The organism is Sphingomonas rhamnosi (genome assembly GCF_036663615.1).
Taxonomy (GTDB): domain Bacteria; phylum Pseudomonadota; class Alphaproteobacteria; order Sphingomonadales; family Sphingomonadaceae; genus Sphingomonas.
Genome location: NZ_JAXOJJ010000001.1, coordinates 167,811 through 281,626, shown reverse-complemented (window position 1 = coordinate 281,626; position 113,816 = coordinate 167,811). Strand labels below are relative to the sequence as shown.

Sequence of the window (113,816 nt, the reverse complement as noted above, 5' to 3'; positions counted from 1 at the left end):
GATGGGCTCCACGCGCACGCGCCTCCCGGCAGCCGTGAGGATCAGGTACAGGCCCCCCAAGATCATCGGCACGCACAGCCATTGCCCCATGTGCAGCCCGGTCTTCGCGGCGAATTCGCGCAGCTGCGAATCGGGTTCGCGGAAGAATTCCACGGTGAAGCGCGCGACGCCGTAGCCGAGCACGAACAGCCCGACGAGCTTGCCCGGATCGTAGCGCGCCTTGGTCTTCCAGAAGGCGAACCAGAGCAGCGCGAACAGCGCGAGGCCTTCGAGCCCGGCTTCGTAGAGCTGGCTCGGATGGCGCGCGGGCTCGATCAGGCCGAAGGCGACGGTGCGTTCGAACACGATGCCCCAGGCGACGTCGGTCGGCTTGCCCCAGAGCTCGCCGTTCACGAAATTGGCGAGGCGGCCGAAGAACAGCCCGAACGGCACGCAGCACGCGATATAATCGTGCACGCGCAACCAGTTGAGCTGATGCTTCCGCGCGAACAGGATCAGCCCCAGCGACACGCCGATGACCCCGCCGTGGAACGACATGCCGCCGTCCCACAGCCGCAGGATCCGTAAAGGATGCAGGAACATCTCGGGCGCGTAGAACACGACATAGCCGATCCGGCCGCCCAGGATGATGCCGAGCGTCGCGTAGAAGACGAGGTCGTCGGCGTGGCGCCGGGCCATCGGCGCGCCGGGCTGGGCGAGCAGCTTCAGCAGGTACCACCAACCGACCAGGATGCCCGCGATATAGGCGATCGAATACCAGCGCAGCGTGAAGAAGCCGAGCGTGAACACCTCGGGCCGTAGCGGCAGGTCGGCGAAATGGACGTGGGCGTCCGCAGTGGTGGCGGCTGCCGTTGCGGCGGCGGCGAGCATCATCGGTATCAAAGGCTTTTCCCCAGGCGTTCGCGTCTGCATAATGGCGGGTAACGATAAGACCAAGCGGAGAGAGATATGCGGACCGAACTGGACCAGGCGATGGATTCGACCATGGCCGGGATGACCGCCGCCGACGGCCCGCTGGCGCTGGGGTCGATCGAGCGGTTCGGCGTCACGCTGCCGACGATCGCGACCGCGCCGCCCGCGCTGCCCTATTATTTCGCGCATTATGCGGACCAGCACCGCGACCTGACCTTCCTGGTCGCGGGCGACGAGCGGCTGACGTTCGGTGAGGTCCATGCTGCCGCCGAGCGCGTCGCGCGCGCGCTGGTCGGGGAGCACGGGGTGCGCAAGGGCGAGCGGATCGGCATCGCGATGCGCAATTCGCCGTCGTGGATCGTCCTCTACATGGGTATCGTCATGGCCGGCGGGATCGCGACGCTGCTCAACGGCTGGTGGCAGACCGAGGAGCTGGAGGCCGCGATCGCCGAGGTCGATTGCCGGATGGTGTTCGCCGACCCGCCGCGGGTGAAGCGGCTGGCGGCCATCGCCGGGCTGACCGCCGAGGTGGTCGCGATCGACGACATGCAGCCGATCGCGGTCGCGCTCGCTGCGCTGTTCGCAGGCGACGACGATACCGCGGAATTGCCGACGATCGGGCCGGACGATGCGGCGACGATCCTGTTCACCAGCGGATCGACCGGGTTGTCGAAGGGCGCGCTGTCGGATCACCGCGGGGTGGTGCAAGGGGTGTACAGCTTTCTCGCGCAGACGCTGATGATGCTCGGCATCGCGACCGCGCAAGGGACCGCGCCGACCGGTCAGCCGACGACATTGCTGACGATCCCGCTGTTCCATGTGACCGCCGAGATCACCGTGCTGCTGCAGAGCATCGCGATGGGCCGGAAGGTCGTGATGATGTCCAAATGGGACGCGCGCGAGGCGATGCGGCTGATCGAGGCGGAAGGGGTCACCTATTTCGTCGGCGTGCCGCTGATGAGCTTCGAGATCCTGACGCATCCGGACCGCGCGCAGTACGACCTGTCGAGCGTGACCGATTTCGCCTGTGGTGGCGCGCCGCGACCGGTCGATCATGTCCGCCGGATCGACGCCGAGATGGGCGGCAGTGCTCCGCTGATCGGGTATGGGCTGACCGAGACCAACGCGACCGGCAGCGGCAACTGGCGGACCAACTATATCGCGAAGCCCAATTCGGCGGGGCGGCCCTCGGCGCCGCTGATCGGTATGGCGATCATCGACGACGACGGGCGGGTGCTGCCGCAGGGCGCGCGCGGAGAAGTGGGGATCCGCACGGTCGCGAATTTCCGCGAATATTGGAACCGGCCCGAAGCGACCGCGGCGGCGTTTACCGCCGATGGATACTTTCTGACCGGCGACATCGGCTATCTCGACGAGGACGGCTACCTGTTCATCGTCGACCGCAAGAAGGACATCATCATCCGCGGTGGCGAGAATATCAGTTGCCAGGAAGTCGAGGCGGCGCTGCACGAGCATCCCGCGGTGGCCGAGGTGGCGGTGTTCGGGCTGGCGGACGCGAAGTTCGGCGAGGTGCCGGGTGCGGTGGTCTATCTGCGCGATGGCGCGCACGTCGATCAGGACGCGCTCTGTGCGTTCCTTGCCGAGCATATCGCGGCGTTCAAGGTGCCGCAGCGGATCTGGGTGGCCGACGCGCCGCTGCCGCGGCTGGGGACGGAGAAGATCGACAAGGTGTCGTTGCGCGCAACGTATCGCGCGCTGGCGGTGATGGCGTAATCAGACCCGAGTTGGTTCCCCGGCGAAGGCCGGGGCCCAGTTGGGACGGCTGATGTGACGGAGGACTGCGCGTCGTCACCGATGTCCCCCAACTGGGCCCCGGCCTTCGCCGGGGAACGATGACGGCGTCTTTGCTTTCCCCGCCCGGTAGTCACCGGTAGAGCCACCCCATGGCGAACGGGATCAACAGGCGCAGGCTGCTCGTCGGCGGGGGCGCGGGCGTGGGGCTGGTCGTCGCGTGGACGCTGTGGCCGCGCAGTTATGCGCCGAACCTGGTCGCCAATCCCGGTGAGGCGCTGTTCGGGGCGTGGCTGAAGATCGGCACCGACGGGCATGTCACGGTGGCGGTGCCGCAGGCCGAGCATGGCCAGGGCGTCTACACGTCGCTGCCGCAGATCGTCGCGGATGAGCTCGGCGCGGACTGGCGGACGGTGGGCGTCGAGCCGGCGCCGCTCAACGCGCTCTATGCCAATCCGCTGGGGACGAGCGACCTGTTCGAGGGGCTGTTCGCGGCACTGCCGGTCGAGGCGCCGATGCTGACCGGCGCGTCGAGCTCGATCCGGATGTTCGAGGCCGCGTGCCGCGAGGCGGGGGCGGGTGCGCGCGCGCTGCTGTGCATGTCGGCGGCGGAGCGCTGGGACGTCGACTGGCAGACGACCAAGGTCGATGCGGGCTTCGTCGTGCACGGCGACAAGCGGATCCGGTTCGCCGAACTGGCCGAGGCGGCGGCGGGGGGCACGCTGCCCGATCCGCTGCCGATGGGCATGCAGGGCGCGGGGAAGCTGGCCGGGGCGTCGGTGCCGCGGATCGACGTGCCGTCGAAGGTCGACGGGTCGGCAAATTTCGCGGGCGACGTGCGACTGGCCGACATGGTCCACGCCGCGATCCGGCAGGGACCGGCGGGAAGCCGGCTGGTCCGCGTCAACCGCGCCGCGGCGGACCGGATCCGCGGCGTGCTGTCGGTGGTCGAGAACCCGCATTGGGTTGCGGCGGTGGCGACGACGGGCTGGGCGGCGCAACAGGCACTCGATGCGCTGGCGCCGCGGTTCGAAGGCGGGCGGCCGGTCGACAGCGCGTCGATCGATGCGGCGTTGACGGTGGCGCTCGACGCGCCGGGCACGCGGATGGCGACGGTCGGCGACGTCGACGGCGTGTTTAAGGGCGCGCGGCTGATCACCGCCGCGTATCGCGCGAGCCTAGGGCTGACCGCGGCGATCGAGACGCCGAGCGCGGCCGCGGCGTTTCGCGAGGGGCGGCTGGAGCTGTGGTTGTCGACGCAGGCGCCCGGGCTGGCGCGCGCGGCGGCGGCGCGCGCGCTGGGGATCGCCGAGAGCGCGGTCGTCGTCCATCCGATGCTGGTCGGCGGGTCGTTCGGCGCAGCGCTGGAGCATGCGGTCGCCGAGCAGGCGGCAGTGCTGGCGCAGACGCTCAAGCGGCCGGTGAGCCTGGTCTGGTCGCGCGGCGAGGCGAGCCTGCACGATTGCTATCGCCCTGCGGCGGCGGCGCGGATGACGGCGCGGCTGGCGCCCAACGGCAAAATCCTGGGATGGCGCGCGCAGATCGCGGCACCGGCGACGGGGGCGGAGCTCGCCCGGCGGTTGATGCCGGGCATGGCGACCGAGGTGGCGATCCGCGCCGCCACAGGAGATCGCTACGCGGTCGGCGGCGCGATGCCCCCGTACGGGATGCCCGCGCTGGCGATCGACCATCACTCTGCCGAGATCGGCGTGCCGACGGGCCACGTCCGCAGCGGCGCGCACGGCTATACCGCGTTCTTCACCGAATGCTTTCTCGACGAACTGGCGAAGCTCGCGCATTCGGAGCCGATGTCGTTCCGGATCGGCATGCTCGGCGGCAACCCGCGGCTGGCGCGGTGCCTGTCGACCGCGGCGGCGCTGGGCGGCTGGGACGGCGGCGTGCCGGGTAGCGGTCAGGGGATTGCTGCTCACGCGTTTCGCGGCAGCTACATCGCGGTGCTGGCCGAGGCGCATATGGGCGATGATCGGCGGCCGGTGGTCGACCGGCTGGTCGCGGCGGTCGACTGCGGCGCGCAGATCAACCCCGATCTGGTCCGCCAGCAGATCGAGGGCGGTCTGGTGTTTGGCATGGCGAGCGCGCTTGGCGCGGCGACCGGGTTCACGCGCGGGCTCGCCGATGCGCGCGGGTTCGACACGCTGGGTATCCCGCGGCTGGCCGACACGCCGGACATCACGGTCGAGGTGATCCGCAGCGACGAGGCGCCGGGCGGGGTCGGCGAGCTGGGCGTCCCGGCGGTCGCGCCGGCGATCGCCAACGCGCTGCAATCCGCAACGGGCTTTCGCATCCGCAATTTGCCCCTAAATACGAAGGCATGATCCTACCCCCCGACCATCCGCCGATCGTAAAGCCCAAGATCGGCGTGTTGCTGATGAATCTCGGCACCCCCGATGGCCCCGATGTGAAGTCGGTGAAACGCTATCTGGGCGAATTCCTGTCGGACCGCCGGGTCGTCGAGCTGCCCGCGATCGCATGGCAGCCGATCCTGCGCGGGATCATCCTGAATACGCGGCCGAAGAAATCGGCGCATGCTTACGGCCTGGTGTGGCGCGAGGACGGATCGCCGCTCGCCGCGATCACAGCGCTGCAGGCGGCGGCGCTGAAGGATGCGTTCGGGCCGGGCGTGCTGGTCGACTGGGCGATGCGCTATGGGAAGCCGGCGATCGCGGACCGGCTGAAGGCGATGAAGGATGCGGGTTGCGAGCGCATCCTGCTGGCGCCGCTCTATCCACAATATTGCTCGGCGACGACGGCGACCGCCAACGACAAGGCGTTCGCGCATCTGGCGGGGTTGCGCTGGCAGCCGGCGATCCGCACGCTGCCTCCCTATTATGATGATCCCGCTTACATCGATGCGCTGAAACAGTCGTTGGAGACGGGGCTTGCCGCGCTCGATTTCGTCCCCGACGCGATCGTCGCGAGCTTCCACGGCATGCCCAAGCGGACGCTCGAAATGGGCGATCCCTATCATTGCCATTGCCAGAAGACTGCGCGGTTGCTCGGCGAAGCACTCGGGCGCGAGCTGACGGTGGCGTTCCAGTCGCGGTTCGGGCCGGCGAAATGGCTGGAGCCGCCGACCGACGATACGCTCGAGGCGCTGGCGCGGGCGGGCAAGAAAAAGGTCGTGATCTTCGCGCCCGGTTTCTCGGCCGACTGCCTTGAGACGTTGGAGGAACTGTCGATTCGCGGGCGCGAAAGCTTCGAGGAAGCGGGCGGCACCGACTTCGCCTATCTGCCATGTCTCAACGACAGCGCGGTCGGCATCACGATGCTTCAGGCGGTGATCGCCCGCGAGCTTGAAGGATGGGTCGCGCGGGGGTAGTTTCTTTGCCAACGACCGGGGGGAGAGCAGGATGGCACGCGTTGCAATCGTGACCGGAGGCACGCGCGGGATCGGCGAGGCGATCAGCTTCGCCCTGCGCGACGCGGGGATCACCGTCGCTGCCACCTATTTCGGCAACGACGCCCGCGCGCAGGACTTTGCCGCGCGAACCGGGATCGCGGTCTACAAATGGGACGTCGCCGATTTCGACGCGTGCCAGGCGGGCTGCGCGCAGGTCGCGGGCGACCTGGGCGATATCGACATCGTCGTGAACAACGCCGGCATCACCCGCGACGGCACGTTGCTCAAGATGAGCTACGACGATTGGAAGGCGGTGATCGACACCAATCTGGGCGGCTGTTTCAACATGGCCAAGGCGGTGTTCCCGGGAATGCGCGCGCGCCAATGGGGTCGGATCGTCAATATCGGATCGATCAACGGTCAGGCCGGGCAATATGGCCAGGTCAATTACGCCGCGGCGAAATCCGGCATCCACGGCTTCACCAAGGCGCTGGCGCAGGAAGGCGCGCGGGTCGGGGTGACGGTCAACGCGATCGCGCCGGGCTATATCGACACCGACATGGTCGCCGCGGTGCCGCCCGAGGTGCTCGACAAGATCGTCGCGAAGATCCCGGTCGGGCGGTTGGGACACGCCAGCGAGATCGCGCGCGGGGTGGCGTTCCTGGTATCCGAAGAGGGCGGGTTCGTGACCGGCTCGACGCTGAGCATCAACGGCGGGCAGCATATGTACTGACGGGCGGGTCGGCCCGGGCCGACCCGCACGCGCTCAGAACTTCACGGTCGCGCCCATCGTGAAGGTTCGCCCCAGCCGTGTTTCGAACAGCGGGTCCTGGCGGATGCTGTCGATGTAGAGCGTGTTGCGTTCGTCGGTCAGGTTCTGCGCCTCGACGATCAGTTTGATGGCGTCGGTCAGATTGTACGAGGCCGACGCGTCGACGAACAGCGTGGAGGCGTTGGCACGGACGTCGCTGTCGTTGGCGCCCGACGGAATGCCGCGGTTGAAGCTGGCGCGGTAGCTGGCGGTGCTGCGGATGCTGAACCGCGTGTCCTCGTAATAGAGCGTGCCGCTGGCGGCGTTCTTCGACAGGTCGATGAGGTCGTCGGTGGTGGTCTGGGTCGGCACGCCGTTGGTGCTGGCGAGGATGTAATTGATCTTCGACTTTACGTAGGTGTAGCTGCCGAGCACGCCGAGGTTGGACAGGAAGCCGGGCAGGAAGCTCAGCTGGATCTGCGCGTTCACCTCGACGCCGTCGAGCGGCCCGCCGGGCGTGTTGGCCGAGCGGTTGACGGTGAAGATGTCGGCGGGTGTCGAGGGCGTGCCGTCGAGCAGCGCGTCGGGCAGGCCGAGCGAGCTATAGGGCACCTGGCTCGAGATCGACTGGATGTACGATCCGATATTCTTGTGGAAATAGGCGACCGACAGCAGCGATCCGGGGGCGAAATACCATTCGAGCGCGGCGTCGAAGGTGTTGGCGCGGATCGGGTCGAGGAACGGGTTGTTGACGCTGCCGGTGCGGGTGGCGACGGTGACGCCCGCAGTCGGCGTCAGCTGGCCGAGCTCGGGACGCGACATCACCGCGGCGGCCGAGATCCGCGCCTGAAGCTTTGAGGTCAGTTCCGCGACCAGGTTGATCGACGGCAGCCAATCGTCATAGGAGCGATCGACGTCGCCGCGCTTGCCGACGGTCGGATATTGCGCCCCCGCGGGGGCGGCGACCGGGATATAGCCGAACGACGCCTGGCTGGTATGGACGTAGCGGACGCCGGCGTCCCCGCGGATCGTGAACGGCAGGATGCCTTCGGTATTGAAGGTCGTCGTCAGATAGCCGCTGGTGATCCGCTCGCGCACACCCGAGCGCGCGGCGCCGCATTCGATGCCGCAATATTGGAAATCGTCGTAGCCGAACGCCTCGCGCCACTTCTTCGAATCGATCGCCGAGAATTCCGATGGGGCGCCGTCGCCGAGCAGCTTGCCGAACCCGGTGATCTGGCGGGTGATGCTGGCGAGCGTGGTGCCCGCGGGCAGCGCACGGACGGCGACGAGGCTTGGGATCAAATTGCGGCCGCGAATCTGGAAATCGCTTTCGCGGAACTGGCCGCCCGCCCGAAAGGCGAAGCCGTCGGTGACGTTCCATTCGAGATTGCCCTCGACCGTCTTGTTGCGCGTGTCCTGCGTCAGCGGCCGGCCGGCGGTGCTGAACCCGCCGAGCACGGTGAAATTGCCGTCGGGGCTGGGCGCGTAACTGAAGTTCGCGGGGTTCGCGACATCGACCCCGTAGCCGATCGTCGGCACGTTGCCGCCGTTTCGGAAATCGATCGAGAAGCCGTCGGCGTCGATGATGTCCATGAAGGTCTGCAACCGCATCGGGCTGTAGAAGCGCGAGTGCGAATAGCCGGCGAGCGCGGTGAGCTTGAACCGGTCCGAGAACCGGTGCTCGACATTCAGCGTGCCCTGTTTGAAGGTTGAGACGAAGCGGTCGACAAGCCCCTCGGAGCGGATGTCGACGCCGTCGAACAGGCCGTATTGCAGCGATCCGGTGGGGTCGAACTGGACGTCGCGGACCGAGGTCATCGGCTTGCCGCCGTTGGTCGCGGTGCGGCCGAACGAGATCGCGCCGATATAATTGTCGCGGCGTTCGACATCGAAGCGCGAATAGAGGCCGTCGAGCGCGATGTCGGTGTTCGTGTCCGGCTTCCATTGCAAGGTCAGTGTACCGCCGATCCGCTCGGCGTCCTGTTCGGAGTTCACGTAGCGCGGGATGCGCGGAAAGAACGCGCCGCCGCCGGGCTGGTTGGTGATCCCTCGCAGGCTCTGGATGGCGGAGTAGGCAGCCGTCGTGCTGGTGCGCGGGTTGTTGGTGCTGCAATTGGCGGCAGTGGTGCCGCGCACGGCGTTGTTCGCGGGGTTCTGCGGTGCGAAGCCGACGGGGGAGCAAAAGCCGCCATCGATATAGGCGGGCAGGATGTTGACCGCCGAATAGCCGACCTCGCGCAGGTTGCGCTTGCCATAGGCGAACGAGCCGAGGATCCCGACCGTGCCGTCGGCGAACTTTTTGGACACCAGCATCGAGGCGCGCGGATCGACGGTCTTGGCGACCTGGTTGTAGATCCCGCGGCCGGTGGCGGTGAAGACGAAGTCCTTGGCGAAATCGAGCGGATGCGGCGCGCGCAGGTCGACGGTCGCACCGAGCGAGCCTTCCTCGACGTCGGCCGACGGAGTCTTGCGCACCGCGAGCGACGAGAAGATCTCGGTCGGGAAGGCGTTGAAATCGAAACTGCGCCCCGAATTGCCCGCGCCGTAGATGTCCGACGCGCCGGTCTGCGACGTGCCCTCCATGCCGTTGATGCGGACCCGGGTGAAGGCGGCGCCGAGGCCGCGGACCGAGATGTTCTTTCCCTCGCCGCCATCGCCGCGCGACAGCGCGACGCCGGGAATGCGCTGCATCGATTCGGCCAGATTGCTGTCGGGGAACTTGCCGACATCTTCGGCGACGATGCTGTCGATCGCCGCGGTTTCGTTGCGTTTCAGGGCGATCGCGCTGCTGAGCGACGCACGAAAGCCGGTGACGACGATGTCGGCCTCTTCGCCGGGTTCGAGGGGGGCGGTGGGGGTGCCGGGCGAATCGGTGGGGCGCGTGGCCGACGCGTCCCCCGCTTGGGGCGCCGATCCGGGGGCGGGGGCGGGGTTTGCGCCACCGCGGGACTGGCCATCGCGAGTGCCAGCGCAAAGCCCGAAACCGCGCCGGACAAATATACAGTGAATCTGTCGTAGTTCTTGGTCATCCCCACTCCCCCTATTCGCAGAGACTAAGGGTCGGCGATATAGGCCGTACCATTATCTCTCCTGCTATCTTATCTTATGGCATTATTATCGCCAATCCCGGTCATCTTGTAAAGGACATGCAGATCCGGTTTTTGCAGAGGCTTTGCTGATCGATACGCGCCGGACAGGGGGCGGCGGGTCGCAAACCATTGCCATGCCACGATGGGGCGATGCCGCGGACAACGACGCCGGCGTCGCCGCAAATCGGGCCGTTGCGCGTGATCTTCATCGCGCCGCAAGGTGGATGGTGGTAGGAAGGGGCGTGTCTACCGCCATTCCTCATCAATACGCCATCGGCATCGAGCCCGACGACATCGACTTCATGGGTCACGTCAACAACGCGAACTATCTGAAGTGGGTGCAGGCCGCGGTCGTCGACCATTGGCAGCGGCTCGCGCCGCCGGAAGCGGTCGCGGGGCATCTGTGGGTCGCGCTGAAGCACGAGATCACGTACCGCAAGCCCGCATTCCTCGACGACGACGTCATCGCGACGGTGCTGCTCGAAAAGGTGCAGGGCGCGCGTGCGTTCTACGAAACGATCATCAAGCGCGGCGAGGACGTGCTGGCCGAGGTCAAGTCGAGCTGGTGCTGCCTCGATGCCGAGACACTGCGGCCGTCGCGGCTGGCGAACAACGTGATCGAGCACTTCTTCCCGAAGGACGCGGAATAGCATAGGCACCCCCTCGCCATGTGCGCGCTGCTCCGCAAAGGAGGGCGCGGAATACGAAGGAGAGTCCATGTCCTCGACGATCGAAGAGCTCGCCCGCCGGCGCGAGGCCGCCCGTGTCGGCGGCGGTGAGACGCGGATCGCCGCGCAGCATGCCAAGGGCAAGCTGACCGCGCGCGAGCGGCTCGACGTGCTGCTCGACGAGAACTCGTTCGAAGAGCTCGACATGTTCGTCGAGCATAATTGCGTCGATTTCGGCATGGCGGATCAGGTGTATCCGGGCGACGGCGTCGTCACCGGATCGGGTACGATCAACGGCCGGCTGGTGTTCGTGTACAGCCAGGACTTCACCGTGTTCGGTGGGTCGCTCAGCGAGCGCCATGCGCAGAAGATCTGCAAGGTCATGGAGATGGCGATGAAGGTCGGCGCGCCGATCATCGGCCTGAACGATTCGGGCGGCGCGCGAATCCAGGAGGGCGTGGCGTCGCTTGGTGGCTATGCCGACGTGTTCCAGCGCAACGTGCTGGCGTCGGGTGTCGTGCCGCAGCTGTCGCTGATCATGGGGCCCTGCGCGGGCGGCGCGGTCTATTCGCCGGCGATGACCGACTTCATCTTCATGGTGAAGGATTCGAGCTACATGTTCGTCACCGGCCCCGACGTGGTCAAGACGGTGACCAACGAGGTGGTGACGCAGGAGGCGCTGGGCGGTGCCGTCACGCACACCACCAAGACGAGCGTCGCCGACAACGCGTTCGAGAACGATATCGAGGCGCTGCTTGCCGCGCGCGATTTCATCGACTTCCTGCCGGCGTCGAACCGCGAGGGCGTTCCCGAGCGGCCGACCGCGGACGAATGGGACCGGCACGAGGACAGCCTCGACACGCTGATCCCGGCGTCGGCGAACCAGCCCTATGACATGCACGAGCTGATCCGTAAGGTCGTCGACGAGGGCGATTTCTTCGAGACGCAGCCGGGCCATGCCGCGAACATCATCACCGGCTTCGGTCGGATCGAGGGGCGGACCGTCGGTTTCGTCGCGAACCAGCCGATGGTGCTGGCGGGCGTGCTCGACATCAACAGTTCGAAGAAGGCGGCGCGGTTCGTGCGGTTCTGCGACGCGTTCGACATCCCGATCGTGACCTTCGTCGACGTGCCCGGCTTCCTGCCCGGCACCGCGCAGGAGCATAACGGCATCATCAAGCACGGCGCGAAACTGCTGTTCGCGTACGGCGAGGCGACCGTGCCGAAAATCACGGTGATCACGCGGAAAGCCTATGGCGGCGCGTATGACGTGATGGCGTCGAAGCATCTGCGCGGCGACCTCAACTATGCCTGGCCGACCGCCGAGATCGCGGTGATGGGCGCGAAGGGCGCGGTCGAGATCATCTTCCGCGGCAAGACGCCCGAGGAAATCGCCGAGCGCACCGCCGAATACGAAGCGCGCTTCGCCAACCCGTTCGTCGCGGCGTCGAAGGGCTTCATCGACGAGGTGATCCAGCCGCATTCGACGCGCCGCCGGATCGCGCTGGGACTGCGCAAATTGCGGGGCAAGCAACTCGAGAATCCGTGGAAGAAGCATGACAACATCCCGCTCTGAGCGGACGTTGCACGTGGGCTTCCTGCACATTATCATGTCATGCGAAGGAGTCGTGCCATGCAGACCGAACGCGTGACGTTTCTGACCACACCCGATCACAAGGCCGCTCTGGACGCGTTCGCGGTGGGCAGCGGCCGCTCGGTCGGGCATGTCGTCCGCGAGGCGACCAGCAAGTATATCGCCGACGGTGAGGCCGACGAGCAGGAGGCGCTGGCACTGTTGGCGCGAGAAGTCGCTGTCGCAGTGCCACGCATGCAGGCTGACATCCGCGAAGCCATTGCGTCGATCGAGCGCGCCAACAAAGTGGTCGACGATGTTCTTTCGCGCGAGGCCAAGCGGCCGTGAGCACGATAGGAGAGGCGCTGAAGGCTTTGCGAACCGTCTTGCTGATGCAGGACGATGTTCGGTTTCTGAAGGATGCTGCTACCGCGCAGAGCGAGCGCCTGTCGCGGCTGGCCGAGGCGCATGGTGATCTGCGCGATCGCGTGTCCCGTCTTGAAGGCATGATAGAGGGCGCGGCCATGGCGTCCGGGCGACAGCAGCGGAGGCTTGAGGAATGATCATACCCCTACTTCTCCAAGCAGCGGCGGTCGCCGCCCCGGCCCCCGCCCCCGCGGCGCAGGCATGGAAGTTCACCGACCGGACCAACACGGCCGGCGTGCGCAGCGTCTCCGCGTCCGTCACCGGGCGCGACGGGCTGTCGCGCTTCGTGGTCAAGTGCGACGTCGGTACCGAACCGATCGTCTCGATCCAGTTCATCCAGCCCAACGCTATCGGAGCTTCGGCCGACAAGGCGGTCGCGGTGCGCTTCGATGGCGGGCCGGCCTTCACCTATCTGTGGCAATTTCCGGGGACTGCGACCTACATCACCGATCCCGAGGCGATCACCAAGCTGACGACCTTCCTGGTCAAGTCGCAGATTGTGGGGGTCGAGACCACCAACGGATCGAACTTCGCGGTGCAGGCCAGTTTCGCCGCGCCGGGTGACGACGCGATGGTGCGCAAGGTGCTGGGGGTGTGCGGCTATACGCTCGGCGTCGTTCCCACACCGCCACCGCCAAAGGATGCACAGTGATCGGACGTCTCAACCATGTCGGTGTCGCGACGCCCTCGATCGCGAAGTCGGTCGAGACGTATCGGACGCTGCTCGGCGCGACGCAGGTCGGCGAGCCGTTCGATCTGCCCGCGCAGGGCGTACGCGTGTGCTTCATCGATACGCCCAACACGCAGATCGAGCTGATCGAACCCTATGACGAAAGCTCGCCGATCGCGGGGTTCCTGCGCAAGAACCCCGCGGGCGGGCAGCATCACGTCTGTTTCGAAGTCCCCGACATCGCCGCCGCGGTCGCCGACCTGACCGCCAAGGGCGCGACGGTGCTTGGCAGCCCGCGGATCGGCGCGCATGGCACCCCGATCATATTCGTCCACCCGAAGGATTTCGGCGGGATGCTGGTCGAGCTGATGGAAACCCCGAAGGACGCGCATTGATGGCCGACCATATCCTGAGCGAACGGCGCGGCGACGTGCTGGTGCTGACGCTCAACCGGCCCGACCGGCTCAATGCGGCGCCGCCGGCGATGTTCGAGGAGCTGGCGGCGGCGCTTGGGGCGCTCGACGGTGCGCGTGCGGTGCTGATCGCGGGGGCGGGGCGGGCGTTCTGTTCGGGCGCGGATGTGGCCGGCGGGGCGCTCGGCAGCGCCGATCCGGGCGAGGCGACGTTTGCGGCGCTGACGCAGAGCTACAACCCGCTGATGGCAGCGATCGCCGACCTCGGCGTGCCGGTGGTCAGCGCGGTGCGCGGGCCGGCGGCGGGGATCGGGTGCAGCCTCGCGCTCGCCGCGGATTTCTGCGTGGCGAGCGAGACCGCCTATTTCCTGCAGGCGTTCGTCAATATCGGGCTCGTGCCCGATGGCGGCGCGTCGTGGATGCTGCCGCGGCTGATCGGGCGCGCACGCGCGACCGAGATGATGATGCTCGGCGAGCGCGTGCCCGCGGCGAAGGCGCTCGACTGGGGGATGATCCACACGGTCGTGGCCGACGACGCGCTCGACGCGGAAGCCTTCGCGCTGGCGGAACGGCTGGCGGCGGGGCCGACGGTGGCGCTCGGGCTGATGCGGCGCGCGATCGCGCTGGGGCTGGAAAGCGACTATGCGAGCGCGATGCACGCCGAGGCGGAGAACCAGCGCGCGGCGCGGGGGAGCGCGGATTCAATGGAGGGCGGCGTTGCGTTCCTCACCAAGCGCAAACCCGTGTTCACGGGCAAGTGACCTATCAGTTTCGCACCACCCCGGCGGAGGCCGGGGCCCAATTGGGTAACGCTGCATTGGCTGGCGCTGCGCTTCGTTACGCAGACCTTTCCATTTGGGCCCCGGCCTCCGCCGGGGTGGTGCTTTCTGTATGACCGACAAACCGAACCCCACTCTCGCCGACTGGCAGGCGCTCGCCACCAAGGAAGTCAAAGGCGCCGACCTTACCTGGCCGACGCCCGAGGGCATCGACGTCAAGCCGCTCTACACCGCGGACGACGTGACCACCGACCCCGGCCTCCCCGGTTTCGCGCCGTTCACCCGCGGTGTGCGCGCGTCGATGTATGCCGGGCGTCCGTGGACGATCCGACAGTATGCCGGCTTCTCCACCGCCGAAGCCTCCAACGCCTTCTACCGCCGCAACCTTGCCGCTGGCCAGAAAGGGCTATCGGTCGCGTTCGATCTCGCCACCCACCGCGGCTATGATTCCGACCACCCCCGCGTCACCGGCGACGTCGGCAAGGCCGGCGTCGCGATCGATTCGGTCGAGGACATGAAGATCCTCTTCGACGGCATTCCGCTCGACAAAATGTCGGTCAGCATGACGATGAACGGCGCGGTGATCCCGATCCTCGCCTTCTTCATCGTCGCGGGCGAGGAACAGGGCGTCGATCGCAAATTGCTCGACGGAACCATCCAGAACGACATCCTTAAGGAGTTCATGGTCCGCAATACGTACATCTACCCGCCCGAGCCGAGCATGCGGATCATCTCGGACATCTTCGGCTACACCAGCCGCGAGATGCCCAAGTTCAACAGCATCTCGATCAGCGGCTATCACATGCAGGAGGCGGGGGCGACGCAGCTCCACGAGCTCGCCTTCACCATCGCCGACGGCCGCGAGTACGTGAAATACGGTGTCGCCAGCGGCCTCGACATCGACAAGTTCGCCGGCCGCCTGTCGTTCTTCTTCGCAATCGGCATGAACTTCTTCATGGAGATCGCCAAGCTGCGCGCCGCGCGCGTGCTGTGGCACCGGGTGATGACCGATCTCGGCGCCAAGGACGAGCGCTCGAAGATGCTGCGCACGCATTGCCAGACCTCGGGCGTGTCGCTGACCGAGCAGGACCCGTACAACAACGTCATGCGCACCACGATCGAGGCGATGGCGGCGATGCTCGGCGGCACGCAGTCGCTCCACACCAACGCGCTCGACGAGGCGATCGCGCTCCCCACCGACTTCTCCGCCCGGATCGCGCGCAACACGCAGATCGTGCTGCAGGAAGAAACGGGGATGACCAAGGTCGTCGATCCCTTGGGCGGCAGCTATTATATCGAGAGCCTGACGCAGAGCCTGGTCGATGGCGCCTGGGAGATCATCGAACGCGTCGAACGCGAGGGCGGCATGGCGAAGGCCGTCGCCGCCGGCTGGCCCAAGGCGATGATCGAGGAAGCCGCCGCCGGCCGCCAGGCGCGCGTCGATCGCGGCGAGGACGTCATCGTCGGCGTCAACAAGTACAAGCTCGCCGAACAGGACCCGATCGAGATCCTCGACGTCGACAATGTCGCGGTGCGTGAGTCGCAGATCGCGCGGATACAGCGGGTGAAGGCGAACAGGGACGAGGTCGCGTGCCGGGCTGCCCTGGACGCCCTGCGCGAGGGTGCGAAAAATCCTCCCCGGAACGGGGAGGGGGACCAGCCGCAGGCTGGTGGAGGGGGCTCTCCCCAAACGCCACCGCCTGAGGAAAGCCCCCTCCGTCAGCCTGCGGCTGCCACCTCCCCGGATCGGGGAGGATTTGAGACCAACCTCCTCGCGCTCGCGGTCGACTGCGCCCGTGCGCGCGCCACGCTGGGCGAAATCTCGTCGGCGATGGAGGATGTGTTCGGCCGCTACGGCACGCAGCCGACCCCGGTCTCCGGCATCTATGGCGGCGCGTACGAGGACGACGCGCGCTGGACCCGCCTCACCGATGGCGTCGCCGCCACCGAACGCCGCATCGGCCGCAAACCGCGCATGCTCGTCGCCAAGATGGGCCAGGACGGGCATGACCGCGGCGCCAACCTCGTCTCGTCGATGTTCGGCGATCTGGGGTTCGAGATCGTCCCCGGTCCGCTGTTCCAGACCCCGTCCGAAGCCGCCGCGCTCGCGGTCGAGAAGGACGTCGACGTCGTCGGCGCTTCCAGCCTCGCCGCCGGGCACAAGACGCTGATCCCCGAGCTGATCGGTCACCTACGCGAGGCGGCCCGTGCCGACATCAAGGTGATCGCAGGTGGCGTGATCCCCGCGCAGGACTATCAGACGTTGCGCGACGCCGGGGTGCAGGCGATCTTCGGCCCCGGAACCAATCTCGTCGAGGCGGCGGAGGAAGTCCTCCGCCTGCTCGGCCACAACATGCCGCCCCAAGAGGAAGCCGCCGAATGAGTGATACCCTTCTCCGCACAAGCCCCTCCCCTTCAGGGGAGGGGTTGGGGTGGGGCCTGTCCCCGAACGCCACGCCGGATATGCGGACAGCCCCCACCCCCAGCCCCTCCCCTGAAGGTGAGGGGGGCGACGTGCGCATCGACTGGACCCGCGCGGAAATCGCGACCCTGTTCGACCTCCCCTTCGACGACCTCATGTTCCGCGCGCAGACCGTCCACCGCGCGCACCACGCTGCCGGCGAGGTCCAGCTCTGCACCCTCCTGTCGATCAAGACCGGCGGCTGCCCCGAGGATTGCGGCTATTGCTCGCAATCGGCATCGGCCGACACGCAGCTCAAGGCCGAAAAGCTGATGGAGGTGCAGGCCGTCCTCGCCGCCGCCGCCGAGGCCAAGGCCGCGGGATCGCAGCGTTTCTGCATGGGCGCCGCCTGGCGCAACCCCAAGGACCGCGACATGGACAAGGTCGTCGCTATGGTCGCGGGCGTGAAGGCGATGGGGCTTGAGACCTGCATGACGCTCGGCATGCTCGACCCGCATCAGGCGCGTCAGCTGGCGGACGCGGGCCTCGATTACTACAACCACAATATCGATACGTCCCCTGAGAATTACGGCAACGTCATCACCACGCGGACGTTCGAGGACCGGCTTGATACGCTGGCGAACGTGCGCGACGCGGGCGTCTCGGTCTGCTGCGGCGGCATCGTCGGCATGGGCGAGACCCGCGCCGACCGCGTCGGCTTCGTCCACGCGCTGGCGACGCTGCCGCGCCACCCCGAAAGCGTCCCCGTCAACGCGCTGGTGCCGGTCCGCGGTACCCCGCTCGGCGACATGCTCGCTGACACCCCGATGGCGCAGATCGACGACATCGAATTCGTCCGCACCGTCGCGGTCGCACGGATCACGATGCCGCTCAGCATGGTCCGTCTGTCGGCCGGCCGCGAGAGCATGTCGGAAGCGACTCAGGCGCTTTGCTTCATAGCCGGCGCGAACTCGATCTTCACCGGCGACAAGCTGCTGACCACCGGCAACGCCGGCGACAGTGCGGACGCGGCGCTGCTGGCGAAGCTGGGGCTGAAACCGATGGTCGGCGAAGAGCCGATGCGGCATTCCACACCGTCATGCTGAACTTGTTTCAGCATCCATCGCGCAACGGGCGATGACGGTAATCGCGGAGAGATGGACCCTGAAACAAGTTCAGGGTGACGGCAGTTTGCGGGGCGAATGATGTTCAAGAAAATCCTGGTCGCCAATCGCGGCGAGATCGCGTGTCGCGTCATGCGGACCGCTAAGGCGATGGGCATCAAGACCGTCGCGGTCTATTCCGACGCCGACGCGCGCAGCCCGCATGTGCTGATGGCCGACGAGTCCGTGCGGCTCGGGCCCGCACCCGCGGCGGAGAGCTATCTCAAGGCCGATTTGATCCTGCTCGCGGCCAGGGAGACCGGCGCCGACTGCATCCACCCCGGCTACGGCTTCCTCAGCGAGCGCGAGAGTTTCGCCCGTGCTTGCGCGGACGCGGGAATCGCGTTCGTCGGCCCGCCCCCCGCCGCGATCGCCGCGATGGGCGACAAGATCGAATCGAAGAAGCTCGCGCAGGCCGCGGGCGTCAACGTCGTCCCCGGCTTCCTCGGCGAGATCGACAGCACCGATCACGCGGTCGAGATCGCGGGCGGGATCGGCTATCCGGTGATGATGAAGGCGTCGGCCGGCGGCGGCGGCAAGGGCATGCGGCTCGCCTACAGCGAACAGGACGTCCGCGAAGGTTTCGAGGCGACCAAGCGCGAAGGGCTGGCGAGCTTCGGCGACGACCGCGTGTTCATCGAGAAGTTCATCGAGAGCCCGCGCCATATCGAGATCCAGCTGATCGGCGACCAGCACGGCAACATCGTCTACCTCAACGAGCGCGAATGCTCGATCCAGCGCCGCCACCAGAAGGTGGTCGAGGAAGCGCCGTCGCCGTTCGTGACGCCGAAGATGCGCAAGGCGATGGGCGAACAGGCGGTCGCGCTGGCGCAGGCGGTCGGCTATTTCTCTGCGGGCACGGTCGAGCTGATCGTCTCGGGCGCGGACACGACGGGCGAGGGGTTCTACTTCCTCGAGATGAACACCCGGCTGCAGGTCGAGCATCCGGTGACCGAGGCGATCACCGGGCTCGATCTGGTCGAACTGATGATCCGCGTCGCGGCAGGCGAGCCGCTGCCGTTCGGGCAGGCCGACGTGCAGCTCAACGGCTGGTCGATCGAGAACCGGGTCTATGCCGAGGATCCGTATCGCGGGTTCCTGCCGAGCATCGGCCGGCTGGTTCGGTATAATCCGCCTGAGTCGAACACTCCCCTCCCGCTTGCGGGAGGGGGAGCAGAAGGCGGCTATATCCGCGTCGACGACGGGGTCCGCGAGGGCGGCGAGGTGTCGATGTTCTACGACCCGATGATCGCGAAGCTCATCACCTGGGCGCCGACGCGTGACGAGGCGGTCGATCTGCAGATCGCCGCGCTCGACGCGTTCGAGATCGAGGGGCCGGGCAACAACATCGATTTCCTCTCCGCGATCATGCAGCATCCGCGCTTCCGATCGGGCGCGCTGACCACCGGGTTCATCGCCGAGGAATATCCCGACGGCTTCCACGGCGCACCGGCGGCGCCCGACCTGCTGACCACGCTCGCCGCAGTCGCCGCCTTCGCCGCGACCGCCGAGGCCGACCGCGCGCGCCGTACCGACGGGCAGCTCGGCCGCCGCCTTCGCCCGCCCGCCGACTGGGTGGTGGCGATCGGCGACGTCGATCACGCGGTGACGATCTCGACCGACGGCATCCTGGTCGATGGCGAAGCGCTCGACGTCGCGCTCGAATATACCCCGGGCGACCGGATGGTGACGGTCGAGGGCGTCGAGGACCTCACTGTCCGCATCGCGCGGACGCGCAGCGGCTTCAAGCTGACCGCGCGCGGTGCGAGCCACGTCGCGCGCGTGCTGCCGGCCCGTGTGGCGCCGTACGCGCAGCACATGATCGCGAAGGTCGCGCCCGATCTGTCGAAATTCCTGATCTGCCCGATGCCGGGGCTGCTCGTCCGGCTCGATGTCGGCGCGGGTGACCGGGTCGAGGCGGGGCAGCCGCTAGCGGTGGTCGAGGCGATGAAGATGGAGAATATCCTCCGGGCCGAGAAGACGGGCACGGTGAAGTCGGTCGAGGCCAAGGCCGGGGACAGCCTGGCGGTGGATCAGGTAATCCTGGAGCTGGAATAAACGGTTCTCCCGCGAAAGCGGGAGTCCAGGAATCGCAGGCGGTGTCGTTTGTAACCCTGGGCTCCTGCTTTCGCAGGAGCACTTACGCCGTGACGATCGCGCCGTCTGCCACCGTTACCGGCCACGGGGTCAGCCGCGCCCCGGTGCACGGCCCGCCGACACAGAGCCCGTCGGCGATCTCGAACAGCGCACCGTGCCACGCACAGGCGATCCGCTTGCCGTCGGGGGTGAGGTACGCGTCCAGTTCCTGTGCGAGCGGCACGCCCATGTGCGGGCAGCGATCGACATAGCCGACCACCGTCTCACCGCGCCGCACCACGAAGCCGTGGAACCGCCCGGCGCGCATCTGCAGCACGAAGTTGCGCGCGGTGCCGTCGGGGATTTGCGCGAGCGGGCCGAGCGTGACTCCGGCCGGAGTCGCGAAAACGCGCGCGTCGCTCATCCCGCGTCGGGCTGGCGGTCGGGGTGCGCGGCCTGGAAGGCGGGCAGCGCGCGTGCGGCGTTCGCCGCCGCCATCAGTCGCGGATAGGGCGTCAGGTCGACCGCGAACCGCTCGGCCGCATAGACCTGCGGGACGAGGCAGCAATCGGCGATCGTCGGCGTTGCGCCGAACGCGAAACCATCGCCATGGCGCGCGATCTGGACTTCCAGCGCGGCGAACCCGTCGGCGATCCAGCGGGCGATCCACGCGGTCACCGCCGCCTCGTCCGCGCCGAAATCGCGGCGCAGCGTCTGCAGCACACGCAGATTGTTGATCGGGTGGATGTCGCACGCGATCGTCGCTGCCATCGCGCGGACCACAGCACGGTCGTGCAGACCCGCCGGCAACAGCGCGGGCGCGGGATAGCGTTCCTCCAGCCATTCGAGGATCGCGGGCGATTGCGTCAGCACGTCGCCATCGGCTTCGATCGCGGGCACCAGGCCCTGCGGCGCGATCAGGCGATATTCGGGCTCCGCCTGCGCACCGATCCGCAGGTCGTGGGTGGCGTGGTCGTACGCCACCCCCTTCAACGCCAGCGCGATCCGCACGCGGTACGCCGCGGACGACCGCCAATAGCCGTGCAGGATCATCCCGGCAGCTTCGCCTTGGGGAAATCCGCCCAGACCGCGTCGTAATCGAGCTGGGCGTGATCCAGCGCGTAGCTGGTCGGGCGGTATGGCCAGCAGCTCTCGACCATGAACGCCATCGCGCCGTCGATCTTGTGCGGCTTGAGGTCGGCGTTGCTCGCGCCCGTCCAGCTCGCCAGGTCGGGGCCATGCCCCGCCATCAGATTGTGCAGCGAGATGCCGCCGGGCGCGAAGCCTTCCGCCTTGGCGTCGTACGCGCCGGTGATCAGCCCCATCGCCTCGGACATGATGTTGCGGTGGAACCAGGGCGGGCGGAACGTGTCTTCGGCGACCATCCAGCGCGGCGGAAAGATCACGAAATCGGCGTTGGCGCGGCCGGGTACGTCGCTGGGCGAGGTCAGCAGCGTGAAGATCGAGGGATCGGGATGGTCGAAGCTCACGGTGCCGATCGTGTTGAACCGCGCCAGATCATAGCGCCACGGCGCGAGGTTGCCGTGCCACGCGACGACGTCGAGCGGGGAGTGATCGAGCGTCGTCGTCCACAGGCTGCCCATGAATTTCTGGACGACCTGCGTCGGTTCGTCGCGGTCCTCGAACCAGGCGACCGGTGTCTCGAAATCGCGCGGGTTGGCGAGGCCGTTGGCGCCGATCGGGCCGAGATCGGGCAGGCGGAACAGGCTGCCGTGATTCTCGACGACATAGCCGCGCGCCGCGCCGTCGGGCAGTTTCACGCGGAACCGCACGCCGCGCGGTACCATCGCGATCTGGCCGGGCGCGATCAGCACGCGGCCGAGTTCGGTGACGATGTCGAGCCGGCCAGCCTGCGGCACGAACAGTAATTCGCCGTCCGCATCCATGAAGACGCGGGTCATGTCGGTGTCGGCGGCGTAGACGTGGAGCGCGACGCCCTCCAGGTCCGCGGGATCGCGGTTAGTGAGCATCGTCGTCAGCCCGTCGATCCAGTCGGTGCCTACTGGCGAGTCGGCGATCGGGTCCCAGCGCAACCGGTTGGGGGCGAGAGGGGCGTCGCCGGTGCCGGGGGCGAACCGCGTCGCGCCGTCGTAGCGGGTGTAGGGCGGGTGCTCCGCGGTGGGGCGCAGGCGGTAGAGCCAGCTGCGGCGGTTCTCGTGCCGCGGCGCGGTGAAGGCCGTGCCCGACAGCTGCTCGGCGTAGAGGCCGAAGGCGGGGCGCTGCGGCGAATTGCGGCCGATGGGCAGCGCGCCGGGGACGGCTTCGGTCGAGACGTGGTTGCCGAAGCCGGGAATGTAGGTCCCGGCGGTCGTGCCTGCGGCGATCGGCTGGTGCATTGTCATGGGCTTCCTCTCCAACACCTGTTCCGATTTTCGCGGTCGCGGCTGCCGGTTACCGTGCCCGTTCTCCCGCGAAAGCGGGAGTCCAGGAGCCAAGCAGCGCTGCGTCCGGTAACCCTGGACTCCCGCCTTCGCGGGAGAACGGTGGGTTTACGCGTCGACCGTGATCACACCGCGGCGGATCTGGTCCAGCTCGATCGACTCGTACAACGCCTGGAAATTGCCGTTGCCGAAGCCTTCGTTGCCCTTGCGCTGGATGATCTCGAAGAAGATCGGCCCGAACATCGTCTCGGTGAAGATTTGCAGCAGCAACCCTTCCTCGCCGACATTGCCGTCGAGCAGGATGCGGTTGGCCTTCAGCCGGGCGAAATCCTCCCCGTGGTTCGGCACGCGCTTGTCGACCAGTTCGTAATAGGTCTCGATCGTATCCTGCAGCTTGACGCCGCGCGCGCGCAGCTTCTCGACGGTGGTGTAGATGTCGTCGGTGGTCAGCGCGAGATGCTGGATGCCTTCGCCGTTATACTCGCGGATGAACTCCTCGATCTGGCTATGGTCGTCCTGGCTCTCGTTCAGCGGGATGCGGATCGCGCGGTCGGGGGCAATCATCGCCTGGCTGAACAGGCCGGTCGCCTTGCCCTTGATGTCGAAGTACTTCTGCTCCTCGAACCCGAAGATCTGGCCGTAGAACGCCGACCAGGTCCGCATCTGCCCGCGCTTCACATTGTGCGTGAGGTGATCGAGCAGGTCGAGCCCGACATTGTTCTCGGCCTCCGCCTCGGCCGCGCCCGGCACCGGGGTCCAGTCGTCATACAGCGATCCCGCCGCGCCGTGGCGATCGACCAGATACAGCATCGAGCCGCCGATGCCTTCGAGCACATAGCCTTCGCCTAGCGCACCCATGCTCGCATCCGCCGCTTTGGCGCCGCGTGCGACCGCCGCGTCGAACGCCGCCTTCGCATCGGATACGCGGAACGCCATACCGCTCGCCGATGGGCCGTGCGCCGCCGCGAAGGCGGTCGCATGCGAATCGGGCTCGCGGTTGAGCAACAGGTTGATGCGGCCCTGCTTGTAGCGGGTGACCGCCTTGGTCGGATGCGTCGATGCCGGCACGAAGCCCAGCTGCTCGAACTGCTGCGCCATCGCTTGCGGGTCCGGCGACGTGAATTCGCAGAACTCGAAACCGTCGAGACCCATCGGGTTGACGTCCATATGGTCCATGTCGCGCATCCTCAGTCTTAGTATCTATTGTTACCAATTTGAGAGTTTGCGGCGATGGTGTCAACCGTTACGATCCCCGCATGACCGATCGCCCGCTCGTGCTCGACGATTTCATCCCGTTTCGGCTGTCGTTCACCTCGAACCTCGTCAGCGACCGCGTTGCGCGCGCGTACGACGTGCTGTTCGGGCTTTCGATCCCGCAATGGCGGCTGGTCGCGGTGATCGCCGAGACCGGCGGGATCAGCCAGGGCGAGATCGGCCAGCGCACGCGGATGGACAAGGTAACGGTCAGCCGCGCGGCGATCGGGCTGGTCGAGCGCGGGCTGCTGGCGCGGTGCGACAATCCGGGGGACAAGCGCTCGCACCTGCTGGTGCTGACCGACGATGGCCGGACACTCTACGCCGACGTCGCACCCAAGGCGCGCGACCTGGAGGCGCGGATCTTCGCGGGGTTCGAACCCGACGAGATCGCGGGGTTCGTCGCGATGCTCCGCCGCATCGATGCGGCGACGGTGGCGCTGGACTGAGTCGGGACTCGTCGACGCAAGCACCGTTCTCCCGCGAAAGCGGGAGCCCAGGGTCAAGCAGCGCGACGTCCGGAACCCTGGACCCCCGCTTTCGCGGGGGAACGGCGTGCCTGCGCTAGTCGTCCAGCGACCGCTTGAACGTCTCGGGCAACAGGAACAGCCCGATCACCACCGTCGCCGCCGCGGCGACGATCGGATACCATAGTCCATAATAGATGTTCCCGGTCGCCGCGACCATCGCGAACGCGGTGGTCGGCAGGAACCCGCCGAACCAGCCATTGCCGATATGATAGGGCAGCGACATCGACGTGTAGCGGATCCGCGTTGGGAAGAGTTCCACCAGCAAGGCGGCGATCGGCCCGTAGACCATCGTCACGAAGAGGACGAGGATGGTCAGATAGAAGACCACCAGCGGCTTGTTCATCGCGGCGATGTCGGCCTTTTCCGGATAGCCGACTGCGGACAGCGCTGCCTTGGCGCGCACGCCGAACGCCTTGATGGCGTCAACACGAGCGGCACCCTTCACTGCGCCGGGGTCGACCGTCTCGATCGCGGTGTCGCCGATTCGGATCGTCGCGATCGTTCCCGCCGGCGCGGCGACGTTCTCATAGGACACCCCGGCCTTGGCCAGATAGGTCTTGGCGATGTCGCATGACGTGGAGTCGAACCGGTTCTTGCCGACCGGATCGAACTGCACCGAGCATTCGGCGGGATCCGCGATCACCGAGACCGGCGCGTTCGCCTGTGCCGCATAGAGCGCCGGATTGGCCGCCTGTGAAAGGCCGTGGAAGATCGGGAAATAGGTGAGGGCGGCGAGCGCGCACCCGGTCAAAATGATCGGTTTGCGCCCGATCTTGTCGCTCAGCCAGCCGAAGAACACGAACGCCGGTGTCGCGATCAGCAACGCGATCGCGATCAGGATGTTGGTCGTCGCGCCGTCGACGCGCAGCGTCTTTTCGAGAAAGAACAGCGCGTAGAACTGCCCGGTGTACCAGACCACGCCCTGGCCCATCACCGCGCCGAACAGCGCGATCAGCACGATCTTGAGGTTCCCCCAGCGCGCGAACGCCTCGGTCAGCGGCGCCTTCGACACCGTGCCCTCGTCCTTCATCTTCTGGAATGCCGGGCTCTCGGCCAATTGCATGCGGATCCACAGCGATACGCCGAGCAGCAGGATCGAGGCGAGGAACGGCACGCGCCAGCCCCAGGCCGCGAACGCCGGCTCGCCCACCAATGTGCGCACGCCGATCACCATCAGCAGCGCCGCGAACAGCCCGAGCGTCGCGGTGGTCTGGATGAAGCTGGTGTGCAGCCCGCGGCGGTGCGGCGGCGCATGTTCGGCGACATAGGTGGCCGCGCCGCCATATTCGCCGCCGAGCGCCAGGCCCTGCAGCAACCGCAGCAGCACCAGCAACAGCGGCGCGGCGACGCCCATCGTCGCATAATTGGGGAGCAGCCCGACGACGAAGGTCGAGACGCCCATGATCCCCATCGTGACCAGGAAGGTGTTTTTGCGCCCGACCATGTCGCCGATCCGCCCGAACACCAGGGCGCCGAACGGCCGCACCGCGAACCCGGCCGCGAACGCCGCGAGCGCGAAGATGAACCCGGTGGTCTCGTTGACGCCGGAGAAAAACTGCGCGGTGATGATCGTCGCGAGCAGGCCGTAGAGGTAGAAATCATACCATTCGAACACGGTGCCGAGCGACGAGGCGATGATGATCAGCCGCTCGCTCTGCCGTGCGGGCGTTCCTTCGTTCGATCCTGCGTTCGATACCGCCGCCATCCCGCTCTCCCGTTCGGTTATGCGCATGACTCTCTAGCCTCGTGCGGACGATGACAAGAGGGGCGATGGCGTAATGCGTTGGCGTCAGGCGTTTGAAAGAAAGGGGAGAAACCGTTTCGCGTCCGGCATAGTCTTGCGACAATTCCCGACTAGGCGATGCGCATGGGTATCGAGGGAATGTACATGCGTCGTTTGGGTCTGTTTCTGGCGGTCAGCACGCCCGCGCTGGCGACCGCGCAACAGGCGCCTGCACCTGCGGCGGTTCCGGCCACGCCAGTGCCCCAGGCGGACGACAGCATGTCCGACGAGCCCGACATCATCGTCACCGGCCAGCGCAACCTGCCCGGCGCGGTGATCGGCGACATCCCGCCCGACCAGCAGCTCGGACCCGCCGACATTCGCTCCTACGGCGTCAGCACGGTCTCCGACCTGCTTGCCGAACTCGCGCCCCAGACGACCAGTGGTCGCGGCAGCGGCGGCGCGCCGGTCGTGCTGCTCAACGGCCGCCGCATCTCGAGCTTCGCCGAGATCCGCGACTTGCCCACCGAGGCGATCCAGCGCGTCGACATCCTGCCCGAGGAAGTCGCGCTGAAATACGGCTATCGCGCCGACCAGAAGGTCGTGAACTTCGTGCTGCGCCGCCGCTTCCGCGCGGTGACCGCCGAGGCGACCGATCGAATCGCGACCGAAGGCGGCCGCAACACGCCGCAGGGCAATCTCGACCTGCTCGGCATTGCCCGCGACAAGCGGATGAACCTGCATCTCGATTACACCGAGAGCTCGGCGCTGACCGAGGCCGAGCGCGACATCGTTCCGACGCCGACCACCGCGGTCGGCGCGAACGGCGCGGTGATCGACCCGACGCCGTACCGCACGCTGCAGGGGGCGAGCCGCACGTTCAGCGCGAATACCGTCTATGCGCGCGACATCGGCAAGGTCGCCGCGTCGCTCAACGCGCGGATCGAAACGACCGACAGCATCAGCCTGAACGGCCTGCCGGTCGCGAATCTGACGCTGGCGGACGGCACGATCGTCTCGCGCGCACTGGACGATCCCGGCTTCCAGCCGCTGGAGCAGCGCGCTTCGTCGATCGCGGCGCATCTCGGCAGCACGCTCAACGGCCAGCTGGGCAGCTGGCGCTGGTCGGTCACGGGCAACTATGACCGCAGCGACACCCAGACCTTCACCGAGACCGGCGTCGACGCGAGCGTGTTCCAGGCGCGGCTGACCGCGGCCGATCCCACCGCCAGCCTGTCGCGACTGACCGCGGCGGACATCGGCGCTGCGCCCGGCAACCGCGCCTATGCGCGGCAGACCACCGGCGGGGTCGACGCGCTGGTCAACGGCACGCTGTTCGCGCTGCCCGCAGGCGAAGTGTCGACCAGCATCAAGATCGGCGCCGACACCGCGGATTTCGCGAGCCGTTCGTACCGCTCGGACTTGGTGCAGACCGGTGCTGTATCGCGCGATTCGGTCAGCGGGCAGGTCAATGTCGACCTGCCGATCGCCAGCCGGTCGAAGGACGTGTTGGGCTTCCTCGGCAACCTGTCGGCCAACTTCAACCTCGCCGCGGACCAGCTGTCGGACTTCGGGACGCTGACCACGCTCGGCTACGGCGCCAATTGGAACCCGGTCGAGGGCGTCCGGCTGATCGCGTCGGCGACCGATACCGACACCGCGCCGACCGCGCAGCAGCTCGGCAATCCGTCGATCAGCCGCCCGAACGTGCGGATCTTCGACTATATCCAGGGCACCACCGCGACCGTGACGACGATCAGCGGCGGCAATCCGAACCTCGACGCGCAGTCGAGCCATGTGGAGAAGCTCGGGCTGACGTTGAAGCCGTGGACCAAGCGCGACATCAATTTGACCGCCAATTACGTCAGCGCGCGCACCGACAATCCGATCGCGTCCTTCCCCAGCGCGACCGCGGCGATCGAGGCGGCGTTTCCCGATCGCTTCACGCGCGATGCCGACGGCACGCTGCTGCGGATCGACCAGCGGCCGATCAATTTCGCGCGCAGCGAGCGCTCCGAGCTGCGGTGGGGCATCAATTTCTCCGCGCCGATCAAGTCGAAGGTGCAGAAGGAGCTCGAAGCCTATCGCGCCGGCACCGGACCCAACCCGTTCGAGGGGCTGGCCCCACCGGGCGGATTCCGCGGTAGGCCTGGAGGCGCGGACGGCGCGCCCGGCGCCGGCGGCGGTGGTCGCGGTGCGGGCGGACCCGGTGGCGGTGGTGGCGGCGGGTTCCGCGGCGGCGGCGGCGGCTTTGGCGGCGGCGGGCGCGGGCAGGGCGGTGGCCGGGTGCAGTTCGCGCTCTACCACACCTGGCACTTCACCGACCGCGTGCTCGTGCAACAGGGCGGCCCCAGCCTCGACCTGCTCAACGGCGACGCGACCGGCGGCAATGGCGGCCAGCCGCGGCACGAGTTCGAGGCGCAGGCGGGGTACAGCAACAATGGCATCGGCGCGCGGCTGTCGGCGGAGTATGCGACCGGTACGCGCGTCAACGGTGGCACCGCAGCGGTGCCCGAAGCGCTCGCTTTTTCGGGTCTCGCCACCGCGAACCTGCGGCTGTTCGCCGATCTCGGCCAGCGGCTCGAACTGCTCAAGGCGCATCCGTGGCTGCGCGGCACGCGGGTGACCTTCTCGGTCGACAATGTGTTCAACAGCCGCCAGCGGGTGACCGATTCGACCGGGGCCACGCCGATCGGGTTCCAGCCGGATTATCTCGATCCGCTCGGCCGCACGGTACGGTTGAGCATCCGGAAGCTGTTCTTCTGATGCCCCCGCCGTCATGCCGGGCTCGTCCCGGCATCCAGAGCCACGAATGCCGCCGCGCGTAACCCTGGATCCCGGGACAAGCCCGGGATGACGGTGGATTAGAAGCCGACCTTCTCCGCCAGCCACGTCGCCGCGGCCTCGGGCGTCCGCTTGTCGCTGTCCCGGTCGACCTGATAGTTCGCCGCGCGCATCGCCTCGACCGGGATGCGGCCGCCCAGCGGCTGCAAAGCGGCGATGAACTTCGCATCGCCTCCGCGCTTGGGCGCGACCAGCAGCACCGCGTCGTAGCTCGGGATCGCGTGGCGCGGGTCGCTGAGCACGGTCAGCCCGTCCGCCGCGATCCGGCCGTCGGACGAGAAGGCGGAGATCACGTCGACGCGCTTGCTGGCCAGCGCGCGGTACATGAACGTCGGGCTGAACGGCGTGGTCTTCGCGAACCGCAGCGGATAGGCGCGCGACACCGCCGCCCATTCGGGCCGCTCAAGGAATTCGAGATCGCTGCCCAGCGTCAGCCCGGGCGACGCCTTCGCCAGATCGTCGAGGCTGGCGATCCCCCGCCGCCGCGCGTCGTCGCCCCGCATCGCGAACGCATAGGCATTCTCGAACCCCAGCGCGCCGACCAGCCGGACGCCGCTCGTATCGCGCGTCCACTTGGCGATCGCGGCCACCATCGCGGCGCGGGGCGGCACGTCGGTGCGCTTCATCGCGTTGGTCCAGATCGTGCCCGCGTAATCGACATAGACGTCGATATCCCCGCCCGCGACCGCGCCGAACACGACCGCGGAGCCGAGCCCGTCGCGATACTCGACGGCATAGCCGGCACGCTCCAGCCGGTCGCCGATCAGCCGCGCGAGGATATATTGCTCGGAGAAATTCTTGGCGCCGACCACGACGGTGCGGCCCTTGTCGGCGTGCGCCCAGAGCGGTGCGGTCGCGGCCAGCGTGCCGAGCACCAGCAGGGCGGTACCGGCCATCCACATCCACCGGCGGCGCGTCCGGATACCCGTTTCGATCGCACCGATCAGCGCATCGACCGCCAGTGCCAGCGCCGCGGCCGAGACGCACCCCGCCAGCACCAGCGCCCAGTTCTGCGTCTGCAGCCCGGCGAAGATCATGTCGCCCAGACTGGGCTGGCCGACCGTGGTCGACAGCGTCGCCGCGCCGATCGTCCAGACCGCGGCGGTGCGGATTCCCGCGACCAGGACCGGCGCGACCAAGGGCGCCTCGACCAGCCGCAGTTTCTGCGCAGGCGTCATCCCGACCGCGTCGGCGGCTTGCAGCACCGCGGGATCGATCCCGTTCAACCCCGCCACCGCGTTGCGCAGGATCGGCAGCAGCGCGTACAGCGTCAGCGCGATAAGCGACGGCAGGAAGCCGAGCGCTGGAATTCCCCCGCCGACCAGCGCGGACAGGCTGAGAAGCAGCGGATAGAAGAGCGCGAGCAATGCGAGGCTCGGCACCGTCTGCACCAGGCTTGCAAAGCCGAGCGATACGCGTGCGACCGTCGCATAGCGCGCCGACCAGATGCCCAGCGGCACGCTGATCGCGATCCCGAGCAGCAGCGCACACGCCGACAGCAGGACATGCGCGGCGAGCAACGGCGGCACGCGGGCGAGGGTGTCGAGGAAGTCGCTCACGGTTGCAGCGCCGCCAGTCGCGCGGCCTGATCGCGAGGCACCTGCACCAGCGCCTGCGCGTCCGCGCCGCCCTGGCCGGCGAGCAGCGCGCCCGGGGTCGCATCCGCGACGATCCGCCCGGCCTTCATCACCAGCACCCGGTCGGCCAGCAGCATCGCCTCGGCCATGTCGTGCGTGACGAGGATCGTCGTCAGCCCCAGCCGCTCGTGCAAGCCGCGGATCGCGGTGCCGAGCGCGTCGCGAGTCACCGGATCGAGCGCGCCGAACGCTTCGTCGAGCAGCAACAGCTTCGCACCGGGTGCGAGCGCGCGCGCGATCGCCACGCGCTGCCGCTGGCCCCCCGACAGTGCGTCGGGCAGGCGCCCCGCAACGTCGCGCGGCAAATCGACCAGATCGAGCAGCTCGCCGACGCGATCGGCCTCGTCGCGTCCGGCGATCCGCAGCGGGATCGCAATATTCTCCGCGACCGTCATGTGCGGGAACAGCCCGATGCTCTGGAACACATAGCCGATCCGTCGCCGCAGCGCGGGCGCGGGGCCGTCGGCGACGTCGACGCCGTCGATCGTCACGCGCCCCGCGCTCGGCTCGACCAGCCGGTTGACGGTCTTGAGCAGAGTGGACTTGCCCGACCCCGACGCGCCGACCAGCGCGACGAAGCTGCCGCCGGCGATCTCCACCGACACGGCGTCGACCGCGATCGTCTCGCCATAGCGCCGGGTGACGCCGTCGAACGCGAGGACGGGGGAAAGCGCTGGCATCGCTCGAAGGGATGCGGGATGCTGCCGACAAAATCAAACGGAGAGGCGCGTGACCCAGAGTATCTTCATCACTGGCGGCGGTTCGGGCATCGGTCGCGCAACCGCGATCCTGTTCGCCGCGCGCGGCTGGCGTGTCGGGCTCGCCGATGTCGACGCCGCGGGGCTGGCCGCGACCAAGGCACTGCTGCCCGCCGACCGGGCCGAGACCTATGTCATGGACGTCCGCGACCGCAACGCGTGGGTCGCGTCGCTCGATGCGTTTACGGGCGGGGGCGGGCTCGACGTGCTGTTCAACAATGCCGGGATCGGCACCGGCGGGCCGCTCGCGCTGACCGATTTCGAGGAAATCGACCGCGTCATCGCGATCAACCTGGTCGGCGCGATCAACGGCGCGAAGATCGGCCATGCCTATCTCAAGCGGACGCCGGGATCATGCCTGCTCAATACCGCGTCGGCGTCGGCGATCTATGGCTCGGCAGGGCTGGCGCCCTATTCAGCGACCAAAAATCGGGGTGCGCGCGCTGACCGAAGCGCTCGACGGCGAATGGGCGGCGGAGCGGATCCGGGTGCGATCGATCATTCCCAGCTTCATCGACACGCCGCTGCTCGATGCGACGACGGCCGCGTCCAACCGATCGATCCGCCAGACCGTGACCGCTGCGGGCATGGAACTGACCGATGTCGACACGGTCGCCGACGCGGCGTGGGCCGCGGTGCATGGCGACCGGCTGCACACCTATGTCGGCAAGACCGCACGCAGCATGGCGTTCGCCGCGCGCTGGATGCCGGGCAAGCTGCGCAAGCGGATGCGCGGGCGGCGCACCAGATCGTCATCCTGACAGCGCCCTACCTAGCCGTCATCCTGACGAAAGTCAGGATCCAGAGTTACTGAGCGCGCCGCCCGTTACCCTGGATCCTGACTTTCGTCAGGATGACGGAGGGGTGTAAGGTCTCCCGGGCCTACTCCTCGTCGACGATCGCATCGATCGCCTGCGCCATCTCGATGTCGCGCGACGACATCCCGCCGGCATCGTGCGTGGTCAGCAGGATGTCGACGCGGTTCCACACATTCTTCCATTCGGGATGATGGCCCATCCGCTCGGCGATCAGCGCGACCTGCGTCATGAAGCCGAACGCCTCGACGAAGTCGGCGAACACGATCGTCCGCGTGATCGCGTCGCGGGCTTCGTCATAATCCCATTCGTCGAGGGCATCGAGCGCCTCGGCGCGGTCTACCTGGCTGAGCGCTTCGATCATGGCCATCCCTTGCCGCTGTTGAGCGTCTACGCCTATGGCTGAGCGCATGAGCGGGCAAGAGCGTTTCGCCGCGGCACCCGATGCCGCAGCCATCGAGGGGATCGCACGCGCGACGATCGCGCGGCTGCCCGCCGAATTCGCCGTGCATCTCGGCGACGTCGTGCTGCAGGTCGAGGAGTTCGCCGACGACGAGACGCTGGCGTCGGTCGGGCTCGACCACCCGCTCGACCTGTCGGGCCTGTACCATGGCCGCCCGATCGGCGAGAAATCGTCGATGGATAGCGGCGCGCTGCCCGACCGTATCTTCCTCTATCGCCGCGCAATCCTCGAGGAATGGATCGAGACCGGCGTCCGCCTCGACGATCTCGTCGCGCATGTGACGATCCACGAGATCGGCCATCATTTCGGGCTGTCCGACGACGACATGCACGCGCTCGAGAATTCGGTGGCGCCGTGACGCTGGCGTTCGCCGACGTGGCCTGCATGCGTGGCGGGCGGCTGCTGTTCGACCGGCGCTCGTTCCGGATCGAACGCGGCGGGGCGGGGGTGGTCACCGGTCCCAACGGCGTCGGCAAATCGAGCCTGATCCGCATCGCCGCAGGGTTGCTTGCGCCCACCGAGGGGTTGGTCGAAGCGGAGGGTACGCGCGCGCTGCTTACCGAGGCAGCGGCGCTCGATGGCGATCGGCCGTTGGCCGATGCGCTGGCTTTCTGGGCGGCGCTGGATGCGCCCGCGCCCGGGACGCGGGTCGAATCGGCGCTTGCCGCGCTCGACCTTGCCGATCTGGCGGCCGTGCCGGTCCGGTTGCTGTCGACCGGCCAGCGCCGCCGCGCCGCGATCGCGCGCGTCGTCGCGAGCGGTGCGGATCTGTGGCTGCTCGATGAACCCGGCAACGGGCTCGACGCGCGCTCGGTCGGCCGGCTCGAAACGCTGATCGCCGAGCACCGCGGGCGCGGGGGGATCGCGCTGGTCGCGACGCATCAGCCGCTCGATCTGCCCGGCGCGCAGGACATCCGCCTGTGATCGGTATCGTCCTGCGCGATCTGCGGCGCAATGTCGCGGGCGGCGGTGCGACCCTGGTCGTCGCCTTCTTCTTGCTCGTCGCCACGCTGTTCCCGTTCGCGATCGGACCCGATGCGGCGTTGCTGGCGCGCGTCGGCGGCGGGATCATCTGGACCGCGGCGCTGCTCGCCGGCCTGCTCCCGGTCGAGCGGCTCGTCGCGCCCGATCTGGACAGCGGCGTGTTCGACCAGTTCGCGGTGCGCGGCGTGTCGATCGCGGCGGTCGCGGCGGCGAAGACGTTGGCGCACTGGCTCAGTTTCGGCCCGCCGCTGATGCTCGCCGCGGTCATTGCCGCAGGGCTGCTCGACCTGTCGGGCGAGACCTTGCTGCGCGTCGAGATCGGGTTGGCGATCGGCACGCCCGGGCTCGCCGCGCTGGCGGTGGCGACGAGCGCGCTGGTCGCGGGCGTGCGCGGCGGCGGCGCGGTCGCGGGGCTGGTCATGCTGCCGCTCGCGGTGCCGCTGCTGATTTTCGGCGCCGGCTCGCTCGATGGCGGCGCCGGCGCGGTCAAGCTGCTGGCGGCGGTCAGCTTGCTGTTGGTCGCAGGAGCACCGTTCGTCGCCGGCGCCGCGATCCGCGCGGCGATGGATTAAGCGCCCTTCGGCAACGTCAGCGCGGCACACAGCCCGCCCAGAGTCGCGGACCGCGACAATACCAAGCCGCCGCCGTTCAGCTCCGCCAGTTCCTGTGTAATCGGCAAGCCGAAGCCGTGCCCCGGCCCCGCCTCGTCAAGCCGCCGGCCCGGGACCAGCGCTTCGGCGCGTTCGGTGTCGTCGAGCCCGGTGCCGTCGTCCTCGATCGCGATTCTCACCTTGCCCGCGTCGATCGCCGCGTCGATGCGGATCGCGTGCGCGGCATGGCGCCAGGCGTTGTCGAGTAGATTGCCGATCATCTCGTCGAAGTCCTGCGCGTCGATGCCGGCCGTCACGTCGCCAGGAACTACGATCTCCACCGCGATCGCGCGGTCGGCATGGACGCGCCGCAGCACGTCGACCAGATCGCCAACCGCGGGCGCGAGCGGCGTAGCGGCGCGACCGGGTGCGCCGGGCATAGCCGCGCGCGCGCGGCGCAGATGATGGCTGACGCGGCGGTCGATGTCGGCGAGCATCACGCCCAGCCGCCCATCGGGGTCGCGGTCCGCCAGTTCCAGCCCCAGCGCGGCGAGCGGCGTCTTCAGCCCGTGCGCGAGGTTGGCGACGTGGCGCCGCGCATGCGCCAGCCCTGCCGCATTCTGGTCGATCAACGTGTTGAGTTCGGCGGCGAGCGGTGCGAGCTCGATCGGAAGATCGGTCGGCACATGACGTTGCCGCCCCGCGATCACCGCGCCGAGCGACGTCTGCAGCGTCCGCAACGGCCGCAGCCCGATCCGCAACTGGATCAGAGTCGCGGCGGCGAGCGCGGCGCCGAGTAGCGCGAGCGAGCCGAGCAGCGGTACCATCGCCTCGCGCAGCGGCGCTTCGACGACGCGGCGCGGGCCGCTCGCGGTGATCGTGACCGGGCCGTTCGCGCGCACAACCGTCAAGGTGCGGAAATGCAGCGGTTCGCCCGACCGGCCGCGGCCTTCCCCCGGATGCGGCCGCCTGCCGTCGCCGGGGCCGGGCTCGCGCAGGATCGGCGTCGGCGGCGGCTCTGCACCGTTGCGCCAGGCGCGTCCGTCGGCCGTGCGCACCTGCCACACCCAGCCCGATCCCGGCGTGTCGAACCCGGGCAGGTCGATCGCGCGGGCTGGGTCGAGCTGCCCCTGTCCGTCAACGGCGCGCGCAAGCACCGTGGTCTGCGCGTCGAGCCGGTCGTCGAACCCGCGCATCACGAACCGTTCGAGGACATGGCCGATCGCGACGCTCGCCAGCAGCAACGCCGCCAGCGTCGCGAGCGTGGCGATCGCCAGCAGCCGGCCGAACAGCGATCGTGGCACCAGCCTCATGCGCCCGCCGTCAGCCGATAGCCGCGCCCGCGGACCGTCTCGATCAGCGTCATCCCGATTTTCCGCCGCAGCCGGCCGATTATGACCTCGATCGAATTCGAATCGACGTCGGCGTCGCCTTCGTAGACGCGCTCGATCAGCTCGGCGCGCTCGACCACGACCTCGCGGCGCAGCATCAGCGTCGACAGCACGCGCCATTCGAACGCGGTCAGCTTGAGCGGCAGCCCGTCGAGCTCGAACGTCCCGAGCTGCGCGTCGAACACCAACGGGCCGCAGGTCACGCGCGCGCCGGCATGCCCCGCAGCACGGCGGACCAGCGCGCGCAGCCGCATGATCACCTCTTCGACGCGGAACGGCTTGACCAGATAATCGTCGGCACCCGCCTTGAACCCGGCGACTTTTTCGGACCAGCCGTCGCGCGCGGTGAGGATCAGCACCGGCAGGTCGCGGCCGGCGGCGCGCCAGTCGCGCAGCACCGACAGGCCGTCGCGCAAGGGGAGCCCGAGGTCGAGCACCGCCGCGTCGTAGAGTTCGGTCGCGCCCAGATGCCCCCCATCCTCGCCATTGGACGCGATATCGACCGCGAAATTCTCCGCGCGGAGCGCCCGCGCGATGCCCGCGGCCAATGTCTCATCGTCTTCGACCAGCAATATCCGCATCGCGTCCTCCTATCCGCTTTTGCCAAACCGAATCTGAACGGCGCGGTTCAGCGGGGCGGTGGGGCGCCCACGCTAGAGACAGTGCATCGCAACACCAACCGGAGACGCTGTCATGTCCGATACCCTTCCCCGCTTCCGCGGCCGCCCCGTCCTCCTCGCCGCCGCGCTTGGCCTGCTCGTCGTCGGTGGCGGTGCCGGCGCGCTCGCAGTCGAGGCGAGCCGCCCGAGCGTGACGATGGCGCCCGCGACACCGGTCGCGATCCGCACGCTGACCAACGACGACGATTCGATCATCACGGTCCGCGGCCGCGTCGCCGAAGTCTATGGCAACAAGTTCGTGATGGCCGACGCCAGCGGTCGCGCGCTGGTCGATACCGGGCGTGAGGGCGAGGACGGCACGCTGGTGCGCGCCGGACAGCCGGTCACGGTGCAGGGGCGGTTCGACAGGGGCCTGATCCACGCGGCGTTCCTGGTGGGCGCGGACGGCAAGGCGAAGGCGCTCGGGCCGCTCGGTGGACCGCCGCATGACCGCCGCGGGCTGCATGGGGCTGGGCCGGATCGTGGTCCGGGGATGGGTCCTGAGGGCGCCGCGCCGCCGCCCGCGCCCGCGGTTGTACCGGCGCCCGCACCGACTGCGACGGCGCCAGCCGCGTAAGTCGAACGACTGCTACCCCGGCGAAGGCCGGGGCCCAGTTGGAGGACTTGGGGAACGGCGGGCTGCCCTCCGTTACATCGACCTTCCCACCTTGGCCCCGGCCTTCGCCGGGGAAGGGCGTTTGTCAGCAGGTCGCTGCCCCTTCGTCCGTTCCCCCGCGAAGGCGGGGGTCCAGGAGTCTCAGGCGCAGCGCTGCTTGGCGCCGGACTCCCGCCTTCGCGGGAGAACGGTAAGGCCCCGATCCGCGCTTGCACCCTCCGCCCGCACGCCTACGTAGGACAGCAATGACGTCCTACCGGTATCGACCCCACCAGGCGCGTATGATCGTGCCGCCTGACCCCGCCTCGTATGGGCGGGGCGGCACGTGAGGTTCGGACGACGCGGGGTCGCCTCGATCTATGCCGAGATCCGTGATGGCATCCTGCCCGCCGCGAACCGGATTTCCTCCGTCCCCAGATCAACCGCGACGCCGGCGACACCGCGCAGCTACCGCGTCACCGCGCTGATCATCGCCTGCGCGCTGTTCATGGAGCAGATGGACGCGACCGTACTCGCGACCGCGCTACCGACGATGGCGCGCGACTTCGGCGTGCCCGCGACCAGCATGAGTTCGGCGCTGACCTCGTACCTACTGGCGCTCGCGATCTTCATCCCGGCGAGCGGCGTGCTGGCCGACAAGTTCGGCTCGCGCACGATCTTCCGCGCCGCGATCCTGATCTTCGTCGGCGGGTCGCTGTTGTGCGGGCAGGCGACCAGCCTGCCGTTCATGATGGCCGCGCGCTTCGTGCAGGGGCTGGGCGGGGCGATGATGATCCCGATCGGACGGCTGGTGCTGCTGCGCAGCGTCGCCAAGGAGGACATGGTCTCGGCGATGTCGTGGCTGATCATGCCCGCGCTGATCGGGCCGATCATGGGTCCGCCGGTCGGGGGGCTGATCGTCACCTATCTCGATTGGCGGTGGATCTTCTGGCTCAACCTGCCGGTCGGGTTGCTCGGTGTTGTGCTAGTCACGCGCTATATCGGCGAGGTGCGCGGCGAACGGCCGGTCAAGTTCGACTTCGTCGGCTTCGTGCTGTCCGGCGTATCGCTGGGCTGCCTGTTGTTCGGGTTCGAGATGAGCAGCCGGTCGGGCGAATTCTCGCGCGCGCTGGGACTGATCGCGATCGGGCTGGTCGCGGGCGCGGCCTATCTCGCGCATGCGAAGCGCCGCAGCGACCCGATCCTCGACATGTCGCTGTTGCGCTACACATCGTTCCGACTTTCGCTGATCGGCGGGTCGCTGACGCGGATCACGCAAGGCGCGCAGCCGTTCCTGCTGCCGATGATGCTGCAGCTGGGGTTCGGCATGACCGCGGCGGCCAGCGGCGCGATCACGGTGGCGGGCGCGATCGGGTCGCTGGCGATGAAGGGTCTGGCACCGCGCATCCTGCGCCGGTTCGGGTTCCGCCGCAGCCTGATCGTCGGCGGGCTGGGGGGGAGCGCGGGCTATGCGCTGTGTGCCGCGTTCCGCCCCGACTGGCCGGTGCCGCTGATCTTCGCGGTGCTGATGAGCGCCGGGTTTTTCATGTCGTTCCAGTTCTCGGCGTACAATACGATCGTCTATGACGAGGTGCCCAAGGCACGGATGAGCGCGGCGACCAGTTTCTATGCGACTTTCCAGCAGCTGATGCTGTCGCTCGGCATCTGCGTCGGCGCGGCGGCGCTGCACGTGGGGATGCTCGGCTCGGGCCGAACGCAGCCGGAGTTAAGGGATTTCAGTATCGCGTTCCTCGTGGTCACGCTGGTGTCGGCATCGGCGACGATCTGGAACATGAAGTTCGCCGCCGACGCCGGCGCCGAGATGAGCGGCCACCGCGCTAGGGGCCGCTAGTCGCCGGGCTCGTGGGTGACGATGAGGGTATGCCAGGCGCAGCCGTCGCGCGCGAGCAGTGCGTCGGCCGAGGCCGGACCCAGGCTGCCTGCGACATAGGGGTCCGGCGTGCCGGCCGCCGCCCACGCGTCGAGGAACGGCTGCACCGCGGCCCACCCCGCCTCGATCGCGTCGGCGCGCTGGAACAAGGTCTGGTCGCCCACGAACATGTCGTAGAGCAGCGATTCATACCCGGTCAGGTGACCGATATCGAAACGGTCGGCGTAGCGGAAATCGAGCGCGATCGGCACGGTGTCGACGCCCAGCCCGGGGCGCTTGATCAGCAGCTCCATCGCCAGCCCCTCGTCCGGCTGGACCTGGATGACCAGCCGGTTGGGCGGCAGGCGTTCGGGATTGACCCCCTCGAACGACGCGAACGGCACCGGTTTCAGCGTGATGACGACCTCGGTATCGCGCACCGTCATCGCCTTGCCGGTGCGCAGGTAGAAGGGCACGCCCGCCCAACGCCAGGTGTCGACCATCAGCTTCAGCGCGACATAGGTCTCGGTCCGGCTGTCGGGCGCGATGTCGGGGGAGGCGGTGTAATCGGGCACCGCACGGTCGCCGATCCGCCCCGCGGCATAGGCGCCGCGCACGCCGTTGGCCTCGGCCTTTTCCGGCGACCAGGCGCGTACCGCCTTCAGCACCTTGCCCTTTTCGTTGCGGATCGCCTCGGCATCGAAGCTCGCGGGCGGCTCCATCGCGACCATCGCCAGCAGCTGGAACAGATGGTTGGGGACCATGTCGCGCAGTGCGCCGGTCGAATCGTAGAATTTGCCGCGGGTGCCGACGTCGACGGTCTCGGCGGCGGTGATCTGGACGTTGGCGATACAGTCGGCATTCCAGATCCGCTCGATCATCATGTTCGCGAAGCGCGCGGTCATGATGTTCTGCACCGTTTCCTTGCCGAGGAAATGGTCGAGCCGGTAGACTTGCTGCTCACCGACGTTGGCCAGGATCCGCGCGTTAAGCGCTCGGGCCGACTCGAGATCGTGGCCGAACGGCTTTTCGATCGCGATCCGGCGGAACGCGGTCGGCGTTTCGGTGGTCAGCCCGTGCTGCGCGAGCTTGTCGACGATGTCGCCGAAGAAGCGGGGCGGCACCGCGAGATAGAAGGCGGCGTTGCCGGTCAGCCGCGCCTTGAGTGCTTCATACACCGCGTCCTGCGTGAAATCGCCGGAGAGATACGCGACCCGCGGCTTCAGCCGCGTCCAGGCGGCGTCGCGTTCGTTGGCGCCTTCGCCACCGGGTTCGGGCGTGAAACTGTCGAGCGCGTCGCGCAGCGTCGAATCGTCACCGGGTTCGATGCCGATGCCGAGCAGATGGAGATCGTCGCCGGCTAGCCCCAGTCGGGTCATGTTGATCAGCGCGGGGACGAGCAGGCGCCGCGTCAGATCGCCCATTGCGCCGAAGATGACGAGCGTCGCGGGCGGTGCCTGCGGCACGGGAGGCTGGCTCATGCGGGCAGGGTGGCGGGGTTTGGTGGTGAGAACATGGGGGAAAAACCTGACGGCGCGCGCAAGGTTCCGGATGGCGGCGTCATGCTGGGCTTCTGGTCCCCTCCCTGGAAGGGAGGGGCTGGAGTTGGGTTGTTATCGAGGAAGCGCCATGCCCCAAGCCTACCCACCCCCGACCCCTCCCTTCCAGGGAGGGGAGGGATATCCGGCGCGTTGGTAGACCTTACCGCTTCCGGCCCTTGGTCATCGGATCGGGCTTTTTCGGCTTCACCCAGCCTTCGGGCGGGACGACGCGCTGCTGGCTGGTGCCGAGCCCCATCGCGCCGGGCTGTTGCCGCGTCAGTCCGTCGGTGTCCGCGACCTCGCCGCCGCCGCGCAGCACGCTGATCTGGTCGCGCAGCCGTTTGGCAGTCTCGAAGTCGAGCGCGGCGGCCGCCTCCTCCATCTGCCGGCGCAGATCCTCGATATCGATCGTCATGCCGCGAGCATCGCGGCTTCGGTCTCGGCGATCCAGCCGCCGCCGAGCACGCGCGATCCCGCATACAGCACGGCGGCCTGCCCCGGCGCCACGCCATATTCGGGCGTGTCGAACACGATCCGATCGCCGACCAGTCGCGCCGCGACCGGCTTCGCCATCGACCGCACCTTCGCGGTCAGCGGTCCGGTGAAATCGTCGCCGAGCCAGTTGAGGTCAGTCAGCCGCGCCGCATTTACCGCCAGCGCCCGTCTGGGGCCGACGACGACGCGCTTGGTGTCCGGCTCGAGTCGCACGACATACAGCGGCTCGGCGGTGCCGCCGATCTCGAGCCCGCGGCGCTGGCCGACGGTGAAGTGGATCAGCCCGCGATGCGCGCCGAGTCGCGTGCCGCCCAGGTCGACGATGTCGCCCGCGGTGTCGGCGTCGGGACGCAATTTCTTGACCAGCCCGGCATAATCGCCGTCGGGGACGAAGCAGATGTCCTGGCTGTCGGGCTTGGCGGCGACGCCCAGACCCAGTTCCGCCGCGATCTCGCGCACGCGCGTCTTTGGCAGCGCACCCAGCGGGAAGCGCAGATAGTCGAGCTGCGTCTGCGTCGTTGCGAACAGGAAATAGCTCTGGTCGCGCGCAGGGTCGACGCCGCGGTGCAGTTCGGCGCCCGCTGCGCCGTCGAGCCGCTGCACATAATGTCCCGTCGCCAGACAGTCTGCCCCCAAGTCGCGCGCGAGCTTCAGCAGGTCGGTGAATTTCGGCCCCATATTACACTGGACGCACGGGATCGGGGTGCGCCCGGCCAGATATTCGTCGGCGAAGCGATCGACGACCTGTTCGCGAAAGCTCGTCTCGTGATCGAACACGTAATGCGCGATGCCCAGCCGGTCGCACACCGCGCGCGCATCGCGAATGTCGCGGCCGGCACAGCACGATCCGGCGCGGCCGACCGCTTCGCCGTGGTCATAGAGCTGCAGCGTCACGCCGATCGTCTCCGCGCCGGTTGCGTGCGCGAGTGCGGCGACGACCGAGCTGTCGACTCCGCCCGACATCGCCACGACGATGCGCTTGGACTCGGGCGCAGGCCCGAGCTGAAAATCCACCTGATCCATGATGCCCGTCCTTTAGGCGCTGCGCCCGTCCGATGCAAAAATGCGACGAATTTGTGAAAAATGCGCATCCGTCAACGAACTCTTGCACCGAGCTTTACCCGGCTTTCATTCCCTTGCGGCTAGAGCGGGGTCCGTAGCTGATTGATCAAGAAAGAGTATCGCGTTTGGACCTGAGCTTTCCCCGTTTCGATCGCGACGTCGAACTCACGGTCCTGCCCGGCGATCTGGCGGTGCTGATCGTCGGGATCGCCGCGCGACAGGCCGCCAGCCACACCGCGGTCGTGCAGGCCGGCTTTGCCCGTCACGATCCCGATCCCAGGCTGTTCGCACCGCTGCACGGGGCGTTCAACGGCCCGATGGCCGCGGCGCTGACGCGCTGGAGAGAGGAATGAAGCCGGCGTTTACCACGGCGTTTCAGCCGATCTTCAAGTCCCGCCGTTATACGGTGGTCGTATGTATCGAGAGGGGGCCCCCCGCCCCGATCAGAGGTTTCAAATGATCGAGAACCAGAAGATTCGCCCTGCCAAAGTCATCGGACCGTTGGGCGAGCAGCTGACGCTCGAGTCGCTGCCGCCCCCGAGCACGACGCGCTGGGTGGTGCGCCGCAAGGCCGAGGTCGTCGCCGCGGTCAACGGCGGGCTGCTGAGCGTCGACGATGTCTGCGCGCGTTATGGCCTGACCGTCGAGGAGTTTGCCAGCTGGCAGCGGGCGATCGATCGTTCGGGCATGCCGGGGCTGCGCGTGACGCGGATCCAGCACTATAAGTCGTTGTACGAGCGCCAGCAAAAATATTGAGCGCAGGAAGTGCAAGGAATTAAAACGGTAGCGGAACAAACGCGCTTGCTCGCTCGTCTTTCCGCCGTCGCCCACATGATGGGCTAACGGAGGGAAGTAAAATGGGTCTCATTCTTTGGCTGGTTATCGGTGGCGTCATCGGTTGGATCGCTAGCATGATCATGCGTACCGACGGTCAGCAGGGCATCTTCCTGAACATCGTCGTCGGCATCGTCGGCGCGTTCATCGGCGGCCTGATCCTGTCGGGTGGCTCGATCAACAGCGCACCGCTGACGCTGACCTCGTTCATCGTGTCGCTGCTGGGTGCCATCATCCTGCTCGCGATCGTGAACCTGGTGCGTCGCGGCAGCGTCCGCTAAGCTATCAATAGCTGACGCGAGAAATTGGGCCGCCCGAGCGATCGGGCGGCCCTTTTCGTATGTCCGGCGTCGTGCCGAACACCGTCGCCTCAATCGAGCAGGAACCGCACCGACAGCGTGACGGTGACGTCCTTCTCGCCCGCGACGATCTCGGTGCTGTCCTTCGCCATGGATGCGCGCGCGAACACCATCGGCGGCGGCGAGCCGCCATTGTTCTCGCCCGCTTCGGCGATCGACACGATCCGGGTCACGCGCATCCCTGCGGCCCTCGCGTACAGTTCGGCGCGTGCCTTGGCGCGCTTGACCGCGTCCGCGCGCGCTTCGTCGAGCGCCGCGTCGGGCTGGTCGATCGACAGGTTCGGTCCGTCGATCTGGTTCGCGCCTTCGCCGACCAGCGCGTCGAGGATCGTTCCCGATTTGGCGACGTCGCGGAACCGCACGCTGACGCTGTTGGTCGCCTGGTATCCGGTGATCACCGGCGGCTGGTTGTCGGCATAGCGATATTGCGGGGACAGCCCGACCGTCGCGGTCGCGATGTCGCGCGGCGCGACGCCCGCGCGCTTCAACGCCGCCAGCACCCTGTTCATGCGCTGCGCGTTGTCGGCAAGCGCCGCGGCGGCGGTCGGCGACTGGCTGACGACGCCGGCGCGGATCGTCGCGATGTCGGGCACGCGGGTCGTGCGGCCCTCGGCACTGACGTCGAGCACGGTGCCGCTGGCGGGCACCATCGGCGCGACGCTCGGTGTGGACTGCGCGCCGGCCGCGGCGGCTAGCGGCAGTGCGGCAAGTGCGCCGATAATGGATATGGTCTTCATGGTCGTCTCCCCAAAACACGGTAAGCACGTGCATCGACCAGCGTAGGTCAACGCAAGCTGAACATTGTGGATGGACCGAAATCGTTGCAGGATGGCGTCGGCGCCGGCCCAGGGGCTTGAGCGTAGTGATCTATTCAGATAACACAGCTGAGGATCGAGGCGGCGACGAGTGTCGTAACGCGGCGATTCGTTTGGGGATGGCGACGCGCATGAATTACGAGACCAAGTCGATCGGCACGAGCGACGAACAGCTGTTGCTGCCGGAATCGGCGCCGCCGTCGCATCGCCGCCGCAACATTATCATCGCGGTGATCGTCGTCCTGCTGGCGATCGGGGCGGCCGCCTATGCGTTCGGCACCAAGAAGGCGGCGCCCGCCGCCGCGCCGACCGAGAGCGTGCCGAGCGTCACCGTCGTCGTGCCCGGCCGTCAGACGATCGACCGCACGATCTCGACCACCGGAACGCTCGCCGCGCGCCGCGAAATGCCCGTCGGCGTCGCCGGCGAGGGTGGCATGGTCACGCGCGTGCTGGTCGAGCCGGGCCAGTGGGTCGGCGCGGGGCAGGTGCTCGCGACCGTCGATCGCTCGGTGCAGACGCAGACCGCCGCCAGCCTCGCCGCGTCGGTCAACGTCGCGCGCTCGGACGAATCGATCGCGCAGGCCGAACTCGATCGCGCGCAGCAGCTGGTCGATCGCGGGTTCATCTCGAAGGCCGATCTGCAGCGCAAGGCCGCCACCCGTGACGCCGCCGCCGCGCGCGTGAAGGTCGCGCAGGCGCAACTCGGCGAGGCGCGCGCGCGCAACGGCCGCCTCGACATCCGCGCGCCCGCCGCCGGACTCGTGCTGACCCGCGGCGTCGAGCCGGGGCAGATCGTCAGCTCGGGCTCGGGCGTGCTGTTCCGCATGGCGATGGGCGGGCAGATGGAGCTGCGTGCGCAGATGAGCGAATCGGACCTGTCGGGCCTCAGCGCCGGCGCACGCGCCACCGTCACCCCGGTCGGATCAGCGAAAAGCTATGCCGGCGAAGTCTGGCAGGTCTCGCCGATCATCGATCCGCAGACGCGCCAGGGCATCGCGCGGGTCGCGCTGTCGTTCGACCCGGCGCTGCGCCCCGGCGGCTTTGCCTCGGCGACGATCCACGGCGGGTCGAGCGCTGCGCCGCTGCTCCCCGAATCGGCGGTTCAGAGCGACAGCCGCGGCAATTACGTGTATATCCTCGACGCCGCGAACAAGGCGGTGCGTCGCGACATCGTCGTCGGTCAGACGACCGATGCCGGCGTCTCGGTGAAGAGCGGGCTTTCGGGTACCGAACGCGTGGTGATGGCGGCGGCTGCCTTCCTGACACCGGGTCAAAAGGTGAAGCCGATCGTCCGCAAGATGGAAGGCTGACGCTGTGAACTTCCGCAACATCTCCGCCTGGTCGATCCGCAACCCCGTACCGCCGATCGTGCTGTTCCTCGCGCTGACGCTGGCGGGGATCGTCAGCTTCATGCGGATGGACGTCAACAACGATCCCGACATCGATTTCCCGGTCGCCTATGTCCAGATCAGCCAGCCCGGCGCCGCGCCGAGCGAGCTCGAGACCCAGGTCACCAAGCGCGTCGAGGCCGCGGCGCGGACGCTGCAGGGCATCGACGAGATCCGCTCGACGGTGTCCGAAGGCAGCTCGCAGACCGTCGTCCAGCTCAAGATCGGCGCGCCGATCGACCGCGCGGTCAACGACCTGCGCGACGCGATCACGCAGATCCGCAGCGACCTGCCCGACGGCATCCTCGAACCGCAGATCGGCCGAGTCGACACCACCGACAACGACATCGCCAGCTTCTCGGCGATCACCAGCGACATGACCGTCGAACAGCTCAGCTGGTACATCGATGACACCGTCAGCAAGGAATTGCTGTCGATCCCCGGCATGGGTGGGGTCGAGCGCAACGGCGGCGTCAGCCGCGAGATTCGCGTGATCCTGGATCCCGTAAAGCTTCAGGCGCAGGGCCTGACCGCCAACGCGATCAACGGCGTGCTGCGCGCAGTCAACGTCAACGCGACCGGCGGCCGCGCCGAGATCGCCGGATCGCAGCAGGCGGTCCGCGTGCTCGGCAACGCGCGCGATGCCTATTCGCTCGGCCAGACTCAGATCAACGTCGGCAACGGCCGCACCATCCGCCTGTCGGACATCGCCGACGTCCGCGATCTCTATGCCGAGCGCACGTCGCTGTCGTCGTTCAACGGCCATCAGGTCGTCAGCTTCAGCTTCAAGCGGTCGAAGGGGGCGTCCGACGTCACCGTGTACCGCGAGGCCGAGAAGAAGCTGAAGGAGCTCGAGACGCGCAACCCGAACGTCCAGTTCAAGCTGCTGTCGACCAGCGTCAAATATACCGAACAGGAATATGAGACCGCGATCCACGCGATGATCGAGGGCGCGGTGCTCGCGGTGATCGTCGTGTGGCTGTTCCTGCGCGACTGGCGCACGACGATGATCTCGGCGCTGGCGATCCCGTTGTCGGCGATCCCGACCTTCTGGTTCATGGACCTGATGGGGTTCAGCCTGAACGGCATGACCCTGCTGGCGCTGAGCCTGGTCGCGGGTGTGCTGGTCGATGACGCGATCGTCGAGATCGAGAACATCGTCCGACACATGAAGATGGGCAAGACCGCCTATCAGGCGTCGATCGATGCCGCCGACGAGATCGGTCTCGCCGTGCTGGCGACGACGATGTCGATCGTCGCGGTGTTCCTGCCGGTGTCGGTGATGCCGGGGATTTCGGGCCAGTTCTTCAAGAATTTCGGCCTCACCGTGGTCGCTTCGGTGCTGATGAGCCTCGCCGTCGCGCGCCTGATCACGCCGATGATCGCGGCCTATTTCCTGAAACCCTTCGGGCATGGCGACGCGCCGGACGGCGTGGTGATGCGCACCTATATGCGCGTGCTGCGCTGGACGCTCGACGAATCGGGTACGGCGCGCGCGCGGGCGAAGGGCGGCATCCGGCGCGTATTCGCGCGGCTGTTCGATCACCGCTTCTACATCGTGCTGGTCAGCATCGGCGCGCTGGTCGCGACGGTCGCGATCTTCATGCAGCTGCCGCAGGAATTCCAGCCGCAGCAGGACAACGACCGCAGCACGGTGACGATCGACATGCCCCCGGGCTCGACGCTCGAACAGAGCGACGCGGTGACGACGCGGGTCGCCAACCTGCTCGCGCAGCAGAAGCCCATCGTCACCTCGGTCTATCAGCGCGCGTTCGTCGGGCGCGGCCGCGTGACCGTGACCCTCGCCGATGATCGCAAGCAGACCAGCGTCGAGTTCGAGCGCGGCCTGGCGCCGCAGCTCTCGGCGATCCCCGACGCGCGCGTGTCGTTCCAGAACCAGAATGGCTGGGGCGGCAGCACCCGCGACATCAGCCTGACGCTGGGCGGCGACGATCCCGTGCTGCTGGCGAAGACCGCCGACGGCATCGTCGAGGAAATGTCGAAGCTGCGCTCGTTGCAGGCGCCGCGCACCGAAGGCGGGCTGCAACGCCCCGAAATCGTCATCCGGCCGCGTATGGACCTGGCGGCCGATCTGGGCGTGACGACCAGCGCGCTGTCGACCGCGATCCGGATCGCGACGCTCGGCGATATCGACCAGAACAGCGCACGCTTCTCGCTCAGCGACCGCCAGATCCCGATCCGTGTCGCGCTCGCCGAGAATGCGCGTGAGCGGTTGTCGACGATCGAGAACCTGCCGGTGACGACGTCGAGCGGCGGATCGGTGCCGCTGAAGGTGGTCGCCGAAATCGGCTTCGGCGCGGGGCCGACGCAGATCGACCGCAACGCGCAGCAGCGCAAGCTGACGATCGGCGCCGATCTGTCGCCGGGCGTGAAGCAGGGCGATGCGCAGAAGCAGATCGATGCGCTTCAGTCGGTCAAGAACCTGCCGATCGGCGTCAGTCGCCTCAGCGTCGGCCAGTCCAAGATGCAGGCCGAGCTGATCACCAACATCGTGCTCGCGGTGACGTCGGGCTTCTTCCTGCTCTTCGCGGTGCTGGTTCTGCTCTATCGGCGCTTCCTGCCGCCGTTCGTGAACCTCGGCTCGCTGTTCCTGGCGCCGCTGGGCGCGTGCCTGGCGCTGTGGATCGCGGGGATGTCGGTGTCGCTGGCGGTCTATATCGGGTTGCTGATGCTGCTCGGCATCGTCGCCAAGAACTCGATCCTGCTGGTCGATTTCGCGCTCGAGCAGATGGGCCACGGCGTGCCCAAGCTCGAGGCGATCCTCGATGCCGGCCACAAGCGCGCATTGCCGATCGTCATGACCACGGTGGCGATGGTCGCGGGAATGATCCCGACCGCGTTGTCGATCACCGGCGACGGGTCGTTCCGCGCGCCGATGAGCGTGACCGTGATCGGCGGACTGACGCTGTCGACTCTGCTGACTCTGCTGATCGTGCCGTCGGGGTTCAGCCTGGCAGTCGGCGTCGAGCGCGCGATCGGACGGCGGATCGGGCATCGCCTGATCACCTACAAGCCGGGCGACGCGGGTCCGGTGATCGAGGGCGGGCCGCCGCGGCCGGTGCTCGGGCCGGCGATGCCCAAACTCGACGACGGAACGCAGCCCGCGGAATGATCGCGAGGGAAATGAGGCGTGCTTGAACTATCCCCGCGCTTGGGGATTGTTCCGGACATGACACCATTTCCCCGCGCGCGCCCGGCCGCCGAAGCCGCTCCGCCCGCACTGGTCAGGATGCGGATCGTCGCCACCGCGCTGCTGGTGCTGATGGCGGCGGTGTTCTTCGTCAGCCGGTCGCTGGTCCCGTTGCACCCTGGCTGGGGGTTCGTCCGCGCCTTTGCCGAGGCGGCGATGGTCGGCGGGCTCGCAGATTGGTTCGCGGTCACCGCCTTGTTCCGCCATCCGCTCGGCCTGCCGATTCCGCACACCGCGATCGTGCCGCGTAACAAGGACCGGATCGGCGACACGCTCGCGCAGTTTCTCCGCGACAATTTCCTCATCCCCGCGGTCATCGCCAAGCGGATGCGGCGGCTCGACGTCGCCGGCGCGATCGCGCGCTGGCTGACCGATCCGCCCGAGGGGGCAGGGGGGCGTTTCCGCCAGGGCGCGTCGAAGATGGTGGCGCAGGTGCTCGAAGGGCTCGATCCCGCACGGCTCGGCGGGATGGTCAAGGCGGGGATCGGGGCGCGGCTGCGCGAGACCGAAGTCGCGCCGATCCTCGGCCAGTTGCTCAAGGCCGCGATCGCCGAAGGGCGGCACACACCCTTGCTCGAAGGCGCGATCCGCTGGGCGGCCAAGGCGCTCGCGTCGAACGACCATCTGATCCGCGCGATGGTCCACGACCGCGCCGGATCGATCCTGCGCTGGACCGGGCTCGACACCACGGTGTCGGACAAGTTGATCGACGGGCTCGACAAATTGCTGACCGAGATGGTCGACAATCCCGAACACCCGCTGCGGCTGAAGGCGGAGGAGGGCCTCGACCGGCTCGCCTGGGACCTGCAATTCGACCGCCGCGTGCGCGCGCGGGTCGAAGGCCTGAAGGGCGAACTGCTCGACAACCCGGCGATGCAGCGCTGGCTCGACGGGCTGTGGGAACAAGCACGCGGCGCGCTGCTCAACATCGCGCGCGACCCCGAGCGCGCGATGAACGGCAAGCTCGGCGATCTGCTGCGGCAATTGGGCGAGACGCTGCAGCACGACGTCCGCCTGTCGCACACCATCAACCGTTTCGTCCGGCGCTCGATCGTCGGGGTCGCGGCGGACTATGGCGACGGGATCGTCCGGCTGGTCTCGGAAACCGTGCGCGGCTGGGACGCGGACACGATCACGCGGCGGCTGGAGAACGCGGTCGGCCGCGACCTGCAATATATCCGCGTGAACGGGACATTGGTCGGGGGACTGGTCGGGCTGGTGATCCACACGGTGGATGTGGCGCTGTGATCTTCCGTTCGCTCGTCATCCCAGCGAAGGCTGGGATCTCATGCGGCAAGGGCGCGCGCTATAACCGGGAGATCCCAGCCTTCGCTGGGATGACGGAATAGGGGGACGGCGGAGTAGGGGACGGCGGAGTAGAGGCGACGGAGTTGGGGACCGCGGAGTGGGGGACGACGGAGTGGGGCCCTACCGCTCCCAATCTGGCATCGGCCACCCCTTCGCCGCGGCCAGCAGCTTCAGCGGTCCATGCGCATTCACCGCGAACGGTTCGTCCGCCCAGGCGAAGGTCGGCGCGTCCGACACATGGTCCGAGTAGAACCGCACATGCGCGTCCTCGCGCGCGATCCCCTCGCGCGCCATCCACGCCTCGATCATCCGCAATTTCGCCGGTCCGTAGCAATTCTCGCCGTCGATCCCCGCCAGCAGCCGTCCATCGGCCGCGCGCAGGCTCTCGGTCCCGATCACCGCGTCGAACCCCAGGCGTTCAGCGATCGCCTCTACATAGAATCGGTACGACGCGGTCGCCATCACCAGCCGGTATCCGGCCGCGCGGTCCGCCGCGATCCGCGCCAGCGCGCCGGCGAACACGCCGTCCGCCATCACGCGGTCGGCGAACGCCTCGGCGGCGCGGCGTTCCTCCGCCTCGGTCATGTGCTTGCCGAGCATCATCCGCTGCATCACATATTTCAGCCGCCCGCGGCTGATCAGCCTGGCGACGTAACCCGCCGCGGCGACTCCCGCGAACGGGATCAGCGCGAGCCGCCAGGGTGCGCGGCCCCGCGCGGTGTGGATCAGGAACGGCGTCCAGGTGGGCGCGTGCGTGATCGTCCTGTCCATGTCGTAGATGGCGAGAAGCCGCGTGCTGGGTTGGGTCATCGGTTCGGCTTACGCCGCATTCGCCTTGCCGATCCAGCGACTTTGCCGCAAAGGTGCGCGCGATGAGCGCCATGGCCGATTTCCAGCAGGACACCGCCGACGGCGGCACGTTGCGGTTTACCGGCAATTTGTCGTTGGCGCGCCTCGGCACCTTGCCCGACCGGCTCGAAGCCATCGATGGCGCCGCGGTCAAACGCGTCGATCTCAGCGGCATCGACCGCATCGACACCGTCGGCGCCTGGGTCGTCCACCGCTTCGCCGCGCGCAACGACGCGGTCGTCGAAGGGCTCGACGAGAACGACCAGCATCTGTTCGATCAGGTCGTCGCCTCCGATCAGCCGCTCGCCGCCAAGCCCGCCAAGGTCGGCGCGTTCTCGCGCGTGCTGGGCGAGATCGGCGACGCGGTGATGCTCAGCTTCCGCACGATGTACGGGCTGATCGGCTTCATGGGCGCGACCACGCTCGCCTTCCTCGCGGTGATCCGCCACCCGCGCCGCTTCCGATTCGACGCGGTGGTGCAGCAATTCGAATCGGTCGGTGTCCAGGCGCTCGCGATCATCGGCCTGATGAGTTTCCTGATCGGCGTCGTCATCGCGCAGCAGGGCGCGGTGCAGCTGCGCCAGTTCGGGGCCGAGGTGTTCACGATCAACCTGGTCGGCCGCCTGACGCTGCGCGAGATGGGCGTGCTGATGACCGCGATCATGGTCGCGGGGCGGTCGGGCTCGGCGTTCGCCGCGCAGATCGGCACGATGAAGCTGACCGAAGAGATCGACGCGATGCGCACGATCGGCGTGTCGCCGATGGAGGCGCTGGTACTGCCGCGCACCCTGGCCGCTGTCGTGCTGATGCCGTTGCTCGGCTTCTACGCGTCGATGGTCGCGCTGGTCGGCGGTGGGCTGCTGGTGTGGATCACGATCGGCGTGCCGCCGATCACCTTCGTTCAGCGCATCCGCGAAGTCGTGCCGATCACCGATCTGTATGTCGGCCTGATCAAGGCACCCGTCTTCGGCGCGATCATCGCGGTCGCGGGCTGTTTCCAGGGCATGCTCGTCGAAAGCGATTCCGAACAGGTCGGCAAGCGCACCACCTCGGCGGTGGTGCAGGCGATCTTCCTGGTGATCGTGCTCGACGCGTTCTTCGCGGTGTTCTTCACCTGGCTGGGGTGGAACTGATGGCCCGCATAAATACGAACGACAACCGAGACGTCGTCATTTCCGTGAAGGGGCTGCGCAACAGCTTTGGCGACTCGGTAATCCATGAGGGGCTCAACCTCGAGGTGCGGCGCGGCGAGATCCTCGGCGTGGTTGGCGGCTCTGGTACCGGCAAGTCGGTGCTGATGCGCTCGATCATCGGGCTGCAGCGTCCCGACCAGGGCGATGTGGTGGTGTTCGGCGAATCGAACATCGACCGCGACGAGACCGAGGCGGTCGAGATCCGCAGGCGCTGGGGCGTGTTGTTCCAGGGCGGCGCGCTGTTTTCGACGCTGACCGTTGCCGAGAATGTCGCAGTCCCTCTGCGCGAATTCTACCCCGATCTCAGCCAATCGCTGCTCGACGAGATCGCGTCGTACAAGGTGGTGATGACCGGGTTGCCCGCCGATGCCGCGCCCAAATTCCCCGCCGAACTGTCGGGCGGCATGAAGAAGCGCGCCGGCCTGGCCCGCGCGCTCGCGCTCGACCCCGAATTGCTGTTCCTCGACGAGCCGACCGCGGGTCTCGACCCGATCGGCGCGGCGGCGTTCGATACGCTGACCCAGTCGCTGCAGAAGACGCTGGGGCTGACGGTGTTTCTGATCACGCACGATCTCGATACATTGTACGCGATCTGCGACCGCGTCGCGGTGCTGGCGGACAAGAAGGTCATTGCAGTCGGCACGATCGACGAACTGCTTGCGCTCGACCACCCGTGGATCGAGGAATATTTCAAGGGACCGCGCGGTCGCGCCGCGATCGCGACCCAGGAACATCACGCCGCCGAACAGGCGTCGATCAAGGCTGAGGCACGCTGATGGAAACCCGTTCGAACCATGTTCTCGTCGGCGCCATCGTGCTGATCCTGCTGGCGGTGCTCGCGTTGTTCACGGTGTGGATCGCGCGGCTTGGCGGCACCGCGGAGAAGGAATATGACATCTTCTTCCGCCAGTCGGTCGACGGACTCGCGCGCGGCTCCGCCGTCGTGTTCTCGGGCGTGCCCTCGGGGCAGGTGAAGACGATCACGCTGTGGAAGAACGATCCGCAGTTCGTCCGCGTGCGCATCAGCGTCAACGACGAGACCCCGGTGCTGCAGGGGACGACCGCGTCGATCTCGGGCGTCGGCTTCACCGGCGTCAGCCAGATTTCGCTCGACGGCGCACGCAAGGGTGCCGCCCCGATCGGTTGCCCCGAGACCCGCACCCCGACCGAATGCCCCTACGGCGTTCCGGTGATCCCGACCAAGATCGGTGGCCTCGGCGCGATCCTCAATTCGGCACCGCAACTGCTCGAGCGTCTGTCGACGCTGACCGAGCGGCTGACCGGGCTGCTGACAGACCGCAACCAGGCCTCGATCGCCGGCATCCTCGAAAACACCAACCGTCTGACCGACGCGCTGGCGGATCGTGGGCCTGAGATCGCCGCGACGCTGGCGCAGACGCGGATCGCGATCCAGCAGGCGGGCGACGCCGCGCAGCAGTTCGGCGTGCTCGCCAACACCACCAACGGCGTGCTGTCCGAGGACGTGAAGCCGGCGATGGCCAATCTGAACAAGGCGATCGTGTCGGCGCAGCAGAGCGCCGAAACGCTGAATTCGGCGATCGGCGACGCGCGGCCGGGGCTGCAGGCGTTCTCCAAGACGACGATTCCCGAGGCCAACCGTCTGGTCCATGATCTGCGGACCACTGCGGCGGCACTGTCGTCGGTCGCGGAGAAGGTCGATCAGCAGGGTGCAAGTTCGTTGATCGGGCAGCAGAAACTCCCGGATTACAAGGGTAAGTGAGGCACGCCATGAAGACTCCGCTCCTCCTGATCGCGCTGCTTCCGCTGGCCGGATGCATCAGCTTCGGTGCCAAGCCGCCGCCCTCGCTGTTGACGATTACCAGCCAATCGATGGTGCCGGTCGGCCAGAACCAGGATTCGGCGGTCGCCAAGTCGATCACCATCCAGGTGCCGAGCGTGCCGCAGGCGCTGGCCACCGCGCGCGTGCCGGTGCAGGCGACGCCGACGACGATCGCCTATGTCCCCGACGCGCAATGGGCCGAACTGCCCGCGCGGCTGTTCGCGCGGCTGTCGTCCGACACGATCGCGGCGCGCACCGGCATGGTGGTGCTGTCGACGGTCCAGTCGGTCGGCGACCCCAGCGCACAGCTGGCGGGCGAGCTGCGGACGTTCGGACTCGACGCGACAACGCGTGAGGCCGTCGTGACGTTCGACGCGTCGCTGACGCGCGCGGGCAAGACCACGATCGAGAAGCATCGCTTCGAGGCGCGCGTGCCGGTGACCGCAATCGACGCGGCGTCGGCGGCGAGCGGGATCAACCAGGCGGCGAACCAGGTCGCGGTCGAACTGGCGGACTGGATCGGCCGCTAACCCTCGCGCGTTGTCGGTGTCCGATCAGGAGAGCGACGATGCCACAGGGCGACAAGAGCGCGTACACCGACAAGCAGAAGCGCAAGGCTGCGCATATCGAGCAAGGCTATGAAGACCGCGGCGTCGCGAAGGACGAGGCGGAGGCACGTGCTTGGGCGACGGTGAACAAGGATTCCGGCGGCGGGAAGCAGTCGGGGTCGGGTCGCGCGGGGAGCGCGGCGGATCGGTCGGCAGCCGCGAAGAAGGGGTGGGAGACCCGGCGAAAGGCCAAGGGTTAGTCGCCAACGGTCCGCGAATCCGTGTGTCCCCGCGAAGGCGGGGACCCAGTCTGGGCCCCCGCCTTCGCGGGGGAACATCGTTTGGGACGACGAGCTTCCCTGGTGACACCGCCCCGGCGAAGGCCGGGGCCCAACTGGGAGACGTTGGTAACGAAGGGCCGCGCCTCGTAACGCCTGCCTTCCCAATTGGGCCCCGCCTTCGCCGGGGAAGTGCCGGCGGGGCGCTACAAGATCGACCCCGCCAAAATCAGCAGCATCTTCGCATCCACCGCCACCCCGGCCGCGCGCTTCGCCGCGACGAACGCCGGCACATCGGCCACCGGCACCCGGTGCACCGTGATGTTCTCATCACCATCACCCCCGCCGTCGCCGACCTTGGTCAGCCCCGACGCGCGCACCAGCGTGAACGATTCCGACGTCATCCCCGGAGACGAATAGAACACCCCCAGATCCTCGATCCGCTCGGCGCGATACCCGGTTTCTTCCTCCAGCTCGCGTCCCGCCGCGACCGCGACGCTCTCGCCCGCGGTCTCATCACCAACCAGCCCGGCGGGCAGCTCCAGGCAATTGCGGCCGATTGGCACGCGATGCTGCTCCACCAGAAGTACGTGGCCGTCGTCGATCGCGACGATCACCGCCGCGGCGATCTCGCCCGCGCGCGCGACATATTCCCACGTCCCTTGTTTCCGGACGGTCAGGAACCGCCCTTCCCAGACCGTGTCGGTCACAATTCGATCAGCCGGTCGGGGAGTTCGTTCACGGGTTTGCCGCTCCTCGGGAAATGTTCGGTCAGGACGCTACCGATCCGCGCCACCGCATCCGCCATGCCGTCGCCGGGGCGATCGGCGCGTACGCCCGCGATCACCGCCGCCATCGCTTCGCCCCAGGTCTCGGGCGCCACGCGGCTGTGGATCGCGTCGTCGGCAACGATCTCCGCACGCCGCTCGGCGATCGACAGGTACAGCAGCACACCGGTCGCTCCCTTGGTGCGCTTCTCGGCGCCGGCGCGGAACAGCATCAGCGCGCGTCGGCGCACCCGCCGCGTCTTGGTCGGGCCGGGCGTCACCGCGATGCGCAGCGGCGCATAGGCGAGCACCAGCCGCACCAGCAGAAACACCAGCACCATCAGCACCAACGCGATCCCGAACAGGGCACCGACCGGCGGCGCCTGCCACGGGTCGATCCGCGCATAGATCGCGTCCGCCGCGCTCGGCCGGAACGCGAGCAGCGCCGGCACCAGCAGCATCGCCAGCACCGCATAATGCATCGACACGTCGTGATAGCGGTCCGAGTTGCTCGCGACGATCGTCACGATCTCGCCATCGGTGGTTGTCTCGGCGGCGTGCACCGCCGCGGTCACGCGGTCATGGTCCAGGTTGCTCAACCTCATGTCACCAGCTCCCCGACGCGCCGCCGCCGCCCGCGGAACCGCCCCCGCCGCCGCCGAAGCCGCCGCCCATCCAGCCGCCGCCGCTGTCGCCACCCCCGCCGCCGCTCCAACCGCCGCCGCCGCCCGAGCGCCCGATCTCGTTGGCGATGCTCCACAGCACGATCGGCAGGTCGCTGCCGCCCCCGCCGCGGTAGCGCCGGCCGCCGCCGCGCGCACGCCGGCCGATCATCGGCACGACGATCACCGCCAGCACGATCAGCCAGAAGATCATTCCGAACGGCACGCCGCCGCCCGCGCTGCCGCTGCGCGTCTGCGTGCGGTGCGTCTTGTCATATTCCGCCGCCGCCGCGGTTATCTTGGCGCGCGCCTCCGCATCGGGCAGAGCCAATTGGTCCGCGACCGCGTTCGCCCCCGCGACGATCCCGCCGGGCATGTCGCCCGCCTTGAAGCGCGGCAGGATCTGCTGGTTGATGATGACGCTCGAGAAGGCGTCGGTCAGTACCGGTTCCAGGCCATAGCCGACCTCGATCCGCACCTTGCGCTCGTTCGGCGCGACGATCAGGATCGCGCCATTGTTGACGTCCTTCAGCCCGACACCCCAGCTGCGTAGCAGGCGGTAGCCGTAATCCTCGATCGGATAGCCTTCGAGGCTCGGGATCGTCGCGACGACCAGCTGGTTGCCGGTCGCTTTTTGCAGATTGTCGAGCCGCGTAGTCAGCGCGGCTTCCTGATCGGCGGGAATCACGTTCGCCGTATCGACCACGAAGCCGGTGAATTTCGGGAAGGTCTGCGCGCTGGCCGGGCTCGCCGCGGAAAACGCCGCGACCAGCAGCAGCGCGAACCGCCACATCGGCGTCAGCTCGCATTCCCGAAGCTGACGCTCGGCGCGGTCTCGGCGCCCGGCGTGGTGGCCTGGAACGGCACCATCGGCTTGGCACCGTAGAAGATCTTGGCGCCGACCGCGGCAGGGAAGGTGCGGATCGTCGTGTTGTAGCTCTGCACCGCGCCGTTGTAATCGCGCCGCGCGATCGTGATGCGGTTCTCGGTGCCCTCGAGCTGGCTCTGCAGTGCAAGGAAGTTCGCGTTCGATTTCAGGTCCGGATACTGCTCCTGCAGCGGCCGCAACTGGCTCAGCGCGACGGTCAGCCCGTTCTGCGCGTTCGCGTAATTCTGCACCTTGGCGGGTTCGGTCAGGTCGTCGCCGCTGAGCCGGATCGACCCGGCGCGCGCGCGTGCTTCGCTGACGCCGATCAGCACCTTGCTCTCCTGCGCGGCATAGCCCTTCACCGTCGCGACGAGATTGGGGATCAGGTCGCTGCGCCGTTGATACTCGTTCTGCACGTCCGCCCAGCGCGCCTTGGCGGTTTCCTCGGAGGTCGGGATGCTGTTGATGCCGCACCCGGCCAGCATCGTCGATGCGGCGAACACGGCGCTCATGCGGAATACGGACGTGTGCATTTCGGGCTCTCCAGACTGCCTGTACTAACATCATAGGACAGTCGCGCGGCTTGGCGAAACCGAAATCGGTGGGTAGCGTCCGCCTGTCATAACGGGGGTGGCCATGCTCAAGGAATTCAAGGCGTTCATCATGCGCGGCAACGTGCTCGATCTCGCCATCGCGGTGATCATCGGCGCTGCGTTCGGCAAGATCGTCAGTTCGCTGACCGACGACATCCTGATGCCGATCATCGGCAAGATCTTTGGCGGGCTCGACTTCTCTAGCTATTACGTTGCGATGGGGCCGATCCCGGCAGCTTTGCGCGGCTCGACCGATTATGTCGCGCTGAAGAAGGCAGGGGTGCCGCTGATCGGATACGGCGCGTTCCTGACGCAGCTCGTCAATTTCCTGATCGTCGCGTTCATCATCTTCATGATCCTGCGCGTCGTGAACCGCGCGGCGGCGCTGATCGAGCGTGAAACTGCGCGGCTGAAGCGCGAAGAGGATACGGTCCTCGTCGTCCCCGCGCCGGAGCCGGTCGAGATCGCGCTGCTGCGCGAGATTCGCGACGAACTGAAGGCGCGGCCCTGACGGCGATACCCTAAAGAAGCTCGTCACCCCAGCGAAGGCTGGGGTCTCTTCGTTACAGGGAGACCCCAGCCTTCGCTGGGGTGACGAATACGCGACTACGCCGCGGCCAGCTCGTCGGCGTTGGCGTCCGCCAGGCTCGTCCCGTCGAGGATCCGCGCGGTCTCGTCGCGCACGCGCATCATCGCGTGGCGGATCGCGCAATCGGCTTCGCTCTTGCAGTCTGCGCACGCGCGATAGGCGGTGCGGCTGACGCACGGCACCAGCGCCAGCGGCCCCTCGATCACGCGGATGATCTCGCCGAGCGAAATCAGGTGGCTAGGCCGCGACAGGCGGTATCCGCCCATCTTGCCGCGATGGCTGTGCAGCAATCCGGCCTCGCGAAGGTCGGCGAGGATCAGCTCGAGGAACTTGCGCGGGACATTGGCTTCGGCGGCGATCCGCGTCATCGGGATCGGGGGCGTAGTCGCCGGCGCACCGCCAAGGAAGATCATCGCGCGAAGCGCGTACCGGGATCGCTGGGTCAACATGATGACCGCGCTATGCACCGCGTTTATGGCAAGTGAAAGGCGGGCTTTTCATATGCCTGCGCCTTCCCTATATCGGGCATGCCGATGGGGGACTTATCCTCCGCCGGCTATGGCGATAAACCGTGGCGTGTCATAGACACAGCGGACCCGGGGGCAGTACCCGGCGACTCCACCACCGCCCCTTGTCACAGAGGGACGATGACGGGGTCGAACTAGGATCGACGTGTGTTCAACGACGCTATGTTTCGCTCGGAATGGGACCACCGCAACGGCCCATACACAAGTGCCAACGATAACGAAGCACTCGCAATTGCCGCATAACTGACGGTCTAACGACCTAAGTTATACGGACGAAAGCGCGGTTCGGGCCACACCGGGCAACAGAAGTGGAAACCGGCGGTACGGGGAGCACCGAGCAACAGAAGCTCCCCACTTGCGGCATTTGCGCGAACCTTTGGGCTCACGCCGCGTTCAGCTGCACCACGAATTGATCCGTCGCTGCCTGCAGCCGCTGCGCCGCACCCGACAAGCCGGTCGCCGCGCGCGAGACCTCGTCGGACAGGGTCGCGGTATTGCCAGCGACCGCGGCGACGCCGCGCATCTCCTCGGCGATCAGGTCGATTCCCGCTGCGGTATCCTGCGCGGTCGCTTCGATCGTGGTGGCGGTGTCGCGGTGGTGCCGCACCTCGGTCTGGATCGTGTTCGCCGCGCTGGCGAGCTGGCCGATCATCCCGGCGATCTCCGACAGCGCGCGATTGGCGAGCGCGGCGCCGTTCTCCACCGATCCGGCAAGCGTGCGGATCTCGGTCGATGCGCCCGTCGCCTGCCCCGCGAGCTGCTTGACCTCGCCCGCCACCACCTTGAACCCCAGCCCGGCCTCGCCCGCCCGCGCCGCCTCGATCGTCGCGTTGAGCGCGAGCAGATTGGTGCGCGCGGCGATCTGCTGGATCGAATTGGCGAAGGTCGCGATCGTTGCCGAGCGTTCGGCCAGCGACACCACCGCGGCATGGCTCGAGATCGACGCGTCGCGTGCGTCGACGCCAAGCCGCGCCTGCTGCTCGGCATTGTCGGCGATCGACGACACCGAGTGGCTGAGCGCGCGGATCTGGCACGTCAGGTTGCCGGCGTTGCGCGACGATCGCGATGCGGTCGCGGTAGTGACATCGACCTTCCGCGTTGCGTCCTGCGCCAGCGCGTTGAGCGCGCGCGCCGATCCGTCGAGCTCGGTCGAGGCTGCACCGACCGACTGGACGATGTCTGCCACCGACGCCTGGAACGCCTCGGCCAGCGCGAGCATCTCGGCACGTTGCCGCGCCTCGGCGGCGCGCTCGCCAGCCTGGCGCTGCGCGCGTTCGTCGGCGGCGCGCCGTTCGGCTTCCGCGGTCTGCGCGATCGCTGCGGCCAGTTCGTCGCGCGCGTTGAGTGCGTGCGCGGCGAGCCGGTCGCTCTCGACCCTTGCGGCGTGCTGGCGCCCCATCAGGATCCGCAACTGTGCGGTGACACGCGCGAGCACCGCGAACTGCAGCACGACCGCGACGCCGTGGATCGCGACGCGCGCCAGATTGCCCGTTCCGGTGAACACCCAGGCGGGTGCCAGCGTCTCGATCAGCAGATGGTGTACGACGATCAGCGCCGATCCCAGCGCGATCGGGCGCCAGTCGCACAGCGCGACCAGCGCGGCGAGCGCGACGAAGAAATACATGTGCGCGTCCATCTGCCAGGGATCACCTTTCAGCAGATAGAGGCCGAGCGCCGGATAGACCGCGGCGAGTGTGCCGCTCAGCAGCCGCGCGGTCGCGTCGTGACGGTGACGCAGGACCATCACGGTCGGCATGACATTGGCGGCGACGGCCATCGCCATGACGATTCCCAGATCGTCCGATCCCAACATCAATCCGATCACGGCGAGACACGCGGTCGCGGCCCAGCCGGCGCCGACCAGCATGCGCATCCCGCGCGCGCGGAACACCGCGATCTCGCTCGGCATCACGTGGTGACATCTCCGCAGCCCGCCGCGGGTGCGGCCACCCGGACGATCGCATGCCCGGCGGTCGCGGCGGCCAGTCGCGCGCCATCGCCGACCACGACGTACGAATGGGGCAGGGGCCCAGCGCCCAGCAACAGGCCGCCCGATCGTAGCGCCAGCGGGATAAGATCGGCCGCGCCTTGTGGCGTCAACGGCACCAGCAGCATCCGACCGGAGGCGGGCGGCGCCAGCGCCAGCCCCGCCAGGCCGATCACGACCCCCGCGGTCTGCAACAGGACGGCAAGGGCGGGGGTACGAACCATCGCTCCGGCATGGCGGGCCAAGGTTAGCGCCCAGTAAAGAAACCGTATCGGGTGAAACCCGACAAAAAAGGGGCCCGGTTTCCCGAGCCCCTCATTTTTGCGTCACCATCCGTTCCACCGCCCAGGCGGCAGAACGGAAAGGGCGATCAGTCGCGATCGCTGGTCAGGAATGCCGGCAGCTCGGAGCCCGAGCTTTCGCCACCCTCCGACCGCTCGGCGCGGGGAGCACGCTCGCCGCCGCCATCCCGACGCGGGCCACGACCGCCGCCTTCGCGACCGCCGCCATTGCCGCCGGCATCACGGCCGCCGTCACCGTCGCGACGCGGACCACGCGAGCCGCGGTCACCACCGCCGCCTTCGCCGCGCGGACCACGGCCACCGCCGCCGCCCTCACGACCGCCGCCGCCGCCGTCACGGCCACCATCGCCATCGCGACGGGGCCCACGCGGCCCACGGTCACCGCCTTCGCGCGGCTCGCGGGCAGGACGGGTGTCCTCCAGCTCTTCGCCGGTCGTCTGATCGACGACGCGCATCGACAGGCGAACTTTCCCGCGCGGGTCGATCTCGAGAACCTTGACCTTGACCTCCTGGCCTTCGCTCAGCGCATCCGAGACCTTCTCGACGCGCTCGTTCTTGATCTCAGACACATGGACGAGACCATCCTTGCCGCCCATGAAGTTCACGAACGCCCCGAAATCGACCAGGTTGACGACCTTGCCGTCATAGACCTTGCCGACTTCGGCTTCCTCGACGAGGCCCTTGATCCACTTGATCGCGGCTTCGATCTGCGCGGGGTCGGACGAGCTGACCTTGATCACGCCCTCGTCGTCGATATCGACCTTGGCGCCGGTCTGCGCGACGATCTCGCGGATCACCTTGCCGCCGGTGCCGATGACTTCGCGGATCTTCGACTTGTCGATCGTGAAGCTCTCGATGCGCGGAGCATGCGAGGAAAGCTCCTCACGCGTGTGGTCGAGCGCCTTGGCCATCTCGGCCAGGATATGCGTGCGGCCTTCCTTGGCCTGTGCCAGCGCCTTGCCCATGATCTCTTCGGTGATGCCGGCGATCTTGATGTCCATCTGCATCGTGGTGATGCCCTCGGACGTGCCCGCAACCTTGAAGTCCATGTCGCCGAGGTGATCCTCGTCGCCGAGGATGTCCGACAGGACCGCGAAGTTCTTGCCCTCGAGGATCAGGCCCATCGCGATGCCCGACACCGGACGCTTCAGCGGAACGCCCGCATCCATCATCGACAGCGAACCGCCGCACACCGTCGCCATCGACGACGAGCCGTTGCTCTCGGTGATGTCCGACAGGACGCGGATCGTGTACGGGAAATCCTCCTTCGACGGCAGCACCGGGTGCAGCGCGCGCCAGGCCAGCTTGCCGTGGCCGACTTCGCGACGACCCGGCGCACCGAAGCGGCCGACTTCACCGACCGAATAGGGCGGGAAGTTGTAGTGCAGCATGAAGTTTTCGTACGACAGCCCGTTGAGGCCGTCGATCATCTGCTCCGCATCGCGCGTGCCGAGCGTGGTGGTGCAGATCGACTGCGTCTCGCCGCGCGTGAACAAGGCCGAGCCGTGCGTACGCGGCAGGAAGTGGACCATCGCCTCGATCGGACGGATCTGCGTGGTGGTGCGGCCGTCGATGCGCGTGCCGTCCTTGAGGATGGCGCCGCGGACGATCTCCGCCTCCAGCTTCTTGACGAGCTTCGATGCGGCCATCTGGTCCTGCGGCGACGCGTCGGCAAAGGCGGTCTTGCCCTTGGTCCGCGCGGCGTTCAGCAGGTCCGACCGCTTGGACTTGTCGGTAACCTTATAGGCCGCCGCAATGTCCTTGCCGATCAGCTTCTTCAGCTTGTCCTTGGCGGCCGAGAGATCGGCCTGCTCGGCCATCTCCCAAGGCTCCTTGGCAGCCTGCTCGGCCAGATCGATGATCAGGTTTGCGGCTTCGCGGCATGCCTTGTGCGCGAACTGCACCGCGCCCAGCATGACCTCTTCCGACAGCTCCTTGGCTTCGGACTCGACCATCATCACCGCGTTGCCGGTGGCGGCGACGACCAGGTCGAGATCGCCGGTCTTGGCTTCGTCGAGCGTCGGGTTGAGGATGTACTCGCCATCGACGTAACCGACGCGCGCGGCGCCGATCGGGCCCATGAACGGCACGCCCGAGATCGTCAGCGCCGCCGACGCCGCGATCATCGCGAGCACGTCCGGCTCGTTCTCGCCGTCATAGCTGAGAACCTGGCAGATCACGTTGATCTCGTTGTAGAAACCCTCGGGGAAGAGGGGACGGATCGGGCGATCGATGAGACGGCTGGTCAGCGTCTCCTTCTCGGTCGCGCCGCGCTCACGCTTGAAGAAGCCGCCGGGGATGCGGCCGCTCGCGGAGAACTTCTCCTGGTAATGGACGGTGAGCGGGAAGAAATCTTGGCCCTCTTTGACGGTGCGTGCGGCCGTGACGGCGCACAGGACCACGGTCTCGCCGAGCGTCGCGAGCACGGCGCCGTTCGCCTGGCGGGCCACGCGGCCGGTCTCGAGCGTCAGCGTCTTGCCGCCCCACTGGGCGCTTACGGTCTTGGTATCGAACATATTATTTCCTTCACTCCGGTCGCCAGATGCGAACGGGGCCTATCTGCGAGCTAAGCCGGCTCGCGCGGTTGCGGGACTATTATGTCCCTTGGATCATTCGGCCGAATTGCCGGTGATCCCGGTCCTCCGTCATGCTGAACTTGGTTCAGCATCCACCGTGAGGCTTGTCTCCGGTGGACAGTTGGATCCTGAACCGAGTTCAGGATGACGAAAAAGGAAAAAGGGCGACCTTTCGGCCGCCCTTTCGAATTACTTGCGAAGACCCAGCTTCGCGATCAGATCCAGGTACCGCTGGCCGTCCTTGTGACGGAGATAGTCCAGCAGCGACCGGCGCTTGTTGACCATCATGAGAAGACCACGACGCGAGTGGTTGTCCTTCTTGTGGCCCTTGAAATGCTCGGTCAGGTTCTTGATCCGCTCGGTCAGGATCGCGACCTGGACCTCGGGCGAACCCGTGTCGCCCTCGGCGCGTGCGTGGATCTTGACCAGCTCGGTCTTGCGTTCTGCGGTAATCGTCATGAATTCTTCGTCCTCGACATCACAGATTGAAACCGCGGACGATGCGGACGTTTCCGTCCTCGACCTCGACCAGCGCGACCGGAACATGTTCCAGTTCGGCGAAGTATTGGCCATCGTCTGCGGCGATCCCGACCAAGACGCGCCCCTGTCGGAGCGCTCCTGCCTGATCGGGGGTGAGGGAGAGAGCCGGGATGTCGTCCAGCGCCACCCTCAAGGGCAGAAGTATGTCATCTAGGGCGCGCGACTGCCCGAGATCGGCCAGTTTGTCCAGCGATATCGCGTTTTCGAGCCCGAACGGGCCGGCCTTCGTACGCCGCAACATGGTGACATGGCCGACGGTGCCGAGCGCCAAGGCGATGTCGCGCGCGAGGGAGCGGATATAGGTGCCCTTCGACACGTGCGCGGTGAGGGTGACCTCGTCCACCCCTCGGTCACCCACTTCCCCTGCCACACTTTCGTCACCCCAGCGAAGGCTGGGGTCTCCCCGTGGCGGCCGCGCGCTCTCCCCAGCGAGATCCCAGCCTTCGCTGGGATGACGGGTAGGGACGGGGGGCCGTACGATGGTGAGGGAATGCACCGTCACGTTCCGGCTCGCCAGCACCACCTCTTCGCCCGCCCGCGCCAGATCATAGGCCCGCTCGCCATTCACCTTCAGCGCGGAATACGCCGGCGGCACCTGCGAAATAGGCCCGGTAAACCGCCCCAAAACCCCCTCGACCGCCGCCATCGTAGGCCGCACCTCCGAGGTCGCCACCGCCACCCCCTCGGCATCCAGCGTATCCGTCTGCACCCCGAACCCGATCGTAAACGCATAAACCTTGTCGCTGTCGAGCATCCGCCCCGCCAGCTTCGTCGCCTCGCCCACCGCAATCGGCAACACGCCCGTGGCGAGCGGATCCAGCGTCCCGCCATGCCCCACCTTGAACTTGCCGTATTCGCCGGCGCGCAGCGCCCGCTTCACCGCCGACACGCCCTGCGTCGACCCCAAGCCCAGCGGCTTGTCGAGAATGATCCATCCATGCATCCGCGTTCCCCTAACGGGGCAGTGTCTCTCCGCCCAGCGCCGCGACGAAATGCCGGCGACACAGCGCGACATACAGGTCGTTCCCGCCGATCGCGGTCTGCGCGCCTTGGCCGACCGCGCGGCCCTCGGCATCGACGCGCAGATTCATCGTCGCCTTGCGCCCGCACCCGCACACCGACTTGATCTCGACCAGCGAGTCGGCGATCGCCAGTAACCGCGCCGACCCGGGAAACAACGCCCCCTGGAAATCGGTCCGCAGCCCGTACGCCAGCACCGGAATCCCCAGCACATCGCAGATATGCGCGAGCTGATCGACCTGGCCCGCCGACAGGAACTGCGCCTCGTCGACCAGCACGCAGGCGATCGCTTCGTGCGCCAACCGGTCCGCGACGCACGCCGCGATGTCGGTCCCCGCATCGAACGCGATCGCCGTCTCCGACAGCCCGATCCGCGACGTGATCGTGCCGTGCGCGAACCGGTCGTCGACGCCCGCGGTGAACAGCATCGTCGCCATCCCGCGCTCGCGATAGTTGAAGTCCGCCTGCAACAGGTTCGTCGACTTCCCCGCATTCATCGACGCATAGTAGAAATAGAGCTTGGCCATCAGGCGAGTGTCTCGATCGGCATGGGGGTGCCGGGGCCCGCCGCGCGCGCGACCCCTGCATCGAACGTGACGAAACCGGATGATCGCCGCGCAGAAACCAGATGGATCAGGTCCGCAATGTCGCCCGCCACCGCGTATTGGGCGAGGGCCCAGCGAACGCCGTCCTCCTCGTCGACCGTGACATTCGGCAATTCGCAGAGCGTCGAGAGCATGTCGACGATCGCCGCCCGTGGGAAACCATAGCGCGATCGCAGCAGCCAGCCCGTTTCCAACAGGACGGTAAGCGGAATGAAGGCACCGGCGGCCAGGATTCGATCGGCAATGGGAGACTGGACCGGATCGTCCTGCGTCAAGGCGCGTGCGACAATGTTAGTATCGACCGCCTTCACCAGTCGCCGCGCGCGCCGCTCTTCGCCCACTCCTCCGCGATCGTCTCGTTCATTTCCTGGATCGTCACCGTCGGCCCGGTGTAGCGCACGCGCTTGTGAAGATCGGCCATGATCTCGTCATGGCTCCGACCCGACTTCTGGCTTCTGGGCCGCAACACGATGTCGCGGCCGGATTGCAGCACGTCGAATTGCTGCCCCGCGCTGAACCCCAGCGCGTCCCGCACGTCCTTCGGGATGACGACCTGGCCCTTGCCCGACATTTTGGTCTGCGCGTTCATCGCGGTAAGATGCGTCTTACCGCCAGTCGAGTCAATCCTCGGTCAGGTCGCGCGCCACTTGCGGCTGCTTCAGCAGCTGGTCGATGTGCGACCCCTCGTCGAAGCTCTGATCGGTGAGGAACTTCAGTTTCGCCGCAAACCGCGCCTGGACGCGCCCGGCGACCTCGCGCTGCAGGAACGCGGTGTTCGTGCGCAGCGCCTTCAGCACCTTGTCCTCGTCCTTGCCGAGCAGCGGCTTCACGAACGCGGTCGCGTGGCGCAGGTCGGGCGACATGCGCACTTCGGTGATCGTCACCATGTGCTTTTCGAGCACCGCATCGTGCACGTCGCCGCGCGCGAGGATGTCCGACAGCGCGTGACGCACCTGCTCGCCGACGCGCAACGTGCGGACGGACTTGGTTTCGGATGTATCGGTTTTCATATCTTAACTCCCCTCCCGCTCGCGGGAGGGGCCGGGGGTGGGCTCCCGGCCTCGGCGTCGTGCGCCGTGGATGGCGGGAGCCCACCCCCCGACCCCCTCCCGCAGGCGGGAGGGGGAGTTACTTACAGCGTCCGGTCGCGCATCTCGACTTCGAACGTCTCGAGATAATCGCCGGCCTTGATGTCGACGAAGTTCGACGTGAACGTCACGCCGCACTCCAGACCGGCACGGACCTCGGCGACATCATCCTTGAAGCGACGCAGCGATGCGATTTCGCCCTGGTAGATGATGACGTCGTTGCGCGTGATGCGCGCCTTGAGCGCCTTGCGGATGTTGCCCTCGGTGACGAGCAGACCCGCCGCCTTGCCATGCTTGCCCGCCGAGAAGACCTCGCGGATTTCGGCACGGCCGACCACCGTCTCGAACGCTTCCGGCCCGAGCTCGCCCGCCATGCCGGCGCGGATTTCGTCGATCAGGTCGTAGATCACGTCGTAATATTTGAACGCGACCTTCTGGCGCTCGGCGATCTCGCGCGCCTTGGCGTTCGGACGGACGTTGAAGCCGATGATCGGCGCACCGCTCGCACCCGCCAGCGTCACGTCGGACTCGGTGATGCCACCGACGCCCGAGTGCAGCACGCGCGCCTTGATCAGGTCGGTGGAGATCTTGTTGATCGCCCCGACAATCGCCTCGACCGTGCCCTGCGTATCCGCCTTGACGACCAGCGGATACTCGATCGCCTGCTTTTCCTTGAGCGCCGAGAACATGCTCTCGAGGCTGGCGGGGGTAGACGTCGTCCGCTTGTCGGTCTTCACGCCCTTGCGATATTCTGCGACTTCGCGGGCCCGTGCCTCGTTCTCGACGACCTGGAACGGATCGCCCGCCTGTGGGACACCCGAGAGACCCAGGACCTCGACCGGCATCGCCGGCCCGGCTTCCTTGATCTGCTTGCCCTTGTCGTCGACCAGCGCGCGGACCTTGCCGCTCTCGGCGCCGACGACGAAGATGTCGCCGACCTTCAAGGTGCCGCGGTTGACGAGGATCGTCGCGACCGGGCCGCGGCCCTTGTCGAGCTTCGCCTCGATCACCGTACCCTCGGCCGCGCGATCCGGGTTGGCACGCAGTTCGAGCAGTTCGGCCTGCAGCTGGATCTTCTCGATCAGCGTGTCGAGCCCGGTCTTCTTGAGCGCCGACACTTCGACGTCCTGGACGTCGCCGCCCATGTCCTCGACGACGATTTCCTCGCTCAGCAGGCGCTCGCGCACCTTCTGCGCATTGGCGCCGGGCTTGTCGATCTTGTTGATCGCGACGATCATCGGCACGCCCGCCGCCTTGGTGTGCGCGATCGCCTCGATCGTCTGCGGCATCAGGCCGTCGTCGGCGGCCACCACCAGGATGACGATATCGGTGACGTCGGCGCCGCGCGCACGCATCTGCGTGAACGCCTCATGGCCCGGCGTGTCGAGGAAGGTGATCTTCGACTTGTCCTTCAGCGTGACCTGATAGGCGCCGATATGCTGGGTGATGCCGCCGGCCTCGCCGCGCACCACGTCGGTGCCGCGCAGCGCATCGAGCAGGCTGGTTTTGCCGTGATCGACATGGCCCATGATCGTGACGACCGGGGCACGCGGCTGCAGCGCCTCCTCGACATCGTCGATCGTGTCGTTGGCCAGATCGGTGTCGACGTCGCTGACGCGGGTCAGGTTGTGGCCGAACTCGGTCACCAGCAGTTCCGCGGTGTCCTGGTCGATCGTCTGCGTCATCGTGACGGGCATGCCCATCTTGAACAGTGTCTTGACCAGGTCGGCGCCCTTCTCAGCCATGCGGTTGGCGAGTTCCTGCACCGTGATCGTCTCGGGGACGACGACGTCGCGGACCTGCTTGATCTGCGGCTCGCGCGGACCACCCGAACCACGGCGTTCCTTCTCGCGGGCACGCTTCAGCGCGGCGAGCGAACGCGCACGTGCGCCGTCGCCGTCGCCGAGCGCGCGGTTGACGGTCAGCTTGCCCGCGGTGCGACGATCGTCGCCCTTGCGGTCGCGCTGCTGCGGACGGCTCGGTACAGCGTCGCGGCGGATACCGCCGGCAACCGCGTTCGGACCGGTCGCACCGGGACGCGCAGCGGCGCTCGACGCGGTGGTCGCGGCAGGTGCCGGCGCCTCGACGGGCTTGGGCGGTGGCGGCGGAGGCCGCTCGGGTCGCGCGACCGGCGAGAAGCGACGCGGCGCCGGCATAGCCGGGTCGCGCGTCAGCTCGACGATGGGGGGCGGTGCTGCCGGAGTCGGAGCTGGCTTCGGCGCGGCGCGCGCTGCGACCGGAGCGGGTGCAGGCGCCGGGGTGGGGGCAGGCGCAGGTGTGGCAACGACCGGAACCGGGGTCGGCTCCGGCGCTGGCGTCGCTACTGGTGCAGCGACAACCGGTGTCTCGACAGGAGCGGCAACCGGCTCAGCGGCAGGGGCCGGCGCGGGAGTCGGCGCAGGTGCCGCCTTTTCGGCTGCCGCCTTTGCGCGGTTTTCGGCGCGCTGGCGCTCTTCGTCAGCGGCGCGCTGGCGATCGGACTCCGCACGGCGGCGCGTTTCCTCGAGCGTGTTCATGCGCTGCTCTTCGGCCTGGCGCAGCAACAACGCTTGGCGCTCCTGCGGCGACAGGTTGCTCGGCACAGGACGCGGTGCGGGCGCCGGCTCGGGTGCACGCGCCTGAGGTGCCGGCGCAGCGGCAGCAGCCGGCGCCGGTGCGGGCGCAGCCTCCTGAACGGGCTCGGGATCACCCGGCCGGCGCAGGACACGCGCACGCTTCGTTTCGACGATCACCGTGTTGGACCGGCCATGGCTGAAGCTTTGCTTCACCTGACCGGTCTCGACCGTGCGCTTCACCCCCAGGGGTGCGCGCATGCCAAGTTTCGGCTTCTCGTTGTCGGTGTCGCTCACTCAAATTCCTCGTGTACGTCTGCGGCCGTTCGGGTGCCGGGAAGTTTGCCAGAAAGTTCGGACGCCGATGCGCCCTGCGAGGCCGTTTCGCAAGGCACGGGGGTAGGTTCGGGTCCGATAAAATGCAGCCAGCGGTCGAGCGCTTCGCTCACCCGCTTTGCCGCAGCACGATCAGTCAGGCCGATGTGTACCACATTTTCGCGGCCTAGCGCCAACCCCAATATGGTACGCGTCACCGGGAGTGCCAAGCCCCTGAGGCCCGAGCCCTCAACATCGTTGCCGATCCGCCAGGCCTGGTCGAGCTTGCGGTTGCCGTCTTCGCTGGCGTCGGACGCGTGATACAGGCTTGCGAGCTTCCCCGACCGCGCGTTCTGCGCGATCCGGTCGGAGCCGATCAGCACGGTGCCGCTGCGCGATTCGAGACCCAGGCGGTCCATCGCGTTGCGTTCGAGTGCGGCCTCAATCTGCGCGGGCAGATCGGGGGAGAGCGTGAACTCGCTGGTCTTGAACGCGCGGGTGAGTACGCCCTTCAGCTTGCCCTTCTTCAACGCGATCTCGAGTTCGGCGCGGGTTACGCCGATCCAAGCGCCGCGGCCCGGGGCCTTGGCGCGGACATCGGGGTGCACCTGTCCATCGGGGGCGAGCGCCAGCCGCACGAGGTGCGGGCGCACGTCGCGTTCGCCCGAGAGGATGCACTTGCGGATGGGGTCGGTCATGCGAACGCCTCCCGCGCCTGCGGAGGGATGGATGCCGGAACAAGTCCAGCATGACGAAGCCCTCCGTCACTCCACACCCCTCCGTCACCCCGGACTTGTTCCGGGGTCCATCGCACGGCACTCTCCGTGCCATGCGGGACAGGCAGCCTTGCGTCTATATGCTGGCCAGCGGCTTCTACGGCACGCTGTACGTCGGCGTGACCTCGAACCTGATCGGCAGGATCCTGCAGCACCGCGAAGGCCGGTACGACGGCTTCACCAAGCGCTACGGCATCCACCGACTCGTCTGGTACGACATGGCCGACACAATGATCGACGCCATCGCCAGTGAAAAGCGCATCAAGAAATGGCCGCGCGACTGGAAGATCAACCTGATCGAGCAACGCAACCCGACCTGGGACGATCTCGCCGTCAGCCTCGGCCTGCCGCCGCTCTAATCCGCCATGCCGGACTTGGTCCGGCATCCATCGCGCCGCAAACCAACCGGCCTGAGAATATGCGGAACCATGGACCCCGGACCAAGTCCGGGGTGACGAAGGAAGGGTACGCCCTAGCGTCTCATTGCGAGGATTCCGCATGCGCGTCCTCCTGCGCTGGAGGCTTGGGCTTGTCCCGATCCGCGATCAGCATCCCGCCGGCCCCGTAATTCTCGGTCGAAACCTCCTCGATCACGATCTGCACCGCAGCCGGGTTCTTCCCCAGCCGCTCGACGAGCGACTGGGTGACGTCGGCGACGATGCCGGCTTTCTGGTCGTGGGTCGCAGACCCCGAAATGCGGATGCTGACGAACGGCATTACGCTTCGCTCTCCTCCGACGCGGTCTCGGCCGCCGGCTCTTCGTCCGCGAACCAGTGCGCGCGGGCGGCCATGATGATCTCGTTGCCCTGCTCGTCGGTCAGGCCATACTCGCTCAGAATCCCGCCCTTCGGCTCGGGACGCTTCGGCGCATCCTCGTTGCGGCGGCGCGGTTCGACGCGCTTCTTCTCGACCAGCTCGTCGGTCGCCAGATCGGCGAGGTCGTCGAGCGTGAAGATCTTCGCCTTGCCCAGCGTGACCAGCATCGCCTCGGTCAGATACGGCATGTCGATCAGCGCGTCCTCGACGCCGAGCGCGGTGCGCTCTTCCTTGTTGGCGGCGTCGCGGCGCTCCAGCGCCTCGGTCGCGCGGTTCTGCAACTCGCCGGCCAGGTCCTCGTCGAAGCCCTCGATGCCGGCGATCTCCTCGACCTCGACATAGGCGACTTCCTCGAGGCTGGTGAAGCCCTCGGCCACCAGCAGCTGTGCCAGCGTCTCGTCGACGTCGAGCTCCTTCTCGAACAGGCCCGAGCGCTCGACGAATTCCTTCTGGCGCTTCTCGGACGCGTCGGCCTCGGTCAGGATGTCGATCGCGCTGCCGGTCAGCTGCGACGCCAGCCGGACGTTCTGGCCGCGACGACCGATCGCGAGCGAAAGCTGATCGTCGGGGACGACCACCTCGATGCGATCCTCTTCCTCGTCGATCACGACGCGCGACACGGATGCCGGCTGCAGCGCGTTGACGACGAAGGTCGCGGTGTCGGGCGACCAGGGGATGATGTCGATCTTCTCGCCCTGCATCTCCTGCACGACGGCCTGCACGCGGCTGCCCTTCATGCCGACGCAGGCGCCGACCGGATCGATCGAGGAGTCATGCGAGATGACGCCGATTTTCGCGCGCGAACCCGGATCGCGGGCTGCGGCCTTGATCTCGATGATGCCGTCGTAGATTTCCGGCACTTCCTGCGCGAACAGCTTCTTCATGAAGTCGGGGTGCGCGCGCGACAGGAAAATCTGCGGCCCACGGTTCTCGCGGCGCACGTTCAGGATCAGCGAGCGGATGCGGTCGTTGACGCGCACAACTTCGCGCGGGATCTGCGCGTCGCGGCGGATGACCCCTTCGGCGCGGCCCAGATCGACCACGACATGGCCGAACTCGACGCGCTTGACGACGCCGGTGATGATCTCGCCCGCGCGGTCCTTGAACTCTTCATACTGGCGCTCGCGCTCGGCGTCGCGGACCTTCTGGAAGATGACCTGCTTGGCGGCCTGCGCGGCGATGCGGCCGAACTCGATCGGGGGCAGCGGATCGACGATATAGTCACCGATCACCGCGCCGGGCTGCAGCTTCTCCGCGCCCTTGACGTCGACCTGCTTGAAATAATCGTCGACCGCCTCGACCACCTCGACGACGCGCCACAGGCGAAGGTCGCCGGTGTTCGGGTCGAGCTTGGCACGGATGTCGTTCTCGGCGCCGTAGCGCGAGCGCGCCGCGCGCTGGATCGCATCCTCCATCGCCTCGATGACGATCGCCTTGTCGATCATCTTTTCCGATGCGACTGAATTCGCGATCGCGATCAGTTCGGCGCGGTTGGCGGTGACGCCAGAGGTCCCGCCAGAGGTCCCGGGGGTGACTGCCGTAGCCATCAATGCTGTCCTTCTTCGTTGGTCTCGGCGCCGTGAGTCTCGGACTCGTCCGGAGCATCCTGATAGAACACCTCGTCCGCGCCTTCGATCGAAAGCGGGGCCGTGGCGGCAATAAGTCGATCGGTCATCACGAGCTTCGCGTCGGCGACCTGCGTGTAATCGATTGTCATCAGCTTGTGCTTGGTGACGTCGACCGTGATCTTGGTGCCTTCGAGCCCGATCAGATTGCCGGAGATCTGCTTGCGATCCTCGAACGGCTCGGTGAGGCGGATGCGGACTTCCTGCCCTGCCCAGTCGGCAAAGTCCTGCAACCGGGTGAGCGGCCGGTCGATTCCGGGGCTCGACACTTCCAGGCGATAGGCGACCGGAATCGGATCCTTGCCCGCTTCCTCCAGCGCATCGAACTTGTCCGAGATGCGGCGCGACAGCTCGGCGCAATCCTCGATCACCAGCTGGCGGGTGTCCGGCCGCTCGGCCATCACCTGCAGCGTCGGGTCGGACTTGCCGCCCTGCATCCGCACGCGCACGAGGCTGAGCCCAAGCGCCTGCGCCTCGGGCTCGATCAATGCGGTCAATTGGGCGATATCCGCCATCAAGGCTCCAAACACGGGTCTTTTGCGCCGCGGGGAAGTCCCCGCAGCCTCTTCATCTGACGATTTAGAGTATGCGCATGATATACGCGGATTGCAGGCGCCGTACAAGCCTTGCGCACCGGCGGTGTTCAAGCGATCGTCGGGTCATTGATTTCCCGGGAGAGAAACGATGCGCCACCGCCTGCTAGCCGCCCTGCCGATCGCGCTGATCGCCTGTTCGTCCGACGCCGTCACCCAGGCGCAGACGGCCGCGGCCGACCCGTTCGCGCGCACGATCGTTGCCGACTTCGACTCGCCCTGGGCGATGGCGTTCCTGCCCGATGGCCGGATGCTGGTCACGGAGAAGCAGGGCAAGCTGCTGCTGGTCGCCGCCGACGGCAAGACGCAGGTGACGGTATCGGGCGTGCCCGCGGTCGACAGCGCGGGGCAGGGCGCGCTGATGGACGTCGTGCTGGCGCCCGGCTTCGCGCAGAACCAGCTCGTCTATCTCTCGGGCTCGGTCAGCGGCGCCGGCGGCAAGGGCGTCGCGCTGTGGCGCGGCAAGCTCGTCCAGGACGCGCAAAAGGGCCCCCGCCTGGAAGGCGTGCAACAGCTCTTCACCGCGCGCCCCTTCGTCGACGGCAACGGCCATTATTCGGGACGGATCGCATTCTCACCCGACGGCAAGTACCTCTTCTTCACCAACGGCGAACGCCAGAAATTTACGCCCGCGCAGGACCCCAAGGCGACGCTCGGCAAGGTCCTGCGCCTGACGCTGGACGGCAAGCCCGCCCCCGGCAACCCACTCGCCGCCAAGGGTTTCGCCCCGGAAGTGTGGAGCTATGGCCACCGCAACCTGCTCGGCATCGCCTTCGACAAGACGGGCAATCTCTGGGAGCAGGAAATGGGGCCCAAGGGCGGCGACGAGGTCAACCTGATCAAGCCCGGCCTCAACTATGGCTGGCCCAACGCCTCGAACGGCAGCCATTATGACGGCCGCAATATCCCCGATCACAAGCCGGGCGACGGCTATGAGGCGCCGAAAGTCTGGTGGAACCCGGTGATCTCGCCGGGCGGGCTGATGATCTATTCGGGGTCGCTGTTCCCGCAATGGAAGGGCGACGCGTTCATCGGCGGGTTGTCGTCGAAATCGCTGGTCCGCGTCGACCTGAACGGCACGGGCGCTGAGAAGGGCGACCAATGGGACATGGGCGCGCGCATCCGCGAGGTGGAGCAGGGCCCCGATGGCGCGATCTGGGTGCTGGAGGACGGCGAATCGCAGGGCCGGCTGATCAAGCTGACGCCGAAGGGGTAGGGCGGGCGCGTCCTATGCTCCGTCACCCCGGACTTGGTCCGGGGTCCACCGTGCCGCAAACCAACCGCTATCGAGTTTGCGGCACGGTGGATGCCGGAACAAGTCCGGCATGACGGCGGCGGGCTAGACCCCCGCCACCATCGCCTCCGCCTCAGCCAGATGCAGCCGCTCCACCATCTGCCCCTCCAACCGAATCGCCCCCTTGTCCGCATTCTCCGCCGCCGCGAACGCCGCGATCACGGCGTGCGCCCAGGCCAGCTCCGCCGCACTCGGCCCGAACGCATCCCGCGCCGCGTCGATCTGCGCCGGATGAATCAGCGTCTTGCCGTCAAACCCAAGCGCCGCCCCTTGCGCGCATTCCGCCGCCAGCCGCTCGGGCGCGTTGATCGCGTTGCACACCCCGTCGAGCGCCACGAGCCCCGCCGCCCGCGCCGCCATCACGATCGCCGCCAGCGCCGGCACCAGCGGCATCCGGTCCGCCCCCGGCCTGCACCGCATCTCCTTGGCCAGATCGTTGGTCCCCGCGACCAGCGCGCCAAGCCGCACCTCCGCGGCCACCGCGACCAGCGCCGGCAGCGCCAGCACCCCCGCGCAGGTCTCGATCATCGCCCAGATCGGCGGGCCATCCGCACCCAGCGCCGCGCGCGCCGCCATCAGGTCGGCGACGCTCGAGACCTTGGGCACCAGCACCGCGTCGACGCCGATCGCGCGGACTGCGGCGGCCTCTTCCAGGCCCCAAGGCGTATCGAGCCCGTTGGTCCGCACCACCATTTCGCGCGTCCCGAACCCGCCCGCCCGAACTTCGGAGACGACCCGGTCCCTTGCATTGTGCTTCTCATCGGGCGCAACCGCGTCTTCGAGATCGAGGATCACGACGTCGCACGCCAGAGTCCGCGCCTTGGCCACCGCGCGCGGGTTGGAGGCGGGCATGTAGAGCGCGGTGCGTCGGCGGCGGAACGTCATGGCGCCATCAACGCGCGCGTGACGCCGTTCGTCCAGCCGAAACCGTCCTGGTTCGGATATTCACCGCCGCCCCCGGGACGGCGTTCGACGACGTCGTATTTCTCCAGCAACTTGCCGCTCGCGGTATATTCGCGGGTTACGCTGTCGAGCCAGGCGGTGGCGATCCGGTCCGCGAGCGCGGTTTGGCGGTATCGCCGCAAGCCCAAGACGGCGATCCATTGCAGCGGCGCCCAGCCATTGGGGTCGTCCCATTGCTGGCCGCTGGCGACCAGTGTCGTGCGCAATCCGCCCTGTCCGACGAACGGTGCGAGCGTGGTAGCGGTCGCCTGGGCCTGCGCATCGGTGGCGATGCCGGCGAACAGCGGGAACGCGATCGCGGCGCTGGCAAAGGCGGTCGGCTTGGCGGCATCGATGTCGTAATCGGCGAAGAATCGGCCGTTCCACAGATGCGCCCGCATGGCCGCGATCCGCGCGGTCGCCTTCGCATCGTAATCGGTCGCGCAGGCGGCATCGCGCAACGCCCGGCAATTCGCCGCGATCGCCTGTTCCATGCCCGTCATCAAACTGTTGAGATCGACCGGCGCGAACCGCGTCGTGCGGATCGTCGCCAGGCTGCGCCCGTCGCCAAGCCAGCGCGACGAGAAGTCCCAGCCGCTTTCCGCCGCGGCGCGCAGGTCGCGGAACAGCTGCTTGCGGTCGCGCCCCGGGGTACGGTCGGCGAGCTCGACATCCTCGCGATAACTCTCGTCTCGCGGATCGTCGCGGTCGTCCCAATAGCGGTTGAGCAGCGCGCCGTCGGCGAGCCGCACCACCCGCGCGCTCTGCTGCCCCGGCTTCAACGCCGCGGCACCCGCCATCCAATAGGCGTGCTCGGCGCGCAGCTGGCGGTTGCGCGCCGCCAGCGTCGTCGCATCGCGCGACAGCCCGGCGATAAGGTAGAAGACCGGCGGCTGCGATCGGCTGAGATAATAGTTCCGCGTGCCGTTGGGGATGTGGCCGTAGCGATCGATCAGACTGCCGAAATCGACCACCATGTCCTCGACCAGATCCTGCCGCCCGCCCCGCGCCAGCCCCAGCATCGTGAAATAGCTGTCCCAATAATAGAGCTCGCGAAACCGCCCGCCCGGCACGACATAGCGCCGCGGCAGCGTCAGCGCCGACGACCCCGCCGGCACGGTGGTGGTCGTCCGCGTCAGCTGCGGCCACAGCGCGTCGATATGCGCCTTGAGCGGCAGCCGCTCGGGCGAGGGCGGCGCGGCCGGCGTCTCAGGGATATTGAAATTGACCCGGACGAACTGCCTCAGCGCCGCATCCGCGTCGCACCTGCATTTCGCATAATCGGCCAGGATCGCCGCCACGGGCCGCTTCGGCACCGCATCCGCAAAGGTCTTCGAGTCCGGAAAGACCCCGCGCATCTGCACCGCATGATAGAGCGGCCCGAACAGCTGCGCCGGCGACTTCGGCGCCGCCGCGATCAGCAGCGCCGGCAACACATAGCGCAGCCTCACGTCACGACGTCCGGTGCGGTCCTCCCGGTATGCGCCACGATCCCCGCGATCGCATCCGCCGCCGCGACGATATCGGCGAGCATCTCGCCCGTCTCGCGGTCCAGATCGCCGCCTGCGGCCTCGTACCGCTCCAGATACACGCGCAACGTCGCCCCGCTCGTGCCCGTGCCCGACAGGCGGAACACCACGCGGCTGCCGCCCTCGAACAGCACACGGACGCCCTGGTTGCGGCTGACCGATTCGTCGGTTGGATCGGTATAGGCAAAGTCGTCCGCCGCCGCGACGACGAGGTCGCCGAACCGCGATCCCGGCAATTTCGCCAGTGACCCGCGCAGCGCCGCCATCAGCGCATCGGCCTTGTCGCTCTCGACACCCTCATAATCATGCCGCGCGTAATAATTGCGCCCGAACTTTGCCCAGTGATCGCGCGCGATCGCATCGACGCTCTCACCGCGCACCGCCAGGATGTTGAGCCACAACAGCACCGCCCACAGCCCGTCCTTCTCGCGGACATGGTCCGATCCCGTCCCTGCGCTCTCCTCGCCGCAGATCGTCGCCATCCCCGCATCGAGGAGATTGCCGAAGAACTTCCACCCCGTCGGCGTCTCGAACGCCGGAATCCCAAGCGCCTCGGCCACGCGGTCGGCGGCCGCACTGGTCGGCATCGACCGCGCAATCCCCTTCAGCCCGCCGGTATAGCCCTTCGCCAGATGCGCGTTCGCCGCGAGCATCGCCAGGCTGTCCGACGGCGTCACGAATCGGTGCCGGCCGATGATCAGATTGCGATCGCCGTCGCCATCCGATGCCGCGCCGAAATCGGGCGCGTCCGCCGCCATCATCGTCGCGTACAGTTCGTGCGCATGGACGAGGTTCGGATCGGGATGATGCCCGCCGAAATCGGGCAGGGGGGTGCCGTTGCGCACCGTCCCCTTCGCAAAGCCCAGCCGGCCTTCCAGAATCTCGGTAGCATACGGCCCGGTCACCGCGCTCATCGCGTCGAACGCCATCGTCAGCTTCGCCGCCCGGATCGCGTCGAAGTCGAACAACGTCTCCATCAGCGTGGCATAATCCTCGACCGGATCGACCACCTCGACCGGCATCCCGCCGACCTCGACTACGCCGTCCGAATCCAGGTCGATATCGGCCGCATCCACCGTCAGCCAGCGATCGATGTCCAGCGTCCGCGCCAGGATGCCGTCGGTCACCTTCTCGGGCGCCGGACCACCATTGGCGATGTTGTACTTGATCCCGAAATCCTCGTCGGGCCCGCCGGGATTATGGCTCGCCGACAGGATCAGCCCGCCGATTGCGCCGCGCTTGCGGATCATGTGGCTCGCGGCCGGCGTCGACAGGATGCCCCCGCGCCCGACCACGACGCGCCCGAAGCCGTTCGCCGCCGCCATCCGGATCGCGACCTGGATCACTTCCCGGTTCAGAAACCGCCCGTCGCCGCCGATCACCAAAGTCGCGCCCGCCTTGTCCTCGACGACGTCGAACACGCTCTGCACGAAATTCTCGGCATAGTTGGGCTGCTGGAAGACCGTAACCTTCTTGCGCAGCCCCGAGGTGCCGGGTTTCTGGTCGGTATAGGGCGTCGTCGGTACGGTACGGATCATGAAGGCTCCATAAGCTTGGCGTAGAGCTGGGCGTAGCGGCGGCCGCTCTCGCCCCAGGAAAAATCGGCGCGCATGCCGTTGCGCTGCAACGTCGCCCAGCGATCGGGTGTCGCGTACAGCGCGATCGCGCGTGCTATCGCATGAAGCACGGTCTCGGGCGCGACGCCGTCATGCTGGATGCCGGTCGCGACGCCGGCCGCGATCGCCGCCTCGTTGGCGTCGATCACCGTATCCGACAGCCCGCCGGTCCGCGCCACCACCGGCACGCAGCCATAGGCCAGGCCGTAAAGCTGCGTCAGCCCGCACGGCTCGAACCGCGACGGGATCAGGATCGCGTCGGCACCGCCCTGCAACAGATGCGACACCGGTTCGTCATAGCCGATCCGGACGCCGATCCGCCCGGGATGCCGCGCGGCCGCGTCGAGGAACGCGCGTTCCAGCGCAGCGTCGCCCGATCCCAGCAGCGCCAGCCGACCACCCATCGCGACCATGTCGTCGAGCACCGCGACGAGCACGTCCATGCCCTTCTGCCCGGTCAGCCGGCTGATGACGGTGAACAGCGGACCGTCGCCCGGCTCCAGGCCGAACATCTTTTCCACCGCGCGCTTGTTGGTACGCCGCCGCCCGATCGCCCGCGCCGTGTAGCGCGAGGGCAGGGCGGTATCGCCCGCCGGGCTCCACACCGCCGGATCGATCCCGTTGACGATTCCCGTCACGTCGGCCGCGCGCGTCGCGATCAGCCCCTGCAGGCCCATGCCGAACTCGGGCCGACGGATTTCCGCCGCATAGGTCGGGCTGACCGTGGTGATCGCGTCGGCGGCTTCCAGCCCCGCCTTCAGATAGCCGACTCCGCCATAATATTCGACGCCGTCGAGCGCGAACGCGGCATCGGGCAGCCCCAGTTCGGGGAAGATCTCCGCGCCATAGCGCCCCTGGAACGCGATATTGTGGATCGTGACGATCGATCGCGCGACTTTGCCGGGACCCGGCGCCCAACGCAGATAGGCCGGCGCCATCGCTGCCTGCCAGTCATGCGCGTGGAGAATGTCATAGGCATGCCCCGCGACCACGCCTGAGGCGAGGTCCGCACCGACCCGGCCAAACGCCGCAAAGCGCCGCCAGTTATCGTCCCAGTCCGCGCCGGTCGCATCGCCATAAGGCCCGCCACCCCGCGCGAACAACGCCGGCGCGTCGAGCACCAGCAACGGATGTTCGCCGATCTTTGTCGCGAGGATCCGCGCCGGCGCGGCGAACAAGTCGGCGTAGCGGTGAACCACCTTCGCCTTCTTGGTGACCGCGGCAAGCGCCGGATACCCCGGCAGCAACGTCGTCATCGTAACGCCGTGCGGCGCGAGCGCGGCGGGAAGGGCGCCCACGACATCGGCCAGCCCACCGGTCTTGATGAGCGGGAAGGCCTCGGATGCCACGGATAGGACGCGGGTCATCAAATCAATTCCAACGGCTTGGCGGTCTGCCTCCCCTCCCTGGAAGGGAGGGGCTGGGGGTGGGTAGGCTTGGGGCGGGTGTATCGTTCCCACGCGGGCCAACCCACCCCCGACCCCTCCCTTGCAGGGAGGGGAGCAGTATCGTCCCCCCTCACAGGTTCAACGCATCGATCATCGACTTGGTGATCAGCACCACGCCATTGTCCGTCCGCCGGAACCGCTGCGCATCCAGCACCGGATCCTCGCCGACCACCAGCCCGTCGGGGATCACCACCCCGCGATCGACCACAACCTTCGACAGCCGCGCGCCGCGCCCGATCTCGCACCGCGGCAGGATCACCGCCTGGTCGAGCGCAGAATAGCTATGCGCCCGCGTACCGGTGAAGATCAGGCTGCGATGGATCGACGACCCCGAGATGATGCAGTCGCCCGACACCAGCGAAGACACCGCCTCGCCGCGCCGCCCGTCGCTCGCGTGGACGAACTTGGCCGGCGGGGTCACCTCCGAATAGGTCCAGAGCGGCCAGCTATGATCGTAGAGATCGAGCTTCGGCACCGCATCGGTCAGGTCGATATTCGCCTCCCAATAGGCATCGACCGTACCGACATCGCGCCAATAGGCCTCTTCCTCCAGCCCCGACCGCACGCAGCTGTCCTTGAAGCGGTGCGCCACCGCCTTGCCGTTCTTGACCAGATACGGAATGATGTCCTTGCCGAAATCACGCGCCGATCCCGGCGTCTCGGCATCGCGGCGCAGCTCGTCGAACAGCAACTTCGTGTGGAAGACGTAGATCCCCATCGAGGCCAGCGCGATGTCCGGACTGCCCGGCACCGCCGGCGGATCGGCGGGCTTCTCGACGAAGTCGGTGACGTTGTCATGCTCGTCGACCGCCATCACGCCGAACGCGACCGCCTCCATCCGCGGCACTTCGAGACACGCGATCGTCACGTCCGCGCCGCTCTGGCAATGCTGCTGCAGGATCAGCTCGTAATCCATCTTGTAGATGTGATCGCCCGCCAGGATGACCATGTATTCGGGCGCGTGGCTCTCGATGATGTCGATATTCTGGTACACCGCGTCGGCGGTGCCCTCATACCATTGGAACTCGCTGATCCGCTGCGACGCGGGCAGGATGTCGAAGCTCTCGTTGCGCTCCGAGCGCAGGAAATTCCAGCCGCTCTGCAGATGGCGGATCAGCGAATGCGCCTTGTACTGCGTCGCGACACCGATCCGGCGGATGCCCGAGTTGATCGCGTTCGAAAGCGCGAAGTCGATGATCCGCGCCTTGCCGCCGAAATACACCGCGGGTTTGGCGCGGCTGTCGGTCAGCTCCATCAACCGGCTGCCGCGGCCGCCGGCCAGCACATAGGCCATCGCATCACGTGCGAGCGGCTGTCCGCGTCGTTCAACCATGTTCGTCTCTCCCCGATTCTTCGGTTTCTATACCTTCGTCACCCCGGACTTGTTCCGGGGTCCAGGGTTCCGCATCCGCACCCCGATGGTGTGCGGGCCCCTGGATGCCGGGACGAGCCCGGCACGACGGAACAGCTAATCCTCGAATTCCAGCATGATCGTCGCCAGCGGCGGCAGGCATACCCACGCCGCGCCGTCCTTGGCGACGACGCCGCCCAGATTGCCCAGGCCGCTGCCCCAATATTCGCGCGCGTCAGAATTGATGATCTCGCACCAGCGACCGTCATGCGGCAGGGGAATGCGATACGGCGCACGTGCGATCGGCGTCATGTTGGCAATGATCGCCACCGGCTTCGCGCCCGGACTTTTCCGGAGCCAGGCGAACACCGAATTCGCAGCATCATCCGCGATCAGCCATTCGAACCCTTCGCCCTCGCAGTCGCGCCCGTGCAGCGCCGGCTTCTCGCGGTACACCCGGTTCAGGTCGCGGACGAGGTTGCGGACGCCCTCATGGCTGCGATTGTCGCACAGCGCCCAGTCGAGCGCGCGCTCCTCGCTCCACTCGCGCCGCTGCGCGAACTCCTGCCCCATGAACAGCAGCTTCTTGCCCGGATAGCCCCACATGAACGCGTAATAGGCGCGCAGATTGGCGAATTGCTGCCAGTCGTCGCCGGGCATCTTGGTCAGCAGCGACCCCTTGCCGTGCACGACCTCGTCATGGCTGAGCGGCAGGACGAAATTCTCGTCGAACGCATAGACCAGCCCGAAATTGATCTCGCCGTGATGGTGCTTCCGGTGCAACGGATCGCGCTGCATGTACTGCAGCGTGTCGTGCATGAAGCCCATGTTCCACTTGAACCCGAAGCCCAGGCCCTTTTCGTGTACCGGTTTCGACACGCCGGGCCACGACGTCGATTCCTCGGCGATGGTGAACACGCCGGGATGCTGGCCGTAGATTTCGGTGTTCATCGCCTGGAGGAACTTCACCGCCTCCCAATTCTCGCGCCCGCCCTCGGCGTTCGGGATCCATTCGCCGGCTTTCCGGGAATAATCGCGATACAGCATCGACGCCACCGCATCCACGCGCAGTCCGTCGATATGATAGCGCTCGGCCCAGAACAGCGCGTTGTTGACCAGGAACGACGCCACCTCGCGCCGCCCGAAATTGTAGATCGCGGTGTTCCAGTCGGGATGATAACCGAGCCGCGGATCGGCATGCTCGTACAGTGCGGTGCCGTCGAACATCGCTAGCCCGAACGCATCGGTCGGGAAATGCGCGGGCACCCAGTCGAGCAGCACGCCGATCCCGGCGCGGTGCGCGCCGTCGACGAACCGCGCGAACCCGTCGACATCGCCGAACCGTGCCGACGGCGCGTACAGCCCGGTGGTCTGATAACCCCATGACGGATCATAGGGATGCTCGCTGATCGGCATGAACTCGATATGCGTGAAGCCCATCTCGACCACGTACGGGATCAACCGGTCGGCCAGCGCGTCCCAGCTCAGGAACCAACCATTGGCGTCGCGGTCCCACGATCCAGCGTGCACCTCGTAGATGCTGATCGGCACGCGCCGCGGATCGACCGACGCCCAGTGCGCGCGGTGGTCGGCATCGCCCCACTCATGCACCATGTTGCGCGTGATCGACGCATTGGCCGGGCGCAGCTCGGCGGCGAACGCGAACGGATCCGCTTTCAGCGGCTGGATCTCGCCGTCCGCGCCGACGATCTCGAACTTGTAGCTGCGATATTCGGCGAGGTCGGGGATGAAGATCTCCCACACCCCGACATCGCCGCGCTTGCGCATCGCGTGGCGGCGACCGTCCCAGTCGTTGAAGTCGCCGACCACCGAGACGCGCTGCGCGTTTGGCGCCCACAGGGCGAAATGCACGCCCGTCGCGCCTTCGTGCTCGATCAGATGCGCGCCCAGCTTGTCGTGGAGCCGCAGATGCGAGCCCTCGGCCATTAGCACATCGTCGATCGGGCCCAGCACCGGACCGAAACTGTACGGATCGGTCACCCACCAGTCGGCGCCGCCGCCCTTCGCATGATAGCGCACCGGCTGCACGTCGCCCTCGACGATCCCCTCGAACAGACCCCGATCCTCGACCCGCTTCAACGTGCCGATCAGGGCGCCCGACAGGTCATGTGCCTCGGCGGTCTCGGCCCCCGGAATCCACGCGCGCGCGAACACACCTTCCGGACCGGCATGTAGCCCGAGCAGTGAGAACGGGTCGTCGTGCCGCCCCTCGAGCAGGGCGACGATGGCACCTTCGGGTGGCTTCACATTACGGTCCATATATCGCGCGCATAGTCGCGGATGGTGCGGTCGGACGAGAACCAGCCGACGCGCGCGACGTTGCGAATCGCCGACGCGGTCCACGCGTCGCGGTCGGTCCAGCGCGCATCGACCGCGCGCTGCTTGTCGGCATAATCGTCGAAGTCGGCGGCGACCATGAACCAGTCGCCGTCGTACAGCCCGCCCATCAGCCCGGCATAGCGGCCGGGATCGTCGGGCGAGAACACGCCGGAGGCGATCCCCGACACCGCCTGGCGTAGTTCGGGCGACGCGTCGATCACACCGCGCGGGTCGTATCCGTTCGCGCGCTTCGCCTCGACCTCGTCCGCGGTCATGCCGAAGATGAAGATGTTGTCGTCGCCGACACGGTCCTTGATCTCGATGTTCGCGCCGTCGAGCGTGCCGATCGTCAGCGCGCCGTTCATCGCGAACTTCATGTTGCCGGTGCCCGACGCTTCCATCCCCGCGGTCGAGATCTGCTCGCTGAGATCAGCGGCGGGCACGATCTTCTCGGCCAGCGACACGTTGTAATTGGGGGTGAACACGACACGCAGCAGATCGCGCGTCATCGGATCGGCGTTGACCCGCCGCGCGACGTCGTTCGCCAGTTTGATGACGAGCTTGGCGTTGTGATAGCTCGACGCCGCCTTCCCCGCGAACAGCTTCACCCGCGGCACCCAGTCGCGCTCGGGATGGCTGCGGATCTGATCGTACAGCGCCACCGTCTCGACGATATTGAGCAACTGCCGCTTATACTCGTGAATCCGTTTGATCTGGACGTCGAACATCGCGTCCGGATCGATACGCAGACCCATGGTTTCGAAGATATGGTTTGCCAGCATGGTCTTGTTCGAACGCTTGACCGAAGCAAAGCGCTCCCGGAATCCGGCATCTTCGGCGAACGGATCGAGATCGATCAACCGTTCGGCGTCGTCCAGAAAGGCCTCGCCGATCGCGTCGCGGATCAGCGCGGTCAGCCCCGGATTGCACTGCTGCAACCAGCGCCTGGGGGTTATCCCATTGGTCTTGTTGTTGATTCGCGTCGGGTACAGCCGGTGCAGGTCGGCGAACACCGTCTTCTTCATCAAATCGGTATGCAGCGCGGCGACGCCGTTGATGCTGTGCGATCCGGCAAAGGCCAGATTTGCCATCCGCACCCGCCGCTCGCCGCCCTCATCGATCAGGCTGATCGCGGCGATCGCACGGTCGTCGGACCCCGCCGCCCGCGCCTCGCGCAGCAGCTTGGCGTTGACCTGGTAGACGATCTGCATGTGCCGCGGCAGCAGCCGCTCGAACAGGGGCAGGGGCCAGCTCTCCAGCGCCTCGGGCAGCAGCGTGTGATTGGTGTAGCCGAAGGTCCGCTTGGTGATCTCCCACGCCGCGTCGAACGCGAAATCATGATGGTCGATCAGCAACCGCATCAGCTCGGCGACCGACACCGCGGGATGCGTATCGTTCAGCTGGATCGCTGCCTTGTCGGGCAGCGTCTGGATATCGCCGAAATACTGGACGTGCCGCCGGACGATGTCCTGGATCGACGCCGACGAGAAGAAATATTCCTGCCGCAGCCGCAGTTCCTGCCCCGCCGGGGTGGAATCGTTCGGGTACAGCACGCGCGTCAGCGTCTCGGCGCGCACCTGGTCGCCCAGCGCGCCTTCGAAATCGCCGGCGTTGAACTTGTCGAGCTTGATCGGGTCGAACGCCCGCGCGGTCCACAACCGAAGCGTGTTGACGCGCTTGCCGCGCCAGCCGACCACCGGCGTGTCGACCGCGATCGCCTCGACCGCCTCGGACGGGCTCCAGTGCACCCGGTTGCCCGCAACGTTCGCCTCGCCGCCGAAGCCGATGAAATAGGCGCTCTCGCGGCGTTCGAATTCCCACGGATTGCCGTGCGCCAGCCAGTTCTCGGGCATTTCGACCTGCCAGCCATCGTCGATGCGCTGGCGGAACATGCCGTTCACATAGCGGATGCCATAGCCATAGGCGGGCACGTCGAGGCTCGCGAGGCTCTCCATGAAGCACGCCGCCAGCCGCCCGAGCCCGCCATTGCCGAGCGCCGCATCGGGTTCGATCTCCTCGATCTCGGCGAGATCCACGCCGTGGATCGCGAGCGCCCGCGTCACTTCGCCGCCCCGCTGCAAATTGGTCACCGCATCGCGCAGCAGCCGCCCGATCAGGAATTCCAGGCTCAGATAATAGACCCGCTTCGCGCCCGCGGCGTGCGTCGCCTTGGTCGACGCCATCCAGCGTTCGACGATGTCGTTGCGCACGGTGAAGATCGTCGCCGCCAGCCAGTCATGCGGCCGCGCCGCCTGCGCATCCTTGCCGATGCGGTGGACAAGCGTGTCGAGGATCGAGTCGGCGAGGAGCTGGTCGGCCGAAGGGGCAACGGTGGTTGGGGTCACACGGGATCCGGATCTGGTTGACGATGCGGCGATCCTAACCGCTGTCCCGCCAATGTCACCCGTGACTTCTCCCCTCCTCGGAAGGGAGGGGCCGGGGGTGGGTTGGTTTGGGGCAGGCGCTACCGTTCCACGACGGCCGACCCAACCCCGACCTCTCCCTTCCAGGGAGGGGAGCAAAAGCTACAGCATCCCCCACAACAGCGTCGCGTTCAGCCCGATGATCACCACCGCGATCCCCCAGGCGAGCGTCCGCAGCCATACCGGGCTGACCAGCGTGCCCATGATCCGCGCGTTGCCGGTGAAGGCGACCAGCGGCACCACCGCGAACGGCAGCTGCATGCTGAGCACCACCTGGCTCAGCACCAGCAGCTTCGTCGCCCCCGCATCGCCCATCGCGCCGACCACCAGCACCGCGGGCACGATCGCCAGCAACCGCGTCACCAGCCGCCGTGCCCACACCGGCATCCGCAGATCGAGGAACCCCTCCATCACGATCTGCCCGGCGAGCGTCCCCGTCACCGTCGAATTCTGCCCCGACGCGAGCAGCGCGACCGCGAACACCACGCTCGCCGCGCCCATGCCCAGCATCGGCGCCAGCAACGCATGCGCCTGGTCGATATCGGCGATGTCGGTGCGCCCGGCGACATGGAAGGTCGCCGCCGCCAGGATCAGGATCGACGCATTGATGAAGAAGGCGAGGCCCAGCGCGACCGTCCCGTCGATCGTCGCCATCGTGATCGCGTCGCGCTTGCCCGCCTCGTCCTTCGCGAACGCGCGGGTCTGTACGATTGAAGAGTGGAGGTAGAGATTGTGCGGCATCACGGTCGCGCCGAGGATGCCGATCGCGATGTACAGCATCGCCGGATTGGTCACGATCTGCGTCGTCGGCACCAGCCCGCCGAGCACGCCCGCCATGTCGGGTCGCGCCAGGAACAGCTCGAAGATGAAGCAGCCGGCGATGATCACCAGCAACGCGACGATGAATGCTTCGAGCTTGCGGAACCCGAACCGCTGCAGCGCGAGGATCAGGAACACGTCGAGCGCGGTCAGGCACACGCCGTAGACCAGCGGCAGCCCGAACAGCAGCTTCAGCGCGATCGCGGTGCCCAGCACTTCGGCCAGGTCGCACGCGATGATCGCGATCTCGCACAGGATCCACAGGACGAAGGAAACCGGTCTGGAATACTGCGCGCGGCACGCCTGCGCGAGGTCGAGCCCCGCGACGATCCCCAGTCGCGCCGACAGCGCCTGCAACACCATCGCCATCAGGTTCGACAGCAGCACCACCGACAGCAGCGTGTACCCGAACGCCGACCCGCCCGCGATGTCGGTCGCCCAGTTGCCGGGGTCCATATATCCGACCGCGACGAGGTAGCCCGGCCCCGCAAACGCAAACAACCGCCGCCAGAACGACGCGCCGGCCGGCACGACGACGCTGCGATGACTCTCGCCGAGCGATGCGGGGGTGTGGGGGGGCGCTACATCCATTCCAATGCTCTGCCGTAATGTGGTATGGGCGACAAGCACCCACCTCCGTCACCCCGGACTTGGTCCGGGGTCCATCGTGCGGCGTACCAACCGGCCGGAGAATGTGCGGCGCCATGGATGCCGGAACAAGTCCGGCATGACGGAGCGCTTAGGGCGTCATCGTCTCCGGCACCGACTCCGATGCAACCGGCGCCACCTCCGCCCCGACCACAGGCCCCTCTACCGCCCCCTCCACCGACACCGTCCGCACCGCCGGCGGCGGCACCACGGGATCGCGCCCGTGCAGATGGTCGATCTCCGCCTGGCGCCTGCGCAGATAAAATTCGCGCGACGCGGTGTACGGATCGACCGATCCGTCGTGCAGCACCTTTAGCGTCTCGTCGAAATCCGCACGGTGATCGAGCGCGCCGAGCACGCCGAGCGGTGCGGTATAGGTCGGGCTGGTGAACGGATGCCCGACCGTCGTCGGGAGCAGCAGCCGGTCGACGAACCCGCCGAGCAGGTCGCGTACCGTGGTCGGCCCGACGATCGGCAGGAACAGGAACGGCCCGTTCTTCACGCCGTGATAGCCCAGCGTATCGGCAAAGCCATTGGCGCGCCGCGGCAGCCGGAACGGCTTCTTCTTGGCGACGTCGAGCACGCCGGCGATCCCGATCGTCGAATTGATCGCGAACCGTCCCGCCGTTTCCGCCGCCTTGACCGGCTTGAACTGCAACAGGAAGTTCAGGAAAATGACCGGTTCTTTGAGATTATACAGCAAATTGTGGATGCCGCGCCGGATCGGCGAGGGCACCTCGCGTTTGTAGGTGCGCGCGACCGGGCCGACCACCGCGTCGTCGACCGCCTGGGTCGCGCCGAACGCCTTGACGTTGGCGCCCTGCAACGGATCGCCCTTCTTGTCGCGCCCCAGCACCAGGATGTCGCCGTCGCGGATGTCGACCGCGCCCAGCCGCGCTGCGGCCTGTCGTTCCGCCGCGCGATCCGTCTCGACCGCGACCGTCGCCTCGGCGTCGCGCTGCGGCTTCGACGACGGTATGCCCTTGCTATACTCGGGTTCGGGCGCGGTCTGTGGAGCCGCCACCAGCAAAGCCATCGTCAGTATAAACACGCCCATCGCTCCCGGTCTGTCCGTTCCTCTGACGCCAGCCCGCCCCGATTGGCAAGCGCCGGTTGAGAACCTTCCCCGTCCCCCGCTTCGTCATGCCAGCGGAGGCTGGCATCTCCCGCTCTGGCCACGGCGCCTGCCCGGAAAGACCCCAGCCTCCGCGGGGGTGACGATCGATGGTTCGTCCTCGCACCGTTCCGCGCTGCCGCCCTCAGATGACCTTCATGTCCGCCTGATAATGATGCCACGCAAAGATCGCCGCGGCGCCGCGATGCGGCCGCCAGGCTTCCGCGACTTCGCGCGTCAGCTTCTCGCTCGGCCGCGTCTCGTGACCCAGGATCCGCCCGATCGCGATCTGCACCGCCAGGTCGCCCGCGGGCCAGATATCGGTGCGTCCTTCGGCGAACAGCAGATAGATTTCCGCCGACCAGCGCCCGATCCCCTTCACCCGCACCAGCGCCGCGATCGCCTCTTCGTCGTCGACCGGGAGGTTCTCGAGATCGAGTCGCCCGCTCGTCACCTCCTCGGCCAGGCTACGCGCATAGCCCAGTTTCTGCCGCGACAGACCGGCGCTGCGCAGCGTCTCGTCGCTCGCCGCGGCGATGTTGGCGGGATCGGCGGCGCCGCCCACGACATCGTCGAGCTTGCGCCACACTGCCGCGGCCGATGCGACGCTGACCTGCTGGCCGACGATGGTCCGCAGCAGCGTGACGAACCCGCGTTCGCTCAGCCGCGGCGCGGGGTGCCCCGCCTGCGCGACCGCGGCGGCGAAGGCCGGCTCGGCCGCGCACAGCGCCGCCATCGACACGGCGAGTTGTTCGGCGGTCAGCCCCATGATGCTTGATCGCAGGCACGCTGGACGGCATGGGCGGTTTTTTCGGAGATCATCATGCCAAAGCTTATCGTCGTGACGCGCGAAGGGGAAGAACGTGAGATCGCCGGCGAGGCCGGGCTCTCGGTCATGGAAGTGATCCGCGACGCCGGCATCGACGAGATCCTGGCGCTGTGCGGCGGCTGCTGCAGCTGCGCCACCTGCCATGTCCATGTCGACCCGGACTTTGTCGGCAAGCTCAAGCCGATGAGCCCGGACGAGGACGACCTGCTCGATTCGACCAGCCACCGCGACGCCTTCTCACGGCTGTCGTGCCAGATCGACATGACCGACGCGCTCGACGGCTTGAAGGTACGGATCGCCGCGGAGGACTGAGTCGTCCTTCCTCCCCTCCCTGAAAGGGAGGGGTTGGGGGTGGGTCGGCTCGGGGCAGGCGCTACGGTCCCACGACAGCAACCCACCCCCAACCCCTCCCTTCCAGGGAGGGGAGCAGGACCTACCGAGTCGTCACCGCATACAGCGCGATCGCCGCGGCGTTGGACACGTTCAGGCTTTCCACCTTGCCCGAGATCGGCAGCTTCGCCAGCTCGTCGCAATGCTGCTCGGTATTCTGCCGCATGCCCTCGCCCTCGGCGCCGAGCACGATCGCGATGCGCTGCGTGCCCATCGCCTCGTCCAGCGTCTGCGTCGCATGGCCGGTCAGCCCGATCCGCCAGAACCCCGCCGCGGCGATTTCCTCCAGCGCGCGCGCCAGATTGACGACGCGGATCCACGGCACCGTCTCCAGCGCGCCCGACGCCGCGCGCGCGATCGTCCCCGATTCGGGCGGCGCGTTGCGGTCGGGCGTCACGATCCCCAGCGCATCGAACGCTGCCGCCGAGCGCAGGATCGCGCCGACATTGTGCGGGTCGGTGACGCCGTCCAGGATCACCAGCGGCCGGTTGTCGTCCTTGCCATGCTCGAGCAGATCGGCGAGCCACATGTCCTCTAGCGGCTCGACCTCGATCACCACGCCCTGGTGCGGCGCGTCGCCCGGCACCAGCCGCGCCAGATCGGTCGCCTCGGCAAAGGTCACGGGAATATTGGCAGGCAGGTCGAACCCCGCCAGCGCCTCGCGCGTGCCCATGATTTTCCGCACCACCCGCTCGGGGTTGGCGAACGCCGCGGCCACCGGGTGTTTGCCCCAGAACCGCGGGCGGCCGGCAGGGGCCTTGCTCGGCCGATGGCCCTTGCGCGCGGCCATCAGCGCGCGCCCCGTACGGACATATTGGTCATCATGGTCTTCCATCTCGCGCGTCGGTGTGCGCATTTTTGTGCTGCAAACCGCTATGCGGCGGCGCCCGACGACGCAAGTCGCGTTGACACGCCCGGCAAGCTTCGCCATGGAGCCGCCTCGCTCGAAGAGAGCGGCACCTGGACAGGTGGCCGAGTGGTTAAAGGCAGCAGACTGTAAATCTGCCGGAGTTTCTCCTACGTAGGTTCGAACCCTACCCTGTCCACCAACCCTTCATTTCAGGTTGTCTCAAACCGTCTCGAAAGAGGCGAGAACGCCCAGCGCGATCGAATCAGGGGCACATCTGGGGCGGTTGACGATACGGCGTTCCAGCCCCCGAATGATTCCGACGCGCGCCTCGACGATTTCGGCCATGTGCAAGGCGCCGATCACGTGAGATTCCGCCAGCAGGTGTATGAGAGCGCCCTCCTCAAGCTGATCCATTCGCGCGATGTCGTCAATCAAGCCCCGTAGGCGGCCTCCTTCCCAAGCCGTCAGGACCGCGCCCGCCAGACTCCCGAACTGAGCCTCGTCGATCGCTTCGACCTGGGCAATGCGGACGAGCGCCTTGCGGATGGTTTCACGCTCGGTGGGCGGCAGTCTGTTAAGGCGCTCGAGAACGGCTCCACCCGGGCATCTAGACGGTTGACCTTGTCGCGCGCGCGCCTCTCCTTCCATATCACAAGCAGCTGCTTAAGCCGCTGCTGACCCCAGGTGAGCAAGGCTGCTGCATCCTGCTCCTCCCAGTTTATCCGTTGACGCTCGGTGGTGATCACGTCGTCCGACAGGCGATCGAGATAATCCGCCTCGACCTTGCCAGTCAGATACTGCTGGCCGTGCTGTCCGCCCAGACCGCCGCTTAGGTTGAAAAAAACGGATTCTGCGCGATCTTCACGCCGCAGAAGACCGAGACCCCGCGGAACTCCTCGGCGTCGATCAGCGTGTTCGAGAACCGGATCCGCCAACGGACCGAGTTGCCATCGTCCAAGATCTCGTTGCCCCATCCCCCACTGACGACCAAGCCGTCAGGTCGCTCGTCCGCCTCGTAGTCACCGTGAAAGTCGAACTGGACCGGGAAAGGCTCGACATCCTCGGGGAGCGGCACATCGTTCACCGTTACGGAGAAGTTGGTCGACTGGCTCGCCAAGTTGAAGCGCCGGGCCATGTGCTTGGCGAAGGTTTCTGGCCAGCCATAGGCTGCAGCCACGCCGCGAGTGATCTCGAGGCCCAATTCGTTGCCCTGTGCGCCATTCGTCATGACAGCTACTCCGTCGCCCGAGCCTATGTAGGCGACCAGGAAGTTCTCGTACCCTTCGTTGCTGCCGCCATGTGAGAAGTCGCGATCGGCAAGGGCGCCGCGGACCTCCAAGCCGAGGCCATAGTCGCCCTTTCCGGGCGTCAGCATCTCCGTGGCGATCGCCTGATCCAGCAGAGCGCCTGTCTTGCCGCGAGCACTGTCGCGCACGGCGACGGCGTAGCGCAGCAGGTCCCCTGGCGTGCTCCACAGCCCCGCAGCAGCCAGTTCCGGGTAAGTGTGCGGCCCACCCGTCACGGGCTTTCCCGTCCCGTCGTGCGGCCAAGCGGCGTTCGCCAGCAAGGCGACGGCGAGCGGCTGGGCGAAGCTGCTGCGCTTCATGCCCGCGGGGAGAAGCACCTCGTCGCTAAGCACCTGCGTGAACGGGCGGCCTGTCACGTCGCCGATCAGCTTCTGGACGACGGTGTAGCCCCCGCCGGAGTACCGCCAAGCCGTGCCGGGTGCCGTATCGACCACGACCGGCTTGGTGCTGGCCGGTGAGCGTCCGGTGAGCACTTCATCGACGCTCGGTACGGGGACGCCGGCAGCATATCCGGGAAAGCCCTGCACCGTTGTTCCCGCGGTGTGCGACAGCAGCTCGCGCAATGTGACATGCTCGCCGGCCGGCGTCGGAAGTTTCCAGCCCTTGAGCTGCGCGTTGACGTCGTCGTCAAGCGTCAGGCGGTGCTGCTGCACAAGACGTAGCGCCGCGAACGCCGTTACCGGCTTGCTAATCGAACCCGCCTGGAAAAGCGTGTCGGGCGTCACCGGTGTACCGCCTGCGCGCGTGACCCCATAACCTTTGGCCCATTCGATCACACCGCCATGCAGAACGGCAACGCTGACCCCAGGCACGTGCAGTCGGACCATCTCCGCCGCGATCGTGCGGCGAGGCGCAGGCGTGCCGGCCAGCACGACAGCCGAGGTCAGTCCGTTCTCAACCTCTTGTAACTGCGCAGACGCAGATAGGGCTGGCCGCTGCTGTTGGGCGCCGACAGGGGCGGACACGAGGGCCAGAACGCTTGCTGCTCGAAATGACTACCCATGATCCCCAATCCGTCAGTGTATTATATTAATAATACACTATCTGCCGCAGCTACGCGTAGCAAGCGGTCATCACGGTAACCTTTTTACCCCGACAGGTTTGAAGCCAATTGGATCACATGAACCAACGTCCGGTTCCGGAGAGCGCGAACAGGCTTTAGGATGTCCAGATGTGGGTCGTTGGTGCCGCCCGGGCGAGTCTTGATTTATAAGACCGTAAAATGGCCTGTGGTAATTGAGATTGCCCGCGCCAGCACGACATCCCGCTTAGCTTGCAGATCGGCTGCTCGGGCCGGCACGATGATATCCGGCGCGATCCCGGCGTCCGGCTGCGGCGTGTCGGGCCAATAGGCGATCAGCGGCAGATCGACCTCGATGCCTGATCCCGGCAATTGCACGAAGAAGAAGGCACCCCCGTTGATGCCGCGCCGGTTGCCGCCGGTCTGCTCGCCGATCAGCGTAGCCAGCCGATGCCGCTGGATGAGGTTCGCGAAGCCGAAGGTAGCCGAAGCGTTCTTCGGCCCGACCAGAACGGTGACCTTGCCCGCGAACCGTCGCCCCTTAGGTTGGATGGTGTCGGTATCGGAAGCGTCGCCTGCACGGGTAAGCGTGTAGAAGCCGGCCGCGTCGGGACCGATCGCCGACGCTCCCCAATCCTTGAAGCTGCGGTCCCAAGTTTTGAGGTATGGCGCCAGTCGATCGGGTATCTTGCGGTAGCGCACATGGCGGGAATAGCTGTCGGCAGCCAGCGGCGCTTCGATCAGGCGCGCGATGATTGCCGCCCCGCAGTCAAGCCCTCCGCCGTTGTCGCGTATATCGATGACGATGCCCAAGAGGTTGCGATCGATCGCGGTGTCCACGCTGGCGTCAATGAAGCCCCGCCAATCCCATTTTTCGTGGAAGACCGCCCAGGTCGGCATGCTAAGGATGCCGACGTTGCCGCGCTTCTCGAACGTCCAGCCATAGGGAGAGCCCTTGGACGGGGGGCTCAATGCCGCGTCCCGCGCCGTTGCAGTTATCAACGGGCAAGTGATCGCGGTGGTTCTGCCATCGGCTCGAACCAGGACACGCGCAAAGGGATCGGACGTAGGGAACAGCAGCGTCCGCAGCACATCGAACGTCGGCTGATTGGCATCGCCCGGTATGCCGAGGTCGGCTACCTTGCGCGCATCGCTGCTTCCATCCGTACGGGCATAGGGGAGCATCCTGGCCAGGATGTCGCGTGTGCCGATGCCGTCGATCGCGACGACCTCGCTCCCGGCCGGCAGATGGTGTCCGCTGCCGAGATCGGCGGTGACGATCATGCGCCGGTCTAACCATCCGAAGGCAAAGGGTAGTCGATCGGGCTTGCCGAACAGCGCCGCCGCGACGGGCGGCGGCTGGTTTGAGGGATTGGGATAGCTGTGGCCGCACCGGATGCTGGCGGTGAAAGTCGTGATTGCTAGATAGAAGTCTCCCAAGGAGCGAGGCGTTTCGGCCAACCGGTCTAGACGCTGACGTTCCCGCTCGAATTCCACCGGGGTCAGGTAGCGGTAGAGGCCGGGATGCAAACTGGCATAGGCGTCGAACAGGATGGCGATGTCCGCCTGCATCGCCGCAGGTTTCAGCAGCTCGCCGGTGGCCTCGGCGGATGCCGGCAGGAGAGCCCTGGCCAAAAGCCCCGACGCTCCCATCAGCACGTGCCTGCGATCAAGGTATATCATGTGGTTGCTCCGGGGGGGTGTGCCCCACACCGATGCCGATCGTGTTCAGGCCATGCGCTGCAAATCCCGGCGTCCCACGTCGTTTTTGTCCATTGAGACGCGGCGATAGGTCGACGGAGTGACGCCGAACCGGTCCTTGAAGACACGGTTGAACGTCGCCTTCGATCCGAAGCCGGCATCGATCGCAAGCGTCAGGATATCGCCTTCGGAGCCGTCCCGAAGCCGCGCGGCGACATGCTCGACGCGCAGACCATTGATGGCCTCGGCAAATCCTAGCCCACGACCTTCGTTGAGGCCGCGCGACAGATAGGCGGTGTTGGTCCCAAGCCGGCGAGCCAACCCGGCAAGATCGAGGTCGGGATCGCGCCACCATCCGTGTTCCTCGATCCGGCGCATCCATTCGGCAGCGATCGTACACCAGTCGCGTTCGATCGGCTCCACGATAGGCTGTGGTCGAGAGTCTGCGTGACGCCACCCCTCGATCGCCAGATAATTACCGACGATCGCCAGCACGACATAGAAGCCGAACATGTCGAAGTAGGAGAGCGGTGCGACCAAGGCATCGGCGACCAGATATGCCGTTCGCACCGTCGCAATCACGGCAAAGGCGATCAGTACCGCCTGTACGCGCCGGACCGCAGCGAGATCCGATCGGCGCGCCATCAGCAAACCGCGATGCCGGTGCAGGGCACGCAATCCGGCAACGGCATAACCGATCATCGACGCTAGTAGCAGCAATGCCAAAATCGGATCGAGCCAGGGACGCTGTATCTCCCGGTCGAACGTCCCTCTCAAATCGAGCGGGAGACAGAAGACGACAGCCTGGTAGGTGAACTGGCCCAAGGGCAACGCGGCGTGCCAACGTGGTATCGGGCGATCGAAGATCAGGGTCGTCAGGTGAGCGTACAGCAGTGGACCCATTGCCAAGGGCACAGCGAACGGCGCGAACGAAAGCCACGGCCAACGATCATAGAAGCCGGCATAGCCGATGGCGAACGGCGTCAGCATACCGCACAGGACGAACAGCAACGCGCCGAGAGAACGTTGCGCGGCCCCGTGCCGCCTGATGATGATAGCGGTCGCCAGCACGAGCATCTGTACCTCGAACAGACCGAGGGTGAGGGACATGGGACTGATGCTCACATGCCTATCAGCCTCGCCATAGTGGCAAGGTCAATGGGCAATCGGTCAATGGTGTTGGTCGGACATGGGCACTTTGCGGTTCTAAGAATTGCGGACTTATCTAGGTTTCGAGAACGCTCGTCTTTTCCCGGTCCGATGCTTTTTGATAACGGTGGCCAGAGAGGGGGGGGCACCGTGGCTCGACGCCATTTGCTGCCAACATGAACAGATGGCAGATGTTGGGTAGCCGAAAGAAGGCTCTGAACGTCTGGTTCAGGGGCTCAACCGCCGGGGGTGCTTACGTGCCTCGCTTCGGTTTTCGCGGCTTGGGTGTCGGCAGCTCGGCCGCCGTTACGCGCAGCAGCTCGCCAAGCCATTCGGCATCGTCCCATCGATCGGCCGCGATGAGCATCTGCAGTTTAGCACCTGGATACGGCGGCGCATCCGACACCGGCTCGGCATAAGCGCGGCCCGAGACTGTCGGCTTAACGAAGAGCTGATCGTCGCAGACCGAACCGATCATCTTGCCGTCGACGTAGACGCCGTACTCACCGAACATCGGCTTGGCCGTCACCGCGCCGGCGCCGGCCACCTGTTCAAGCAAGAATTCGATTGTGCGTTGCTGCGTCGCCATACGACGAACCTAACAGGCGAGCGTCGCCGCGGGCAACAGTCCGACCATGGTCTGCGACGCCAACCGCGGTGAACCAGCGGCCGCTTTCGGGCATGGTCGAGGTGCCGCTGAACGGCCGAAAGTGGGTCAGAACGGCGGAGGCGGGTCCCGATTAAGACCGACTCAAGCCGCGCACATGCTCCCACACGGTGGAGATGACGACCGATCCCTCTCCTACCGAGGACGCCACGCGTTTCACCGATCCGGCGCGGACGTCGCCGACGGCAAAGATGCCTGCGCACGACGTGGCGAAAGGCGACAATGCGCCAGCCGCTTCGCCGGTGAGCACGAAGCCCTTGTCGTCGAGAGCGACCAGTTCGGAGAGCCAGCCCGTATTGGGTGCGGCCCCGACCATCACGAAGACCGCGCAGCTTGCCACGGTGCGGTCGCCGTCTCCATTGCGGATCGTCACCGCCTCCAGACTGTTCCCGCCATGAAGCTCGACGGCATGGGTACCGTATTCAATGGTGATCGCGGGGTCTGCCTCGAGCCTGCTCGACAGATAGCTGGACATGGACGAGGCCAGGGTGTCGCCGCGCACCAGCAGGCGAACGTGCCGCGCCGTACGGCTGAGGAACATCGCGGCCTGCCCGGCCGAATTACCGCCGCCGATGACCAGCACCTCCGTATCCCGGCAGAAGCGGGCCTCATTCTCGGTCGCGGCATAATAGATGCCCGTGCCCTCGAACTCGGCGAGGCGTGCGATCGGCAGGCGTCTGTACTGGACCCCGGTGGCGACCACCACAGAGGCTGCGAGAACGCGCCGACCATTGGCGAAGGTCGCGCAGAAGGCGCCGTTATCGAGCTGGTCCAGCGACTCGATGCGCCGGGGCATGACGAAACGCGTTCCGAATTTCATGGCCTGCACCTCGCCGCGCCACACAAGATCGGCACCGGAGATGCCGGTGGGAAAGCCCAGATAGTTCTCGATCCGGCTCGACGTGCCGGCCTGGCCGCCGATCGCGGTCTCGTCGACCACCAGCGCGCGCAACCCTTCGGCTCCTGCATAGACGCCGGCTGACACGCCGGCGGGGCCAGCCCCGACGATGAGCACGTCGAATGCCTCGTCGTCGGGAATGTCCTGATCGAGTCCAAGCAGCCGTGCCACCTTTTCCGGCGTTGGATCGCTCACCACCACATCGCGGCCGAATACCACGACGGGCTCTTGCGGCGCGGTTCCGCAACTGCTGGCGACATGGGCGGCCTCAGCGCTGCCGAGCGGGTAGGAGCGGTAGGGCAGGCGGTTGCGCGCGGCGAACTCGGCCACTTTCCTGACGGCCCTGTCCTCCTCTTCGCCAACCAACACCAGCATGCCGTCGCCGGCGTCCAGCTGCCGCCGACGGCGTGCCGCCAAGACCGTGATGACGATGTCCGACATCTCCGGTATGGCTGACATCAGGCGAAGCATCGCGGATCGCGGTACTTCCACGACGGTGGTGTCGCTCGCTGCGCGCATCGGGAGCGACCATGTGCCTCCGGACAGAAGCGAGATCTCGCTCATGAACTGGGTGGGTCCCAGCGTCGATGGCACCAGCCGATCGCCCGTGAACGGGTTGACGACCTCGATCTCCCCATCTTCGACATACACGAAGCGGTCGGCCGCAGCGCCGATCTCGGCCAGCATCGTTCCCTTGAGATAGTGCGTGCGTGTCCCCGCCGCCCGGATCGCGGCAATATGCGCAGGTTGCAGCGGAACCCGCTGCATTTCCCGCAGGTCACGGCCGATCGTTTCCATGAGCGCTGCCCCCTCTGCGATTCAACACTAGCCCGGTGAACGCGGCGACGGCAATCGCCGGGGGATGGCCCCGGCCGGGATCTGATCGGGTTCCGCGATCGCGATCGCCAAATGAACAGATGTCCGCTTCCGGGAAGCGCCGATGGGGCTGCGAGCGACCGGGTATGGGGTTCCTTGGCCAAGTCGGCGCCATGCGATTAGCTGAAGCGAAAAGTGTATGCGAGCGTGGCGCTCAGCACCAATGCGCCAGCGAAGGCCAACGGGGCAAAAAGGCCGATGTGCGACAGCAGATACGCGCCGATCGCGGCGCCGGCGAAGACTGCTGTGACCGCGCCTGTCCTTCGCTGCCAGTTCGGGTCATTTCCTCCCGCAAGGCGGGAATCGGCACCGAGCCCCGTCAGCGTCAGTGTGAGCACGGTGGTCGTCAGATCGGAGACCTTCAACTGCCGGATGGTGGCGTTCCGATAACCCATGGCTAGGCCAGTCAGCCCGATGATCGCAAACAAATGCGGTTCAGGCGATTGCGTCGCGACATCGAAGCCGATCGCGACGGCGGCCGCGATCCACAACAGGATCGCCTCGATGATCGCCGAGGTGACCAGCCATCGCGGTTCCGCGACCTGCGTAGCGCGCCGGGCAATACGTCCTGCGACAACGGCGCCGATCATGAAGCTGGCGAGCGCCATCACGAATGGCGCGACCTTGAAGCCCGGCGCGCCGGAGGCGGCGAACCCGAGGAGCACGATGTTACCCGTCATGTTCGCGGTGAACACCTTGCCGAGGCCGAGCACGCTCGCGGCATCGACCAGCCCGGTCGTCGCGGAGAGGAGCAGAAGTAAAGGCACGCGCGGGTCGCGGGGCGATGTCGGGTCGGGTGCCATCGGAGGTCCTTTTAGAAACGGAAATTGGCTTCGGTGCCGAACATCGCGATCGTTCGCGCCTTGCCCGTGTCGCGGATGAACTGGCCCGCCGCGAAGGCGGAGATTGACGTTGAAAGCTCAAGTTCGGGCGTCACCTGCCAAGCCAGCGTCGCTTCAGCTTCCTTGCCGATAAAGCGCGCGCGGGAGGTACCGGGCGCGCGGATCAGGGTGCCGGGAATATCGTACACGCCGTCGCTGCGGGAATAGCGCCAATAGGCCATTGCCGCGAGGCTGGCGGATACGGTCTTGCCGAGTGCTGCCGCGACACGCGGGTTCACGCTGACGATGTTGTAGGGGCCGACGGGGGATAGTTCGCCGAAATACTTGCCCTTGGGGAACAGCGCGTTGAACGTGCCGAGCCGGTCGTCGCCTGGATGAGAATCGCCGCTGACGATGTTGACACGCAGGACCGCATCGGGCGCGAGCTTTGCGTTTGGGAAGCGACGGCCGAGTTCGGTACCGAGCGTCCAGGCGGCTATCGGTCCGCCGGCGAAGCGGCCGAACTGCGCGACGCCCTCGACGTTCCAATGCCAGTCCGCCACCGTGTCGAAGGTGCGTGCGCCTATGCTGTGGCGGCGTTCGCGGCCGGCGCGTGTGCCGAACCGGGCCGCGGTGTTGCGGTAGCCGAGGTAATAGAGATCCAGCCTGCGCCGCGTTGCGTACACGCCCCAAAGCGACTTCGTCCGCGAACTACGATCGTCGAGCGTGCCGAGGCCGGGTTGGACGGGCTTCACCGCGAGCAGGCTGACGGTCGCGCCACCGACAGTCGCGAGCGCGCGGAACCCGTCGAACGCGAGCGGCACGTTCGGGCCGTAGCGCGTGCCGACCAGCCGCTCGGTGCCGAGCGACAGCATCTGGCGGCCAGCGCGGACGGTGACGCCGGCACCGTCGAACGATCCCGTTTCCGCATTGCCCAGCCGGACGTCGACAAACCCTTGGAGCAGGTCGACGCGGGTCTGATCGATCGGGCCTGCGGACGGCGCCACCCCGGCGGCGTAGGCGGCGATCGGCTGCACGAACCCGCGGACGCGGCCGACATGGAGATCGGCATAAGGCATTGCGCGCATCCACAGATGGCCGTCGTCGGGCGCATCGCCGCCGCCCCACAGGTTCGCGCGATAGGCCTCGTTGCGCAGGCGGACTTCCACGCCCGTGGTGAGATAGACCTCGTCACCGAGCGGGATATATTTGAACGGCTCGGTCCAGCGGCCGGTGCGCGTTGCCGGATCGGCAAGCGTCGACCAACGCTCGTCGTACCGCGTGGTGGTGAGCGTCGGCGGCTGCCACGCCTCACGCTCCTGCGCTGCGGCCGGCACCGCCGTCAGCGTCAGGACGAGAGACCATCTATGCACGTCGCGCCCGGTCGAGCAGCGCGACGAGCACGAAGCCGCCGATCAGCCCGAGATGCTCGAAAAACGCGTTGGTCGCCATGAACCGCGCTTGCCCGGCCGGCATGGCCCAGAACGCATTGGCCGTGAACGCCGCGAGCAGCGTGAAGACGCCGAGCATCCCCGCGCCCAGCCACACGAACCGGCCCGTCAGGATCAGGATCGGGCCGATCAGCTCGACCGCGATCGTGAGCGCCGCCCAGACCGGAGGCGGATGCAGGCCGAAATGCGCTTGTTCTGCGACTGCCGCGGGCCAGTCGCCGAGCTTGACGATGCCGCCGAGGAGATAGGCGCTGACTAACGCAAGACGGGCGAGCGTGGCGGTCCGGCGCCAGTCGAGGATCGTATCGACGAACCGGGGGACGGGGATCTGCACCGGCCTAGCGCGCCGGGCCGCTGTGGATCTCGGCGATATAGCCGCCGGGGAAACGGACGATCGCCGATTGCCGATCGCCATCGGTTTGTGCCGGGACCAACGTCTCGGCGCCCGCTGCCGCCGCCTTGGCGAGGGTCGCGGCGAGATCGGTCACCGCATAGCCGGTGGTGTCGCGGCCGTAGGGCCAGGGGAGTTGACCGTCCGAAACGATGACCGCCATCTTGCCGTAGCCCGACGTGATGCGGAGGCGGCGATAGGTCTTGCCCGGCTGGCCGATCACGGCGCCCGGTGCGGCCTTTTCGTCGGATACGATCCGGCCATTCGAAAAGCCGAGCCAGCCTTTCACGAATGCGTCGGCGGCATCCGCGGTTAGGTAAATGCGGTTCTCCGGCACCGTCGCGAGCGCGGCATAATGCGGCGTCGCGGTGTGCCAATAGAGCTGCATGTTGACGCCGCCCGGCCACTGCACCAGCGCATCGCGGCCGATCGGATCGGGGAAAATCGTTACCAGTCGGGTCGCGCCGTGCTTCACCGCTGCGGCGACGGCGGCATCCAGATCGCTCACCAGATAGCCGGTGCGCTCCTGCCCGAACGGGTAGGGGATCGGTGTCTTGAAGCCGAACACCGACACCGTGCCGACAGGCGTCAGGATCAGTTGCGACAGCGTCTGGCTGGGCGTCGGCGTGACCTGGAACACGCCCTGCTTGCTGGTCGTGCCGCCGAACGTCGCGACGAAGCTCGCGACGAACCGGTCGAAATCCTCCGGCGCGACATAGACGTGGGTCGTGTCGTATTGCGCGCCGACCGCGTACCCGGCAGCGGGCGCCTCCCGGGCTATCGAAGGGACCGACGGCGCCGCACCGATCAGCGCGGCGGCGAACAGCATGGCGAAACGCTTCATCGTCTTTCTCCCCTTCACGATCAGACCGCCCAACAGCCGCAGCCGAACGCACCCCAGAAGCTTTGCACATCGGCGACCGGCACCTCGCGGCCGAGTGCCGCAGCATGGTCGTGGCCGTGGACCGAACACCCGGTCGCGCATCCGCATGCCGCGGCGAGCTTTGCCGAGGCCTCGGGCGTGCGGTGGTATCCACCGAACGTCGCGACCGGCGACCAGTCGGGCATGGGTTTGGGCAGCGGCGGCGCGAGCGGCGCGTAGTCGCCTTCGCCGAACACCACTTTCCCGCCAAGCAGTGTCAGGACCGAGCGCAGATGCGGGATGTCGGTCTCGGGGACGGTCAGATAATCGCCCGACAGGACCGCGAGATCGGCGAGTTGCCCCGCCTTGATCCGGCCCTTCTTGCCGACCTCGCTCGAGAACCAGGTGTTCTCGTGCGTCCACATCGCAAGCGCCTTTTCGCGGCTGACCCGGTTCGCGCCGGGATACAGGTCGAGGCCGCCGACTGTCCGTCCCGTCACCAGCCAGTTGAGCGACACCCAGGGATTGTAGCTCGCGACGCGCGTGGCATCCGTGCCGGCGCCGACGTGCAGCCCGGCGGCGAGCATCTTGGCGATCGGCGGCGTGCGTTCGGCCGCCTTTGCGCCGTAGCGCTCGACGAAATATTCGCCTTGGTACGCCATGCGGTGTTGGACCGCGATGCCGCCGCCGAGCGCGGCGATCCGATCGATGTTGCGGTCGCTGATCGTCTCGGCATGGTCGAAGAACCAGTTGATCCCATCGAACGGAATGTCCTTTGCGACCTTCTCGTACACGTCCAGCGCGCGGCCGATCGTCTGGTCATAGGTCGCGTGCAGCCGCCACGGCCATTTATGCTCGGCGAGCAGCCGGATGACGAGTTCGAGATCGCCCTCCATGCTCGGCGGCATGTCGGGGCGCTCGACGCGGAAATCCTCGAAGTCGGCGGCGGAATAGACCAGCATCTCGCCCGCGCCGTTGTGGCGGTATGTGTCATCACCTTGGCCGGGCGTGACCTGCTTCACCCAGCCCTTGAAGTCGGCGAGTTCCTCCTTCGGCTTCTGCGTGAACAGGTTGTAGCTGATCCGCAGCGTCAGCTCGTCGGCGGCGTGGAGCTTCTCGATGATCGCATAGTCGTCGGGATAGTTCTGGAAGCCGCCGCCCGCGTCGATCACGCCCGTGACGCCAAGCGAATTCATCTCGCGCATGAAATGGCGCGTGGAGTTGAGCTGGTATTCCGGCGGCAGCTTCGGCCCTTTGGCGAGCGTCGAATAGAGGATCGTCGCGTTGGGATGCGCGAGCAGCAGCCCGGTCGGGTTGCCCGCCGCATCGCGGACGATCTCGCCGCCGGGCGGGTTGGGCGTGTCCTTGCCGTAGCCGACGACGCGCAACGCCGCGCGTTCAGCAGCGCGCGGTCGTACAGATGCAGGATGAAAACCGGCGTATCGGGCGCGACCGCGTTCAGTTCGGCGATCGTCGGCAGGCGCTTTTCGGCGAACTGGTGCTCGGTGAAGCCGCCGACGACGCGCACCCATTGCGGGGCGGGGGTATTGTCGACCTGTCGCTTGAGCATGGCCATCGCGTCGGCGAGGCTCGGCACGCCGTCCCAGCGCAGCTCGAGGTTATAGTTCAGCCCGCCGCGGATGATGTGCATGTGGCTGTCGATCAGGCCGGGGATCACCCGCCGCCCGCCCGCGTCGATCACGGTCGCTTGCGGCGCGGCGGCACGCACCTCCTGCTCGGAGCCGACCGCCAAGAACTTGCCGTCGCGGATCGCGATCGCCTGCGCCTCGGGGTTCTCGCGGTCGAGCGTCGTCACCTTGGCGTTGACGAGGATCAGGTCGGACATGGTCGGTCTCCGGTTTCCGGCAAGCAGCGGGGCCAGCGTCGCCGCTGCCCCGCCGAGGATGGTCGTGCGGCGGTCGAGGATCATGGGGCGATCACGCCGCGTCGTCGTGGTGGTGGCCGGGCAGCATCCCGAAGACATGGTCGGTACACGCCCCGGATCGCGGCGGCCTTGTCGCGGCTCGCCCACAGGCTTTTCGCGAGCGGCACCGCCTGCTCGCCGAGCAAGATGCCGGCGAGCCCGATCAGCGCGATCGTCGGCGGGGCCGGCGACCGGACCTTCAGCAGCGCATAGATCACGCCGACGAACAGGCCGGCGGCGAGCGAGATCAGGTACGGCCGCACGGGATCAATGCCCGCCTTCGGACGCGCCGAACATCGTCTTGGCGTAGGTGATGCCGAGGCCGTAGGCGCCGGCGAATTTCCGCGCGACGCCGGTGACCGCGTCGTAGGTTTCGGTCCGCGCCCAGTCGCGCTGCAGTTCGAGCAGATACTGGACCGACGTCATCGGCACCGCGCCCAGCTGGATCATCCGCTGCACCGCGCGCTCATGCGCCTCCACCGAAACGTCGCCGCACGCGTCGCTGATGAAATACGCCTCGAACCCCTGGTCGATCGCCGATGCGACCGGGCCGACGATGCAAACGCCGGTCCACAGGCCCGCGAACACGATCCGCGTCTTGCCGATCCGGTTGACCTCGTCGATCACCGCGGCGTCTTCCCAGGTGTTCATCGAGGTGCGGTCGAGCAGCGGCTCGCCGGGAAGCGCGTCGGTGATCTCGCTGAACATCGGCCCCGAAAAGCTGTCGACTGCGACCGTCGTCAGGATCGTCGGCACGTCGAACACCGCCGCCGCATGGCTGATGAGCGCGGCATTGTTGCGCAACAATTCGGTCGCGATCGACTTGGTGGCGAACGCCATCTGCGACTGGAAATCGATCAGCACCAGCGTGTGATCGGTCGGCGAGATCAGCGATACGCCGGGCGTGGCGGTGGCGGTGGCGGTGGCCGTAATGGTCATGATAGTCTCCCGTTGAAAAATCGGTCAGCGCGCCTGCCAGGTGCGGCGCCAGATCAGCGGGGTCGCACCGACCACGCGGCGGAACAGCCGGGTCAGATGCGCCTGGTCGGTCAGACCACAGGCGTAGGCGATGTGGCTGAGCGTATCGTCGGTCTGCAGCATCAATGTCTGCGCGCGGCGGACCCGCTGGCGGATCAGGAAGGCGTGCGGCGTCTCGCCCGTCGTCACCTTGAAGGCGCGACAGAAATGCCCGGTGCTGAGGCGCGCGACCTCGGCGAGCGCGTCGACCCCGATCGTCGCGCCCAGATGCGCATCGATATGCTGGACGACGGAGCGCAATTGCCACGAGGCGAGTCCGCCCTTGACCGGCTTGGCCTTCGCAGAAGGGCCGTTAGCGGGTGCCGCATCGTCGGCGAACCCATTCCCGACATCGGCGAACATCGCCGCGAGCCGCTCGAGATAATGGCGAGCGACCTTTGGATTATGATCGAGCGTGCTGACCGCATTCGCGACCAGACTGGCCGCCACCGTTGGCACGAACCCCCGTGGCAATGCTGTCGCGGGAGGAAGGATATGCAGCATCGCCAGAGTCTCCGTCGCAGTCAGTACGAAGGAGCATAAGGGATACGGATCGATCAGCTGAGCCCCGGCCGGGGCGGCGTGCGCCCCCTCTTTAGGGGTGGGCGATGTCGCGTCGGATCAGAGCGCGATGATCCCGCGCCTGACGGCGATCGTCACCGCGTGCGTGCGATCCGACGCGCCGAGTTTCGCGAAGATCAGCTTCATATGGCCCTTCACGGTTTCCTCCGAGACAGTCAGCTTGGCCGCGATCTGCTTGTTCGAATTGCCTGAGGCTGCGAGCGACAGCACGCCGATCTCGCGCTCGGTCAGCGCATCCTCGATCACGTGGAAGGCTATGCTCGACGCCACCTGCGCGTTCAGATGCTTGCCGCCGGCATGGACCGAGCGGATCGTGTCGAGCAGTTCCTTGCGCAGGGTGTTCTTCAGCAGATAGCCGGCCGCCCCCGCGCGCAATGCCCGCAACGCCTGCGCGTCGCCCGAATAGGTCGTCAGCACGACGATCCGCGCGTGTGGCCAGTTGCTCCGCATCGCCGCGATCGTGTCGACTCCGCCGATCCCCGGCATCTGCAGATCCATGAGAACGATGTCGGGCAGATGCGTCGGGTACAGTGCCAGTGCCTGTTCGCCCGACTCGGCCTCCGCGACCACCGCCAGATCCTCCTGCGTTTCGATCACCGCCTTCACGCCTTCGCGAAGGAAGGGATGATCGTCGACGATCATGATCCGGATTCGAGGGGAGGGCGGCAAGGCAGGCTCTCGGGCTGGCAGGAGGGGACGTGGCGACCGTGGGCCGAGACTAGCGGACGTGGCAAGCGGCGGGTGCATCAGCGCGCGGCGAGCCGGTCGAAGGCTGCGCGAAAGATCGCGACCACCGTCTCGAACCGCCCCGCGCCGACGCAGAACACCCAGCGCGACAGCGTCCTGGCCCCAGCATCGGGCAGCGCATCGGCAAGCCCTGCGAGCATGGCATCCGGGGTCCCGTCCAGCCTGTCCGGATCGAGACCGCTGTCGAGCAGGCTGGGGGCGAACGCCGCCGATGTCGCCTCGATCCGGATCGCCTCGCGCGCGGCGGTCGCCACCGCCTGGCGCATCGTCGCCGGTGTCCAGGCCGCAGGATCGCCAAGCCCGATCGCCAGCACGGTGGTCGCGCTGATCGGTCGTGCGGGTGCCGATAACGTCAGCACGTCGCCCGCCTCTGCGCGGAAAATACCGTCTGCCCGAAGTCGTGTGATCGCGCCGCCGAGTGCTGTGTCGAGATGGCCCAACCCGCCGCCTGGGCGCGGCCGTCCGATCTCGTGCGTGAACACGCCGGCGCTGGCGAGCATCACCTCGACACTGACCGCATCGCGCGGCGCGGCGTCGATGCGGACACCCCGCAATACCCCGATCGTCGCCGCGTCATCGGCACGGCCGTCCATCGGCGGCATCCTGTTCTCCCGTGGATCCCATGCGGACCTGTGCCACCAGGTATCATGCCGTCGGCGCTGGCGCGTGGACAGGGATGACCGAAGTTGGATAATTATGATGTTTGTCGCGTTGGCTCTTTCCCTTCGCCTTCTCGGCACTTGCGTATTGTCGTTCCGCAGGCGCAACGTCGATCGCAACACGGTCGTCTCGGGTGAAGTCTTGATCGCGCAGTCCGGTTTTTTGCGCTCTGCGCCTGGCGGAACGATCGCCCGCATCCTGGTCGGCATCCTGTGCTGTTTCATGGTCGTCGGCAGCGCGTGGGCGCTCGACTCCTCGCGGACCATCGCGCAGATGCGCCATTCGCGCTGGACGCTGGGTGACGGTGCGCCGGGCAACATCCGCGCGATCGTGCAGGGCCGCGACGGCTATCTCTGGCTCGGCACCGCGACGGGTCTGTACCGGTTCGACGGGATCGTTTTCGAGCGCATCGTCCCGGTCGATCAGGACAAGTATCGCTCGCCGCAAATCACAGCGTTGCTTGCGGCACGCAATGGCGACATCTGGGTCGGGTACGACTTCGGCGGCATTTCGGTGGTCCGCGGCGGCGTCCTGAAGGATGCGAATCCCCGGCCCCCCACGGGCGGGGTGAACAGCATCGTCGAAGGGCAGGACGGCGCGATCTGGGTTGCGTGCGATTCGATGGGAAAGCTGGTGCTCAGTCGGCTGCTCAAGGGCCGGTGGACCGCGTTCGGCGCTCAGCATGGTGTTCCCGACAGCGAGATGGGCGATATTCTCAGCACGCCCGACGGCATCTATCTGTCGCTCGTACCGCGGTTGCTTCGTCTCAGGCCGGGTGGCACGCGTTTCGAGGATACCGGCGTGGCGATCGACGCACCCACGTCGCTCGCGCAGGATCGTCAGGGCGTGGTCTGGCGACGCACTGATACGCGGCTCGAACCGATCGACGGGACCGCGCGCGCCTATCGGATCGGCAGCAGCACCACGCCCTATGTCGTCGAACGCATGATCTTCGACCAGGACGGCAATCTCTGGATCGCAGGCCAGGATACGGGGCTCGGTCGTCTCTCGGCCACTGCTTTGCAGCGCCGGTTTCCCGCGGGCCGCGTCGAACTGTTTACCGAGCGGCAGGGCCTGACCGCGACCTTGACGACGGCGGTGCTGGAGGATCGCGAGCGCAATGTCTGGGTCGGGACGGAATCGGGGCTCGACCGGTTCTCGCCGAGCAACATCGTACAACCTGCGCAGACCGAGGCGATCATGTCGGGCTTCGTCGGCACCGCGGCGTCGCGCAACCTGTTCGTCGCCGGATTGTCCGGCGTCTACCGCATCGATCGATCCGGCACGCCCGTGCTGATCTTTCCGCAAGCCGACATCGGCGTCCTGTGCGGGGATGATCGCCGCCTGTTGGTCATCAGCATGGCCGGTAAGTCCTTGCTCGACCTCGACCCGGCCGGCAATCTTGCCAAGGTGACGCCGGTTGCGGGGCCGCTGTCGATCACCTGCACGGTGGATAGCGCGGGCGTGTTCTGGGCTGGGTTCGCACAAATCTACCGCCTCGCCGGATCGCGGTTGCAGCCTGTTGCCAAGCCTAGCGGTACGCCCGCCGGGTCGATCCACCGGGTCCGTTCCGACGGGGCGGGTGCGGTGGTGTTCGGACGGATCGGACACGGCGTATCCCGCCTGCGCGACGGCCGCGAGACGCTGTTGTGGCGCAGCAGGGATCAGGTCACCGGCAGGACCGCGACCTGGGTGCCGAGCCGGAACGGACTGCTCGTCGTCGGGGACCAGGGCCTCGCACGATATGACGGCACGCGTCTCGCGTCGCTGCGCGATCGAACCTATCCGTTCCTCGCGGGCCTGACCGGACTGATCCAGACGCCGGACGGGTCGACCTGGGTGATCGGCGCGAACGGCATCGTCCGGATGCCCACGCGGTCGCTGGACGCCGCGTTCGCGCATCCGGGCGCGCCGATCCCGCACGAACGGTTCGGCTATCAGGAGGACTTCCGCGCCCGCTCGAACATGGTCGAGACCAACGACATCGGCCAGGATGCGGCCGGACGGCTATGGTTCGCGACCAACAAAGGGTTGGCGATGATCGACCCGGGCCATCTGTCGCGAAACCGCTTGCCGCCGACCGTGCAGATCCGCTCGCTCGATGCCGGCGGTGCGGCGCAACCCCTGGCGAATCGGCCGGTCGCTTTTCCGGCCGGTACCAATCACGTCCGGATCCGCTACACCGCGCTCAGCCTCACCAATGCGACGGCAAACCGGTTTCGCTATCGGATCGAGGGGATCGATCGCGACTGGATCGATGCCGGCACCGCGCGCGAGGCTCTGTACACCAATCTCAGCCCCGGCACGTATCGGTTTCAGGTGATCGCCGCCAACAACGACGGTGTGTGGAACCGCGACGGTGCGGCGCTGACGTTCACGATCGCGCCGCGTTTCTATCAGACGCATGCTTTCATCGTGTTGTGCATCGCAGTCGCGGTGGCGCTGGTGTGGCTGCTCTATCGCCGCCGGGTCCGCGCGATCGCCGACCGCACGCGCGGTCGCTTCGAGGTCCAGCTGGCGGAGCGCGAGCGGATCGCCCGCGAACTGCACGACACATTGCTCCAAGGGTTCCAAGGGCTGATGCTGCAATTCCAGTCGGTGGTCGAGCTTCTGCCGCGCGGCGACCGCGCGCGCACGAGTCTGGAAAACGCCTTGGAGCGCGCCGACGACGTGCTGCTCGACGGCCGCGATCGGGTCCGGTCGCTGCGCGAGACGATGGAGCCGGTCGCGTTGCCCGCGCTCTTGGCCGCGATCGCCGAGGATGGCGTCCCGCCGCCGCTGGCCTGGGATGTCGCGGTCGACGGCGTTATGCATCCGGTCTGCGCCCCCGTCGCGGACGAGATCGCGCAGATCGTCCGCGAAGCGCTGGCCAATGCGGTGCGGCATGCCGGTGCGGATCGGCTCATCATCGGTCTCCGATCGACCTCCGACAGACTCGTCGTGAGCGTGACGGACGACGGTATCGGCCTCCCGTCCGACGTCCGCGAAACGGGGCATCGACCCGGCCATTACGGCCTGGTCGGCATGCGCGAGCGCGCCGTCGCGCTCGGCGGGACGCTGGTGATGCAGTCCGCCACCGGCTCCGGCACCAAGATCAAGGTGACGATCCCGGCGCGCATCGCCTATCGCTGAGCGGGAGCGCGACGATCGTCGCCCTCCCGCTTGTATCCTCGCGCGATCAGCCCTTCACGAAGGCCAGCAGATCCGGATTGATGACCTCGGCATGCGTCGTCAGCATGCCGTGCGGGAATCCCTTGTAGATCTTCAGCGTGGCGTTCTGCAGCAGCTTGGCCTGGAGCACCGCGGCGTTCTCGAACGGCACGATCTGGTCGTCGTCGCCCTGCAGGACGAGCGTCGGCACGGTGATCGCCTTCAGGTCCGCAGTCTGGTCGGTCTCTGAAAACGCCTTGATCCCGTCGTAATGCGCGAGCGCGCTGCCCATCATGCCCTGGCGCCACCAATTCTGGACGATGCCCGGCGAGACCTTTTCGCTCGGCCGGTTGAAGCCGTAGAACGGCCCCGAAGCGACATCGAGAAAGAACTGCGCGCGGTTCTCGGCCAACGCCTTGCGGAACCCGTCGAACACGGACATCGGCAGGCCGCCCGGATTGCTCGCGCTCTTGAGCATCATCGGCGGCACGGCGCTGACCAGCACCGCCTTGGCGACGCGCCCCTGCGGCTGGCCGAACTTCGCGACATAGCGCGCGACTTCGCCGCCGCCGGTCGAGTGACCGATATGCACCGCATTCCGCAGGTCGAGATGCTCGGCCACCGCGGAGGCATCGGCGGCGTAATGGTCCATGTCGTTGCCGGTATCGGCCTGCGACGAGCGGCCATGCCCGCGGCGGTCATGCGCGACGACGCGGTAGCCCTCGCCCAGGAAGAACAGCATTTGCGTGTCCCAGTCGTCCGACGACAGCGGCCAGCCATGATGGAACACGATCGGCTGGGCGGCCTTCGGACCCCAGTCCTTGTAGAAGATGTCGACGCCGTCCTTGGTCTTGATGAATCCACTGCTCATTCTGGCTACTCCGTTTGGGTTGGGAAGGGGGAGGGCGAATGCCGTCAGGGGCAGCACGCTCGCCGCGGCGGCGGTTGCGCAGCCGATGACGACGGCGCGCCTGGAAATGTCGCGCAGAATGTCGGGCATGGGTGTGTCCTGTTGGTGCGAGGCCAGTGTCCGCTCTTCAATGCGCCCCGATCGAGCCCGATTCTTGGCGAACCGAACCGAAATTTGCGCATAACGGACATATTCCGTTTCGACCGACCGCCGCCTGTGGGACGTCGCAAAATCGTGCTGCTACGCTGCCCTCGGACGATCAAACCCCGACAATCACGATCCATGGTGCAAGCATGAGCATACGTCGCATGGGGCCGGGACGGCTCGAGGCTTTCACCGACGGCGTCGTCGCGATCATCATCACGATCATGGTGCTGGAACTCAAGGTTCCCGAAACCGGCGACCTCCGTGGCCTGGCGGCCAGCGCACCCGTCCTGCTCGCCTATCTGCTCAGTTTCGTGAATGTCGGGCTCTACTGGAACAACCATCACCACATGTTCCATGCGGTCGAACGGATCGACGGGCGGGTATTGTGGGCGAACCTGTTTCTGCTGTTCTGGCTGAGCCTGGTGCCGTTCGTGATCCGCTGGCTCGACGACAGCCAGTTCGCGGCCGGCGCGACTGCCGCCTACGGGATCGTGCTCGGGCTCGCCGCGATCGGCTATTCGCTGACGGAACGCACGATTATCGCCTGCAACGGCAAGACGTCCGCCGTCGCCCGCGCGATCGGCTCCGACTGGAAGGGCTGGGGCAGTATCGCGCTCTACGCGCTGGCGGTGCCGCTGGCGTTCGTCAGTCGCTGGATCGCGATCGCATTGTACGTCGCGGTCATCGGACTGTGGCTGATCCCCGATCGGCGGATCAGCCGGGTGCTCGACTGACGGGCAGGCTTCGCTAGCGACATCCTGCACGAACGGAGATCCCTCGGGACGTAATGACGGTCTGGGTTCGCGGCGGTGTGCTGCGTCCGATCGAGGCCCCTACGAGGACCGGCTTCAAGCTCCGCTTCCCTTGGTATGAGGCAAATATCGCCGCGATCATGAACCAGCTCCGCATTTTCGGGGTGAAGATCGAGGGAATGCTGTCGATAGGCTGCGTCTATCGCGAGGCCATTGCCTACTTCGACGGGTTTGGCCTGAACCGTGATCAAGTTTATGGTCTGTGGTCGCTTTTTATTAGCGAGGGCAATTTCGTTGCGAGAGACACGTGGCTGAAAGCGCGTCTGGCGAAGCCTCCGCACCGGCCTGAAACTGACCAAAGCAGGGTTCTTTAGGGCTCAAACGGGGATCATATGGGGGGCACACTAGGGGGCACGCTGCAAGTTAAAATCTATAAAAACAATATAAAAGCAGGCAGATAAGACGATGCACCCAGTAGCTACCCTGCACCACCGCCCTTTTGGGACGGTCGCGGAACGACCCGCGCAATCGCCTGAAACCGGCGGGGAATATACAACAGAAATGGTGCAAGCGGTGCGATAAGCGGGTAATACGCTTGCATGACCGGGGGCCGCATCGATCAGCTGACCGAAGCGCAACGCGCCTGTTTGCGCCTTGTCCTCACGCATCATAACTCCAAGGAGATCGCCGCAATCGTCGGCGTCTCGCCGTCTGCGATCGACAAGCGGATCGAACGCGCGATCCAGATTCTCGGGGTCGGCACGCGGTTCGAAGCCGCGCGGCGGCTGCAGGATCACGAAGGCGCCGCCCATCCGGCCAATGGCCATGTGGCCGCCAACGGCCATGCGCCCTCGAACGGTCATGCGCCCTCGAACGGCCACGCACCCGCGTACGAACGGCTACCATCCGAACCAATCGACATTCCCAACCCCCGCTTCGACGGCGCAGACGATGCGGCGACCGAGCCGTGGGGGCTCGTTCGCCGCTTCCTCGGAACCGATCCGGACGGCGGCATCGAAGGAGTAGCGCGCAACCGGCTGTCTAAGGGCAGCAGACTGGTTCGACTGATCGGCCTGACCGTCATGATCGCCATCGCGTCGATGGCCATCGTGAACATGGCCATGACGCTGACCAGCCTGTTCCGTTTCAGCCGGGCGACCGCCGCTCCGCTTGGCAGCACCGTGCACGCGGTGCCGAACGGTGGGAGATTGACGATGCTGAAGGAACGACGCCGCGCGACGGACGCGGTTACCGCGGATTTTCTGAAGGCCGAAGCGGCGGTGGACCAGGCGGCACAGCTCGCCGCGACCTGCGTCTCGACCCTGCTCCAGCAGCGGCTCGCCGCGAACCTTCCGGTCGCCACGGGCAGCCAGGCGCTGCAGCTGGTCGCCGAAGCCTCGATGGACATGATCAAGGCACGGGCGCGCTTCGTCGAAGCACACCGCGCGCTGGTCGAGGTGCGTCGCGATATCGGTCTCGGCCAGTTCTACGGCTATGGCGACGTGTCCGAATGCCCGCCCAACGAGGGGGCGCTGCATGAGGCCCCGCGGTTATCCGCGGTCGCCTGAGCCGGGGGCGGATCGGTTGGTGGGGGGCGTGATGGACCGCGTGTGGCTGTTCTATGCGGTCCAGCTTGCTGCGTCGGCCTATGCGCTATGGCGCGGCGGTGCGCCCGAGCGCCTGCTCGGGCTCGCGTTGGTGGTGGCGGCGGTGTCGACGCAGCTGTTGCAGGATGATCAGGCGGTCCGGTTTGCCGGGGTCGAGCTGAACGTCCTGCTGGTCGATCTGGCGCTGCTGGGGGTGATGCTGGCTATCACCCTCCACGCCGACCGCTTCTGGCCCGCCTGGGTCACCGCGCTGCACCTTCTCGGGACGGGCGCGCATCTGGCGCGCGCGATCAGTCCCGACGTCATCCGGCTCACCTATGCCGTTCTCGCGGCGGTGTGGAGCTACCCCATCATGGTGCTGCTCGTGATCGGCACGGTCCGGCATGCGTCGCGGATCCGGCACAGGGGCTGGGATCTCGACTGGAGCCGGCAGGACCCGACCGTCCGATAGCGTCCTTTTTCGGAACTGCTTCTATGCAACACATAATGATCGATACCTCGGCCTATGCCCGAGGCCCCACGCCCGTGGTCAAACCCGGCGCGACGTT

The 113,816-nt window shown here is 67.1% G+C and carries 105 protein-coding genes, 1 tRNA gene, 1 other RNA gene and 2 pseudogenes (2 of these 109 cut by a window edge); 45 read left to right on the top strand and 64 right to left on the bottom strand.

All coding sequences use genetic code 11. The features are described from left to right. Positions 1-873, bottom strand: the 5' portion of a protein-coding gene (gene lgt, locus U1701_RS01380; protein WP_332781421.1) for a prolipoprotein diacylglyceryl transferase. Its footprint begins 24 nt before the window's first position; the window shows 873 of its 897 coding nt (coding positions 1-873); it begins with the start codon at positions 871-873; its stop codon lies off the left edge, out of view. Positions 874-948: 75 nt separating this feature from the next. Here lgt and U1701_RS01375 point away from each other — a divergent pair, with 75 nt between their 5' ends. The 4 genes from U1701_RS01375 to phbB all read left to right on the top strand — a co-directional run bounded on the left by U1701_RS01375 (position 949) and on the right by phbB (position 6,758). Then, positions 949-2,646 (top strand): class I adenylate-forming enzyme family protein, encoded by a 1,698-nt coding sequence (locus U1701_RS01375; RefSeq protein ID WP_332780738.1) that lies wholly within the window; start codon positions 949-951, stop codon positions 2,644-2,646. A 170-nt stretch (positions 2,647-2,816) separates the two neighbouring features. Continuing rightward, positions 2,817-5,000, top strand: coding sequence for a xanthine dehydrogenase family protein molybdopterin-binding subunit (locus U1701_RS01370; protein WP_332780737.1), 2,184 nt, complete (start codon positions 2,817-2,819; stop codon positions 4,998-5,000). Further along, on the top strand, positions 4,997-6,004 hold the full coding sequence (gene hemH, locus U1701_RS01365) for a ferrochelatase (RefSeq protein ID WP_332780736.1): 1,008 nt from the start codon (positions 4,997-4,999) through the stop codon (positions 6,002-6,004). The genes U1701_RS01370 and hemH overlap by 4 nt, the downstream gene beginning before the upstream one ends. A gap of 31 nt (positions 6,005-6,035) precedes the next feature. Then, complete coding sequence (phbB, locus tag U1701_RS01360; RefSeq protein ID WP_332780735.1) at positions 6,036-6,758, top strand: acetoacetyl-CoA reductase; 723 nt, start codon at positions 6,036-6,038, stop codon at positions 6,756-6,758. A 33-nt stretch (positions 6,759-6,791) separates the two neighbouring features. On the opposite strand, the gene U1701_RS01355 is transcribed toward phbB, so the two are convergent. Then, a complete protein-coding gene (locus U1701_RS01355; RefSeq protein WP_332781420.1) occupies positions 6,792-9,554 on the bottom strand; it encodes a TonB-dependent receptor in 2,763 nt (920 codons plus the stop codon). Between the two features lie 556 nt (positions 9,555-10,110). Here U1701_RS01355 and U1701_RS01350 point away from each other — a divergent pair. The 10 genes from U1701_RS01350 (at position 10,111) to U1701_RS01305 (ending at position 20,019) form a co-directional block, all read left to right on the top strand. Then, positions 10,111-10,518, top strand: coding sequence for an acyl-CoA thioesterase (locus U1701_RS01350; protein WP_332781419.1), 408 nt, complete (start codon positions 10,111-10,113; stop codon positions 10,516-10,518). A 67-nt stretch (positions 10,519-10,585) separates the two neighbouring features. Continuing rightward, positions 10,586-12,112: an acyl-CoA carboxylase subunit beta gene (locus tag U1701_RS01345; protein WP_332780734.1), complete on the top strand. Its 1,527-nt coding sequence runs from the start codon at positions 10,586-10,588 to the stop codon at positions 12,110-12,112. A 57-nt stretch (positions 12,113-12,169) separates the two neighbouring features. After that, positions 12,170-12,457, top strand: a complete 288-nt coding sequence (locus U1701_RS01340; RefSeq protein ID WP_332780733.1) for a hypothetical protein — start codon at positions 12,170-12,172, stop codon at positions 12,455-12,457. Next, a complete protein-coding gene (locus tag U1701_RS01335) occupies positions 12,454-12,672 on the top strand; it encodes a hypothetical protein (RefSeq protein ID WP_332780732.1) in 219 nt (72 codons plus the stop codon). Before U1701_RS01340 ends, U1701_RS01335 begins: the two co-directional genes overlap by 4 nt. Further along, positions 12,669-13,187: a hypothetical protein gene (locus U1701_RS01330; protein ID WP_332780731.1), complete on the top strand. Its 519-nt coding sequence runs from the start codon at positions 12,669-12,671 to the stop codon at positions 13,185-13,187. The genes U1701_RS01335 and U1701_RS01330 overlap by 4 nt, the downstream gene beginning before the upstream one ends. Next, positions 13,184-13,600 (top strand): methylmalonyl-CoA epimerase, encoded by a 417-nt coding sequence (mce, locus tag U1701_RS01325; protein ID WP_332780730.1) that lies wholly within the window; start codon positions 13,184-13,186, stop codon positions 13,598-13,600. Before U1701_RS01330 ends, mce begins: the two co-directional genes overlap by 4 nt. Beyond that, complete coding sequence (locus U1701_RS01320) at positions 13,600-14,379, top strand: enoyl-CoA hydratase-related protein (RefSeq protein WP_332780729.1); 780 nt, start codon at positions 13,600-13,602, stop codon at positions 14,377-14,379. The genes mce and U1701_RS01320 overlap by 1 nt, the downstream gene beginning before the upstream one ends. A 130-nt stretch (positions 14,380-14,509) precedes the next feature. Further along, positions 14,510-16,780 carry a methylmalonyl-CoA mutase gene (gene scpA, locus U1701_RS01315; protein ID WP_332780728.1) on the top strand — a complete coding sequence of 757 codons (2,271 nt, stop codon included), beginning with the start codon at positions 14,510-14,512 and terminating at the stop codon, positions 16,778-16,780. A gap of 80 nt (positions 16,781-16,860) precedes the next feature. Continuing rightward, a complete protein-coding gene (bioB, locus tag U1701_RS01310) occupies positions 16,861-17,904 on the top strand; it encodes a biotin synthase BioB (protein ID WP_332780727.1) in 1,044 nt (347 codons plus the stop codon). Positions 17,905-18,000: 96 nt separating this feature from the next. After that, positions 18,001-20,019 (top strand): ATP-binding protein, encoded by a 2,019-nt coding sequence (locus U1701_RS01305; protein ID WP_332780726.1) that lies wholly within the window; start codon positions 18,001-18,003, stop codon positions 20,017-20,019. Between the two features lie 82 nt (positions 20,020-20,101). Here the strand turns inward: U1701_RS01305 and U1701_RS01300 are convergent, their stop codons facing one another. The 4 genes from U1701_RS01300 to hppD form a co-directional block, all read right to left on the bottom strand. Beyond that, complete coding sequence (locus U1701_RS01300; protein WP_332780725.1) at positions 20,102-20,461, bottom strand: Rieske (2Fe-2S) protein; 360 nt, start codon at positions 20,459-20,461, stop codon at positions 20,102-20,104. Then, positions 20,458-21,090, bottom strand: coding sequence for a maleylacetoacetate isomerase (maiA, locus tag U1701_RS01295; protein WP_332780724.1), 633 nt, complete (start codon positions 21,088-21,090; stop codon positions 20,458-20,460). The genes U1701_RS01300 and maiA overlap by 4 nt, the downstream gene beginning before the upstream one ends. Further along, a complete protein-coding gene (gene hmgA / locus U1701_RS01290; RefSeq protein WP_332780723.1) occupies positions 21,087-22,400 on the bottom strand; it encodes a homogentisate 1,2-dioxygenase in 1,314 nt (437 codons plus the stop codon). The genes maiA and hmgA overlap by 4 nt, the downstream gene beginning before the upstream one ends. Before the next feature lie 147 nt (positions 22,401-22,547). Beyond that, positions 22,548-23,615, bottom strand: coding sequence for a 4-hydroxyphenylpyruvate dioxygenase (gene hppD, locus U1701_RS01285; RefSeq protein ID WP_443025974.1), 1,068 nt, complete (start codon positions 23,613-23,615; stop codon positions 22,548-22,550). An 80-nt stretch (positions 23,616-23,695) separates the two neighbouring features. Between hppD and U1701_RS01280 the strand changes: the two genes are divergently transcribed. After that, a complete protein-coding gene (locus U1701_RS01280; RefSeq protein WP_332780721.1) occupies positions 23,696-24,142 on the top strand; it encodes a MarR family winged helix-turn-helix transcriptional regulator in 447 nt (148 codons plus the stop codon). A 115-nt stretch (positions 24,143-24,257) separates the two neighbouring features. On the opposite strand, the gene U1701_RS01275 is transcribed toward U1701_RS01280, so the two are convergent. After that, entirely contained in the window at positions 24,258-25,928 is a 1,671-nt protein-coding gene (locus U1701_RS01275) for an MFS transporter (protein WP_332781418.1), read from the bottom strand. Positions 25,929-26,111: 183 nt separating this feature from the next. Between U1701_RS01275 and U1701_RS01270 the strand changes: the two genes are divergently transcribed. Continuing rightward, complete coding sequence (locus U1701_RS01270; RefSeq protein ID WP_332780720.1) at positions 26,112-28,712, top strand: TonB-dependent receptor; 2,601 nt, start codon at positions 26,112-26,114, stop codon at positions 28,710-28,712. A gap of 98 nt (positions 28,713-28,810) precedes the next feature. On the opposite strand, the gene U1701_RS01265 is transcribed toward U1701_RS01270, so the two are convergent. Both U1701_RS01265 and U1701_RS01260 read right to left on the bottom strand, forming a co-directional pair. Further along, positions 28,811-30,349 carry an ABC transporter permease/substrate-binding protein gene (locus U1701_RS01265; RefSeq protein WP_332780719.1) on the bottom strand — a complete coding sequence of 513 codons (1,539 nt, stop codon included), beginning with the start codon at positions 30,347-30,349 and terminating at the stop codon, positions 28,811-28,813. Continuing rightward, positions 30,346-31,107: an ATP-binding cassette domain-containing protein gene (locus U1701_RS01260; protein WP_332780718.1), complete on the bottom strand. Its 762-nt coding sequence runs from the start codon at positions 31,105-31,107 to the stop codon at positions 30,346-30,348. Before U1701_RS01260 ends, U1701_RS01265 begins: the two co-directional genes overlap by 4 nt. Before the next feature lie 49 nt (positions 31,108-31,156). Between U1701_RS01260 and U1701_RS01255 the strand changes: the two are divergent. Continuing rightward, a pseudogene (locus tag U1701_RS01255) lies at positions 31,157-31,946 on the top strand (SDR family oxidoreductase). A gap of 121 nt (positions 31,947-32,067) precedes the next feature. Here the strand turns inward: U1701_RS01255 and U1701_RS01250 are convergent. Beyond that, positions 32,068-32,364 carry a 4a-hydroxytetrahydrobiopterin dehydratase gene (locus tag U1701_RS01250; RefSeq protein WP_332780717.1) on the bottom strand — a complete coding sequence of 99 codons (297 nt, stop codon included), beginning with the start codon at positions 32,362-32,364 and terminating at the stop codon, positions 32,068-32,070. 46 nt (positions 32,365-32,410) lie between these two features. On the opposite strand from U1701_RS01250, the gene U1701_RS01245 reads away from it, so the two are divergent. The 3 genes from U1701_RS01245 to U1701_RS01235 are packed head-to-tail and all read left to right on the top strand — an operon-like array spanning position 32,411 to position 34,019. Then, positions 32,411-32,821: a metallopeptidase family protein gene (locus tag U1701_RS01245; protein ID WP_332780716.1), complete on the top strand. Its 411-nt coding sequence runs from the start codon at positions 32,411-32,413 to the stop codon at positions 32,819-32,821. Between the two features lie 26 nt (positions 32,822-32,847). After that, a complete protein-coding gene (gene ccmA / locus U1701_RS01240; RefSeq protein WP_332781417.1) occupies positions 32,848-33,387 on the top strand; it encodes a heme ABC exporter ATP-binding protein CcmA in 540 nt (179 codons plus the stop codon). Continuing rightward, positions 33,384-34,019 (top strand): heme exporter protein CcmB, encoded by a 636-nt coding sequence (locus U1701_RS01235; protein ID WP_332780715.1) that lies wholly within the window; start codon positions 33,384-33,386, stop codon positions 34,017-34,019. Before ccmA ends, U1701_RS01235 begins: the two co-directional genes overlap by 4 nt. Here U1701_RS01235 and U1701_RS01230 read toward each other — a convergent pair. Both U1701_RS01230 and U1701_RS01225 read right to left on the bottom strand, forming a co-directional pair. Beyond that, on the bottom strand, positions 34,016-35,350 hold the full coding sequence (locus U1701_RS01230; protein WP_332780714.1) for a sensor histidine kinase: 1,335 nt from the start codon (positions 35,348-35,350) through the stop codon (positions 34,016-34,018). The genes U1701_RS01235 and U1701_RS01230 overlap by 4 nt on opposite strands. Then, a complete protein-coding gene (locus tag U1701_RS01225; RefSeq protein WP_332780713.1) occupies positions 35,347-36,009 on the bottom strand; it encodes a response regulator in 663 nt (220 codons plus the stop codon). The genes U1701_RS01230 and U1701_RS01225 overlap by 4 nt, the downstream gene beginning before the upstream one ends. Before the next feature lie 112 nt (positions 36,010-36,121). Here U1701_RS01225 and U1701_RS01220 point away from each other — a divergent pair, with 112 nt between their 5' ends. Next, positions 36,122-36,664 carry a hypothetical protein gene (locus tag U1701_RS01220; protein ID WP_332780712.1) on the top strand — a complete coding sequence of 181 codons (543 nt, stop codon included), beginning with the start codon at positions 36,122-36,124 and terminating at the stop codon, positions 36,662-36,664. A 364-nt stretch (positions 36,665-37,028) separates the two neighbouring features. Beyond that, positions 37,029-38,534: a DHA2 family efflux MFS transporter permease subunit gene (locus U1701_RS01215; protein ID WP_332780711.1), complete on the top strand. Its 1,506-nt coding sequence runs from the start codon at positions 37,029-37,031 to the stop codon at positions 38,532-38,534. On the opposite strand, the gene zwf is transcribed toward U1701_RS01215, so the two are convergent. From zwf to mnmA, 3 genes are all read right to left on the bottom strand, one after another. Beyond that, on the bottom strand, positions 38,531-40,033 hold the full coding sequence (zwf, locus tag U1701_RS01210) for a glucose-6-phosphate dehydrogenase (protein ID WP_332780710.1): 1,503 nt from the start codon (positions 40,031-40,033) through the stop codon (positions 38,531-38,533). The two genes, U1701_RS01215 and zwf, sit on opposite strands and share 4 nt — an antisense overlap. A 220-nt stretch (positions 40,034-40,253) precedes the next feature. Beyond that, the gene (locus U1701_RS01205; RefSeq protein ID WP_332780709.1) at positions 40,254-40,508 is read right to left on the bottom strand and encodes a UvrB/UvrC motif-containing protein; all 255 of its coding nucleotides are present in this window, start codon (positions 40,506-40,508) and stop codon (positions 40,254-40,256) included. Next, on the bottom strand, positions 40,505-41,611 hold the full coding sequence (gene mnmA / locus U1701_RS01200) for a tRNA 2-thiouridine(34) synthase MnmA (RefSeq protein ID WP_332780708.1): 1,107 nt from the start codon (positions 41,609-41,611) through the stop codon (positions 40,505-40,507). The genes U1701_RS01205 and mnmA overlap by 4 nt, the downstream gene beginning before the upstream one ends. A 164-nt stretch (positions 41,612-41,775) precedes the next feature. On the opposite strand from mnmA, the gene U1701_RS01195 reads away from it, so the two are divergent. From U1701_RS01195 to U1701_RS01185, 3 genes are all read left to right on the top strand, one after another. After that, positions 41,776-42,003: a hypothetical protein gene (locus tag U1701_RS01195; protein WP_332780707.1), complete on the top strand. Its 228-nt coding sequence runs from the start codon at positions 41,776-41,778 to the stop codon at positions 42,001-42,003. A 103-nt stretch (positions 42,004-42,106) separates the two neighbouring features. Continuing rightward, positions 42,107-42,406, top strand: coding sequence for a CtrA inhibitor SciP (gene sciP, locus U1701_RS01190; RefSeq protein ID WP_332780706.1), 300 nt, complete (start codon positions 42,107-42,109; stop codon positions 42,404-42,406). A gap of 101 nt (positions 42,407-42,507) precedes the next feature. Beyond that, the gene (locus tag U1701_RS01185) at positions 42,508-42,765 is read left to right on the top strand and encodes a GlsB/YeaQ/YmgE family stress response membrane protein (protein ID WP_332780705.1); all 258 of its coding nucleotides are present in this window, start codon (positions 42,508-42,510) and stop codon (positions 42,763-42,765) included. An 89-nt stretch (positions 42,766-42,854) separates the two neighbouring features. Here U1701_RS01185 and U1701_RS01180 read toward each other — a convergent pair whose 3' ends face one another. Continuing rightward, positions 42,855-43,580 (bottom strand): SIMPL domain-containing protein, encoded by a 726-nt coding sequence (locus U1701_RS01180; RefSeq protein ID WP_332780704.1) that lies wholly within the window; start codon positions 43,578-43,580, stop codon positions 42,855-42,857. 209 nt (positions 43,581-43,789) lie between these two features. Between U1701_RS01180 and U1701_RS01175 the strand changes: the two genes are divergently transcribed. From U1701_RS01175 to U1701_RS01165, 3 genes are read left to right on the top strand one after another with little or no spacing between them, the layout of a single operon-like run. Continuing rightward, positions 43,790-44,968, top strand: coding sequence for an efflux RND transporter periplasmic adaptor subunit (locus U1701_RS01175; protein ID WP_332780703.1), 1,179 nt, complete (start codon positions 43,790-43,792; stop codon positions 44,966-44,968). A gap of 4 nt (positions 44,969-44,972) precedes the next feature. Beyond that, positions 44,973-48,179, top strand: a complete 3,207-nt coding sequence (locus tag U1701_RS01170; protein WP_332780702.1) for an efflux RND transporter permease subunit — start codon at positions 44,973-44,975, stop codon at positions 48,177-48,179. Between the two features lie 57 nt (positions 48,180-48,236). Further along, positions 48,237-49,505, top strand: coding sequence for a DUF445 domain-containing protein (locus U1701_RS01165; protein WP_332780701.1), 1,269 nt, complete (start codon positions 48,237-48,239; stop codon positions 49,503-49,505). A 180-nt stretch (positions 49,506-49,685) separates the two neighbouring features. On the opposite strand, the gene U1701_RS01160 is transcribed toward U1701_RS01165, so the two are convergent. Beyond that, positions 49,686-50,375, bottom strand: a complete 690-nt coding sequence (locus U1701_RS01160) for an HAD family hydrolase (protein WP_332780700.1) — start codon at positions 50,373-50,375, stop codon at positions 49,686-49,688. Positions 50,376-50,437: 62 nt separating this feature from the next. Between U1701_RS01160 and U1701_RS01155 the strand changes: the two genes are divergently transcribed. Genes U1701_RS01155 through U1701_RS01135 form a run of 5 tightly spaced genes read left to right on the top strand, consistent with a single transcriptional unit; the run spans position 50,438 to position 54,216 of the window. Beyond that, positions 50,438-51,547, top strand: coding sequence for an ABC transporter permease (locus U1701_RS01155; protein WP_332780699.1), 1,110 nt, complete (start codon positions 50,438-50,440; stop codon positions 51,545-51,547). Continuing rightward, positions 51,547-52,383, top strand: coding sequence for an ABC transporter ATP-binding protein (locus U1701_RS01150; RefSeq protein WP_332780698.1), 837 nt, complete (start codon positions 51,547-51,549; stop codon positions 52,381-52,383). Before U1701_RS01155 ends, U1701_RS01150 begins: the two co-directional genes overlap by 1 nt. Further along, entirely contained in the window at positions 52,383-53,348 is a 966-nt protein-coding gene (locus U1701_RS01145; RefSeq protein WP_332780697.1) for an MlaD family protein, read from the top strand. Before U1701_RS01150 ends, U1701_RS01145 begins: the two co-directional genes overlap by 1 nt. An 8-nt stretch (positions 53,349-53,356) precedes the next feature. Further along, positions 53,357-53,938, top strand: a complete 582-nt coding sequence (locus tag U1701_RS01140) for an ABC-type transport auxiliary lipoprotein family protein (RefSeq protein WP_332780696.1) — start codon at positions 53,357-53,359, stop codon at positions 53,936-53,938. A 38-nt stretch (positions 53,939-53,976) separates the two neighbouring features. Next, positions 53,977-54,216: a plasmid stabilization protein gene (locus tag U1701_RS01135; RefSeq protein ID WP_332780695.1), complete on the top strand. Its 240-nt coding sequence runs from the start codon at positions 53,977-53,979 to the stop codon at positions 54,214-54,216. A gap of 224 nt (positions 54,217-54,440) precedes the next feature. Here the strand turns inward: U1701_RS01135 and U1701_RS01130 are convergent, their stop codons facing one another. The 4 genes from U1701_RS01130 to U1701_RS01115 are packed head-to-tail and all read right to left on the bottom strand — an operon-like array spanning position 54,441 to position 57,064. After that, positions 54,441-54,947, bottom strand: a complete 507-nt coding sequence (locus U1701_RS01130; RefSeq protein ID WP_332781416.1) for an NUDIX hydrolase — start codon at positions 54,945-54,947, stop codon at positions 54,441-54,443. Then, positions 54,941-55,606, bottom strand: coding sequence for a TPM domain-containing protein (locus U1701_RS01125; RefSeq protein WP_332780694.1), 666 nt, complete (start codon positions 55,604-55,606; stop codon positions 54,941-54,943). Before U1701_RS01125 ends, U1701_RS01130 begins: the two co-directional genes overlap by 7 nt. 1 nt (position 55,607) lies before the next feature. Further along, entirely contained in the window at positions 55,608-56,456 is an 849-nt protein-coding gene (locus U1701_RS01120) for a TPM domain-containing protein (protein WP_332780693.1), read from the bottom strand. Positions 56,457-56,461: 5 nt separating this feature from the next. Further along, positions 56,462-57,064 carry a LemA family protein gene (locus U1701_RS01115; RefSeq protein ID WP_332780692.1) on the bottom strand — a complete coding sequence of 201 codons (603 nt, stop codon included), beginning with the start codon at positions 57,062-57,064 and terminating at the stop codon, positions 56,462-56,464. 103 nt (positions 57,065-57,167) lie between these two features. On the opposite strand from U1701_RS01115, the gene mscL reads away from it, so the two are divergent. Beyond that, a complete protein-coding gene (gene mscL / locus U1701_RS01110; protein WP_332780691.1) occupies positions 57,168-57,635 on the top strand; it encodes a large conductance mechanosensitive channel protein MscL in 468 nt (155 codons plus the stop codon). A gap of 95 nt (positions 57,636-57,730) precedes the next feature. Here the strand turns inward: mscL and U1701_RS01105 are convergent, their stop codons facing one another. Next, positions 57,731-58,162, bottom strand: coding sequence for an RrF2 family transcriptional regulator (locus U1701_RS01105; protein WP_332780690.1), 432 nt, complete (start codon positions 58,160-58,162; stop codon positions 57,731-57,733). 41 nt (positions 58,163-58,203) lie between these two features. On the opposite strand from U1701_RS01105, the gene ssrA reads away from it, so the two are divergent. Further along, positions 58,204-58,557, top strand: a transfer-messenger RNA (tmRNA) gene (gene ssrA / locus U1701_RS01100). A gap of 65 nt (positions 58,558-58,622) precedes the next feature. Here the strand turns inward: ssrA and U1701_RS01095 are convergent. The 11 genes from U1701_RS01095 to U1701_RS01045 all read right to left on the bottom strand — a co-directional run bounded on the left by U1701_RS01095 (position 58,623) and on the right by U1701_RS01045 (position 69,923). After that, complete coding sequence (locus U1701_RS01095; protein ID WP_332780689.1) at positions 58,623-60,149, bottom strand: methyl-accepting chemotaxis protein; 1,527 nt, start codon at positions 60,147-60,149, stop codon at positions 58,623-58,625. Continuing rightward, a complete protein-coding gene (locus U1701_RS01090) occupies positions 60,149-60,451 on the bottom strand; it encodes a hypothetical protein (RefSeq protein WP_332780688.1) in 303 nt (100 codons plus the stop codon). Before U1701_RS01090 ends, U1701_RS01095 begins: the two co-directional genes overlap by 1 nt. A gap of 146 nt (positions 60,452-60,597) precedes the next feature. Beyond that, positions 60,598-63,045, bottom strand: a complete 2,448-nt coding sequence (gene pnp, locus U1701_RS01085; RefSeq protein ID WP_332780687.1) for a polyribonucleotide nucleotidyltransferase — start codon at positions 63,043-63,045, stop codon at positions 60,598-60,600. A gap of 249 nt (positions 63,046-63,294) precedes the next feature. Further along, positions 63,295-63,564, bottom strand: a complete 270-nt coding sequence (gene rpsO, locus U1701_RS01080; protein ID WP_147082965.1) for a 30S ribosomal protein S15 — start codon at positions 63,562-63,564, stop codon at positions 63,295-63,297. A gap of 19 nt (positions 63,565-63,583) precedes the next feature. After that, complete coding sequence (gene truB, locus U1701_RS01075; RefSeq protein ID WP_332780686.1) at positions 63,584-64,588, bottom strand: tRNA pseudouridine(55) synthase TruB; 1,005 nt, start codon at positions 64,586-64,588, stop codon at positions 63,584-63,586. A gap of 10 nt (positions 64,589-64,598) precedes the next feature. Further along, a complete protein-coding gene (locus U1701_RS01070; protein ID WP_332780685.1) occupies positions 64,599-65,192 on the bottom strand; it encodes a thymidine kinase in 594 nt (197 codons plus the stop codon). Further along, a complete protein-coding gene (locus U1701_RS01065; protein ID WP_332780684.1) occupies positions 65,192-65,611 on the bottom strand; it encodes a type II toxin-antitoxin system VapC family toxin in 420 nt (139 codons plus the stop codon). Before U1701_RS01065 ends, U1701_RS01070 begins: the two co-directional genes overlap by 1 nt. Beyond that, positions 65,578-65,859, bottom strand: coding sequence for an AbrB/MazE/SpoVT family DNA-binding domain-containing protein (locus tag U1701_RS01060; protein ID WP_332780683.1), 282 nt, complete (start codon positions 65,857-65,859; stop codon positions 65,578-65,580). Before U1701_RS01060 ends, U1701_RS01065 begins: the two co-directional genes overlap by 34 nt. A gap of 31 nt (positions 65,860-65,890) precedes the next feature. Then, entirely contained in the window at positions 65,891-66,280 is a 390-nt protein-coding gene (rbfA, locus tag U1701_RS01055) for a 30S ribosome-binding factor RbfA (protein ID WP_332780682.1), read from the bottom strand. Positions 66,281-66,402: 122 nt separating this feature from the next. Further along, positions 66,403-69,207: a translation initiation factor IF-2 gene (gene infB / locus U1701_RS01050; RefSeq protein ID WP_332780681.1), complete on the bottom strand. Its 2,805-nt coding sequence runs from the start codon at positions 69,205-69,207 to the stop codon at positions 66,403-66,405. After that, complete coding sequence (locus U1701_RS01045; protein ID WP_332780680.1) at positions 69,204-69,923, bottom strand: DUF448 domain-containing protein; 720 nt, start codon at positions 69,921-69,923, stop codon at positions 69,204-69,206. Before U1701_RS01045 ends, infB begins: the two co-directional genes overlap by 4 nt. 131 nt (positions 69,924-70,054) lie before the next feature. On the opposite strand from U1701_RS01045, the gene U1701_RS01040 reads away from it, so the two are divergent. Further along, the gene (locus tag U1701_RS01040) at positions 70,055-70,360 is read left to right on the top strand and encodes a GIY-YIG nuclease family protein (protein WP_332780679.1); all 306 of its coding nucleotides are present in this window, start codon (positions 70,055-70,057) and stop codon (positions 70,358-70,360) included. Between the two features lie 121 nt (positions 70,361-70,481). Here the strand turns inward: U1701_RS01040 and U1701_RS01035 are convergent, their stop codons facing one another. The 3 genes from U1701_RS01035 to rimP are packed head-to-tail and all read right to left on the bottom strand — an operon-like array spanning position 70,482 to position 72,957. After that, the gene (locus U1701_RS01035) at positions 70,482-70,718 is read right to left on the bottom strand and encodes a tautomerase family protein (RefSeq protein ID WP_332780678.1); all 237 of its coding nucleotides are present in this window, start codon (positions 70,716-70,718) and stop codon (positions 70,482-70,484) included. Beyond that, complete coding sequence (gene nusA, locus U1701_RS01030; protein WP_332780677.1) at positions 70,718-72,364, bottom strand: transcription termination factor NusA; 1,647 nt, start codon at positions 72,362-72,364, stop codon at positions 70,718-70,720. The genes U1701_RS01035 and nusA overlap by 1 nt, the downstream gene beginning before the upstream one ends. Next, entirely contained in the window at positions 72,364-72,957 is a 594-nt protein-coding gene (gene rimP, locus U1701_RS01025) for a ribosome maturation protein RimP (RefSeq protein WP_332780676.1), read from the bottom strand. Before rimP ends, nusA begins: the two co-directional genes overlap by 1 nt. Positions 72,958-73,126: 169 nt before the next feature. Here rimP and U1701_RS01020 point away from each other — a divergent pair, with 169 nt between their 5' ends. Then, positions 73,127-74,251, top strand: coding sequence for a PQQ-dependent sugar dehydrogenase (locus tag U1701_RS01020; protein ID WP_332780675.1), 1,125 nt, complete (start codon positions 73,127-73,129; stop codon positions 74,249-74,251). A 123-nt stretch (positions 74,252-74,374) separates the two neighbouring features. On the opposite strand, the gene U1701_RS01015 is transcribed toward U1701_RS01020, so the two are convergent. From U1701_RS01015 to U1701_RS00970, 10 genes are all read right to left on the bottom strand, one after another. Further along, positions 74,375-75,214, bottom strand: a complete 840-nt coding sequence (locus tag U1701_RS01015) for an HpcH/HpaI aldolase/citrate lyase family protein (protein WP_332780674.1) — start codon at positions 75,212-75,214, stop codon at positions 74,375-74,377. Then, the gene (gene treA / locus U1701_RS01010) at positions 75,211-76,722 is read right to left on the bottom strand and encodes an alpha,alpha-trehalase TreA (RefSeq protein ID WP_332780673.1); all 1,512 of its coding nucleotides are present in this window, start codon (positions 76,720-76,722) and stop codon (positions 75,211-75,213) included. Before treA ends, U1701_RS01015 begins: the two co-directional genes overlap by 4 nt. Next, positions 76,719-78,338: an alpha-D-glucose phosphate-specific phosphoglucomutase gene (locus U1701_RS01005; RefSeq protein WP_332780672.1), complete on the bottom strand. Its 1,620-nt coding sequence runs from the start codon at positions 78,336-78,338 to the stop codon at positions 76,719-76,721. The genes treA and U1701_RS01005 overlap by 4 nt, the downstream gene beginning before the upstream one ends. Next, positions 78,335-79,786, bottom strand: coding sequence for a glycogen synthase GlgA (glgA, locus tag U1701_RS01000; protein WP_332780671.1), 1,452 nt, complete (start codon positions 79,784-79,786; stop codon positions 78,335-78,337). Before glgA ends, U1701_RS01005 begins: the two co-directional genes overlap by 4 nt. Positions 79,787-79,934: 148 nt before the next feature. Beyond that, on the bottom strand, positions 79,935-81,197 hold the full coding sequence (glgC, locus tag U1701_RS00995; protein WP_332780670.1) for a glucose-1-phosphate adenylyltransferase: 1,263 nt from the start codon (positions 81,195-81,197) through the stop codon (positions 79,935-79,937). A 135-nt stretch (positions 81,198-81,332) separates the two neighbouring features. Beyond that, complete coding sequence (gene glgB, locus U1701_RS00990; RefSeq protein ID WP_332780669.1) at positions 81,333-83,483, bottom strand: 1,4-alpha-glucan branching protein GlgB; 2,151 nt, start codon at positions 83,481-83,483, stop codon at positions 81,333-81,335. Further along, positions 83,480-85,900: a glycogen/starch/alpha-glucan phosphorylase gene (locus U1701_RS00985; RefSeq protein WP_332780668.1), complete on the bottom strand. Its 2,421-nt coding sequence runs from the start codon at positions 85,898-85,900 to the stop codon at positions 83,480-83,482. Before U1701_RS00985 ends, glgB begins: the two co-directional genes overlap by 4 nt. Positions 85,901-86,080: 180 nt before the next feature. After that, complete coding sequence (locus tag U1701_RS00980; RefSeq protein ID WP_332780667.1) at positions 86,081-87,388, bottom strand: Nramp family divalent metal transporter; 1,308 nt, start codon at positions 87,386-87,388, stop codon at positions 86,081-86,083. Between the two features lie 148 nt (positions 87,389-87,536). Continuing rightward, complete coding sequence (locus U1701_RS00975; RefSeq protein WP_443025973.1) at positions 87,537-88,502, bottom strand: MlaA family lipoprotein; 966 nt, start codon at positions 88,500-88,502, stop codon at positions 87,537-87,539. Between the two features lie 202 nt (positions 88,503-88,704). Then, on the bottom strand, positions 88,705-89,328 hold the full coding sequence (locus tag U1701_RS00970) for a DNA-3-methyladenine glycosylase family protein (protein ID WP_332780665.1): 624 nt from the start codon (positions 89,326-89,328) through the stop codon (positions 88,705-88,707). Positions 89,329-89,382: 54 nt separating this feature from the next. Between U1701_RS00970 and U1701_RS00965 the strand changes: the two genes are divergently transcribed. Continuing rightward, on the top strand, positions 89,383-89,700 hold the full coding sequence (locus U1701_RS00965; RefSeq protein ID WP_332780664.1) for a 2Fe-2S iron-sulfur cluster-binding protein: 318 nt from the start codon (positions 89,383-89,385) through the stop codon (positions 89,698-89,700). A gap of 121 nt (positions 89,701-89,821) precedes the next feature. Here U1701_RS00965 and rlmB read toward each other — a convergent pair whose 3' ends face one another. After that, a complete protein-coding gene (gene rlmB / locus U1701_RS00960; RefSeq protein ID WP_332780663.1) occupies positions 89,822-90,634 on the bottom strand; it encodes a 23S rRNA (guanosine(2251)-2'-O)-methyltransferase RlmB in 813 nt (270 codons plus the stop codon). A 106-nt stretch (positions 90,635-90,740) separates the two neighbouring features. Between rlmB and U1701_RS00955 the strand changes: the two genes are divergently transcribed. Continuing rightward, positions 90,741-90,827 (top strand) — tRNA-Tyr (locus U1701_RS00955). Between the two features lie 20 nt (positions 90,828-90,847). Here the strand turns inward: U1701_RS00955 and U1701_RS00950 are convergent. From U1701_RS00950 to U1701_RS00875, 16 genes and pseudogenes are all read right to left on the bottom strand, one after another. After that, positions 90,848-91,063: a hypothetical protein gene (locus U1701_RS00950; protein ID WP_332780662.1), complete on the bottom strand. Its 216-nt coding sequence runs from the start codon at positions 91,061-91,063 to the stop codon at positions 90,848-90,850. A 394-nt stretch (positions 91,064-91,457) separates the two neighbouring features. Further along, positions 91,458-92,807: a serine hydrolase domain-containing protein gene (locus U1701_RS00945; RefSeq protein ID WP_332780661.1), complete on the bottom strand. Its 1,350-nt coding sequence runs from the start codon at positions 92,805-92,807 to the stop codon at positions 91,458-91,460. A 335-nt stretch (positions 92,808-93,142) separates the two neighbouring features. Continuing rightward, positions 93,143-94,639: a S41 family peptidase gene (locus tag U1701_RS00940; RefSeq protein ID WP_332780660.1), complete on the bottom strand. Its 1,497-nt coding sequence runs from the start codon at positions 94,637-94,639 to the stop codon at positions 93,143-93,145. A gap of 45 nt (positions 94,640-94,684) precedes the next feature. Beyond that, complete coding sequence (locus tag U1701_RS00935; RefSeq protein ID WP_332780659.1) at positions 94,685-95,767, bottom strand: AraC family transcriptional regulator; 1,083 nt, start codon at positions 95,765-95,767, stop codon at positions 94,685-94,687. Positions 95,768-96,059: 292 nt separating this feature from the next. Next, positions 96,060-96,395, bottom strand: a complete 336-nt coding sequence (locus tag U1701_RS00930; protein WP_332780658.1) for a TfoX/Sxy family protein — start codon at positions 96,393-96,395, stop codon at positions 96,060-96,062. Between the two features lie 151 nt (positions 96,396-96,546). Then, a complete protein-coding gene (locus U1701_RS00925) occupies positions 96,547-98,169 on the bottom strand; it encodes an FAD-dependent oxidoreductase (RefSeq protein WP_332780657.1) in 1,623 nt (540 codons plus the stop codon). A 197-nt stretch (positions 98,170-98,366) separates the two neighbouring features. Beyond that, positions 98,367-99,050, bottom strand: a complete 684-nt coding sequence (locus U1701_RS00920; protein WP_332780656.1) for a YoaK family protein — start codon at positions 99,048-99,050, stop codon at positions 98,367-98,369. Between the two features lie 11 nt (positions 99,051-99,061). After that, positions 99,062-100,441, bottom strand: a complete 1,380-nt coding sequence (locus tag U1701_RS00915; protein ID WP_332780655.1) for an alginate export family protein — start codon at positions 100,439-100,441, stop codon at positions 99,062-99,064. Next, positions 100,434-100,853 (bottom strand): DoxX family protein, encoded by a 420-nt coding sequence (locus tag U1701_RS00910; RefSeq protein ID WP_332780654.1) that lies wholly within the window; start codon positions 100,851-100,853, stop codon positions 100,434-100,436. The genes U1701_RS00915 and U1701_RS00910 overlap by 8 nt, the downstream gene beginning before the upstream one ends. A gap of 4 nt (positions 100,854-100,857) precedes the next feature. Next, positions 100,858-101,754, bottom strand: a complete 897-nt coding sequence (locus U1701_RS00905) for a glyoxalase (RefSeq protein ID WP_332780653.1) — start codon at positions 101,752-101,754, stop codon at positions 100,858-100,860. A 20-nt stretch (positions 101,755-101,774) separates the two neighbouring features. Further along, positions 101,775-103,618 (bottom strand): annotated as a pseudogene (locus U1701_RS00900) (amidohydrolase). Between the two features lie 80 nt (positions 103,619-103,698). After that, on the bottom strand, positions 103,699-103,959 hold the full coding sequence (locus U1701_RS00895; RefSeq protein ID WP_332780652.1) for a DUF1427 family protein: 261 nt from the start codon (positions 103,957-103,959) through the stop codon (positions 103,699-103,701). 4 nt (positions 103,960-103,963) lie between these two features. Next, positions 103,964-104,635, bottom strand: coding sequence for a hydrolase (locus U1701_RS00890; protein WP_332780651.1), 672 nt, complete (start codon positions 104,633-104,635; stop codon positions 103,964-103,966). Positions 104,636-104,659: 24 nt separating this feature from the next. Further along, complete coding sequence (locus U1701_RS00885; protein ID WP_332780650.1) at positions 104,660-105,217, bottom strand: helix-turn-helix domain-containing protein; 558 nt, start codon at positions 105,215-105,217, stop codon at positions 104,660-104,662. Positions 105,218-105,334: 117 nt separating this feature from the next. Beyond that, positions 105,335-105,937 carry a response regulator gene (locus U1701_RS00880; RefSeq protein ID WP_332780649.1) on the bottom strand — a complete coding sequence of 201 codons (603 nt, stop codon included), beginning with the start codon at positions 105,935-105,937 and terminating at the stop codon, positions 105,335-105,337. Between the two features lie 104 nt (positions 105,938-106,041). Then, on the bottom strand, positions 106,042-106,635 hold the full coding sequence (locus U1701_RS00875) for a M17 family peptidase N-terminal domain-containing protein (protein WP_332780648.1): 594 nt from the start codon (positions 106,633-106,635) through the stop codon (positions 106,042-106,044). 229 nt (positions 106,636-106,864) lie between these two features. On the opposite strand from U1701_RS00875, the gene U1701_RS00870 reads away from it, so the two are divergent. After that, the gene (locus U1701_RS00870; protein ID WP_332780647.1) at positions 106,865-109,834 is read left to right on the top strand and encodes a sensor histidine kinase; all 2,970 of its coding nucleotides are present in this window, start codon (positions 106,865-106,867) and stop codon (positions 109,832-109,834) included. 46 nt (positions 109,835-109,880) lie between these two features. Here U1701_RS00870 and U1701_RS00865 read toward each other — a convergent pair whose 3' ends face one another. Next, on the bottom strand, positions 109,881-110,723 hold the full coding sequence (locus tag U1701_RS00865) for an alpha/beta fold hydrolase (RefSeq protein ID WP_332780646.1): 843 nt from the start codon (positions 110,721-110,723) through the stop codon (positions 109,881-109,883). 332 nt (positions 110,724-111,055) lie between these two features. Between U1701_RS00865 and U1701_RS00860 the strand changes: the two genes are divergently transcribed. The 5 genes from U1701_RS00860 to U1701_RS00840 form a co-directional block, all read left to right on the top strand. Beyond that, on the top strand, positions 111,056-111,643 hold the full coding sequence (locus tag U1701_RS00860) for a TMEM175 family protein (protein WP_332780645.1): 588 nt from the start codon (positions 111,056-111,058) through the stop codon (positions 111,641-111,643). Between the two features lie 53 nt (positions 111,644-111,696). After that, positions 111,697-112,035, top strand: coding sequence for a hypothetical protein (locus U1701_RS00855; protein ID WP_332780644.1), 339 nt, complete (start codon positions 111,697-111,699; stop codon positions 112,033-112,035). A 225-nt stretch (positions 112,036-112,260) separates the two neighbouring features. Next, positions 112,261-113,229 (top strand): sigma factor-like helix-turn-helix DNA-binding protein, encoded by a 969-nt coding sequence (locus U1701_RS00850; protein ID WP_332780643.1) that lies wholly within the window; start codon positions 112,261-112,263, stop codon positions 113,227-113,229. Beyond that, a complete protein-coding gene (locus U1701_RS00845; RefSeq protein WP_332780642.1) occupies positions 113,198-113,719 on the top strand; it encodes a hypothetical protein in 522 nt (173 codons plus the stop codon). The genes U1701_RS00850 and U1701_RS00845 overlap by 32 nt, the downstream gene beginning before the upstream one ends. Before the next feature lie 35 nt (positions 113,720-113,754). Further along, positions 113,755-113,816 carry the 5' portion of a winged helix DNA-binding protein gene (locus U1701_RS00840; RefSeq protein ID WP_332780641.1) on the top strand. 325 nt of this gene lie beyond the right edge of the window, so 62 of the gene's 387 nt are visible here — the first part of the coding sequence; the start codon lies at positions 113,755-113,757; its stop codon lies off the right edge, out of view.

Bases quoted from the DNA above. Each gene is read 5' to 3' on its own strand.
- U1701_RS01375 (WP_332780738.1), top strand. From the start codon at position 949: ATGCGGACCGAACTGGACCAGGCGATGGATTCGACCATGGCCGGGATG.
- U1701_RS01370 (WP_332780737.1), top strand. From the start codon at position 2,817: ATGGCGAACGGGATCAACAGGCGCAGGCTGCTCGTCGGCGGGGGCGCG.
- hemH (WP_332780736.1), top strand. From the start codon at position 4,997: ATGATCCTACCCCCCGACCATCCGCCGATCGTAAAGCCCAAGATCGGC.
- phbB (WP_332780735.1), top strand. From the start codon at position 6,036: ATGGCACGCGTTGCAATCGTGACCGGAGGCACGCGCGGGATCGGCGAG.
- U1701_RS01345 (WP_332780734.1), top strand. From the start codon at position 10,586: ATGTCCTCGACGATCGAAGAGCTCGCCCGCCGGCGCGAGGCCGCCCGT.
- U1701_RS01340 (WP_332780733.1), top strand. From the start codon at position 12,170: ATGCAGACCGAACGCGTGACGTTTCTGACCACACCCGATCACAAGGCC.
- U1701_RS01330 (WP_332780731.1), top strand. From the start codon at position 12,669: ATGATCATACCCCTACTTCTCCAAGCAGCGGCGGTCGCCGCCCCGGCC.
- U1701_RS01320 (WP_332780729.1), top strand. From the start codon at position 13,600: ATGGCCGACCATATCCTGAGCGAACGGCGCGGCGACGTGCTGGTGCTG.
- scpA (WP_332780728.1), top strand. From the start codon at position 14,510: ATGACCGACAAACCGAACCCCACTCTCGCCGACTGGCAGGCGCTCGCC.
- bioB (WP_332780727.1), top strand. From the start codon at position 16,861: ATGCGGACAGCCCCCACCCCCAGCCCCTCCCCTGAAGGTGAGGGGGGC.
- U1701_RS01305 (WP_332780726.1), top strand. From the start codon at position 18,001: ATGATGTTCAAGAAAATCCTGGTCGCCAATCGCGGCGAGATCGCGTGT.
- U1701_RS01300 (WP_332780725.1), bottom strand. From the start codon at position 20,461: ATGAGCGACGCGCGCGTTTTCGCGACTCCGGCCGGAGTCACGCTCGGC.
- maiA (WP_332780724.1), bottom strand. From the start codon at position 21,090: ATGATCCTGCACGGCTATTGGCGGTCGTCCGCGGCGTACCGCGTGCGG.
- hmgA (WP_332780723.1), bottom strand. From the start codon at position 22,400: ATGACAATGCACCAGCCGATCGCCGCAGGCACGACCGCCGGGACCTAC.
- hppD (WP_443025974.1), bottom strand. From the start codon at position 23,615: ATGGACCATATGGACGTCAACCCGATGGGTCTCGACGGTTTCGAGTTC.
- U1701_RS01280 (WP_332780721.1), top strand. From the start codon at position 23,696: ATGACCGATCGCCCGCTCGTGCTCGACGATTTCATCCCGTTTCGGCTG.
- U1701_RS01275 (WP_332781418.1), bottom strand. From the start codon at position 25,928: ATGGCGGCGGTATCGAACGCAGGATCGAACGAAGGAACGCCCGCACGG.
- U1701_RS01270 (WP_332780720.1), top strand. From the start codon at position 26,112: ATGCGTCGTTTGGGTCTGTTTCTGGCGGTCAGCACGCCCGCGCTGGCG.
- U1701_RS01260 (WP_332780718.1), bottom strand. From the start codon at position 31,107: ATGCCAGCGCTTTCCCCCGTCCTCGCGTTCGACGGCGTCACCCGGCGC.
- U1701_RS01250 (WP_332780717.1), bottom strand. From the start codon at position 32,364: ATGATCGAAGCGCTCAGCCAGGTAGACCGCGCCGAGGCGCTCGATGCC.
- U1701_RS01245 (WP_332780716.1), top strand. From the start codon at position 32,411: ATGAGCGGGCAAGAGCGTTTCGCCGCGGCACCCGATGCCGCAGCCATC.
- ccmA (WP_332781417.1), top strand. From the start codon at position 32,848: ATGCGTGGCGGGCGGCTGCTGTTCGACCGGCGCTCGTTCCGGATCGAA.
- U1701_RS01230 (WP_332780714.1), bottom strand. From the start codon at position 35,350: ATGAGGCTGGTGCCACGATCGCTGTTCGGCCGGCTGCTGGCGATCGCC.
- U1701_RS01225 (WP_332780713.1), bottom strand. From the start codon at position 36,009: ATGCGGATATTGCTGGTCGAAGACGATGAGACATTGGCCGCGGGCATC.
- U1701_RS01220 (WP_332780712.1), top strand. From the start codon at position 36,122: ATGTCCGATACCCTTCCCCGCTTCCGCGGCCGCCCCGTCCTCCTCGCC.
- zwf (WP_332780710.1), bottom strand. From the start codon at position 40,033: ATGAGCCAGCCTCCCGTGCCGCAGGCACCGCCCGCGACGCTCGTCATC.
- U1701_RS01205 (WP_332780709.1), bottom strand. From the start codon at position 40,508: ATGACGATCGATATCGAGGATCTGCGCCGGCAGATGGAGGAGGCGGCC.
- mnmA (WP_332780708.1), bottom strand. From the start codon at position 41,611: ATGGATCAGGTGGATTTTCAGCTCGGGCCTGCGCCCGAGTCCAAGCGC.
- sciP (WP_332780706.1), top strand. From the start codon at position 42,107: ATGATCGAGAACCAGAAGATTCGCCCTGCCAAAGTCATCGGACCGTTG.
- U1701_RS01185 (WP_332780705.1), top strand. From the start codon at position 42,508: ATGGGTCTCATTCTTTGGCTGGTTATCGGTGGCGTCATCGGTTGGATC.
- U1701_RS01180 (WP_332780704.1), bottom strand. From the start codon at position 43,580: ATGAAGACCATATCCATTATCGGCGCACTTGCCGCACTGCCGCTAGCC.
- U1701_RS01175 (WP_332780703.1), top strand. From the start codon at position 43,790: ATGAATTACGAGACCAAGTCGATCGGCACGAGCGACGAACAGCTGTTG.
- U1701_RS01165 (WP_332780701.1), top strand. From the start codon at position 48,237: ATGACACCATTTCCCCGCGCGCGCCCGGCCGCCGAAGCCGCTCCGCCC.
- U1701_RS01160 (WP_332780700.1), bottom strand. From the start codon at position 50,375: ATGACCCAACCCAGCACGCGGCTTCTCGCCATCTACGACATGGACAGG.
- U1701_RS01155 (WP_332780699.1), top strand. From the start codon at position 50,438: ATGAGCGCCATGGCCGATTTCCAGCAGGACACCGCCGACGGCGGCACG.
- U1701_RS01150 (WP_332780698.1), top strand. From the start codon at position 51,547: ATGGCCCGCATAAATACGAACGACAACCGAGACGTCGTCATTTCCGTG.
- U1701_RS01145 (WP_332780697.1), top strand. From the start codon at position 52,383: ATGGAAACCCGTTCGAACCATGTTCTCGTCGGCGCCATCGTGCTGATC.
- U1701_RS01140 (WP_332780696.1), top strand. From the start codon at position 53,357: ATGAAGACTCCGCTCCTCCTGATCGCGCTGCTTCCGCTGGCCGGATGC.
- U1701_RS01135 (WP_332780695.1), top strand. From the start codon at position 53,977: ATGCCACAGGGCGACAAGAGCGCGTACACCGACAAGCAGAAGCGCAAG.
- U1701_RS01125 (WP_332780694.1), bottom strand. From the start codon at position 55,606: ATGAGGTTGAGCAACCTGGACCATGACCGCGTGACCGCGGCGGTGCAC.
- U1701_RS01120 (WP_332780693.1), bottom strand. From the start codon at position 56,456: ATGTGGCGGTTCGCGCTGCTGCTGGTCGCGGCGTTTTCCGCGGCGAGC.
- U1701_RS01115 (WP_332780692.1), bottom strand. From the start codon at position 57,064: ATGCACACGTCCGTATTCCGCATGAGCGCCGTGTTCGCCGCATCGACG.
- mscL (WP_332780691.1), top strand. From the start codon at position 57,168: ATGCTCAAGGAATTCAAGGCGTTCATCATGCGCGGCAACGTGCTCGAT.
- U1701_RS01105 (WP_332780690.1), bottom strand. From the start codon at position 58,162: ATGTTGACCCAGCGATCCCGGTACGCGCTTCGCGCGATGATCTTCCTT.
- U1701_RS01095 (WP_332780689.1), bottom strand. From the start codon at position 60,149: ATGCCGAGCGAGATCGCGGTGTTCCGCGCGCGCGGGATGCGCATGCTG.
- U1701_RS01090 (WP_332780688.1), bottom strand. From the start codon at position 60,451: ATGGTTCGTACCCCCGCCCTTGCCGTCCTGTTGCAGACCGCGGGGGTC.
- pnp (WP_332780687.1), bottom strand. From the start codon at position 63,045: ATGTTCGATACCAAGACCGTAAGCGCCCAGTGGGGCGGCAAGACGCTG.
- rpsO (WP_147082965.1), bottom strand. From the start codon at position 63,564: ATGACGATTACCGCAGAACGCAAGACCGAGCTGGTCAAGATCCACGCA.
- truB (WP_332780686.1), bottom strand. From the start codon at position 64,588: ATGCATGGATGGATCATTCTCGACAAGCCGCTGGGCTTGGGGTCGACG.
- U1701_RS01070 (WP_332780685.1), bottom strand. From the start codon at position 65,192: ATGGCCAAGCTCTATTTCTACTATGCGTCGATGAATGCGGGGAAGTCG.
- U1701_RS01060 (WP_332780683.1), bottom strand. From the start codon at position 65,859: ATGAACGCGCAGACCAAAATGTCGGGCAAGGGCCAGGTCGTCATCCCG.
- rbfA (WP_332780682.1), bottom strand. From the start codon at position 66,280: ATGAAAACCGATACATCCGAAACCAAGTCCGTCCGCACGTTGCGCGTC.
- U1701_RS01045 (WP_332780680.1), bottom strand. From the start codon at position 69,923: ATGACCGACCCCATCCGCAAGTGCATCCTCTCGGGCGAACGCGACGTG.
- U1701_RS01040 (WP_332780679.1), top strand. From the start codon at position 70,055: ATGCGGGACAGGCAGCCTTGCGTCTATATGCTGGCCAGCGGCTTCTAC.
- U1701_RS01035 (WP_332780678.1), bottom strand. From the start codon at position 70,718: ATGCCGTTCGTCAGCATCCGCATTTCGGGGTCTGCGACCCACGACCAG.
- nusA (WP_332780677.1), bottom strand. From the start codon at position 72,364: ATGGCTACGGCAGTCACCCCCGGGACCTCTGGCGGGACCTCTGGCGTC.
- rimP (WP_332780676.1), bottom strand. From the start codon at position 72,957: ATGGCGGATATCGCCCAATTGACCGCATTGATCGAGCCCGAGGCGCAG.
- U1701_RS01020 (WP_332780675.1), top strand. From the start codon at position 73,127: ATGCGCCACCGCCTGCTAGCCGCCCTGCCGATCGCGCTGATCGCCTGT.
- U1701_RS01015 (WP_332780674.1), bottom strand. From the start codon at position 75,214: ATGACGTTCCGCCGCCGACGCACCGCGCTCTACATGCCCGCCTCCAAC.
- U1701_RS01005 (WP_332780672.1), bottom strand. From the start codon at position 78,338: ATGATCCGTACCGTACCGACGACGCCCTATACCGACCAGAAACCCGGC.
- glgC (WP_332780670.1), bottom strand. From the start codon at position 81,197: ATGGTTGAACGACGCGGACAGCCGCTCGCACGTGATGCGATGGCCTAT.
- U1701_RS00980 (WP_332780667.1), bottom strand. From the start codon at position 87,388: ATGGATGTAGCGCCCCCCCACACCCCCGCATCGCTCGGCGAGAGTCAT.
- U1701_RS00975 (WP_443025973.1), bottom strand. From the start codon at position 88,502: ATGGGCGTGTTTATACTGACGATGGCTTTGCTGGTGGCGGCTCCACAG.
- U1701_RS00970 (WP_332780665.1), bottom strand. From the start codon at position 89,328: ATGGGGCTGACCGCCGAACAACTCGCCGTGTCGATGGCGGCGCTGTGC.
- U1701_RS00965 (WP_332780664.1), top strand. From the start codon at position 89,383: ATGCCAAAGCTTATCGTCGTGACGCGCGAAGGGGAAGAACGTGAGATC.
- rlmB (WP_332780663.1), bottom strand. From the start codon at position 90,634: ATGCGCACACCGACGCGCGAGATGGAAGACCATGATGACCAATATGTC.
- U1701_RS00940 (WP_332780660.1), bottom strand. From the start codon at position 94,639: ATGATATACCTTGATCGCAGGCACGTGCTGATGGGAGCGTCGGGGCTT.
- U1701_RS00935 (WP_332780659.1), bottom strand. From the start codon at position 95,767: ATGTCCCTCACCCTCGGTCTGTTCGAGGTACAGATGCTCGTGCTGGCG.
- U1701_RS00930 (WP_332780658.1), bottom strand. From the start codon at position 96,395: ATGGCGACGCAGCAACGCACAATCGAATTCTTGCTTGAACAGGTGGCC.
- U1701_RS00925 (WP_332780657.1), bottom strand. From the start codon at position 98,169: ATGGAAACGATCGGCCGTGACCTGCGGGAAATGCAGCGGGTTCCGCTG.
- U1701_RS00920 (WP_332780656.1), bottom strand. From the start codon at position 99,050: ATGGCACCCGACCCGACATCGCCCCGCGACCCGCGCGTGCCTTTACTT.
- U1701_RS00905 (WP_332780653.1), bottom strand. From the start codon at position 101,754: ATGAAGCGTTTCGCCATGCTGTTCGCCGCCGCGCTGATCGGTGCGGCG.
- U1701_RS00890 (WP_332780651.1), bottom strand. From the start codon at position 104,635: ATGACCATTACGGCCACCGCCACCGCCACCGCCACGCCCGGCGTATCG.
- U1701_RS00885 (WP_332780650.1), bottom strand. From the start codon at position 105,217: ATGCTGCATATCCTTCCTCCCGCGACAGCATTGCCACGGGGGTTCGTG.
- U1701_RS00880 (WP_332780649.1), bottom strand. From the start codon at position 105,937: ATGATCGTCGACGATCATCCCTTCCTTCGCGAAGGCGTGAAGGCGGTG.
- U1701_RS00875 (WP_332780648.1), bottom strand. From the start codon at position 106,635: ATGGACGGCCGTGCCGATGACGCGGCGACGATCGGGGTATTGCGGGGT.
- U1701_RS00865 (WP_332780646.1), bottom strand. From the start codon at position 110,723: ATGAGCAGTGGATTCATCAAGACCAAGGACGGCGTCGACATCTTCTAC.
- U1701_RS00860 (WP_332780645.1), top strand. From the start codon at position 111,056: ATGAGCATACGTCGCATGGGGCCGGGACGGCTCGAGGCTTTCACCGAC.
- U1701_RS00855 (WP_332780644.1), top strand. From the start codon at position 111,697: ATGACGGTCTGGGTTCGCGGCGGTGTGCTGCGTCCGATCGAGGCCCCT.
- U1701_RS00850 (WP_332780643.1), top strand. From the start codon at position 112,261: ATGACCGGGGGCCGCATCGATCAGCTGACCGAAGCGCAACGCGCCTGT.
- U1701_RS00845 (WP_332780642.1), top strand. From the start codon at position 113,198: ATGAGGCCCCGCGGTTATCCGCGGTCGCCTGAGCCGGGGGCGGATCGG.